Origin of the sequence: Winogradskyella marincola, from assembly GCF_029624125.1 — a bacterium.
GTDB classification, from domain to species: Bacteria; Bacteroidota; Bacteroidia; order Flavobacteriales; family Flavobacteriaceae; genus Winogradskyella; species Winogradskyella marincola.
In genome coordinates, this window is the sequence record NZ_JARSBN010000008.1 from 57672 (window position 1) to 172301 (window position 114630).

122 protein-coding genes (1 of these 122 cut by a window edge) are annotated in these 114630 nt (G+C 33.6%); 75 read left to right on the forward strand and 47 right to left on the reverse strand.

Annotated features, from left to right (window positions below; translation table 11 throughout):
- From obgE to P7122_RS13520, 4 genes are all read left to right on the forward strand, one after another.
- Window positions 1-63 carry the final stretch of a GTPase ObgE gene (gene obgE / locus P7122_RS13505; protein ID WP_278006334.1) on the forward strand. The gene continues 936 nt to the left of window position 1, outside the view, so only the last 63 of its 999 coding nucleotides appear in the window; its start codon lies off the left edge, out of view; its stop codon occupies window positions 61-63.
- 135 nt (window positions 64-198) lie between these two features.
- Window positions 199-912 (forward strand): ion transporter, encoded by a 714-nt coding sequence (locus P7122_RS13510; RefSeq protein ID WP_278006335.1) that lies wholly within the window; start codon window positions 199-201, stop codon window positions 910-912.
- A 71-nt stretch (window positions 913-983) separates the two neighbouring features.
- A complete protein-coding gene (locus tag P7122_RS13515) occupies window positions 984-1505 on the forward strand; it encodes a DUF4136 domain-containing protein (RefSeq protein ID WP_278006336.1) in 522 nt (173 codons plus the stop codon).
- A gap of 130 nt (window positions 1506-1635) precedes the next feature.
- Complete coding sequence (locus P7122_RS13520; RefSeq protein ID WP_278006337.1) at window positions 1636-2364, forward strand: SDR family oxidoreductase; 729 nt, start codon at window positions 1636-1638, stop codon at window positions 2362-2364.
- A gap of 38 nt (window positions 2365-2402) precedes the next feature.
- Here the strand turns inward: P7122_RS13520 and P7122_RS13525 are convergent, their stop codons facing one another.
- Window positions 2403-2777 (reverse strand): DoxX family membrane protein, encoded by a 375-nt coding sequence (locus P7122_RS13525; RefSeq protein WP_278006338.1) that lies wholly within the window; start codon window positions 2775-2777, stop codon window positions 2403-2405.
- A 192-nt stretch (window positions 2778-2969) separates the two neighbouring features.
- Window positions 2970-9407, reverse strand: coding sequence for an alpha-2-macroglobulin family protein (locus tag P7122_RS13530; protein ID WP_278006339.1), 6438 nt, complete (start codon window positions 9405-9407; stop codon window positions 2970-2972).
- A 209-nt stretch (window positions 9408-9616) separates the two neighbouring features.
- On the opposite strand from P7122_RS13530, the gene P7122_RS13535 reads away from it, so the two are divergent.
- The 6 genes from P7122_RS13535 (at window position 9617) to P7122_RS13560 (ending at window position 17391) form a co-directional block, all read left to right on the forward strand.
- Window positions 9617-10570: a tetratricopeptide repeat protein gene (locus tag P7122_RS13535; RefSeq protein ID WP_278006340.1), complete on the forward strand. Its 954-nt coding sequence runs from the start codon at window positions 9617-9619 to the stop codon at window positions 10568-10570.
- A gap of 113 nt (window positions 10571-10683) precedes the next feature.
- Complete coding sequence (locus P7122_RS13540; protein ID WP_278006341.1) at window positions 10684-11355, forward strand: TetR/AcrR family transcriptional regulator; 672 nt, start codon at window positions 10684-10686, stop codon at window positions 11353-11355.
- Between the two features lie 5 nt (window positions 11356-11360).
- Window positions 11361-13022: a peptidase domain-containing ABC transporter gene (locus P7122_RS13545; protein WP_278006342.1), complete on the forward strand. Its 1662-nt coding sequence runs from the start codon at window positions 11361-11363 to the stop codon at window positions 13020-13022.
- A gap of 11 nt (window positions 13023-13033) precedes the next feature.
- Complete coding sequence (locus P7122_RS13550; protein ID WP_278006343.1) at window positions 13034-14389, forward strand: HlyD family secretion protein; 1356 nt, start codon at window positions 13034-13036, stop codon at window positions 14387-14389.
- Window positions 14386-15795, forward strand: coding sequence for a TolC family protein (locus P7122_RS13555; protein ID WP_278006344.1), 1410 nt, complete (start codon window positions 14386-14388; stop codon window positions 15793-15795). Before P7122_RS13550 ends, P7122_RS13555 begins: the two co-directional genes overlap by 4 nt.
- Window positions 15796-16038: 243 nt before the next feature.
- Entirely contained in the window at window positions 16039-17391 is a 1353-nt protein-coding gene (locus tag P7122_RS13560; protein ID WP_278006345.1) for a UDP-N-acetylmuramate--L-alanine ligase, read from the forward strand.
- 11 nt (window positions 17392-17402) lie between these two features.
- Here the strand turns inward: P7122_RS13560 and P7122_RS13565 are convergent, their stop codons facing one another.
- The 8 genes from P7122_RS13565 to P7122_RS13600 all read right to left on the reverse strand — a co-directional run bounded on the left by P7122_RS13565 (window position 17403) and on the right by P7122_RS13600 (window position 22798).
- Window positions 17403-17843 (reverse strand): hypothetical protein, encoded by a 441-nt coding sequence (locus tag P7122_RS13565; protein ID WP_278006346.1) that lies wholly within the window; start codon window positions 17841-17843, stop codon window positions 17403-17405.
- Complete coding sequence (locus P7122_RS13570; RefSeq protein ID WP_278006347.1) at window positions 17840-18343, reverse strand: hypothetical protein; 504 nt, start codon at window positions 18341-18343, stop codon at window positions 17840-17842. The genes P7122_RS13565 and P7122_RS13570 overlap by 4 nt, the downstream gene beginning before the upstream one ends.
- Before the next feature lie 265 nt (window positions 18344-18608).
- The gene (locus P7122_RS13575) at window positions 18609-19391 is read right to left on the reverse strand and encodes a hypothetical protein (RefSeq protein WP_278006348.1); all 783 of its coding nucleotides are present in this window, start codon (window positions 19389-19391) and stop codon (window positions 18609-18611) included.
- A gap of 88 nt (window positions 19392-19479) precedes the next feature.
- The gene (locus tag P7122_RS13580; RefSeq protein ID WP_278006349.1) at window positions 19480-19638 is read right to left on the reverse strand and encodes a hypothetical protein; all 159 of its coding nucleotides are present in this window, start codon (window positions 19636-19638) and stop codon (window positions 19480-19482) included.
- 16 nt (window positions 19639-19654) lie between these two features.
- Window positions 19655-20077, reverse strand: coding sequence for a hypothetical protein (locus tag P7122_RS13585; RefSeq protein ID WP_278006350.1), 423 nt, complete (start codon window positions 20075-20077; stop codon window positions 19655-19657).
- A gap of 5 nt (window positions 20078-20082) precedes the next feature.
- Complete coding sequence (locus P7122_RS13590; RefSeq protein WP_278006351.1) at window positions 20083-20895, reverse strand: endonuclease/exonuclease/phosphatase family protein; 813 nt, start codon at window positions 20893-20895, stop codon at window positions 20083-20085.
- Between the two features lie 272 nt (window positions 20896-21167).
- A complete protein-coding gene (locus tag P7122_RS13595; protein WP_278006352.1) occupies window positions 21168-22223 on the reverse strand; it encodes an alpha/beta hydrolase in 1056 nt (351 codons plus the stop codon).
- 11 nt (window positions 22224-22234) lie between these two features.
- Window positions 22235-22798: a sugar O-acetyltransferase gene (locus P7122_RS13600; protein ID WP_278006353.1), complete on the reverse strand. Its 564-nt coding sequence runs from the start codon at window positions 22796-22798 to the stop codon at window positions 22235-22237.
- A gap of 100 nt (window positions 22799-22898) precedes the next feature.
- On the opposite strand from P7122_RS13600, the gene P7122_RS13605 reads away from it, so the two are divergent.
- Window positions 22899-23732, forward strand: coding sequence for a helix-turn-helix domain-containing protein (locus P7122_RS13605; RefSeq protein ID WP_278006354.1), 834 nt, complete (start codon window positions 22899-22901; stop codon window positions 23730-23732).
- Window positions 23733-23838: 106 nt separating this feature from the next.
- On the forward strand, window positions 23839-25257 hold the full coding sequence (locus tag P7122_RS13610) for a hypothetical protein (protein WP_278006355.1): 1419 nt from the start codon (window positions 23839-23841) through the stop codon (window positions 25255-25257).
- Window positions 25258-25299: 42 nt separating this feature from the next.
- Here the strand turns inward: P7122_RS13610 and P7122_RS13615 are convergent, their stop codons facing one another.
- The 4 genes from P7122_RS13615 to P7122_RS13630 form a co-directional block, all read right to left on the reverse strand.
- Window positions 25300-25623: a hypothetical protein gene (locus P7122_RS13615; protein WP_278006356.1), complete on the reverse strand. Its 324-nt coding sequence runs from the start codon at window positions 25621-25623 to the stop codon at window positions 25300-25302.
- A 46-nt stretch (window positions 25624-25669) separates the two neighbouring features.
- Window positions 25670-27499, reverse strand: a complete 1830-nt coding sequence (locus P7122_RS13620) for a PLP-dependent aminotransferase family protein (protein ID WP_278006357.1) — start codon at window positions 27497-27499, stop codon at window positions 25670-25672.
- Window positions 27500-27625: 126 nt separating this feature from the next.
- On the reverse strand, window positions 27626-28105 hold the full coding sequence (locus P7122_RS13625) for a hypothetical protein (protein ID WP_278006358.1): 480 nt from the start codon (window positions 28103-28105) through the stop codon (window positions 27626-27628).
- A 92-nt stretch (window positions 28106-28197) separates the two neighbouring features.
- Window positions 28198-28569, reverse strand: coding sequence for a hypothetical protein (locus P7122_RS13630; protein ID WP_278006359.1), 372 nt, complete (start codon window positions 28567-28569; stop codon window positions 28198-28200).
- Window positions 28570-28782: 213 nt separating this feature from the next.
- On the opposite strand from P7122_RS13630, the gene P7122_RS13635 reads away from it, so the two are divergent.
- Window positions 28783-29436: a hypothetical protein gene (locus tag P7122_RS13635; RefSeq protein WP_278006360.1), complete on the forward strand. Its 654-nt coding sequence runs from the start codon at window positions 28783-28785 to the stop codon at window positions 29434-29436.
- 8 nt (window positions 29437-29444) lie between these two features.
- Here P7122_RS13635 and P7122_RS13640 read toward each other — a convergent pair whose 3' ends face one another.
- Window positions 29445-30035, reverse strand: coding sequence for an FMN-binding negative transcriptional regulator (locus P7122_RS13640; RefSeq protein WP_278006361.1), 591 nt, complete (start codon window positions 30033-30035; stop codon window positions 29445-29447).
- Between the two features lie 81 nt (window positions 30036-30116).
- Window positions 30117-30560, reverse strand: coding sequence for a DUF1569 domain-containing protein (locus tag P7122_RS13645; RefSeq protein ID WP_278006362.1), 444 nt, complete (start codon window positions 30558-30560; stop codon window positions 30117-30119).
- Window positions 30561-30621: 61 nt separating this feature from the next.
- Here P7122_RS13645 and radC point away from each other — a divergent pair, with 61 nt between their 5' ends.
- Genes radC through P7122_RS13665 form a run of 4 tightly spaced genes read left to right on the forward strand, consistent with a single transcriptional unit; the run spans window position 30622 to window position 34134 of the window.
- On the forward strand, window positions 30622-31320 hold the full coding sequence (gene radC / locus P7122_RS13650; protein ID WP_278006363.1) for a RadC family protein: 699 nt from the start codon (window positions 30622-30624) through the stop codon (window positions 31318-31320).
- Window positions 31321-31371: 51 nt separating this feature from the next.
- Entirely contained in the window at window positions 31372-32673 is a 1302-nt protein-coding gene (locus P7122_RS13655; protein WP_278006364.1) for a polysaccharide deacetylase family protein, read from the forward strand.
- Entirely contained in the window at window positions 32663-33349 is a 687-nt protein-coding gene (locus tag P7122_RS13660) for a YjjG family noncanonical pyrimidine nucleotidase (protein ID WP_278006365.1), read from the forward strand. Before P7122_RS13655 ends, P7122_RS13660 begins: the two co-directional genes overlap by 11 nt.
- Window positions 33350-33360: 11 nt before the next feature.
- On the forward strand, window positions 33361-34134 hold the full coding sequence (locus P7122_RS13665; RefSeq protein ID WP_278006366.1) for a hypothetical protein: 774 nt from the start codon (window positions 33361-33363) through the stop codon (window positions 34132-34134).
- 2 nt (window positions 34135-34136) lie between these two features.
- Here P7122_RS13665 and P7122_RS13670 read toward each other — a convergent pair whose 3' ends face one another.
- Window positions 34137-35414 carry a replication-associated recombination protein A gene (locus tag P7122_RS13670; protein WP_278006367.1) on the reverse strand — a complete coding sequence of 426 codons (1278 nt, stop codon included), beginning with the start codon at window positions 35412-35414 and terminating at the stop codon, window positions 34137-34139.
- A 77-nt stretch (window positions 35415-35491) separates the two neighbouring features.
- Between P7122_RS13670 and P7122_RS13675 the strand changes: the two genes are divergently transcribed.
- Window positions 35492-36259: a rhomboid family intramembrane serine protease gene (locus tag P7122_RS13675; protein WP_347402823.1), complete on the forward strand. Its 768-nt coding sequence runs from the start codon at window positions 35492-35494 to the stop codon at window positions 36257-36259.
- A 41-nt stretch (window positions 36260-36300) separates the two neighbouring features.
- On the opposite strand, the gene rlmB is transcribed toward P7122_RS13675, so the two are convergent.
- Together rlmB and P7122_RS13685 are read right to left on the reverse strand one after the other, a co-directional pair.
- Entirely contained in the window at window positions 36301-37038 is a 738-nt protein-coding gene (gene rlmB / locus P7122_RS13680) for a 23S rRNA (guanosine(2251)-2'-O)-methyltransferase RlmB (protein ID WP_278006368.1), read from the reverse strand.
- Between the two features lie 24 nt (window positions 37039-37062).
- On the reverse strand, window positions 37063-38748 hold the full coding sequence (locus P7122_RS13685; protein ID WP_278006369.1) for a POTRA domain-containing protein: 1686 nt from the start codon (window positions 38746-38748) through the stop codon (window positions 37063-37065).
- 180 nt (window positions 38749-38928) lie between these two features.
- Between P7122_RS13685 and rpsL the strand changes: the two genes are divergently transcribed.
- The 36 genes from rpsL (at window position 38929) to P7122_RS13865 (ending at window position 61726) form a co-directional block, all read left to right on the forward strand.
- Window positions 38929-39303 (forward strand): 30S ribosomal protein S12, encoded by a 375-nt coding sequence (rpsL, locus tag P7122_RS13690; protein WP_008269190.1) that lies wholly within the window; start codon window positions 38929-38931, stop codon window positions 39301-39303.
- 24 nt (window positions 39304-39327) lie between these two features.
- A complete protein-coding gene (gene rpsG / locus P7122_RS13695; protein ID WP_278006370.1) occupies window positions 39328-39804 on the forward strand; it encodes a 30S ribosomal protein S7 in 477 nt (158 codons plus the stop codon).
- A gap of 5 nt (window positions 39805-39809) precedes the next feature.
- Window positions 39810-41939, forward strand: a complete 2130-nt coding sequence (gene fusA, locus P7122_RS13700) for an elongation factor G (protein ID WP_278006371.1) — start codon at window positions 39810-39812, stop codon at window positions 41937-41939.
- A gap of 12 nt (window positions 41940-41951) precedes the next feature.
- Entirely contained in the window at window positions 41952-42257 is a 306-nt protein-coding gene (gene rpsJ, locus P7122_RS13705; protein WP_007650482.1) for a 30S ribosomal protein S10, read from the forward strand.
- A gap of 142 nt (window positions 42258-42399) precedes the next feature.
- Window positions 42400-43017, forward strand: a complete 618-nt coding sequence (gene rplC / locus P7122_RS13710) for a 50S ribosomal protein L3 (RefSeq protein ID WP_278006372.1) — start codon at window positions 42400-42402, stop codon at window positions 43015-43017.
- The gene (rplD, locus tag P7122_RS13715) at window positions 43017-43646 is read left to right on the forward strand and encodes a 50S ribosomal protein L4 (protein WP_278006373.1); all 630 of its coding nucleotides are present in this window, start codon (window positions 43017-43019) and stop codon (window positions 43644-43646) included. The genes rplC and rplD overlap by 1 nt, the downstream gene beginning before the upstream one ends.
- Before the next feature lie 7 nt (window positions 43647-43653).
- A complete protein-coding gene (gene rplW, locus P7122_RS13720) occupies window positions 43654-43944 on the forward strand; it encodes a 50S ribosomal protein L23 (protein ID WP_138434828.1) in 291 nt (96 codons plus the stop codon).
- 10 nt (window positions 43945-43954) lie between these two features.
- Window positions 43955-44782, forward strand: coding sequence for a 50S ribosomal protein L2 (rplB, locus tag P7122_RS13725; protein ID WP_278006374.1), 828 nt, complete (start codon window positions 43955-43957; stop codon window positions 44780-44782).
- 10 nt (window positions 44783-44792) lie between these two features.
- Window positions 44793-45071 carry a 30S ribosomal protein S19 gene (rpsS, locus tag P7122_RS13730; protein WP_008269180.1) on the forward strand — a complete coding sequence of 93 codons (279 nt, stop codon included), beginning with the start codon at window positions 44793-44795 and terminating at the stop codon, window positions 45069-45071.
- Window positions 45072-45076: 5 nt separating this feature from the next.
- Window positions 45077-45484 (forward strand): 50S ribosomal protein L22, encoded by a 408-nt coding sequence (gene rplV, locus P7122_RS13735; RefSeq protein WP_278006375.1) that lies wholly within the window; start codon window positions 45077-45079, stop codon window positions 45482-45484.
- A gap of 9 nt (window positions 45485-45493) precedes the next feature.
- On the forward strand, window positions 45494-46207 hold the full coding sequence (gene rpsC, locus P7122_RS13740; protein ID WP_278006376.1) for a 30S ribosomal protein S3: 714 nt from the start codon (window positions 45494-45496) through the stop codon (window positions 46205-46207).
- A gap of 20 nt (window positions 46208-46227) precedes the next feature.
- Entirely contained in the window at window positions 46228-46647 is a 420-nt protein-coding gene (gene rplP, locus P7122_RS13745) for a 50S ribosomal protein L16 (protein WP_278006377.1), read from the forward strand.
- A gap of 12 nt (window positions 46648-46659) precedes the next feature.
- Complete coding sequence (gene rpmC / locus P7122_RS13750; protein WP_278006378.1) at window positions 46660-46851, forward strand: 50S ribosomal protein L29; 192 nt, start codon at window positions 46660-46662, stop codon at window positions 46849-46851.
- 17 nt (window positions 46852-46868) lie between these two features.
- Complete coding sequence (gene rpsQ, locus P7122_RS13755) at window positions 46869-47126, forward strand: 30S ribosomal protein S17 (protein WP_076620340.1); 258 nt, start codon at window positions 46869-46871, stop codon at window positions 47124-47126.
- 2 nt (window positions 47127-47128) lie between these two features.
- Window positions 47129-47497 carry a 50S ribosomal protein L14 gene (gene rplN / locus P7122_RS13760; protein ID WP_278006379.1) on the forward strand — a complete coding sequence of 123 codons (369 nt, stop codon included), beginning with the start codon at window positions 47129-47131 and terminating at the stop codon, window positions 47495-47497.
- A 12-nt stretch (window positions 47498-47509) separates the two neighbouring features.
- Window positions 47510-47821 (forward strand): 50S ribosomal protein L24, encoded by a 312-nt coding sequence (gene rplX / locus P7122_RS13765; RefSeq protein ID WP_278006380.1) that lies wholly within the window; start codon window positions 47510-47512, stop codon window positions 47819-47821.
- A gap of 2 nt (window positions 47822-47823) precedes the next feature.
- The gene (rplE, locus tag P7122_RS13770; RefSeq protein ID WP_278006381.1) at window positions 47824-48375 is read left to right on the forward strand and encodes a 50S ribosomal protein L5; all 552 of its coding nucleotides are present in this window, start codon (window positions 47824-47826) and stop codon (window positions 48373-48375) included.
- Between the two features lie 2 nt (window positions 48376-48377).
- Window positions 48378-48647 carry a 30S ribosomal protein S14 gene (gene rpsN, locus P7122_RS13775; protein WP_243471091.1) on the forward strand — a complete coding sequence of 90 codons (270 nt, stop codon included), beginning with the start codon at window positions 48378-48380 and terminating at the stop codon, window positions 48645-48647.
- A gap of 104 nt (window positions 48648-48751) precedes the next feature.
- Window positions 48752-49150, forward strand: a complete 399-nt coding sequence (gene rpsH, locus P7122_RS13780) for a 30S ribosomal protein S8 (RefSeq protein WP_243471092.1) — start codon at window positions 48752-48754, stop codon at window positions 49148-49150.
- 12 nt (window positions 49151-49162) lie between these two features.
- Entirely contained in the window at window positions 49163-49705 is a 543-nt protein-coding gene (gene rplF, locus P7122_RS13785) for a 50S ribosomal protein L6 (protein WP_278006382.1), read from the forward strand.
- Between the two features lie 10 nt (window positions 49706-49715).
- Entirely contained in the window at window positions 49716-50072 is a 357-nt protein-coding gene (rplR, locus tag P7122_RS13790) for a 50S ribosomal protein L18 (protein WP_278006383.1), read from the forward strand.
- Between the two features lie 6 nt (window positions 50073-50078).
- The gene (gene rpsE, locus P7122_RS13795) at window positions 50079-50603 is read left to right on the forward strand and encodes a 30S ribosomal protein S5 (protein ID WP_076620350.1); all 525 of its coding nucleotides are present in this window, start codon (window positions 50079-50081) and stop codon (window positions 50601-50603) included.
- An 11-nt stretch (window positions 50604-50614) separates the two neighbouring features.
- Window positions 50615-50794 carry a 50S ribosomal protein L30 gene (rpmD, locus tag P7122_RS13800; RefSeq protein WP_076620351.1) on the forward strand — a complete coding sequence of 60 codons (180 nt, stop codon included), beginning with the start codon at window positions 50615-50617 and terminating at the stop codon, window positions 50792-50794.
- Window positions 50795-50810: 16 nt separating this feature from the next.
- The gene (rplO, locus tag P7122_RS13805) at window positions 50811-51263 is read left to right on the forward strand and encodes a 50S ribosomal protein L15 (RefSeq protein ID WP_278006384.1); all 453 of its coding nucleotides are present in this window, start codon (window positions 50811-50813) and stop codon (window positions 51261-51263) included.
- A 10-nt stretch (window positions 51264-51273) separates the two neighbouring features.
- Entirely contained in the window at window positions 51274-52638 is a 1365-nt protein-coding gene (secY, locus tag P7122_RS13810; protein WP_278006385.1) for a preprotein translocase subunit SecY, read from the forward strand.
- 77 nt (window positions 52639-52715) lie between these two features.
- Window positions 52716-52931, forward strand: coding sequence for a translation initiation factor IF-1 (gene infA / locus P7122_RS13815; RefSeq protein WP_007094967.1), 216 nt, complete (start codon window positions 52716-52718; stop codon window positions 52929-52931).
- Between the two features lie 96 nt (window positions 52932-53027).
- Window positions 53028-53144, forward strand: a complete 117-nt coding sequence (ykgO, locus tag P7122_RS13820; RefSeq protein ID WP_008269159.1) for a type B 50S ribosomal protein L36 — start codon at window positions 53028-53030, stop codon at window positions 53142-53144.
- A gap of 97 nt (window positions 53145-53241) precedes the next feature.
- Window positions 53242-53616: a 30S ribosomal protein S13 gene (rpsM, locus tag P7122_RS13825; protein WP_243471098.1), complete on the forward strand. Its 375-nt coding sequence runs from the start codon at window positions 53242-53244 to the stop codon at window positions 53614-53616.
- 135 nt (window positions 53617-53751) lie between these two features.
- A complete protein-coding gene (gene rpsK, locus P7122_RS13830) occupies window positions 53752-54135 on the forward strand; it encodes a 30S ribosomal protein S11 (protein WP_179345458.1) in 384 nt (127 codons plus the stop codon).
- 171 nt (window positions 54136-54306) lie between these two features.
- A complete protein-coding gene (gene rpsD, locus P7122_RS13835; RefSeq protein ID WP_278006386.1) occupies window positions 54307-54912 on the forward strand; it encodes a 30S ribosomal protein S4 in 606 nt (201 codons plus the stop codon).
- A 94-nt stretch (window positions 54913-55006) separates the two neighbouring features.
- Entirely contained in the window at window positions 55007-55999 is a 993-nt protein-coding gene (locus P7122_RS13840; protein WP_278006387.1) for a DNA-directed RNA polymerase subunit alpha, read from the forward strand.
- Between the two features lie 81 nt (window positions 56000-56080).
- The gene (gene rplQ / locus P7122_RS13845) at window positions 56081-56557 is read left to right on the forward strand and encodes a 50S ribosomal protein L17 (protein ID WP_278006388.1); all 477 of its coding nucleotides are present in this window, start codon (window positions 56081-56083) and stop codon (window positions 56555-56557) included.
- A 114-nt stretch (window positions 56558-56671) separates the two neighbouring features.
- Complete coding sequence (carA, locus tag P7122_RS13850) at window positions 56672-57775, forward strand: glutamine-hydrolyzing carbamoyl-phosphate synthase small subunit (RefSeq protein ID WP_278006389.1); 1104 nt, start codon at window positions 56672-56674, stop codon at window positions 57773-57775.
- Between the two features lie 150 nt (window positions 57776-57925).
- Entirely contained in the window at window positions 57926-59218 is a 1293-nt protein-coding gene (gene eno, locus P7122_RS13855; protein ID WP_278006390.1) for a phosphopyruvate hydratase, read from the forward strand.
- 245 nt (window positions 59219-59463) lie between these two features.
- Window positions 59464-60750, forward strand: coding sequence for a citrate synthase (locus tag P7122_RS13860; RefSeq protein ID WP_278006391.1), 1287 nt, complete (start codon window positions 59464-59466; stop codon window positions 60748-60750).
- 61 nt (window positions 60751-60811) lie between these two features.
- Window positions 60812-61726, forward strand: coding sequence for a dimethylarginine dimethylaminohydrolase family protein (locus P7122_RS13865; RefSeq protein ID WP_278006450.1), 915 nt, complete (start codon window positions 60812-60814; stop codon window positions 61724-61726).
- Here the strand turns inward: P7122_RS13865 and P7122_RS13870 are convergent, their stop codons facing one another.
- The 6 genes from P7122_RS13870 to rsfS all read right to left on the reverse strand — a co-directional run bounded on the left by P7122_RS13870 (window position 61727) and on the right by rsfS (window position 66542).
- Window positions 61727-61993 (reverse strand): acyl-CoA-binding protein, encoded by a 267-nt coding sequence (locus tag P7122_RS13870; RefSeq protein WP_278006392.1) that lies wholly within the window; start codon window positions 61991-61993, stop codon window positions 61727-61729.
- A gap of 4 nt (window positions 61994-61997) precedes the next feature.
- Entirely contained in the window at window positions 61998-62651 is a 654-nt protein-coding gene (locus tag P7122_RS13875) for a phosphatidylserine decarboxylase family protein (protein WP_278006393.1), read from the reverse strand.
- Window positions 62641-63462: a phosphatidate cytidylyltransferase gene (locus tag P7122_RS13880; protein ID WP_278006394.1), complete on the reverse strand. Its 822-nt coding sequence runs from the start codon at window positions 63460-63462 to the stop codon at window positions 62641-62643. The genes P7122_RS13875 and P7122_RS13880 overlap by 11 nt, the downstream gene beginning before the upstream one ends.
- Complete coding sequence (locus P7122_RS13885) at window positions 63462-64070, reverse strand: LUD domain-containing protein (RefSeq protein ID WP_278006395.1); 609 nt, start codon at window positions 64068-64070, stop codon at window positions 63462-63464. The genes P7122_RS13880 and P7122_RS13885 overlap by 1 nt, the downstream gene beginning before the upstream one ends.
- A 102-nt stretch (window positions 64071-64172) precedes the next feature.
- The gene (ftsH, locus tag P7122_RS13890) at window positions 64173-66116 is read right to left on the reverse strand and encodes an ATP-dependent zinc metalloprotease FtsH (RefSeq protein WP_278006396.1); all 1944 of its coding nucleotides are present in this window, start codon (window positions 66114-66116) and stop codon (window positions 64173-64175) included.
- Between the two features lie 54 nt (window positions 66117-66170).
- Entirely contained in the window at window positions 66171-66542 is a 372-nt protein-coding gene (rsfS, locus tag P7122_RS13895; RefSeq protein ID WP_278006397.1) for a ribosome silencing factor, read from the reverse strand.
- A 95-nt stretch (window positions 66543-66637) separates the two neighbouring features.
- Here rsfS and P7122_RS13900 point away from each other — a divergent pair, with 95 nt between their 5' ends.
- Entirely contained in the window at window positions 66638-67369 is a 732-nt protein-coding gene (locus P7122_RS13900; RefSeq protein ID WP_278006398.1) for a biotin--[acetyl-CoA-carboxylase] ligase, read from the forward strand.
- Here the strand turns inward: P7122_RS13900 and P7122_RS13905 are convergent.
- Window positions 67366-67761 carry an SRPBCC family protein gene (locus P7122_RS13905; RefSeq protein ID WP_278006399.1) on the reverse strand — a complete coding sequence of 132 codons (396 nt, stop codon included), beginning with the start codon at window positions 67759-67761 and terminating at the stop codon, window positions 67366-67368. The genes P7122_RS13900 and P7122_RS13905 overlap by 4 nt on opposite strands.
- 105 nt (window positions 67762-67866) lie before the next feature.
- A complete protein-coding gene (gene pyrE / locus P7122_RS13910) occupies window positions 67867-68511 on the reverse strand; it encodes an orotate phosphoribosyltransferase (RefSeq protein ID WP_278006400.1) in 645 nt (214 codons plus the stop codon).
- Window positions 68512-68632: 121 nt separating this feature from the next.
- On the opposite strand from pyrE, the gene P7122_RS13915 reads away from it, so the two are divergent.
- Complete coding sequence (locus tag P7122_RS13915) at window positions 68633-69214, forward strand: NUDIX hydrolase (protein ID WP_278006401.1); 582 nt, start codon at window positions 68633-68635, stop codon at window positions 69212-69214.
- Here the strand turns inward: P7122_RS13915 and P7122_RS13920 are convergent, their stop codons facing one another.
- Both P7122_RS13920 and P7122_RS13925 read right to left on the reverse strand, forming a co-directional pair.
- Window positions 69215-70051 (reverse strand): rhomboid family intramembrane serine protease, encoded by an 837-nt coding sequence (locus tag P7122_RS13920; protein ID WP_278006402.1) that lies wholly within the window; start codon window positions 70049-70051, stop codon window positions 69215-69217.
- Between the two features lie 10 nt (window positions 70052-70061).
- Entirely contained in the window at window positions 70062-71819 is a 1758-nt protein-coding gene (locus P7122_RS13925; protein ID WP_278006403.1) for a M14 family metallopeptidase, read from the reverse strand.
- 40 nt (window positions 71820-71859) lie between these two features.
- Here P7122_RS13925 and P7122_RS13930 point away from each other — a divergent pair, with 40 nt between their 5' ends.
- Window positions 71860-72225 (forward strand): DUF7793 family protein, encoded by a 366-nt coding sequence (locus P7122_RS13930; protein WP_278006404.1) that lies wholly within the window; start codon window positions 71860-71862, stop codon window positions 72223-72225.
- A 69-nt stretch (window positions 72226-72294) separates the two neighbouring features.
- The gene (gene ctlX, locus P7122_RS13935; protein ID WP_278006405.1) at window positions 72295-73227 is read left to right on the forward strand and encodes a citrulline utilization hydrolase CtlX; all 933 of its coding nucleotides are present in this window, start codon (window positions 72295-72297) and stop codon (window positions 73225-73227) included.
- 25 nt (window positions 73228-73252) lie between these two features.
- Here ctlX and P7122_RS13940 read toward each other — a convergent pair whose 3' ends face one another.
- Window positions 73253-75313, reverse strand: a complete 2061-nt coding sequence (locus P7122_RS13940) for a tetratricopeptide repeat-containing sensor histidine kinase (protein WP_278006451.1) — start codon at window positions 75311-75313, stop codon at window positions 73253-73255.
- 367 nt (window positions 75314-75680) lie between these two features.
- On the reverse strand, window positions 75681-76049 hold the full coding sequence (locus P7122_RS13945) for a bleomycin resistance protein (protein WP_278006406.1): 369 nt from the start codon (window positions 76047-76049) through the stop codon (window positions 75681-75683).
- Window positions 76050-76170: 121 nt separating this feature from the next.
- Here P7122_RS13945 and argS point away from each other — a divergent pair, with 121 nt between their 5' ends.
- Window positions 76171-78084: an arginine--tRNA ligase gene (gene argS / locus P7122_RS13950; protein WP_278006407.1), complete on the forward strand. Its 1914-nt coding sequence runs from the start codon at window positions 76171-76173 to the stop codon at window positions 78082-78084.
- Window positions 78085-78202: 118 nt separating this feature from the next.
- The gene (locus tag P7122_RS13955) at window positions 78203-79498 is read left to right on the forward strand and encodes a carboxypeptidase-like regulatory domain-containing protein (RefSeq protein WP_278006408.1); all 1296 of its coding nucleotides are present in this window, start codon (window positions 78203-78205) and stop codon (window positions 79496-79498) included.
- Here the strand turns inward: P7122_RS13955 and P7122_RS13960 are convergent.
- The 4 genes from P7122_RS13960 to P7122_RS13975 are packed head-to-tail and all read right to left on the reverse strand — an operon-like array spanning window position 79495 to window position 83810.
- A complete protein-coding gene (locus P7122_RS13960) occupies window positions 79495-80046 on the reverse strand; it encodes a YfiT family bacillithiol transferase (protein ID WP_278006409.1) in 552 nt (183 codons plus the stop codon). The genes P7122_RS13955 and P7122_RS13960 overlap by 4 nt on opposite strands.
- Before the next feature lie 10 nt (window positions 80047-80056).
- Window positions 80057-82354: a TonB-dependent receptor domain-containing protein gene (locus tag P7122_RS13965; protein WP_278006410.1), complete on the reverse strand. Its 2298-nt coding sequence runs from the start codon at window positions 82352-82354 to the stop codon at window positions 80057-80059.
- Window positions 82347-83237: a FecR family protein gene (locus P7122_RS13970; RefSeq protein WP_278006411.1), complete on the reverse strand. Its 891-nt coding sequence runs from the start codon at window positions 83235-83237 to the stop codon at window positions 82347-82349. Before P7122_RS13970 ends, P7122_RS13965 begins: the two co-directional genes overlap by 8 nt.
- A gap of 57 nt (window positions 83238-83294) precedes the next feature.
- Window positions 83295-83810, reverse strand: a complete 516-nt coding sequence (locus tag P7122_RS13975; RefSeq protein ID WP_278006412.1) for an RNA polymerase sigma factor — start codon at window positions 83808-83810, stop codon at window positions 83295-83297.
- Between the two features lie 94 nt (window positions 83811-83904).
- Here P7122_RS13975 and P7122_RS13980 point away from each other — a divergent pair, with 94 nt between their 5' ends.
- The 3 genes from P7122_RS13980 to P7122_RS13990 all read left to right on the forward strand — a co-directional run bounded on the left by P7122_RS13980 (window position 83905) and on the right by P7122_RS13990 (window position 88725).
- The gene (locus P7122_RS13980; protein WP_278006413.1) at window positions 83905-86214 is read left to right on the forward strand and encodes an FIDD domain-containing protein; all 2310 of its coding nucleotides are present in this window, start codon (window positions 83905-83907) and stop codon (window positions 86212-86214) included.
- A gap of 184 nt (window positions 86215-86398) precedes the next feature.
- Window positions 86399-87730 (forward strand): signal recognition particle protein, encoded by a 1332-nt coding sequence (ffh, locus tag P7122_RS13985; RefSeq protein ID WP_278006414.1) that lies wholly within the window; start codon window positions 86399-86401, stop codon window positions 87728-87730.
- 116 nt (window positions 87731-87846) lie between these two features.
- The gene (locus P7122_RS13990; RefSeq protein ID WP_278006415.1) at window positions 87847-88725 is read left to right on the forward strand and encodes a bifunctional 5,10-methylenetetrahydrofolate dehydrogenase/5,10-methenyltetrahydrofolate cyclohydrolase; all 879 of its coding nucleotides are present in this window, start codon (window positions 87847-87849) and stop codon (window positions 88723-88725) included.
- An 11-nt stretch (window positions 88726-88736) separates the two neighbouring features.
- Here P7122_RS13990 and P7122_RS13995 read toward each other — a convergent pair whose 3' ends face one another.
- The 7 genes from P7122_RS13995 to P7122_RS14025 form a co-directional block, all read right to left on the reverse strand.
- Window positions 88737-89156 carry a VOC family protein gene (locus P7122_RS13995; protein WP_278006416.1) on the reverse strand — a complete coding sequence of 140 codons (420 nt, stop codon included), beginning with the start codon at window positions 89154-89156 and terminating at the stop codon, window positions 88737-88739.
- Window positions 89157-89167: 11 nt separating this feature from the next.
- Entirely contained in the window at window positions 89168-89932 is a 765-nt protein-coding gene (gene rluF / locus P7122_RS14000; protein ID WP_278006417.1) for a 23S rRNA pseudouridine(2604) synthase RluF, read from the reverse strand.
- A gap of 24 nt (window positions 89933-89956) precedes the next feature.
- Window positions 89957-90679 (reverse strand): acetolactate decarboxylase, encoded by a 723-nt coding sequence (locus P7122_RS14005; protein ID WP_278006418.1) that lies wholly within the window; start codon window positions 90677-90679, stop codon window positions 89957-89959.
- Between the two features lie 9 nt (window positions 90680-90688).
- Complete coding sequence (locus tag P7122_RS14010; protein ID WP_278006419.1) at window positions 90689-91516, reverse strand: alpha/beta hydrolase; 828 nt, start codon at window positions 91514-91516, stop codon at window positions 90689-90691.
- Between the two features lies 1 nt (window position 91517).
- The gene (locus P7122_RS14015) at window positions 91518-91880 is read right to left on the reverse strand and encodes a cupin domain-containing protein (protein ID WP_278006420.1); all 363 of its coding nucleotides are present in this window, start codon (window positions 91878-91880) and stop codon (window positions 91518-91520) included.
- A 340-nt stretch (window positions 91881-92220) separates the two neighbouring features.
- Window positions 92221-92778 carry a hypothetical protein gene (locus tag P7122_RS14020; RefSeq protein ID WP_278006421.1) on the reverse strand — a complete coding sequence of 186 codons (558 nt, stop codon included), beginning with the start codon at window positions 92776-92778 and terminating at the stop codon, window positions 92221-92223.
- A gap of 19 nt (window positions 92779-92797) precedes the next feature.
- A complete protein-coding gene (locus tag P7122_RS14025) occupies window positions 92798-94336 on the reverse strand; it encodes a helicase HerA-like domain-containing protein (RefSeq protein ID WP_278006422.1) in 1539 nt (512 codons plus the stop codon).
- A 140-nt stretch (window positions 94337-94476) separates the two neighbouring features.
- Between P7122_RS14025 and P7122_RS14030 the strand changes: the two genes are divergently transcribed.
- Window positions 94477-95109, forward strand: coding sequence for a 7-carboxy-7-deazaguanine synthase QueE (locus P7122_RS14030; protein ID WP_278006423.1), 633 nt, complete (start codon window positions 94477-94479; stop codon window positions 95107-95109).
- Window positions 95110-95709 carry an HNH endonuclease gene (locus P7122_RS14035; protein WP_278006424.1) on the forward strand — a complete coding sequence of 200 codons (600 nt, stop codon included), beginning with the start codon at window positions 95110-95112 and terminating at the stop codon, window positions 95707-95709. It abuts the gene before it with no gap.
- Between the two features lie 67 nt (window positions 95710-95776).
- On the opposite strand, the gene P7122_RS14040 is transcribed toward P7122_RS14035, so the two are convergent.
- Window positions 95777-96325 (reverse strand): DUF2911 domain-containing protein, encoded by a 549-nt coding sequence (locus P7122_RS14040; RefSeq protein ID WP_278006425.1) that lies wholly within the window; start codon window positions 96323-96325, stop codon window positions 95777-95779.
- 233 nt (window positions 96326-96558) lie between these two features.
- On the opposite strand from P7122_RS14040, the gene asnB reads away from it, so the two are divergent.
- Window positions 96559-98220, forward strand: a complete 1662-nt coding sequence (gene asnB, locus P7122_RS14045) for an asparagine synthase B (protein WP_278006426.1) — start codon at window positions 96559-96561, stop codon at window positions 98218-98220.
- A gap of 332 nt (window positions 98221-98552) precedes the next feature.
- Window positions 98553-100490, forward strand: a complete 1938-nt coding sequence (gyrB, locus tag P7122_RS14050) for a DNA topoisomerase (ATP-hydrolyzing) subunit B (RefSeq protein WP_278006427.1) — start codon at window positions 98553-98555, stop codon at window positions 100488-100490.
- 69 nt (window positions 100491-100559) lie between these two features.
- On the opposite strand, the gene P7122_RS14055 is transcribed toward gyrB, so the two are convergent.
- The 3 genes from P7122_RS14055 to P7122_RS14065 all read right to left on the reverse strand — a co-directional run bounded on the left by P7122_RS14055 (window position 100560) and on the right by P7122_RS14065 (window position 103094).
- Window positions 100560-101153, reverse strand: coding sequence for a porin family protein (locus P7122_RS14055; RefSeq protein ID WP_278006428.1), 594 nt, complete (start codon window positions 101151-101153; stop codon window positions 100560-100562).
- A gap of 24 nt (window positions 101154-101177) precedes the next feature.
- A complete protein-coding gene (locus tag P7122_RS14060) occupies window positions 101178-101960 on the reverse strand; it encodes a zinc metalloprotease (protein WP_278006429.1) in 783 nt (260 codons plus the stop codon).
- Window positions 101961-102041: 81 nt separating this feature from the next.
- Window positions 102042-103094: a hypothetical protein gene (locus tag P7122_RS14065; RefSeq protein ID WP_278006430.1), complete on the reverse strand. Its 1053-nt coding sequence runs from the start codon at window positions 103092-103094 to the stop codon at window positions 102042-102044.
- Between the two features lie 204 nt (window positions 103095-103298).
- On the opposite strand from P7122_RS14065, the gene P7122_RS14070 reads away from it, so the two are divergent.
- The 8 genes from P7122_RS14070 to secDF all read left to right on the forward strand — a co-directional run bounded on the left by P7122_RS14070 (window position 103299) and on the right by secDF (window position 114130).
- A complete protein-coding gene (locus tag P7122_RS14070) occupies window positions 103299-103820 on the forward strand; it encodes an RNA polymerase sigma factor (protein WP_278006431.1) in 522 nt (173 codons plus the stop codon).
- Between the two features lie 57 nt (window positions 103821-103877).
- Window positions 103878-104804, forward strand: coding sequence for a FecR family protein (locus P7122_RS14075; RefSeq protein WP_278006432.1), 927 nt, complete (start codon window positions 103878-103880; stop codon window positions 104802-104804).
- On the forward strand, window positions 104791-107325 hold the full coding sequence (locus P7122_RS14080; RefSeq protein WP_278006433.1) for a TonB-dependent receptor: 2535 nt from the start codon (window positions 104791-104793) through the stop codon (window positions 107323-107325). The genes P7122_RS14075 and P7122_RS14080 overlap by 14 nt, the downstream gene beginning before the upstream one ends.
- A gap of 86 nt (window positions 107326-107411) precedes the next feature.
- On the forward strand, window positions 107412-108428 hold the full coding sequence (locus P7122_RS14085; protein ID WP_278006434.1) for a DUF6588 family protein: 1017 nt from the start codon (window positions 107412-107414) through the stop codon (window positions 108426-108428).
- 136 nt (window positions 108429-108564) lie between these two features.
- Window positions 108565-109491: a malate dehydrogenase gene (gene mdh / locus P7122_RS14090; protein ID WP_278006435.1), complete on the forward strand. Its 927-nt coding sequence runs from the start codon at window positions 108565-108567 to the stop codon at window positions 109489-109491.
- Between the two features lie 84 nt (window positions 109492-109575).
- Window positions 109576-110235 carry a DUF4412 domain-containing protein gene (locus P7122_RS14095; RefSeq protein WP_278006436.1) on the forward strand — a complete coding sequence of 220 codons (660 nt, stop codon included), beginning with the start codon at window positions 109576-109578 and terminating at the stop codon, window positions 110233-110235.
- 68 nt (window positions 110236-110303) lie between these two features.
- Window positions 110304-110918, forward strand: coding sequence for a hypothetical protein (locus tag P7122_RS14100; RefSeq protein ID WP_278006437.1), 615 nt, complete (start codon window positions 110304-110306; stop codon window positions 110916-110918).
- A 152-nt stretch (window positions 110919-111070) separates the two neighbouring features.
- The gene (gene secDF / locus P7122_RS14105) at window positions 111071-114130 is read left to right on the forward strand and encodes a protein translocase subunit SecDF (RefSeq protein WP_278006438.1); all 3060 of its coding nucleotides are present in this window, start codon (window positions 111071-111073) and stop codon (window positions 114128-114130) included.
- 72 nt (window positions 114131-114202) lie between these two features.
- Here secDF and P7122_RS14110 read toward each other — a convergent pair whose 3' ends face one another.
- Window positions 114203-114628, reverse strand: coding sequence for a hypothetical protein (locus P7122_RS14110; RefSeq protein WP_278006439.1), 426 nt, complete (start codon window positions 114626-114628; stop codon window positions 114203-114205).
- Window positions 114629-114630: the final 2 nt, after the last annotated feature.

The following is a 114630-nucleotide window of genomic DNA, read 5'->3' on the forward strand; positions in this document are numbered from 1 at the left end:
TCTGTAGCGCAGCAAGGACTTACAGAATTGAAAGACAAACTTTGGGGAATGCTAAACAATTAAACTCTCTAAAATTGATCTCTTGTCATTCTGAACTTGTTTAAGAATCTCATTTTTTAGACTAATTATTTAGACACTGAAACGAGTTCAGTGTGACAAATAATGCTATTTTTATCTAAATTATTTAGTTACGAGAAGATGAAAGATACCATTAAAAGCATCGTAGAATATAACGACAATAAGCTCAGTAAGAGTTTTGCTTTTTTTATTCAGTTTTTAATTGTGTTGTCTGTCATTACATTTTCAGTAGAAACACTTCCAAACTTAAAACCGCAAACCAAAGCAATTCTCAATTCTATTGAAGTGTTTTGTGTGGTCGTCTTTACGTTAGAATATTTAGCAAGAATTTTTGTGTCTGACCGAAAGTTAAAATTCATTTTTAGCTTTTTTGGGCTCATTGATTTATTCGCCATTCTGCCTTTTTACTTGTCTTTTGGTTTAGATCTTAGATCTCTCAGAGTGTTGAGAATGTTTAGATTATTTAGACTTTTAAAATTGGTAAGGTACAACAGAGCGATGCGACATTTTGCCAAAGCCATGCTATTGGCAAAAGAGCAAATAATTCTCTTTATGGGAGTTACTTTAGTGCTTATTTATTTTGCAGCAATAGGCATTTACTATTTTGAAAACGAAGCGCAACCAGAGCATTTTTCTTCCATTTTCGATAGTCTTTGGTGGTCTATTGTTACCTTAACAACTGTGGGTTATGGAGATGTGTATCCTATAACAGTTGGTGGCAGAATTTTTACTTTTTTTATACTCTTAATTGGTTTAGGTATTGTAGCTATACCAACAGGAATTATTTCTTCTTCACTCACTAAAGTTGTTGAGCCAGATGCTGAGGAAGAATAGTTAAAGTTTTCCTACTGTTTTTTTGTGAGCGATACAGCATCTAATTTTTAAGTATCTTTAAAATAAAAAAAATGAAAGCTATAAAATTTCTATTTGTTTTACTGCTGGTTTCTTCGTGCGGAACAGTAGTTAATTACGATTACGAGACATCTACAGACTTTGCACAGTACAAAACGTATGACTATTTCAGTGATATGCAAACAGGTTTAAGTCAATTAGATACCAAACGTATCATGCGCGCTATAGATGCAAAATTGACAACAATGGGTATGTCGCGTTCAGAAAATCCAGATTTTTATATCGATATACAAAGTGAAGATGTAATGAATAGAAATAACTCTACCGTTGGCGTTGGTGCAGGTGGTGGAGGCGGAGGCGGTTTTGGTGGTGTCTCTGTTGGAATTCCTATTGGAGGCAACCAAAATACACGACAAATCATTATCGATTTTGTAGATAAAAAACAAAACGAACGCTTATTCTGGCAAGCTGTTAGTGAAAGCAGTTATCGTGAAAATGCTTCACCAGAAAAACGCCAAGCCTATTTTGATGCTTTGGTTGAAAAAGTTTTTGCGAAGTATCCTCCTAAAAAATAGTTTTGTCATTCCGAACTTGATTCGGAGTCTATGGTAAGTTTTGAACTTTATCATTTTCCTAACATTATAAACTTCATCGTGGTCATTCGGTTTTGTAATTTTGGTTGAATTCAAAAAAAAAACAAAAACGATGAGCATATTAGAAGGTAAAGCAGCACTGATAACAGGCGGAACTAAAGGTATTGGTTATGGTATTGCCGAGGCATTACTTAACCAAGGTTTTAAAGTGGCTATAACAGGAAGAGATCAAGAATCTACGGAAGCAGTGGCAAAAGAACTAGCATCTAAAACCAATTCAGAAAACCAGGTAATCGGACTTGAAGCCGATGTAAGACAATTAGAAAGTCAGGAAAAAGCCGTAAAAGCAACGCTTGATGCTTTTGGTCAGTTAGATTTAGTAGTTGCAAATGCAGGTTTGGGGCACTTTGGAAGTATTGAAGATTTAACGGTAGACCAGTGGAACGCAGTTATAGATACTAACTTAACAGGTGTTTTCAATTCTATAAAAGCTAGTGTTGATGCATTAAAAGAAAGCAAAGGTTATTACATCACGATTTCAAGTTTAGCGGGAACCAATTTCTTCGCAGGAGGTTCTGCATACAACGCTAGTAAGTTTGGTGTTACAGGATTTACACAAGCTGTAATGTTAGATTTACGCAAATACGGTATCAAAGTCAGCACGATAATGCCAGGTTCGGTGTCTACACATTTTAATGGTAACGAACCAAGTGAAGCAGGTGCTTGGAAAATTCAAATTGAAGATATAGGTGAACTGGTTGTAGATTTATTAAAAATGAATCCTAGAACCTTACCAAGTAAAATTGAGGTAAGGCCAACGACACCACCAAGTAGTAAATAGATAAAACAAAAAGGCTTCCAATTTGGAAGCCTTTTTTATTATTTCAACATAGGTTTATACTGTTCCTTGTAGCCTACTAGCATTACAATATTTAGTAGTAATAGAACAATTGCTCCTGCAATATCTGCAGGTCCTAAAAACGCGTGGAATAAAACAGCATTTACAGATACGCTCATCAAAATAATAGCCAGTAAACCTCCGAATTTGTTAAATACAAAAGCGAGACCAGCAACCACTTCGACAATACCAACGAGTTCAAGGGTTTTTGTTGATGTTAGAGCCACCATGTAATTCATTACAGGCTCTGGAATTTCTTCAGGTGCAGGCATAAAATTCAGAAATTTGTTTGCACCAAACACTACCAATAAGACTCCGAAAATGATTCGGATGACTTTAAAAACAGTTGCATTCATATTGATAAAATAATTTAGTTAGTTATTCTAAAGATAAAGAATATCTTAATACGACTACATAAATTATTCTACATTCACACTCATAACTTTACTATAAATGCTGAATTTAGAGAGAGGTAGATTCTCTTTAACTTTCAGACAGCTTTAACTTTTTTTCCTTTGCGCCTTTAGCGTCTTAGCGAGAATTAAAACCTATTCAACTGTAACTCTCACTCCCTCACTATGACTACTAAACTCAGGTGCGTACATAGATTGAATCGTGCTAATGCCATTACTCATATCTCCAGTATTGTTGACGCGTAAATCATATTCAAACACATAAACGCCTTTTGGTAAATAATCCATAAAGAAGTTTGTCGCAGCATCTTTGGTGCTTTCATAATAACCTAAACCATCTTGCCATTTGTATTGCGATAATACGTTGATAGGCTCAAAACCTGCCGCACGCATATCTTTTAAATGCACAAACTCCATATCTCTGTCGGAACGTAATTCAATACGAACGCGAACCAAGTCGCCAACGTTTAGTTTAGTATTTTTAGTTATTTCTGAAATTTCTTCACCTTTATCAGTATTCGTTTTTAAGAAGAGTTTTTTACTCAGCTTTAAAGGTGTTTCTGCAGACGTAATCTTGTCTAAATCTTCAAAATATTGCCAGTAAAGTGCTCCCCAAGCAATGCCATCTCCTTTTTTAGAAATAGTAACATTGGCTTGTTCTGCTTTAATTTCTTCACCTGTCCAAGAAGTTTTATAGTAACCTGTACCAGCTTCAACTTTTACATTATCTAATGTTGAAGGGTTTATAGTTTCGTTTCCAACTTTTACATCAACCATTTCAGTAACCTCTAACCAAGAACTGCCTTGAAGCAATAATGCATATACAGCTTCTGTGGTTGCTTTTGTGGTTTCCCATTTGTTGGTTTGTTTGTTTTTGAGCAACCAGATTTTTAGGTTGTCGATGTTTTCAAGGTTCTTCGCTTCGCTTTGAATCACAGTTCCAACTTCAGAAAACGCTTCAATTAAAAGTGCTTGCGTCTCAATTGGTGCTTGGTGCCAGTACCAAGAACTGGTGTTGGCTTTCCAGTACATGCCTAATTCGTCTGAGGTGATGCTGTTTTCTTTTAGTGATTTTAAAATCTTTCCTGCTGTTGCATCATCATTCATTCTGTGAAGCGTTAAAGTCATTAAACCTTTGGCATATAACGAACGTTTTAACCAATACTTCTGCATTTGAGATTTGTAGTAATCCATTATGGTTTCAACTTCTTTTGAAGCTTCTACTTCTGGGTAAAAACTACGAACATACATATAGTGCAGTTGCGTGTAAGATAAATGATCTTTGCTTAAATCTGCATCCTTTTTGTATTTTCTGATGTCTTTGTATTCTTTAACGAATTCAGTGTCTAGGTACTGAATGGCGTTTTGAATCATTTGCATCTCGACTGCGCTCGATGTGACATTGAGTTGTTTTAAATGTCCAAACCCAGAAATAATGTGTTGCGTGATAAAACGATTAGCATAGCCACCATTAAACCAAGGCCAAGCACCAGATGGTAGCTGGTTTTGTTTTAGTTTGTTTAAAGCTGAACTCAGTTCGTTATTCATTTTATTAAGATCGAATAACAAGCCAATACGCTTTTTCTGCTCAGTTTCAGATTGTGCATCACGTAACCAAGGTGTTTCTTGAATTAAAAGTGATTTCAATTCCTGATTTTTCTCAAGGTTAGAAAGTAATGCGTCTGAGGATTTCCAGCTATTAAACACAGCTTCAATCTTAGGATTAGAGGTCACGATATGCTGTGCTAAAGCATTAGCATAATATCTTGAAAACGTCTGCTCGTTACAATCATAAGGATATTCCATTAAATATGGTAAAGCCTGTACAGCATACCATGCAGGATTAGACGTCATCTCTAAAATTAACTTATGATTGGTCAACGTTGTTGAGGTGTTGTCCTTTAGCTTATCCAAAGTAAATGTCTTCGTTTCATTAGACTTTACCCATATTGGTAACGTTTCTGTAACTAACATTCTGTTGGATAATACTGGTAAAGCGTTTTGTTCACCATCGCTAAAATCACCTGCTTTGGCAATGATTTGGTATTGTACAGCTTGTAAGCCTTCAGGAATATTTAGTTTCCAAGACACTTGTGTGTTACCTTTTGCATCAACAGAAAAAGAAGCCCCTTCTGACTTCCCCAAAGGGGAAGAACTGAGCAAGTTTGCGGATATATCTTCTCCTGTAATAGGATTGGTTAATATGAGTTGTGCAACTCCAGACAATTCTTTCTCAGTAAGATTAGCAATTTTTGTACTGATCGTAATTTGATCTCCTTCACGTAAAAAACGAGGCGAATTTGGCATCACCATCAACTCTTTTTGAGTTACAGTTTCTAGTTGCTTTACAGAACTTTCTAAAGTTTTGGTATGCGCCAATAATTGCAATTTCCATTTGGTTAAAGCTTCTGGTGCTTTAAAGTTGAAACTTACATTACCCTCTTCATCAGTTTGTAGTTGTGGAAAGAAAAAAGCGGTTTCGTTGAGGTTTTTTCGGATTTGGATATTTTCTAAGTCTAATTGTTTGTTACTTTGTATGGAGTCTTCTTCAATTACGAGATCTCCATTTAGGTTTAGGTAGCCTGCTTCAGTCCTTTTGTCACCATCTCTATAGTCCATACTTAGTTTAGCCTCAGGAGAGGATACATAATCATATCGGCCATCATCTGCAATAGTAGCAGTTCCTGTATATGCTACTTTAGTTTTTGTGGCATAACCCATTACCACAACTTCGTCTAAAGCATCACTATCCATAATAAGACCAATATCATAAAAGTTATCATCAGAGACCGTTATATCTAGAGGCTTCATGCCAATGTAGCTTATGGTAATAACATCTCCTTTTTTTGCTTCAATTGAGAAATTGCCATCAAAATCAGTTTGTGCTCCTTTATTACTTCCTTTTATTACAATAGTTGCTCCAGGAAGCGGTTGTCCATCATCAGCAGTGATTATATTACCTTTAATAAATCCATCTTTAATGTCAGATTGTTTTTTTGAAGTAAAATATGAAGGAACGTTAGCATATTTGCTTCTTAGGTACATTTTACGAGCATAATTATGTGAGCCGTCAAAACTAAATCCATACCAATTTAACTGGTCATAAATTCTGTAATCATAATTTTGAGGATATGCAAAACGGTTAAACAATCTAAAGTTAATAGTACCAAAACTGCTTCCACCATTTTTACTTATTTTTCCGTAGTAAGAAGGCTTGTTAATAGGGTTAAAGTGCCACTTGTGCCCTCTAAATTCATCTAAAGACGCATCGTACATGCTTGCTAAAAGTTCAGCAGAGACTTTATCTCCTTTTGGTCCTTTAATTTTAAAACTCCAGGTTTCATCTTGTCCTGGCTGTAACTTATCTCTAAAGGTTGTGGTTTCAATCTCTAAATCTGTTTTAGGATAAGGAACATTTACACTAAAGCTTTGATAAACATAACTGTTGTAAGCTGCAAAACTTGTGTGAACTTCAAAACCACCTAAGTCATCTTCTAAAACAGGAATGCTAATGGTTTGTTTAGAGTTGTTCAATTTTACCAATTGAGTAACGATGATGTTGTTGTCTTTTTCAACCTCTACAGTTACTGTGATGTCTTTTGCTGCTGAGCCAATGGTGAGTTTTGCAACATCACCAGCTTTGTAGCTTTCTTTGTCTAAAGAGGCTTCAAAAAGTTGATTGTCTGCAACGGTTTTATCTTTTTCGCTAAATAGGTTTGTGTACGCTTCCGCTTTTACATCTTCTCCAAATTTATCCTTGCTTTCTGCAATAACAATGTACTGACCAGAGTTCCATTTTTTTAGTTTCTTTAATGTGATGGTTTTTTCTTTTTCAGTATCGAAATCTGTTGAGAAAACTTCCTCTCCTTTATCCCAGTTGGTCGATAAATGCTCATCGTTGTATGGGTCGTGAGGAAATAAACGTTTAAATTCTTCCTTTGAAATTACCTGAAAATCTGGCGCATCCCAAGGTCTGGCTCTCAGAATAGCATCAGGTGATTTTAATTTAAAGACCTTTAAGGTCCCTTTTGCAGGTACAAACTCACCGTTGAGGTTTTGAGAGTTTAGGGTTAATTCAACCTCCTTTTTTGATTTGTCTACCTGCTCTGGAGTAGAAATCTGTAAAGTCATGGCATGATAACCAACATTAACAACTGTTGTTGTAGAACGCGTCTCTCCATTGACATCTGTAATATCAGCAGTGACTTCATAATTAAAAACAGGAAGGTTGTCTTTAGAAACGCTTTCGTCTGGTAAGGCTTTAAATGTGATTTCAAATTCGCCTTTGTCGTTTGTTGTGCCTTCTCCAAAAGTGATTTCTTGTGCTTCAGAACTGTAATAACCTGGTCGTCTCCAATACCACCAAGTTGGATATTGTACCTGACGTTTTACACGATACACCACCTTAGCATCTGTAATATTACTACCTGCAAAAGCAACGGCTTTTCCTTTTACTGTAATACTGTCGTTAACTTTAAACGTTTCAGTAATAGGTTGAAATTCTGGTTTAAATTTTGGACGTTTATATTCTTCAACAGAGAAGTACGTGTAGCCTTTTTTGCCACAAACCATTTCAATTGTAAAGCTTCCTGTTAGTCCATCATTAGGTAAAATAAATTCGCCAGCAACAGAACCAAATTCGTTAGTTTCAAGTTCTAGTTCGCTTACAACTTCACCATTAACATTTTTTAATTTTACAGTCGCTTTTTCGTTAGCATACACTTCGGTTTTGTCATCTTTGGTAGCTGTAACAATGCCTTTAAAATAAGCTGTTTGTCCAGGTCTGTAGATGCTACGGTCTGTAAATATAAAGACGTTGTATTGCGTGTCTGTATTTTTGCGAGGTTTGTACGCTCTAGAAAAGTAGTAATCGCCAAAATACGCTTCGTTGTTATTGTGGTCTATTTTAATTTCTACTTGTCTGTAGTAGTTGTCGTCTTTTTTAAAGTTGAATTTTCCAAAACGATCCGTTTTTAGACTTTTAGAAAAATACTTGTTTCTATTATTTGTATACGAGATTTTTACAGAAGCATCAGAAAATGGCTCTCCATTATTCCTGTTAATAAGTTGGTAGTATATAATCTCATTCTGTATGCTCTCTAAAAGGGCAAAATCTGTGATTTGAATATGTTTTGCGGCAAATACATTGTCTTTATTGCTGCTGGCTTTAATAATATAAAGACCATTTTGCAATTGTGGAAAAATGATTTCTGTGCGATGTGCTTGGTAATCGTTTTCAGACTTTAATGTGCTTGTAAATGAATTTATTGGTTTTAGCTTCTTAAAAAAGCGTTCTTTTTCCTCAGCGTTGTATAATTTTTGGTAATTTTTTAATTGTTTTTTGTTGACTCTATAAATAATGAAATCAAGTGCGTTTAGATTTTTGTAATTCACTAAAATTCTAGACGGAGTATTTACAGAAATAAATTCTTCAGCTTGAAGTCCTAAAGATGGTTGAAGAATTTGCTGTTTAAGAATTTCACATTTTTTGGCACCATCACTTTCTGGAAATGTAGCTATCACTTCGTTGCATAGGTCTATAGCTTCTTTGTTTTTCCATCTGTTTTTTTCGTTCGCTTCAGTGTTTAAAATCTCTGAATCATATTCAAAACCTTGTTGTTGATAAAGGCTTGCTATTTCGTAATTGTAGAGTGCGGATAATGGTGAGCTCTTTAAGGCTTCTGCGTTAGTCGTTAAAGTCTTAATTAATGCATCTTCTTTGTTATCAAAAGTGGCATGTTGTAAAACAAAACTTAGTCGCGCAATATCAATATGTACAAAGGCTTTACTTTGTTTGTCCTTACGATGAAATTTTAAAAGATTCTGATAAACTTTAAGTGCATTTAGTTCTAGGCTTGTAGAGTCTTTTGAGCTTAATTTTAAATTAATAAAAACCTCGCTATCATCTAAAAATGAAGGGTTGTCAATCTTAAATCGATATGCTGGTTTAGAGATGCTATTTTCACTGGTTTTATAAAACTCAAGCGCGTTATGACTCAATAAATCAAATAAAGTAGGTCTGTAGATTTTGGAATCTTTTGCTTCATATAAAAGTGCATTATAATTTTCTAAAGACTCTTGTTGAAGCAATAAACCATTCTCTAAAGAACGTTGATAATACACATGAATTTCATTGAACAAGGTTTCTAAATCCCAAGTTCTAAAGTCATCGCTTGCTTTTTCTTCGGTTTTAGATCTATTGTAAAACTTATAACGATTTTGTTGAAAGTACTGCCAATACATTGTTGCCAACATGTTTTCTAATAAGTGTTGTGTTGGAATATCTTTAGTAGCTTCAATTTCAGATTTAAAAATATTAACAATACTAAGCTGAGCGTCTTCTTCAAGAATCAACATGTATTTGCTCTTGTGCAATAAGGCTTTTATCTGCTGCTGTTTGTTTTTATCAGATTTTGCGCTTTGGTATATAGTGTCAACAAGTTCTGCCGCACTTTTGGTAAGACCTTCTTTTTCGAGTTTAGAGACTTTTTTCCAATCGTTGTCATAATTGGATTGAGCATTAGAGAAAGTGGCAAAGCATATGAGCATTAGTATCTGTATATAGTTTTTCATTAGTTTCAATTTTTTTACAAAATACCTTCAAAAGGCATTCCAAACAAAGCATAAAAGCGTAAACATGTTTTTTGAATGAGTTAAGTTAAACAATTTGTGAGTGAATACGCTCGTTAATAATATTGTATTTTTGTTAAAACGAAACGTCTAATTGAGTACTTGGATTGTGCTTAAGAGGACTTTACTTCAAAAAAAGAATTATTCTCTGTATGAAAAAATTTCTGTGGGTTTTATTTGTATCATCATTCTGTTTTTCTCAAACTTCAAAAGAGAATGCTAAAACATATTTGTCTAATAAAAATTATGAAAAAGCACAGCAAGAGCTCACATCTTTTTTAAAAACAAACCCTAGCGATATAGAAGCTATTGAGTTGTTAGGTGATGCCTACGGTTATCAAAAAAAATGGGATGAAGCGATAGAGCAATATGAAAGGTTAAAGGATAACTATCCCAACAATGCCAATTACCATTACAAGTACGGAGGAGCCTTAGGTATGAAAGCGTTGAGTATAAGCAAAATTAAAGCACTCGGTATTATTGGAGATGTAAAGCAAGCGTTTTTAAAAGCTGCTGAGTTAGATCCCAAACATATTGATGCACGATGGGCTTTGGTAGAGCTGTATGTGTCGCTTCCAGGAATTATAGGCGGAAGCAATTCTAAAGCTTTAAAGTATGCTAATGAACTTCAAAATCTTTCTAAAGTTGATGGTTACTTGGCCAAAGGATACGTTTATGAATATGATGACGAACCAGAATTGGCAGAAAAATATTATAAGCTAGCAATTAAGGTAGGTGGATCTGTAACCTGTTATGAAAAGCTTACCAATTTTTATGAGTCTAACGATCAGCCAGACAAAGCCATCGGAAATCTTGAAGAAGCACAACAAAAGCACCAACGAAATGCCATGCATTACCAAATAGGGAAAGTTTGTGCGGACTATAATATTCAATTAGATAAAGGCGAAAAATGCCTTAAAGCCTATTTGTCTAACCATTCGGCAAAAGATGGAGTGCCAAAAGCATGGGCTTATTATCGTTTGGCACAAATCTACAAACACAAAAAAGACAAAACAGAAGCCTTAAAATGGATTAACAAAGCTATTGCTGGCCTGCCTAAAATTGAGGTCTTTCAAGATGAAAAGGACGTAATCTTAAAACTATAAATCTGTAGTAACCTAATAGAGAAAACAGGTCGTAATCTTTGTTGCTAAACTTTTGTTAATCAAAACATAATTAATAGTATTACTATTATTTTTGCAATCAAATGTTTTGATTTATGTTTAATCTGTTGTCAAACTTAAGAATTTCAGTTCCTGAGACCATCTATATTAAGGATCCAGAGTCTTCAGATTTGGGTAAGCGTATCATTGAGCATAGTATACTTTTAATAGATGAAATTGGCTTTGATCATTTTACATTCAAGAAACTAGGAACTAAAATTGGTTCTAACGAGAGTTCTATCTATCGTTATTTTGAAAGCAAGCACAAGCTGTTATTGTATATAACTTCTTGGTATTGGGCTTGGATAGAATACCATTTAGTGTTTGCTACACACAATGTTTCCGATCCAAAAGAAAAATTATTTAAAGCAATAGAAGTGGTAACGCAGACCATAGTTGAGGATATGAGTTATTCTCATATTAATGAGATTGTTTTAAATAGAATTGTGGTTAATGAATATTCAAAATCATACCATACAAAAGAGGTAGATGTAGAAAATGAAGAAGGGTATTTTGTGGTGTACAAGCGCTTGATAACTCGGTTAAAAGAAATGCTTTTAGACATTAATCCAAATTATAAACATCCATCGAGTTTAGCGAGCACTATTGTAGGTGGAGCGTTACATCAACATTTTTTAAAAGAACATTTTAAATCAATTACAGATTGTCATACAGACAATTCTACAACCAATTTTTTTAAGGAATTAGCTATTAAAACCATCAGTTAATCTATATGGCCGAACAAAAAACTACAATGTCTCCATGGGAGAGACTCATGGGACTTTTAAAATTAGAGAAAAGAGACATTTTGCAAGTCGTGTACTATGCGGTGTTCTCGGGACTTTTAGGGCTTACATTGCCGCTTGGAGTACAGGCTATTGTTAATTTAATACAAGGAGCACAAGTAAGTACTTCATGGGTAGTATTGGTTATTCTGGTAACCATTGGTGTGGCCTTTGTTGGAGTATTGCAAATAATGCAGTTACGAATGATAGAAACCATTCAGCAACGAATTTTTACGAGAGCATCCTTTGAGTTTACTTACAGATTTCCAAAGATGAAAATGAACGAGTTGCGCAATTATTATCCACCAGAATTAGCAAACCGTTTTTTTGATACACTAACAATTCAGAAAGGATTGGCCAAGATTTTAATTGATATACCATCAGCTGTACTGCAGATTATATTTGCCTTAATCTTATTATCATTTTACCATCCCTTCTTTATTGTCTTTGGTCTTTTTTTACTGTTGCTTATTTACATCGTATTTAAGTTTACTGCAAAAAAAGGATTAGAAACCAGTATTCAAGAGTCTAAGCATAAGTACAGAGTTGCACACTGGATTGAAGAAATTGCAAGAGCTGTAGTGAGCTTCAAACTATCTGGAAGAACCAGTTTAGGTATGCAAAAAAACGACGATATCGTTAGTAGTTATTTAGACGCTAGAGAAAATCACTTTAAGATTCTGGTGCTTCAGTTTATTCAAATGATTGGTTTTAAGGTTATCGTAACGGCAAGTTTACTTTTAATAGGTGGTTTACTTGTGTTAAATCAAGAAATGAATATTGGTCAGTTTGTTGCAGCAGAAATTATTATCCTTTTGGTTATAGCTTCAGTTGAAAAATTGATTTTAGGTTTAGAAGCATTTTATGATGTATTAACATCACTTGAAAAAATGGGAGAGGTGGTTGATAAGGAATTAGAGTCTCAAGATGGAGATAAGCCTGAGTTTAAAGATGATTTTGTGTTAGAGCTAGATAATGCAAGTTATAGTGTGCCAGGCAGAGAAACACCAATTCTTAAAAATATTTCGTTAAGCATAAAACCAAAAAGTAGAATCTTAATAGAAGGAGCAAGTGGTTCTGGTAAGTCTAGTCTTTTAATGTTAATTGGTGGTGTAGTTGAAGCTACTAAAGGAAAAATATATTTAGATAAATTTTTGCTAAGTAACATGAATCTTAATCATTATCGTTCGCATTTAGGTTTGGCGCTGTCTGAAGAAACAACCTTTGAAGCTACCATAAAAGAGAATATTACTTTCGGAAATCCAGATGTATCAGACGATCAATTAATGTGGGCAATAGAGCAGGTTGGGTTGTATCAATTTATAAAGGAAAGTCCTAAAGGTGTAAACACCATTTTGCGCCCAGCCGGAAATCAAATTCCATTTACCGTTTCTCGAAAAATAGTATTAGCAAGAGCTATTGTAGATAAGCCAAAAATTTTAATTCTTGAAGATCCTTTAGAGCAATTTGAAAAATCTGAGGTCGATAGAATCATTAAGTTTTTGTTAGACAAATCTAATCCTTGGGCATTGGTGGTTGTAAGTAAAAATAATGACTGGTCACAAGGTTGTACAGAGGTTATTACGTTGAAAAATGGTGAAATAGTTTAAAGAAAGTTAGTATGCTAAATATATCTCAAAACCAACTTAATAAAACCGTTGACATTAAGAATTCTAAGTCAGGTCAGCGTGTATTTCACGGTAGATATTACAAATATTTTAATCGTTTTTTAGGTGCATTTGCTATAGTAGGAGTCATTATTTTATTCTTACCATGGACACAGACTATAACAGGTAGAGGGAACGTTACCACATTAACACCAGATCAAAGGCCTCAATCTATTCAATCTCCAATTCCTGGTCGTATAGAAAAGTGGTACGTAAGAGAAGGAGATTTTGTGTCTAAAGGCGATACCATTATTCAGATTTCTGAAATAAAAAGTGAATATTTTGACCCTAATCTTGTTGAGCGTACAGAGCAACAGCGTAATGCTAAAGCGCAATCTGTGGGTTCTTATGCAGAAAAAGTAAAAGCATTAGACCGTCAAATAAATGCGTTAATGAACGAGCGTTCTTTAAAACTAGAACAGGCAAAAAACAAGTTAACACAATCGCGACTAAAGGTTAAAAGTGACAGCATAGATTTAGAAGCAGCCAATACCAACAAAAATATTGCGCAACGTCAGTACGATCGTACAGTTACTTTACAAGAGGAAGGATTTAAGGCGACCAAAGATGTTGAAGATAAACGTTTGAAACTTCAAGAAACAGAAGCCAAATTAATATCTCAAGAGAACAAATTGTTGGCTAGTAAAAATGAAGTGATTAATGCTCAAGTAGAATTATCTCGATTGGGAGCAGAGTATGCTGATAAAATTTCTAAGGCACAGAGTGATAAATTTACAGCGCAATCTAGCCAGTTCGATACAGAAGCTCAGGTTTCAAAATTAGAAAACCAGTATTCAAACTATCAAATAAGAAACGATTTGCGTTTTATAAAAGCACCTTACGACGGTTACATTAACAAAGCGCTTAGAGGTGGTGTAGGACAAACCTTTAAAGAAGGAGAGTCTTTGGTTGGTATAATGCCAGCACAAGCAGATTTGGCAGTAGAAACTTACGTTGCACCAATCGATTTACCGTTAATTCATATTGGCGAAAAAGTAAGGGTTCAGTTTGATGGTTGGCCAGCAATCATATTTAGTGGTTGGCCAAATGTATCTTACGGAACTTATGGTGCTAAAGTCGTTGCAGTAGAGAATTTTATAAGCCCTAATGGAAAATTCAGAGTGCTTTTAGCACCAGATGAAGAAGACCATAAATGGCCAGAAGAAATAAGAGCAGGTTCTGGCGCTTACACAATGGCATTATTAGAAGATGTGCCAATTTGGTTTGAACTTTGGAGGCAGCTCAACGGGTTTCCACCAAATTATTATCAGCCAGAAACAGGCAGTGCTAACTCAGAAAAGAAGAAATGATAAAACGTTTAGTTGTAATTATAATTTCTAGTGTCTTTTACATTGGTTTTTCGCAAAGTGAATTACCAACAGACAACGTCATGCGCTTTGATGAGTATTTGGGTTATGTGAAAAAGTTTCATCCTGTTGTAAAGCAAGCGCAGTTGGTTATAGACGAAAGTCAAGCCAAATTATTAAAGTCGCGTGGTGCTTTTGACCCAAAGGTTGAAGTAGATTATAGCCGAAAGAAATTTAAAGGCACCGAATATTACGATAAGCTCAACGGAATGTTTAAAATTCCAACTTGGTTTGGTGTTGAGCTAAAAGCAAAGTTTGAAGAAAATTCAGGATATTACCTAAATCCAGAATCTACAGTGCCAGAAGACGGTTTGTTTAGTGCTGGTTTTTCTGTTCCGGTTGGTCAAGGGTTGTGGATAAACAACCGAATGGCAGCTCTAAAACAAGCAAAACTATATAGAGAACAAGCCAAGGCAGATAGAGATATTTATGTCAATAATATTTTATATGAAGCGTCATTGGTCTATTTTAAATGGTTGCAAGCGTATAATGAATTGATATTATTTCAGAATTTTTTAGCCAATGCAGAATTGCGTTACGAAGGTATTGTCAAAGGTGTTGAGGTTGGAGAAAATGCCGAAATCGATGCCACGGAAGCAAAAATTGCTGTAAATAATAGAAAACTTGGTTTAGAGCAATCTAAAGTAAAGTTGATGAAAGCGGCTTTAGAACTCTCTAATTTTTTGTGGTTAGAAAATAATATTCCTGTGGAATTGCAACCAGATGTTATTCCAGATATAAATGCAGAAGCTAGTATTGATGCCACCTTTGATATCAATACACTACAAACCGAAGAGCAAGAATTGGCTGCGCATCCCAAAATGCAATCTTTAGATTATAAGTTGCAAGGTTTGGAAGTGGATACCAAACTTAAAGCAAACAAACTGTTGCCAAAAATAAGCCTGGAGTACAATTTTCTTACCGAAACACCAGACGAAACAAACACTTTAAATACAGCTGATTACAAAAGTGGACTCAGTGTTAGTTTGCCTTTATTTTTACGAAAAGAACGAGGCGATTTAAAGTTAGCACGAATAAAACAACGTGATGCTGAATTTGAAATTGATGCCACACGTGTTACGCTTCGAAATAAAATTAATGCTATAAAACAAGAGTTGGAATCCTACGTTACCCAAACCGAAATTACTACAGAAATGGTTTCAGATTATCAACGAATGCTTCAGGCGGAAGAGCGTAAGTTTCAACTCGGAGAAAGTTCTTTGTTTTTGGTCAATTCACGAGAGTCAAAGCTTATTGATGGTCAGTTAAAGGCTATTGAACTTCAGAATAAATTCTTCAACACTAAAGCAAAGTTGTTTAATAGTTTGGCGGTGAATCCAGATCTTTAGTATTCAGTATTCAGTATTCAGTATTCAGTATTCAGTATTCAGTTAGCAGTGCGTCAGTTCGGGTGATTTGTGAAGAATGAACAAATTGTATTGAGAACTCATCATAGAATTTACCTAACTAAATAGTTTGCCTTAGGTTATTTTTGAAGCTTATAGGTTAGACTTTTTAGGAAAATAGTGTACTCTCAATTTTTTCTCATCTCTCATCTCTAATATCTCTTTTCTATAATTTATATTTGTTGTATGAACGTACATTTTATAGCTATAGGTGGTGCTGCAATGCACAATTTGGCATTAGCATTACATAACAAAGGATACAATATCACAGGAAGTGATGATACTATTTTTGACCCATCAAAATCACGATTAGAAGCTAAAGGATTGTTACCTGAAACTTTTGGTTGGTTTCCGGAAAAAATCACAACAGATTTAGATGCAGTAGTTTTAGGTATGCACGCCAAAGCTGATAATCCTGAGTTACTAAAAGCACAGGAATTAGGTCTTAAAATCTATAGTTATCCTGAATTTTTGTACGAGCAATCTAAAAACAAAACCAGAGTAGTTATTGGTGGTAGCCACGGAAAAACGACGATTACTTCAATGATTTTGCACGTAATGCATTACCACGATAGAGATGTGGATTATATGGTTGGTGCGCAACTCGAAGGTTTTGATGTGATGGTAAAACTTACCGAAGACAATGATTTTATAGTTTTAGAAGGCGATGAGTATTTGAGCTCACCAATAGATAGACGACCAAAATTCCACTTGTACAAACCAAACATTGCGTTGTTGAGTGGTATTGCTTGGGACCATATCAATGTATTTCCTACGTACGAGAATTATGTGGAGCAGTTTAAAATCTTTGTAGATTCAATCGTTTTAGGTGGAAGTATTAACTACAATGAAGAAGATGAAGATTTAAAGCAAGTGGTTGAAGCGTCAGAAAATCCAATTCGTAAAATTCCGTATCATACACCAGAATATACGGTTGAAGATGGAGAAACTTTGTTAGAAACACCTGAAGGTCCAATGCCAATTGAAATTTTTGGTGCTCATAATCTGAATAACCTTGCAGGTGCCAAATGGATTTGCCAACACATGGGAATTGATGAAGATGATTTCTATGAAGCTATTTCTACTTTCAAAGGAGCGAGCAAACGCTTAGAGAAAATCGCAGAAACTTCAAAAAGTGTAGCCTACAAGGATTTTGCACATTCGCCAAGTAAGGTAGAAGCTACTACCAAAGCGGTTAAAGCACAATATAGCGATAGAACCTTAGTGGCTTGTTTAGAGTTGCATACCTACAGTAGCCTGAATGCTGAATTCTTAAAAGAGTACAAAGGCGCTTTAGATGCTGCTGATGTGGCAGTTGTTTTTTATTCGCCTCATGCTGTAGAAATTAAAAAATTAGAAGAAGTAACGCACAAACAAATAGCTAATGCCTTTGAGCGTGATGATTTAATTATTTATACCAATCCAGAAGAATTTAAAGCCTTTTTATTCTCTCAGAATTTTGATAACAAATCTTTGTTATTGATGAGCTCTGGAAATTATGGAGGATTAGATTTTGATGAGGTAAAGCGTTTGTTTTAGACTTAGTCTTTTCAATTTTTGTTTAAAGCCTTTTTTATAAAAGTGCTAGCTTGTTTTTTAATTTCTTTGGTTTTAGAAACCAATACCACAAAACCCATACTTGCGAGTAAGGCGATAAATGCCATTGTGCCTAATGCGCCACCATAGCCTTCAAATACGTGGTTTTTGTTGGTGTAAATAATGGTAAACAAAACACCTGCTATTGCAATTGTTTTTTGATTAGAAACCGTTTTGGAAGACACCATACCAATAAATGAAGTGCCGACAAAAACTATAGGCATATGTTTTGTTAAATACGGGTTTAGAAGTTCTGGAAAGCTATAGAAAAACAATCCAATAATTAACGAGAATAGAGCAGAGGCTCTAACGGCTCCTTGTTTTTTGTTCTCACTAATGTAGTAGGTTAGCACAGCACCAATAATTCCTGTAACAATAAGGATGAAAGTATTCATACAACTAGCCAATATATTAAAGATGATAAAATAACACCACCAAAAGCCATTGTACCGAGTTTGCCACCAACACCTAGATAAAGGTTTTTAGAAATCATTAGTAACAAACCTGCTAAACAACCTGCAGCAAAAACAAATAGAATAGATGGTGAGGTTTCAACACTAGACATACCAACAAATGCACCACAATATATACTTATAGGTATTTGTTTTAGATAGAGGGAATCCTTGTTTAATGCAGGTAAAAATGAAGTGCAAGTACCAACAATACCCAGTGCCAGTATGCTACCTAAGCCACAGGTTACATTTAGAATGTAACACAGCACAGCACCAACAGGAACCCAAAGTACATAAGATAGCTTTTCGTAAGCAAAATCTTTATGATGTAGATCTAAGTGTTTGTAACCGAATGCCATTGTAAGAATAATTAAAATGGCTGCGAGAACAAATGAAAGATTAGTTTCTAAATGCGTTCTGATAATCATTGTTAGGAGTGTCATTTTAATAAACAACACTGTTATAATCATGAATATTCTAAGAGCTTTGTGTTTTTTCAAAAAGTGATATTAAGATTAAGCAATTCATTTTTAGAGCATCAAAAATGAAAGTGCAAAGTTCTTAGAAATAATCTTAGAACCAAAGGTATTAAGGGTAATAAATTATAGAAAGTTGCCTTTGGTAGATATGTGATATTTCTGTAATTTAAATTCTTTTGTTTACTGTTGTAATCCTGATTTGTAGATTTTAAAAGTGTCGTGAATGACTCTACCCAATTTTAGATTTAATTAAAAAAAGAAGTATTAAAATATTAAGAGGTAATAGCCACCAAACCCATTTGGTGTTGTTATTTCCAAATATGGTATTAGAGATAAAACCATCCATTTTATTGTAAAGTTTTGAGCTGGCTTCAGCTTTATTACCACTTGTAATTTCTTCTTTTAAGTCTATGAGCATGCCAGCAAAAGGAATTTTACTAAGAATTAAGATGATGCCTTTTCGTAAAAATTTAGGTGTTTTTTTGTATTTAGTATTTACCATCTTACCAAAGTCTAAAGTCTTTTGCAATTGATTGTCAGATACCTTGCCTTTACTTTTAAATGCGTGTTCTGTTTTATCAATAATGAGTTCGCTTATTTTGTGAAAGAGTGATGATAGATTTTCATAAATAACTCTCATGGTGTCAATAATAACGTACTGGTAAGCTCTGTAAGACGCATATATGGTTACGGCAAGACCAAGTATAAAAACCAGAAAAACAAACATAAGTTTACCAAACTCAAAATCAGCAGAGAAAAGCCGTTTTATAGCATAAAAAAACAGAATGGTATTAGATATAGCAAAAAGAAATAATACGATAAAAAATCGCTTTACGCCATTTACACCAAGTTTTCCTCCCTCTTTTATCAATCGCCAAGGATGATTGAGTAGTTGCAGAAGTCTGTTGTTGTTTTCTTCGTTTTCAGGAAGGTTATTGTATTCTATTTCAAACTCTTTTTCTTCACCACCATTTACTTGATAGCTACCATGAATTGAAAATTTCTTTTTCATTTGTATTGATTAGTCAATTTTTTGTAAAAGGTCGTTTAATTTTTTGAAAAAGACAAAATCTTGCTGAAAGTTGGTTGGGAGATTTAGATTATGATAAGTCGAAAGAAATATTTTTAAGGGTTTCGCTATCGTGTTTGTGTATGATTTCGTTGCGTTTTTCAGCAACTAAATTAGCAAATACAAACTGAATAGAAAATCCGCGAGGATTTTCGTAAGTAGGCGAGAACAAGCAATTACTTATAGCCATTGTTGTAAGCAGTTATTTATTGTTTAGACTGCATGATTAAACTTTGTATTGTCGAAATTGTTTTCTTGTTTCTAAATACTATTTCTAAAACTGTTTCTAACTCTGTTGGATTGTTACATTCAAATTTTCCATCTTCAATAAGAGGTGAGAAAACTCTCAATGGATAAGGAAGAAGTTCTTCTTGAATAAGTCTTACTAGATCAAAATCATAATTTCCGATAGCAGGTGCTACAATTTTTAATGTATGTAGAATTCCTGGTTTAGTATCATTACTATTTTGGATAGCAACATTTACTTTTCTTGTATCAATTGATGCTGTTACAACATTTTTTGTCATTTCATTAAGAAACTTTGCTTGTTCTTGTAAAATTGTAATTGGTAGGATCATGTCACTCCCATTAAGCAAATCTTCTGGCCATAAATTTTTTATATCTGACATAGTATTTATCTTTTAATTTTTATTGATATTGGTAAATGATCTGAAATTGAGTCATCTATAATATTTGAGTTTTTAATTAACTTCACTCCTGAACCTAATTCTGTAATTATTTCTAGTTCACTTTCTTCAAAATGGTCTAGGAATTCAGGTCGAATAATAACTTGGTCAAAAGTATTCCAAAAATAGTTTATTGGCTTTGATAATGTGTTATAAATAGTGCCATTTACAGTTCCTTTACCATCGTCACCAAAAAAACTCCACATTGGATTATAAAAAAAAGGATATTCTTTTCCATCTACAGTTCTTTTCTTTTTTAAAGCAACTTCTTTAGACATGACAGAGTGCAAACCTGTAGTTTGTACCATTCCAAAATCAAAAGGATTCATATTGAAATCACCTATGATTATAGTGTTAATATTATTGGTCTTTTTTTCAAAATCATTGATAACAGTATTTAACTCCATTGAATGTGCTGCTTGGTCAGCAAAGTCCCAATTCACTTTAGATTGGAAATGAATACACATTAAGTTGAATATTGGATAAGTCGGAATATTTATTGATCTAACCGTATACCTATTATTGCTTGTAATAGGCATAACAAATTTATCATGAAATTTAGAGAACATTTTTATTTTTGAACAAATTGGATCAATGTTATAAAAATAGCTGACACTCTTATCATTAAGAGCTAGAAGTATGTCTCCAATACTAACATTACATTCAGCTAAAAAAATAATATCAGGATTAATCTCAGTTGCAATTAACTTAACCTCTTTGTTTGTTAATTCTTTGTTTATGTTCCAAAAGAATATTTTCATAATTGCTTACAACTTTAATGATATGAGTCTATTTCAATGACTTATATCAGACGATAGCGAAGTTCGGCTAAATTTCTGAGAAAGTCAAAAGCTTGTTAGAAGTTGGTTTGTAGATATGGGTTTTGAAGTGTTGTAAGGTTTCTTTAGTAGATTTTAATATTGGTTTTGACTATTATTATATGTATTATTGACTTTAGCTTTTGTTTGTTTTGTCTTTCTTTCTGTATTTGTAAATCACTATTATCAAATGTGGGAATAAGGATTGAAGTTTATTAATTTAAATTCTCATTAAAAAATGATTCCAATTTATCAAATGGGATTTTGTCAATTTGGTCATACAAATCAGTATGAACCGCATTAGGTACTATAAGTAACTCTTTAGGTTCTACAGCTGCTTCGAAAGCGGTTTCGCTAAAATATTTAGAATGAGCCTTTTCTCCTGCGATTATTAAAATTGGTCGTGGTGAAATTTCTTTTATATAATGTAGAATTGGAGCATTCATATTTGTAACCGCATTGGTTAAAGACCATGATCCATTAGAATTCAGTGAACGTGAATGAAATCCTCTTGAAGTTGTATAATATGCTGCGTATTCTTTTACAAATTGAGGTGCATTTTCAGGAAGGTTTTTTAACCCTGTAGGTCCGTAAGAAGTTTTTTCTTTCTCAGCATCTTTCCATCTTTGTTCACCAATCTGCACATATTCTTTTGTGCGTTCCTCTTCTGTTTTTGAGTCATAGTAACCATTTGCAGTTCCTCTAGAAATGTCGTACATCGTAGAAGTTGCTACTGCTTTAATTCGCTTATCTGGAGCAGCTGCATTTAAAGCATATCCTCCAAAGCCACAAATCCCTAGAATCCCAATTTTATTTCTATCAATAGCTTTATGTAACCCTAAAAAATCAACAGCAGCACTGAAATCTTCTGTGTTAATGTCTGGTGAAGAAATATTTCGAGGTTCTCCACCACTCTCTCCTGTGTACGAAGGATCAAAAGCCAGAGTCGCAAAACCTCTTGCAGCCATTTGGTTGGCATACAATCCTGATGATTGTTCTTTTACTGCACCATAAGGTCCACTAATTGCAATTGCGGGTAAATTAAGTTTACTACTATTTGTAGGAAGATATAAATCTCCAGAAAGTGTTATACCAAATCTATTTTTAAAAGTTACTTTTTGTCTTGTTACATTTTCATTTAACTTAAAGGTATAATGCTCTTCAGTCTTTTCCATTGTTTTAGTTTTTTTTGTCTGTACTTCTGTTTTCATATTGCAAGCTTGTCCTATGAGCAATAGGGCCAAAATTGCAATTAATGCTGATCTATTCATTTTATTATCTTTTATATTGTTTTAATAATTTTTGCAGGTGTTCCGCCTACGATTGTGTTATTAGGAACATCTTTTGATACAACCGAACCAGCTGCTACAATAGAATTTTCTCCAATGGTTACACCTTGTAAAATTGTTGCATTAGCTCCAATCCAAGCGTTCTTTTTAATATGAATAGGTTTTGGAATAAGGGAATGTCTCTCTTTTGGATTTATAGGATGTCCTTCTGAAATTAGGCTCACTTTTGGCGCAATTAAAACATCATCTTCTATGTTAATACCACCTAAGTCGAGGAAAACACAATCAAAATTGATAAATACATTTTTACCTATTTTGGTATGTTTACCATAATTGATGTGAAAAGGCGTAAATACGGTTACACTTTTATGAATTTCTGAAGCTGTAATTTTACTTAGGAATTCTCTGATTTCATCAGAATTGGAAGATTGATTCATTTGTAGCAATAACGCTTTGGTTGCAAATGATGCCTCTCGCATTTTGTAGGCTTCTTGATCATTTGACGATATAATTTCACCTTTTTTAAGACGATTGAAAATATTTGCTTTCTCCATCATTGTAGTTGTAACTGTGCAAAATTATTGAAGATGTTTATTACATTTGTTACAAATATTTCGTCAATAATTTCAAATATCACTTATTTTAATATTAATCTAAATGAACTCATCAGTTGAAAATTTTCCACGCATCATTATGCGGTATTTGAATAGTTTCGACGACTTTCCAAATGATTTTCAGAATAATTATCATACACATTTACTTTGTCAACGAGGTCATTTTAATTTTTCATTTAATGGAACAAAAATGAATTGTAAAAATGGTGAGTTTTTATTTTGGTTTGCTGGTAGTAAATTGTCTGATTTTAAGTTTTCAAAAGATTTTAATTCATCTGTTCTACTTGTAGAAAAACAATTTTTGAATGACAATGTACCTGATCAAAATTTGAGCATAGATGCAATTTTACATTCACGTAAATATCCAGTTAAGCATTTAAATGGAAAAGATGATAAGGATAGGATTTTGACAAATTTTCAGTTTTTGTATAGTAAATATCAGGACAAAGAACATCGTTTTTATGAAGAAGTTTTGAAGTTGCAAATGCGACTTTTTATTCTTGAAATGTGGCATACGTTTACAAATGAATATGAACGTAAAAAGCGTAGCGTGCAGTCAGGAACTTTATATGAAAAATTTATGCATTTGGTGCAATTACACTGTCTAAAAGAGCGTAAAGTTGAATTTTATGCCAATCAACTTCTTATAAGCCCCAAGTATTTAAATTTTATTTGTAAAAAAAACTCTGATATTACAGCTTCTGAATGGATTCAACGTTTTACCAAAGAGCGTGTTATTTTTTTGTTAGAGAACAAAAGTTTGAACATTTCAGAGATTGCTGATGAAATGGACTTTTCAAGTCGATCATTTTTTACACGTTACGTAAAAAAGATTTTAGGTGTTACTCCAAGTGAGTATCGTAATAGGCTTGGTTGAAAGAGTAGCAATGTGTGTTATTTTACCTTGTTTCGTATTAGGATCTGATCAAACTACCGTAACAAATGTTAATTTATTGAGACCTATTAATTAACAGCCGTCAACTATGAAACTCAACCATCTTTTTTACGACTCTGAAGTTAACTTCAATTTAATATCTAAAAAGAGAATAATTTTATCAATTCTTTTAGGTTTGACTTCAGCAGTGTTGATTTATAGTTTCTTTTATGTCTTAAGAGAGACAGAACGAATGATGTTTTTGGATTTTGAGGAAAGACCAATGCTTTTATCCGAAAGTGATCGACAACTTTTTAATTTGTTTTTTGCTTCAATTTCAGTCATTTTGGGTAATTCTTTAGCAATTAATTTGTTATTCTCTAGACCACAACGTGCCTTCTCTAGACGCAATAACAAGCGCATTAGAATATTAAATGATAATACTTTTTTGGGTTTTAATTTTATCCACTGGTTTACAAAAGTTTGGTTTTTGTTTGCAACATTTTATTCTTCTTATATGGGTTCTAAATTCATAACCAATTTTTTGTGGCCATCAATTTTTTTGATAATTGTGCTCTATTTAGACGCTTGGAAAACACTTAGTTTAATCATAAGAAATAATAGACTAAAAACTATATTCATTCATTTCTGTGCATTTGTTTTATTATCATTTTGTTTGAGCAGGCTTAACGTAATTGACTATAAATCTTTAGATAAAGCTGCTTATCGTGCTCGCCCAAATATCGATGTGCCGCGTAGTGGTTATAGTGATGAATCATACGAAAGGCGATATTATAATTATCTCGTTTTTAAAATAGACTTAGACTCACATGGTAATATTCAGCTGTATAACGAGCAATACGAGCCAATAGAGTTAACCGATGCATATGATTATGTAAATAATATGAAAAACGAATTAACAGAAGAGGTGAGTTATAGAGCTGCAGCAAGATTGAGGGCAAATAAATCTATTCCGATACGTTATGTAAAGGAGTTTGAATTTGAACTATTTAAATATGGACAATATAAAATTATTTATGAAGTTCAAAATGATGACGAATTAACCAATAGGTTTTATAACAATCAGATAAAGAATTATATTTCAACATCACTTCATGAGGCTTTTCCAAGAAAACTTAACGAGCCACCCAGAGTGCCTTTTTTTGATAAGTATAAAGAGCTTGAATTCTCAGATACTATTCGGGTAAATATTGGAAAGAAGATCATGATTAATGGAGATGTAGTTGTCTTGGAAGATTTAGTGGATAAATTCAAGCCATTTGTTAATTCATCTACCATTTTTGAGTATGTATACACAGACGAGGCATCATATCAAAATTTTATTGACGTGTTATCTGCTCATAAAAAAGCAATTAAGGAATTAAAGGTTAAAGATTCAAAATTTGATTATGATGAAATGATGTTACAAATTTATCGTAATCAATTTAGTAGAGATACAATTCTTAATAATGAAAGAAATCGATTAAGAGAAAAATATCCAATTCATATAATTGAAAAGTTTGAATAAACTTAAGGATATATAAAATCTTGTTATAATGATTATTGAACCTTACCTCCTATAAGACCCAAACTTAACTAAACTCCAAAAAACAAAAAGCCCAATTAGTCCAATTCTGGCATAACCATAAAAAACTGCCACTAAAAGCAGTAAGCTAATTATGAGAACAGCTGTTTTAAAAACACGGTTAGACTTTTTTTTGAGTTTAGATGAAGATTTGTTGTTTAATAGTTGATTAATGTAGATTTCATCAGACTTTTTTAAGTAAAACTCTATATCAGGTTCATCAAAGCCATTAGCTTTCATTTCTTGGATTATTTCGTTTTTAGATAACCCTTTTTCTCTTAATGAAACGCTATAGTTTAGTTTATTCAATTTTACTTAATCTGTGATGTTACATGCCTAGTTCAGCATTATAAATCTACAAACTTTCAACAAAATCCAAAAACACAGCCTTATGCTTTTCTAAATCTAAGTCTGGCGAAACGGCAACTCTGGCAATATAATCTTTGTCTCCTTCCTTGGTTGTACCTTGTGTTGAGGTCGCTGGAATGGTCCAATAACATCCTTTTAATTGGCCATAACTTACACAGTATTTACTTTCGGTAGGGATTTCAGTAATCATCAAATTAATTAATCTGAGATTTAAAGCACGTTTGTAAGTTTCGCGCTCTTCATCTGTATTCCCTTTTGTTGGTAAGTCTAACGAAAAAACAGATGGAGTAAAGCCTTCAGCTGCTAGTTCTTCTGAAACAAAGTTAATTTTTGCATCTGGTAATACCTCGTGAATATAATTAACAAAAGCTCTTGTGTTTTTATAAGCGTCCGCAATACGCGTTAACATTGATGGCATTTGAGTAGCCAAAATTTGGTATTGCAAAGCTGTAGCTTCGTTATCGCAAAGCTCTAAATGTCTGGCTATTGGTTGAATTAAATATTCTGCTTTTGCATTGGCTACAGTGTAACCAGCAGTACATTTTCCACCACTAGGAAACTTAGAGCCACTAACGTAAGCAATGGTTTTTACGTTGGCAAGTATGCCGTCATTGCCTAAAAACTGTACGTTAGGACAAAATGTTTGATCTAAAATAAACACAGGTGCAATGGCAGTTGTTCCATTTGGAGTTTGGCGCACTTTGCTTAAAGCCGCATTAAGCTGCTCTAAATCCGGCACTTCTACGCGTGGATTTGTTGGGATTTCAGCAATGATGTATGGTATAGCATCTTCTTTAGCAAGCTGTGTTAATACCTTTTCTACACTATTTACCATATCGTTGTCACCATCAACAGGTAAATCAACAATCTCTACATTATCTAGACAAGCAGCAACACGTCTGGCTTGGTCGTTTGTGCCTCCATAACAGTTTGGCGGTACTACAAATTTTATCGCTTTCCCTGGATGCTCTTTTTGAGCGTTGTCTATCAATCCCATCATAATGGCATACTGCATAGACAATCCGCTAGAAGCCACTAAAGCTTCGCCAGAAGTCGCATTAACGTCATTAATGATACATTTTACTTTGGCTTTGTGAGTAGCAGTATCTAACTGCTGAGGTGAAAAAGAAGTTTCGGTAGTATAAGCTTTTAAAGCCACCAAACAATTAGAAGGTGTCATAGCAATAGTTTCGCGACGTCTCACATGCTGAATGTCTGAAATAAAACTTGTTTTTGCTTTATCAGAAATTAATAATACACTGCCTAAATCTTCATAAAGGTTGATATAAAAATCAATAGCGTTATTTTGAAGATTAGCAGTAACAGTTTGATGCTTAGAAATTAGTATTGTTGAACCATCGAAGCTTTCAATAGCATCGAGATTTTCAATGCGTTCAACTTCAAAATTGTAGTTGTATACCGATTTTAAAACGTCTGTGTTAAAGCGTTCAGGTAAATCTTCAGTATACAAAATACGTGTGGCTCTTTGCTCTAAAAGATTGGTGCGTAATACGGCTAAAACCGGAATGCTTTCTGAAGAAAAACTAATTACATTTTCAGTATTAAGACCATTAAGTTTTGCAATGGTCCATTCTAAAACCGAAGATAGAGGATGCCCAAGCCTTATGTAATCGTAAGCTGTTGGTAATTGACTTAAAGATTCGGTACTAGAATCTTCAGATTTATAAAGAATTTCAAATTGCTCTATAAATTGAGTTTTTGCTAATTTTTCGTTGTAAATGTCTAAACGATGTGTGGTTAAATTCAACCAATCGCTAGGCATATTTTCTATAGTATTTTTTATGTAATTCAGCATTTGAAAATCTTTTATTTATTCCTTTTTCTTTCGGTTTACAAAGATACATTAGTTGTTGTTTCTTTAAAACCTTACAGACGATTTATAATAGACCTGACAATCTTAAAATTGCCAGGCCTTTAGTGTTTAATTTAATAGATCAGAAATGGTGTTATGCCACTTCTGAATAGATTGCATTTCTCCATCAAACTGAAAACTTACAGTACTGTCGTAAAATACCAAACTAGGTGTTTTTGCTGTATTTTGCTTTGGTATAAGATTTAAAAGTACCTTGTCAATAACTTCTTTTTTATTGGAAGTGAAGTGTTTTTCAATCTGAATTTTTGATGTGTCAATTTCTGATAAATCAATCATTTCTACATTTTGAGAATGCTTATCATTTAATGTGTTTAAGTAAAAAAGTTTAGCATTGTCTTTATCTATACCTAAAGCATATTTTGGCTTTACCTCAAATTCTGAGATTTTATAGCCATTTTGATTGGCATAATCACTAATTGTTGTTTGAATTTTAGAGTCTTTATTTTTGTTTTTTAGGTTTGTGATAATGAATGGTGCAAGGCATAATGCAATACCTAAGGCACCGATGATTGTAATTACGGTGTTCATTTTAATTTTTTGTTTTTGTGTTTTTTTGAGTAAGGATTCGGGATCCTAAATATGTCTTGTAAACATGCTAAGATGTTTTATAAAAACACGAATTACCAAAAATTATGAAATGGGTAAAAAAGGCAATGTTTGCGGTAGTTAATCCTGATGGATTTGTGTCTAAAAGCATATTGCTTAAAGTAAGCTGTTTCAACACTTTCAGAACCCTCAGGATGCGACTTTAATTGCTCAGGAAATGTGTTTTTTGATGTGTTACAATTTTCTGATAAGTCATGGCTAAGGTTTTCAATGTCTTGAGTATGTACAAAGCTACTTCCATTTACACTTTTTAGGTAAGATGTATGCGTATCTTCATCGATGACACTGTATGTGTACGATGATGCATTTACAGCATTAAACACACCTAATCCGTAGATGAGTGTGTAAATAATTGCAGATACTATTTTAAAGTAGTTTGATTTCAATTTTAGTCTTAACTCTATGCAAAGGACGATTAAAAAGAGGTTTCAAAGAAAACTTTTTAGTTAAACTATTTATAAAGTGAAATTATTTTTTGACTTCTACAGATCTTATATAATAAATAGTTAAAGGATAGCGTTTTAGAGTTATATTAATTATTAAAAAGAGCCTATCAGTTAAAATTACGTTTCAAAAATCTAATCAATCTAAAAACAACTATGAAACGTGTCTTTTTTTGTGCCTGTATTTTAATAGGTTTGTTATCTTCTTGTACTTCAAACAATAATGACATACAACCTGAAGATTCTAATTTTTATGCATTAACCGTTGGAAATTTATGGGAGTATAGATGGTTTGCTGTTGGTAATGAAGGGAATGAAAATCCAATGGATTTACATGAAACAATTTCAATTATTGGAATGGAGGAAATCAATGGCTATTTATATTATAAATTTAGTCGAACTATAACTGGAAATTTTAATGGCAATTATGGTTTTGTGCCAGAAAACGGTGAACATTTTGAATATTATAGAGATTCCTTAGGATATTTAGTTAATAGTGAAGGGGAAATTAAATTTTCTTATAATCCTACAGTCTCTTATGTGACAGAAACTTTTGGAGGAGAAAATGATAATGATACGACAGGTATAGCGGAGTTACAGAGTGCTAATGTTGATTACACTACTGAGGCAGGTACTTTTGATTGCCTTGAGTTAATAGTGTCTTATGTAAGAGATAATGGCTTTATTTATCCTGCTAAAAATCGCGTTTATTATTCCGATGGAATAGGGTTGGTTAAAGATGATAATGTTTTCCTTTCAGCAGAAACTGCTGGTTACTACAGAAAATTACAAAGTTATTCTTTTCAGTAAGTAAAAAATCAAAATACATTGTCTAAAAACTCACGAATACTTTCTTGATTAGCTCTAATCAATTCCTCACGAGCTGCTACCATATCGCTTGTTTTTTTGTCTTGAGAGAGTTTAAATTTTCCTTCCCAGTGTGTAATGTCTATTTCAAACATTTTAATGTAACTGAGATTAGCATCTAGGCGAGGATTATCTGGATCTAGTGTGTATTTTGGGTTTGGATTTTCTAAAAACTCAGTCATTGTTATTAGTGACTGCTTTAAGGCGTCCTTATCTTCAATCGCAGTAACTTTTCCTTTAAGATGTATTCTGATATAATTGTAAGTAGGCAATTGTGTGGTAGAATATATACTAGGAGAAATATAGCATTGTGGTCCGGAAAAGAGTACTGTGATGTCGTTATTGTCTTTAAAATATTCGGTTTGCGGATTGTAAATATCAATGTGCCCAATTAGTTTTCCGTTTTCATAAATTAAAGGAAGGTGAGTTATTAAAGGTGTGTTATCTACAACCGAAATAATGGTAGCCAAAGGGTAAGCTTTTATAACTGCAATTATATGGCTTATGTCAGAATCTTGATGATGCTTTGGAGGATATTTCATGTTTTGTCATGCTGAACTTGTTTCAGCATCTTATTTTTGATTTTTATTAGATCCTGAAACGAGTTCAGGATGACAGTGCGATTACACTCCAAATTGTTTTAAATGATGGTCTAAATGTTTGTATTGCATTTGTCCCCATTGTTGTGCTGTAAAATACCCAAAAGCAGGATGCGGATTCCATTCCGATTTATCTTTATGTTTATAAGTTTCGTCTAGTAAAGCTTCAAGTTTAGCTTTTTCTGAATTAAAATTTTTGTCTTCTCTGGTTTTTAGAAACTTTGCTGTTGGCAATCCTTTTTTCCATGGTTTGTCGTTATATAGCGATTTTTTAAAAAATACCTTGGCAAGCCAGCTAGGTTTCATGCCATAATCTTCTTTTTCTAAAATAATATTTAATGGTCCTTGACAATGCCATACCATTTGGCCAACATTCATTTTTCCCCAATTCGCTTTAGCATTTTCATTAAGGTTTTCTAGTCGTCCTTTAATTTCTTTATAAGCGTTTTCTTCAAAAATAGATTTCATTTTGATTGATTTTAATTGAAAAATTTAGAGGCTTCAAGTTACAATTTTTTATCTTTAGAGCATGTCGGAAAATTCAAATTCATTCTCCATAAAAAACTGGTCTCAAGACGATCAGCCCAGAGAAAAATTAAGAGACAAAGGTAAGTCTGTGCTTTCTGATGCAGAGTTAGTTGCCATTCTCATCGGTTCTGGGAGCAGAGAAGAAAGTGCCGTAGACTTATGCAAGCGTATTTTAGCAAGTGTAGATCATAATCTTAATGCTTTGGGAAAACTGTCTATTGCTCAATTAACGGATTTTAAAGGTATTGGAGAAGCAAAGGCTATAACTATTGTTGCAGCTATGGAGTTGGGTAGAAGAAGACGATTAGAAGATGCTGTACGGTTAGATAAAATAACGTCTAGTCGTTCGGTTTTCGATTTAATGCAACCTATAATTGGCGAATTACCTCATGAAGAATTTTGGATTCTTTATTTGAATAATTCTAACAAAGTTATTCAGAAAAATCAGTTAAGTAAAGGTGGTATAACAGGAACTTTAGTAGATGTGCGTTTAGTGCTAAAATCTGCATTAGAAGTTGGAGCAACAGCTTTAATACTGTGTCATAACCATCCTTCGGGTACTTTATTTCCCAGTCAGGCAGATAAAGATGTAACACTAAAGTTGAAGACTGCTGCACAAAGTTTGGATATAAAAGTTCTGGATCATTTAATTATAACTGAGAAAACGTATTTTAGTTTTGCAGATGAAGATATTCTTTGATCACAATTAAGGATTCTTAAAAACTGCTGTTAAATACTGCAAACTTAAAACATGCTATTAGTTTACACACATAAAATAACACCAAGGCTTACATATACCTTTAAGCATATATGTAAGCGTATTTTAGATCTAGATGTTAAGTTTACTTCTAAGGTTGAAGACTTTATTGCGCATGATAGCCTTAAAATGTCTTACACAAAGCAACCTCTAAGCAACGAGTTGTTTATTCGTAGTCACAATTTACTATTTGAACATGGTATATCAGATTTGGATATCAGTGTACAACCTTGGGAAAATACAAAAGGGTTTTTTTCAACAGGAGAACGTAGTGATTTGCCTTTCGATATTTTTGCTGCGTCATTTTATTTATTGAGTAGGTACGAAGAATATTTACCACATGTAAAAGATGATTTTGGTAGGTTTACAGCCAAGGAAAGTTTAGCATATAAACATCGCTTTTTAAGTCAGCCAGTAGTAGATGTTTGGGCATACAAACTTTGCGATGTATTGCGAGATCGTTTTCCGGAGTTTGATTTTCCAAACAGATCGTATAAAATACAGCCTGTAATAGATGTGCCAACGACTTTTTACTTTAGAAAAAAGGGATTATTGCGCACCATTGGAGGTACTTTTGGAGATGTTGGTAGGTTAAAGTTTAAGCAATTATACCATAGATATTCTGTTCTTATGGGTTTTAAACGCGACCCTTATGATACATTTAAGTGGATTATAAATAAGCAAAAGCACTGTGATTTTAAGTTTATGATATTGTTTTTAATAGGCGATTATTCTACCTATGATAAAAACATCAGTGTTAATAAAAAAGAGTTTGTTTCACTTATAAAATCGGTTGCAGATTATAGTAATGTGGGCTTAAAAGCGTCTTATTTTGCATTAGATGATATTTCAATTTTAAAGAAAGAAAAGCTAAAAATGGAAGCCATTACAAACAGAGATTTGCAAGCGGTAAGACATTCTTTTTCCAAGCTTAATCTTCCACAGTCCTATAGGAATTTAATAGAATTAGAGATTCATCAAGATTATACAATGGGCTACATAGACACGTTGGGTTTTAGAGCAGGTACATGTACACCATTTCAGTTTTATGATCTCGATTACGAGGTGCAAACACCATTGCAAATTAATCCTTACCACTGCTTAGATTTTGCATTGTTAAAGTACCAATCAGAGTTAGATAAAAAAGAACATTTGCAAAAGCTAATCAAAGAAATTAAAGAAGTTAATGGTACATTTACACCAGTATTTCATAATTATACGTTTAGTAATCTAGACCGTTGGAATGGATTTAGATCACTTTTTACTTTAATATTAGAATCTGCTGATGAAGGATAAAATAAAGCATGTTTTTTTTGATTTAGATCATACCCTTTGGGATTTTGATAAGAACTCTGCATTAACATTCAAAAAGATTTTTGAACTCAATAGTTTAGATATTAATCTTTCAACATTTTTAGAGGCTTATGAGCCAATAAATTTTAAATATTGGAAACTCTATAGAGAAGAACAAGTTACCAAAGAGGCTTTGAGATATGGCAGATTAAAAGATGCTTTTGATGCTATAAAAGTAGAGGTAGAAGATGATGTAATAAATCATTTGTCTGATGCCTATATTGATTATCTCACTACTTTCAATCATTTATTTGATGGTACTATAGACATTCTAGATTATTTAAGAGATAAATACCAATTGCATATTATAACCAATGGTTTTGAAGAAGCTCAAGAACGTAAAATGCACAATGCCAACATTAGAGAATATTTTGAAACCATTACCAATTCTGAAATGGTTGGTGTAAAAAAGCCCAATCCTAAAATTTTTAATTTTGCATTAGATAGCGCAAAAGCCAGTCCAGAGCAAAGTGTTATGATAGGAGATAGCCTTGAGGCAGATATTGAAGGAGCACACAATATTGGTATGGAAACTATTTATTTTGATTATAAAAATTTAAATAATTCTAATGGTTACAATAGAATAACAAGTTTAAAATCATTAGAAAATTACTTATAAAATAAAGTAACATGAATAAGAAAATAGCACTTTTAATATTTTTTCTAAGCATTGGATTTGCATCAATAGCACAGAAAAATATCAACAATTATAAATACGTTATTATACCTTTAAAGTATGATTTTTTAAATGAAAACAATCAGTATAGGGTTAACACCTTAACTAGATATTTATTTAAGCAAAAAGGTTTTGAAGCTTTTTTTGATGAAGAAGAATTTCCTGAGGAATTAAATAAAGATAGATGTAAAGCACTATTTGCTGATGTAGAAAAAGCTAAAGGAGGGCTTTTTTCTACAAAAGTAGATATTGTACTTAAAGATTGTTTTGGTAAAGAAGTGTATAGAACAGAAACAGGATCTAGTAGAGAAAAGGATTTTAAAAATGCATATAACGAAGCTATAAAGAATGCTTTTTCTTCAATAGAGAATATGGATTATGAATATCAGCCATTAGAAACAACAATGGTAGAAGATGAGAATGATGTTGTTATTGAAAGTGCTGTAGATATAGATGAAGTAGAAGCTAAAGAAGAAGTGGTAACATCTGTAGAGGTTGTTGAGGTGCAAACGGATAACACAACCCTTTATGCTCAAGAAAAATCTTATGGTTACCAAGTGGTAGATGCAACACCAAAAGTGGTTATGCAGCTTTTAAAAAGTTCGGTAACAGATGTTTTTATTGTAAAAGATAAAAATGCTATTGTATACAAGGAAGATGGCTTTTGGTACTATTCCGAAAATAACGGAGAACTAAAAGAGCCAAAAACTTTAGATATTAAGTTCTAAAATCAATACCCATATTTCTCTTTCCAACGTGCTTTTAAAAATTGACGTTGGGCGTTTTCACGAGTGTTATTTCCTGGATTGTAGAGTTGGGTGTTTTTTATTTCGTCTGGTAAAAATTCATGCTCAGCGAAGTTGTTTTCGTAATTGTGAGCATACTTGTATTCATCACCATAACCAAGTTCTTTCATCAGTTTTGTAGGAGCATTTCTTATGGATAATGGTACTGATAAATCACCTGTTTCTTTAACGAGGTGTAGTGCTTTATTAATAGCGTCGTATGCGGCATTGCTCTTAGGGGAACTTGCTAGATACGTAGCGCATTGACTCAAAATAATTCGAGATTCTGGATTACCAATTACAGAAACAGCCTGAAAAGTATTATTGGCAATAACCAAAGCTGTTGGGTTGGCATTACCAATATCTTCACTTGCTAAAATTAACAAGCGTCTGGCAATAAATTTTACATCTTCACCACCTTCAATCATTCGTGCTAAATAATAAACGGCGGCATTTGGGTCGCTACCACGAATAGATTTTATAAATGCTGAAATAATATCGTAATGTTGTTCTCCGGTTTTGTCGTAACGAGCTGCTTTGCTTTGCACTTGTTTGGTAACAAGCTCGTTGGTAATTACAACCGGTTCTTTTTCAAAAGAGGTAACTAATAATTCAAAGATATTAAGCAGTTTTCTAGCATCTCCACTAGAAAATCTTAGTAAAGCTTCTGTTTCTTTTAGTTCTATGTTTAATTTAGATAAAACGTCATCTTCAGACATGGCACGTTTTAGTAGAGCTTCTAAATCGTCTTTGCTAAAAGCATTTAAAGTATAAACCTGACAACGTGAAAGTAATGCAGAAATAACTTCAAAACTTGGGTTTTCAGTAGTAGCACCAATTAAGGTTACCCAACCTTTTTCTACAGCTTCTAATAACGAATCTTGTTGCGATTTGCTAAATCTGTGAATCTCATCAATAAATAAAATAGGGTTTTTAGCCGTGAATAATCCTCCACTTTTTTTAGCTCTATCAATAACATCTCTAATATCCTTAACACCAGAATTTATAGCGCTCAGTTTAAAAAAAGGTCGCTCAGATTCATTAGCAATAATGTTTGCTAAAGTGGTTTTTCCAATTCCTGGTGGTCCCCAAAGTATCAACGAAGGTATAACACCACTCTTTATTTGGTTGTAGAGCATACCGTTTTTGCCTACCAAATGTTGTTGGCTTAGGTAGTCGTTTAGAGTCTTTGGTCTTAAGCGTTCTGCTAATGGAATATTCATAAATCAAAATTACAAAATGAGAACTTAACGATGGTGATTATGACAATATTTCATACAATGCTTTTTTGGTTTTAAATTTGAAGAAGGTATTAGAAAATAATAAAATGTCTAAGCAGCAATTCAAATTTTCAAATGGTGTCATCATCTATCCGGTTTTGATGTTACTTGCTGTGTGGTTGGTGTTTTGGTATCAGACAACCGTTGATTATGGTATAAAGTCGTATGGCATAAGACCACAAAAAGTTGAAGGCTTATTGGGTGTTTTTACAAGTCCGTTTTTGCATGGAGATTTAAATCATTTGTATAACAATTCATTTCCGTTATTAATTTTATCGCTCGCTTTGTTTTATTTCTACAACAAAATAGCATGGAAGGTGTTAGGTTTTGGAGTTTTGCTTTCAGGATTTTTAACTTGGCTAATTGGGACTTCGGGAAATCATATAGGCGCAAGTGGACTTATCTACGTACTGTTTAGTTTTATCTTTTTTAAAGGCATTTTTGCTAAATATTACAGGTTGATTGCTTTATCTTTAGTTGTGATTTTTATGTATGGAAGTATGATTTGGTACGTATTTCCTATAAAACAAGGCATGTCTTGGGAAGGGCATTTGGGAGGCCTAGTTACAGGATTGGTATTCGCGCTTTTGTTTAAAAATAATGTAGCAAAACCAGAACGTTATGTTTGGCAGCAACCAGATTATAACGAAGAAGAAGATCCTTTTATGAAGCATTTTGATGAAAATGGAAAATTTATAGAATCCTTACCAGAAGAAGCTATTGATCAAGAGACAGAAACTGAACAGTCGACTCAGATTAATTATGTTTTTAAGGAGAAAGAAGATTAGTTTTTTAGTAGAAAAAAATGAATTTCACTAATTACTAATCACTAACTACGTTGCCTCACAGCTTCATACAAAAACGCACCACAAGCCACAGAAACGTTAAGCGATTCAATCTCACCCAAAATTGGAAGTTTAGCTTGTTCGTCTACCACTTTTAAAACCGAAGGATTAATACCTTTTCCTTCAGATCCCATAATAATAGCACAAGGTTCTTTGAAGGAAACATCGTAAATAAAATCATTGGCTTTTTCGGTTGCAGCAATAACTTTTATTCCAGAAGACTGCATGTGAAAAACCGCATCTTTAATGTGGTCTACTTTACAAATCGGAATTTTAAAAATAGCACCAGCACTGGTTTTTATAGTATCTCCATTAATAGGAGCACCACCTTTTTTCTGAATGATAATTCCTGAAACACCTGTACATTCTGCAGTTCTTACTATAGCACCAAAATTTCTAACATCACTAAGTTGATCTAGAAGTAGAAATAGAGGTGTTTTTCCAGATTCTATAACATTTATAACTAAGTCGTCTATATCATGAAACTCAATAGGAGAGATGTTGGCAACAGCTCCTTGGTGATTTCCGCCTTTGCTCAGTCGGTTTAGTTTTTCAACAGGAACATAAGATGAATTAATACCTTCAGAGCGAAGCAAAGCTTCAAATTCCTGAAAGAGTTCGCCTTTCAAACCTTTTTGTACAAATACTTTGTCTATAGTTTCGTTAGACTTTATAGCTTCAATAATAGCTCTAATCCCGAATATGGTGGTTTCATTTTTCATCGGTGTAAAGGTAGATAATAGATTTTAAAAAGTAGTAGTTAAACTCACATGAACTTTAGAGTCTGATAATTTAAATTGTCTGTTTTCAGATTTTCCGCTAGAATAGTTTAATCTAAAAAGACCAGCGTTTGTAAGAAGTCCTAAACCAAATCCAAAACCGAATAGTTTTTCCTTGGTGTCTGTAATTTGATTTTCAAAATAAGCAGCATCTAAAACGGAATGGATATAGATGCCATTACTTAATCGATACCTATATTCGGTATTAACTACACCATAAAGATTTGCAACAAGACTATTCTCTTCAAAACCTCTAATAGAATTAATACCTCCAAACCTAAAAAGTTCGTTGTCCAGATAATCATCAGAATTCAAGATAGCTCCATTAAACCTTGTGTAGATGCTGTTTTTAGAATTTAGATTGAATATTTTATAGGAGTCTATATTAAATATGGTCTGGTTTTGATTGCCTAAATCATTTTCTCTATCTCCAAAACCTGCTGAAAAATCTAACCAAAAGTTTATTGGAAACAGAGGATCGTAAAATTGAGGTTTAGTAAAATTGTAACCTAACGTATAATAATTAGTGGTGTAATCATTTAATACAGAGGTGTCAGAATCTAATAAATTGGTTGACTTGGTTGAAGATATTCCAGCCGAAACTTTATGTTGAGAATTAACCAGGTAATTGATCTTTGCATACTGCTTTGCATTAGAAAAAGTAGTGTCCTTTCTAAAAATGTTGAGACCAGCTTGTAAGCCAACAGTTGAACCAAATAAATAAGGGAGTTCTGTGTCAACCCTAAAAGTCTGTTGGTCTATCTCATCGCTCTTGTAGAAAAGATTTATAGTCTCGCCATAATTAAGGTTGTTAATTAAGCGCAAGTCTAGGTAGCCGTCAAATTCAATTTTGTTAGTGTTTTCATTTGTACCAAAGCCAAGGAATCCATCAAAGTTGTTGGTTTTAGCTTTTTCTACATATAGGTACAAGGTGGTCGAGTCTTTGGTGAATAAAACTTCGGGTTCTCTAAGTTTTTTTGCAAAGCGTAAGTCTTCTAATAATTCTACCTTCTTTTTTATTTCAGTTAAATTAAAGGTTTTTCCTTTTTTTAGTTTTAAAAACCTTTTGATGTAAGATTTAGGAAACTTCTCATAGCCTTTAACTATAATGTTATCTATTTGCCTTTTTTGATTGGTAATAATTTTAAGTTCTGCAGAAATTAAATCAGGTCGATCTTTAGTAATGTTAATAAGTTGTAGTGTAGAAAACGGATCTCCTTGTTCTGCAATTTTAGAGTTAAGCGTATTCAATGATTTTTCTAATGCTGTAATGGCTATTTCAAAAGAATTCTCACCAGAGGTGTGGGCAATAAAATTTAGTAGATTATTATTGAAGTCATCTCCATATTTAATTTTAATACGTTCAATCTTTTTACCTAAAAAGAAATGTGCATTAAAAAGTGTGTCGTTTTTTCTAATAATACTGTCTATAGAGGTGTCAATGTAGCCTAATCTTGTAAGTTTGTTTCTTAATAGGTTTAGTTCGTTCTCAATACCTATATAATTATCAAAAGTTTTTGAATAGCCAATAGAATCTATGGTTTTAGTTTCTAGTTCGTTTTCACCAGCAATATTTAAGCTTAACGATTGACTATAAATCTGATGAGATAAAGCCAGAAAAAAAATAAAAATATAACGATAAGTGTTAGGCATTAAATGAAAATGAAATAACTGAATAAGATAACGTAAAAATAGGCCTTATATATACGTGAATAAAATGAATTATGGTAATTCTTTAAAAAATAAATTCTCAACTATTTGAATTATAAATATATATTTCTACCTTTGCAGCCCTCAAAAGTGAGGGTTAAACAAATATTTATATAGTAATATATGCCAACAATTTCACAATTAGTACGAAAAGGAAGAGCCAAAATAACTAAGAAGAGTAAATCGGCTGCTTTAGATTCGTGTCCTCAAAGACGTGGTGTATGTACTCGTGTTTATACAACGACACCTAAAAAACCTAACTCAGCAATGCGTAAGGTAGCAAGGGTTCGTTTAACAAACGGAAACGAGGTTAACGCATACATTGGTGGTGAGGGTCACAACTTACAAGAGCACTCGATAGTATTAGTTAGAGGTGGAAGGGTAAAAGATTTACCAGGTGTTAGATATCACATCGTTCGTGGTGCATTAGATACAGCAGGTGTTGCTGGTCGTACCCAACGTAGATCTAAGTATGGTGCAAAACGCCCTAAAAAGTAATTTAAAAAACTTTAAGAAGAAGACATGAGAAAAAGAGCAGCAAAAAAGAGACCGCTTTTACCAGACCCAAGGTTTAACGACCAATTGGTAACACGTTTTGTTAACAACATGATGTGGGATGGTAAGAAGTCTGTGGCTTTTAAAGTATTCTACGATGCAATTGATATTGTTGAGGAGAAAAAGAACGACGAAGAAAAAACAGCTTTAGAATTATGGAAAGATGCTTTATCAAATGTGATGCCTCACGTAGAAGTACGTAGTCGTCGTGTTGGTGGTGCTACATTCCAGATTCCAATGCAAATTCGTCCAGATCGTAAAGTTTCTACAGCGATGAAGTGGTTAATTGGCTACGCGCGCAAAAGAAACGAAAAATCTATGGCACAACGTTTAGCAGCAGAAATTTTAGCTGCAGCTAAAGAAGAAGGTGCAGCCGTTAAGAAAAGAGTTGATACTCATAAGATGGCAGAAGCAAATAAAGCATTCTCACACTTTAGATTTTAATAATAATGGCACAAAGAGATTTAAAATTCACTAGAAATATAGGTATTGCAGCACATATTGATGCTGGAAAAACCACAACAACAGAGCGTATTCTTTACTATACTGGTGTTTCTCACAAAATTGGTGAGGTGCATGATGGTGCGGCTACAATGGACTGGATGGAACAAGAGCAAGAAAGAGGTATTACAATTACTTCTGCTGCTACAACTTGTACATGGAACTTTCCATTAGAGAATGGTCAGCCAACTCCAGATACAAAAGGATACCACTTTAATATAATCGATACTCCTGGTCACGTTGACTTTACGGTTGAGGTGAATCGTTCTTTACGTGTATTAGATGGTTTAGTATTCTTATTTAGTGCGGTTGATGGTGTTGAACCACAATCAGAAACTAACTGGAGACTTGCAGATAACTACAAAGTACCACGTATTGGTTTCGTAAATAAAATGGACCGTCAAGGATCTAACTTTATGGCAGTATGTCAGCAAGTTAAAGATATGTTGAAGTCTAATGCTGTGCCAATTGTAATGAATATTGGTGATGAAGCAGATTTTAAAGGTATCGTAGATTTAGTAAAGAACCGTGCAATTGTATGGCACGATGAAACTCAAGGGGCAACCTTTGATGTTATTGATATTCCAGAAGAGTTAAAAGCAGAAGCAGCTGAATTAAGAGCTAATCTTATAGAGGAAGTTGCTAGTTACGATGAGAATCTTTTAGAGAAATTCATGGAAGATGAAAACTCTATTACAGAAGAAGAAGTGCACGCTGCACTTAGAGCTGCTGTAATGGATATGGCTATCATTCCAATGATTTGTGGTTCTGCATTTAAAAATAAAGGTGTACAGTTTTTATTAGATGCTGTATGTCGTTATTTGCCTTCTCCAGTAGATAAGGATGCAATTGTAGGTACAGATCCAGATACTGATAATGAAATTTCTCGTAAGCCAGATGTAAAAGAACCTTTCTCTGCATTAGCATTTAAGATTGCTACAGATCCATTCGTAGGTCGTTTAGCATTCTTTAGAGCTTATTCAGGTCGTTTAGACGCAGGTTCTTATGTTTTAAATAACAGATCAGGTAAAAAAGAGCGTATCTCTCGTATCTATCAAATGCACTCAAATAAGCAAAATGCAATTGAGTATATAGAAGCTGGTGATATTGGTGCTGCTGTTGGTTTTAAAGATATTAAAACAGGTGATACACTTTCAGATGAGAAAGCACCAATCGTTTTAGAATCTATGGACTTCCCAGATCCAGTAATTGGTATCGCGGTTGAGCCTAAAACTAAGGCAGACGTTGATAAGTTAGGTATGGCTTTAGCTAAATTAGCTGAAGAGGATCCAACTTTTACTGTTAGAACAGATGAAGCTTCAGGTCAGACTATTATTTCTGGTATGGGTGAGCTTCACTTAGATATTATTGTAGACCGTCTTAAGCGTGAGTTTAAGGTAGAGGTTAACCAAGGTCAGCCTCAAGTGGAGTACAAAGAAGCTATTACGCAACGTGCAGAGCACAGAGAAGTTTATAAGAAACAATCTGGTGGACGTGGTAAATTTGCTGATATTGTATTTACAATTGAACCAGCAGAAGAAGGTAAGCAAGGTTTAGAGTTTGTTTCAGAAATTAAAGGTGGTAACGTTCCTAAGGAATTTGTACCTTCAGTAGAAAAAGGATTCAAAATGGCAATGGTTAATGGTCCATTAGCAGGTTACGAAGTAGATGCTATGAAGGTTACTCTTACAGATGGTTCTTACCACGATGTAGATTCTGATCAGTTATCGTTCGAGTTAGCTGCTAAATTAGGATTTAAAGCTGCTGCAAAAGCTGCAAAAGCTGTAATCATGGAGCCAATCATGAAGTTAGAAGTGTTAACACCAGAAGAAAGTATGGGTGATATTGTTGGTGACTTAAACCGTCGTCGTGGTCAGGTTAATGACATGAGCGATAGAGCAGGTTCTAAAGTTGTTAAGGCAAATGTACCATTATCTGAAATGTTCGGTTATGTAACATCATTAAGAACATTATCTTCAGGTAGAGCAACATCTACAATGGAATTCTCTCACTATGCAGAGACTCCATCAAATATATCAGAAGAAGTAATCAAAGCAGCTAAAGGCGTAGAAGCTTAAAACTAAAAGAAAATGAGTCAGAAAATTAGAATAAAATTAAAGTCTTACGATCATAATTTAGTTGACAAGTCTGCTGATAAGATTGTAAAAACTGTAAAAAGCACAGGTGCTGTAGTAACAGGTCCAATTCCTTTACCAACACACAAGAAAATTTTCACTGTGTTACGTTCACCACACGTTAATAAGAAGTCGAGAGAGCAGTTTCAATTAAGCTCTTACAAGAGATTATTAGATATCTACTCTTCATCTTCTAAAACAATTGACGCTTTAATGAAACTTGAATTACCAAGTGGAGTTGAAGTTGAAATTAAGGTGTAATTACACATTTCTGTAAAAACAGAAGTTATAAAATGTCCCACCGATGCGGTCGCGGGAAAAACGGAAAAAATACAATTCAAGGCTGAAACGTATTTTCAGCCTTGAGTTTTAAATAAAGAATAATAATTAATAAATAATAAATATGTCTGGGTTAATTGGAAAAAAAATCGGTATGACCAGCATCTTTGATGAAAATGGAAAAAACATTCCATGTACAGTAATCGAAGCAGGTCCATGTATCGTTACCCAAGTCAGAACTGAAGAAGTTGACGGTTATAACGCACTTCAATTAGGTTTCGATGACGCGACAGAAAAAAACGCTACAAAAGCAGCTCAAGGGCATGCTAAAAAAGCGGGTACTTCTGTTAAGCGCAAAGTCGTAGAATTTAAAGGTTTTGGTGAGGAGTACAAATTAGGTGATGCAATCACAGTAGAGCAATTTGCTGAAGGAGAGTTCGTGGATATTTCAGGAACTTCTAAAGGTAAAGGTTTTCAAGGTGTTGTAAAGCGTCACGGTTTTGGTGGTGTAGGTCAAGCAACGCATGGTCAGCACAACCGTTTAAGAGCTCCAGGTTCTATTGGTGCAGCTTCATATCCTGCGAGAGTATTCAAAGGAATGAGAATGGCCGGAAGAATGGGTGGCGAAACAGTTAAAGTTCAAAATTTAAGAGTTTATAAAGTAGTTCCAGAAAAGAACTTACTTGTTGTAAAAGGATGTGTTCCTGGTCACAAAAATTCTTATGTAATCATTGAGAAGTAATGAAGGTAGCAGTTTTAGATATAAACGGAAAAGATACGGGTAGAACAGCTGAGCTTTCTAAGGACGTATTCGCTATTGAGCCTAATAATCACGCTGTTTATTTAGATGTTAAGCAATACTTAGCAAATCAAAGACAGGGTACACACAAGGCAAAAGAGAGAGGTGAGATTACTGGTAGTACACGCAAGATTAAAAAACAAAAAGGAACAGGTACAGCACGTGCAGGTTCTATTAAGTCTGGTGTATTTAAAGGTGGTGGTCGTATGTTTGGTCCAAGACCAAGAAATTACGGTTTTAAATTAAACAAAAACGTAAAGCGATTAGCACGTAAATCAGCACTTAGTATCAAGGCAAACGATAAGGCAATTGTAGTATTAGAAGATTTTAATTTTGATGCTCCAAAGACAAAGAATTTTGTAAATGTCTTGAAAGCCTTAGAGATAGATAACAAAAAGTCTTTGTTTGTGTTGGGTGACTCAAATAATAATGTATATTTGTCGTCGCGCAATTTAAAAAGCTCTGAAGTTGTAACTAGCTCAGAATTAAGCACTTATAAAATAATGAATGCAAGTAAAGTTGTTCTTTTAGAAGGTGCATTAGAAGGAATTGAATCGAATTTAAGTAAATAGAACACAGATGAGTATCTTAATTAAACCTATCATCACAGAAAAAGCAACCACTCAAAGTGAGTTGTTAAATGCATATGCATTCGAAGTGAACACAAAGGCGAACAAGGTAGAAATTAAAAAAGCGGTTGAGGCTGCTTATGGTGTTTCTGTAGAAAAAGTTCGTACGATAAATGTCCGTCCAGATAGAAGAACTCGTTATACAAAAACGGGTATTCAGCATGGTAAAACAAATGCTATTAAAAAAGCAATTGTACAACTGGCGGAAGGTGAAACAATAGATTTATACGCTAACATGTAATTAGACAAAAATGTCAGTTAGAAAATTAAAACCGATCACATCAGCTCAGCGTTTTAGAGTGGTTAATGGATTTGACGCCATTACTACTGATAAGCCGGAGAAAAGTTTATTAGCTCCGAAAAAAAGATCTGGTGGTAGAAACAGTCAAGGAAAAATGACCATGCGCCACATGGGTGGAGGTCATAAGAAGAAGTATCGTATTATTGACTTTAAACGTAACAAAACTGGAATCCCAGCAGAAGTTAAAACAATAGAATACGATCCAAACAGAACAGCATTTATTGCTTTATTAAACTATCAAGATGGCGAAAAGAGATATGTTATCGCTCAAAATGGTTTACAAGTAGGGCAAACAGTTGTATCTGGTGAAAGTGGTGTGGCTCCAGAAATAGGAAACGCAATGCCATTAAGTGAAATACCTTTAGGTACTATTATCTCTTGTATAGAGTTACGTCCTGGGCAAGGTGCTGTTATGGCACGTAGTGCAGGTGCATTTGCTCAGTTAATGGCAAGAGATGGTAAGTTTGCAACTATAAAATTACCATCTGGTGAAACTAGAATGGTATTAGCAGCATGTATGGCTACAATTGGAGTTGTATCTAACTCAGATCATCAATTACTTGTATCTGGTAAAGCAGGTAGAAGCAGATGGTTAGGTAGACGTCCAAGAGTAAGACCAGTAGTAATGAACCCAGTAGATCACCCAATGGGTGGTGGTGAAGGTAAGTCTTCAGGTGGTCACCCAAGATCTAAGAATGGTATTCCTGCTAAAGGTTATAGAACGCGTTCTAAGACGAAAGCGAGTAATAAGTATATTGTAGAACGTAGAAAGAAATAAGTAAGATAGTATGGCACGTTCATTAAAAAAAGGACCTTATATTCACTATAAGTTAGAAAAGAAAGTTGCAGAAAATGTAGCTTCAAACAAGAAGACTGTTATCAAGACTTGGTCAAGAGCGTCTATGATTTCTCCAGATTTCGTAGGTCAGACTATAGCAGTACACAATGGTCGTCAATTTGTTCCAGTATATGTAACTGAGAATATGGTAGGTCATAAATTAGGAGAATTTTCACCAACAAGATCATTTAGAGGTCATGCAGGTGCTAAGAATAAAGGTAAAAAATAAGAATCATGGGAAGTCGTAAAAAACAAATGGCGGAAGCTATTAAGGCTGAGAAGAAGCAGGTTGCTTTTGCTAAGCTAAATAACTGTCCTACATCTCCAAGAAAAATGCGTTTAGTAGCAGATTTAGTAAGAGGTGAAAAGGCAGAGAAAGCTCTTCAGATTCTTAGATTTAGCCCTAAGGAAGCGTCTCGTCGTTTAGAAAAATTAGTTATGTCTGCAATTGCAAACTGGCAAGCTAAAAACGAAGATGCTGATGTTGAGGAAGCTAATCTATTTATCAAAGAGATTAGAGTAGACGGTGGAGCAATGCTTAAGCGTTTACGTCCAGCACCTCAAGGTAGAGCACACAGAATTAGAAAAAGATCTAACCACGTTACAGTTGTGGTAGATTCATTAAATAAAACACAAAGCTAAGGTAGAGATATGGGACAAAAGACAAATCCAATCGGAAATCGCTTAGGAATTATCAGAGGATGGGAATCTAACTGGTATGGCGGAAATGATTATGGAGACAAACTTGCAGAGGATGATAAAATCCGTAAGTATATCCATGCTCGTTTATCTAAAGCTAGTGTAAGTAGAGTAATTATTGAGCGTACGCTTAAACTTGTAACCGTTACTATCACTACTGCTAGACCTGGTATTATTATCGGTAAAGGTGGTCAAGAGGTAGACAAGCTAAAAGAAGAGCTTAAGAAAATTACTGGTAAAGAAGTTCAATTGAACATCTTTGAAATTAAAAGACCTGAACTAGATGCACATTTAGTAGCAGCAAGTATCGCTCGTCAGATAGAAAGTCGTATTTCTTACAGAAGAGCAATAAAAATGGCTATCGCTGCAGCTATGCGTATGAATGCTGAAGGAATCAAGGTTCAAATTAGTGGTCGTTTAAACGGTGCTGAAATGGCACGTTCAGAGCACTACAAAGAAGGACGTATTCCTTTATCTACATTTAGAGCTGATATTGATTATGCTCTAGTAGAATCACATACTACTTATGGTAGATTAGGTGTAAAAGTGTGGATTATGAAAGGCGAAGTTTATGGAAAAAGAGAACTTTCTCCATTAGTGGGTCTTTCTAAGCAAAAAGGAAAAGGTGGACGTGGAGGAAACAAAAACCAACGTCGTAGAAAGTAATTCTTTAAAGAAAAGACAAAATGTTACAGCCTAAAAGAACAAAATTTCGTAAGCAGCAAAAAGGTCGTATGAAAGGTAATGCCGGAAGAGGTCATTTGTTATCAAATGGTACTTTTGGTATAAAATCTTTAGACTCGTCATTTATAACTGCACGTCAAATAGAAGCAGCTCGTATTGCCGCTACTCGTTATATGAAAAGAGAAGGATCGTTATGGATTAAAATATTTCCAGACAAGCCTATTACAAAAAAGCCTCTTGAAGTACGTATGGGTAAAGGTAAAGGTGGTGTAGAATATTGGGCAGCTGTTGTAAAACCAGGACGCGTATTATTTGAAGTAAGTGGAGTGCCGTTAGAAACAGCTCAAGAAGCTTTACGTTTAGCAGCACAAAAACTTCCAGTAAAAACTAAGTTTATCATTGCTAGAGATTACGAAGCATAATAAAAAGAAATTATGAAGCAATCAGAAATTAAACAGCTTTCAACAGCTGAGTTACAAGAAAAACTTAGTGAGACTAAAAAGAGTTATTCAGACCTAAAAATGGCTCACGCAATATCTCCTTTAGATAACCCAATACAGTTACGTGCTGTAAGAAGAACTGTAGCTAGATTAGCAACAGAATTAACTAAAAGAGACGGACAATAATTGTATTCTGCTGAAAGATGGAAAAAAGAAATTTAAGAAAAGAACGTATAGGAGTAGTTACTAGTAACAAAATGGAGAAATCTATTGTTGTTTCAGAAGTAAAAAAAGTAAAACATCCTATGTATGGAAAGTTCGTGTTAAAAACAAAGAAATATGTTGCGCACGATGAGAAAAACGACTGCAACGAAGGAGATACTGTAAAGATCATGGAAACAAGACCTATGAGTAAATCTAAGTGTTGGAGATTAGTAGAAATAATTGAAAGAGCGAAGTAATTATGGTACAACAAGAATCAAGATTAAAAGTAGCAGATAACACAGGAGCTAAAGAAGTTTTAGTAATTCGTGTTTTAGGTGGTACAAAAAGAAGATACGCTTCTGTTGGAGATAAAGTAGTAGTATCTGTTAAAGATGCTACTCCTAACGGAAATGTTAAGAAAAAAGCAGTTTCTACTGCTGTTGTTGTACGTACAGCTAAAGAAGTAAGACGTCCAGACGGCTCTTACATTAGATTTGACGATAATGCATGTGTTTTATTAAACCCACAAGGTGAAATGAGAGGAACACGTGTATTTGGTCCAGTAGCAAGAGAACTTCGTGATAAACAATTCATGAAAATTGTATCATTAGCACCAGAAGTGCTTTAATTGATAAATAAGATGACAAAGCTTAAAATAAAATCAGGAGATACTGTAAAAGTAATAGCTGGAGATCACAAAGGATCAGAAGGTAAAGTGCTTAAGGTATTAATAGATAAGAACAAAGCCATTGTGGAAGGTGTAAATATGGTTAAGAAACACACTAAACCAAGTGCACAAAATCCACAAGGTGGTATTGTAGAGAAAGAAGCACCAATTCATATTTCAAACTTGTCTTTATTAACAAGCAAGGGAGAAACTACGAGAGTAGGTTATAGAATGGATGGCGACAATAAAGTAAGATTTTCTAAAAAATCTAATGAAGTAATTTAATTATGGCTTACGTTGCAAGATTAAAAAAAGAGTACCAGGACAAAGTAGTTCCTGCTCTTACAGAAGAATTTGGATATAAAAATGTAATGCAAGTACCTAAACTTGAAAAGATAGTATTATCTAGAGGTGTAGGTGCTGCTGTTGCAGATAAAAAGTTAATTGATCACGCTGTTGAAGAATTAACAAAAATATCTGGGCAAAAAGCTGTAGCTACAATATCTAAGAAGGACGTTGCTACATTTAAGTTACGTAAAGGGATGCCAATTGGTGCCAAAGTAACTTTACGTGGTGAGCAAATGTACGAGTTCTTAGATAGATTAGTAACAACTGCATTACCACGAGTTAGAGATTTTAACGGTATTAAAGCTACAGGTTTTGATGGTCGTGGAAATTATAACTTAGGTATTACAGAGCAAATCATTTTTCCTGAAATTGATATCGATAAAATCAATAAAATCTCAGGAATGGATATTACATTTGTGACTTCTGCTGAAACAGACAAAGAAGCAAAGTCTTTATTAACAGAACTAGGATTACCATTTAAAAAGAATTAAGTATGGCTAAAGAATCAATGAAAGCTCGTGAGGTGAAGCGTGCAAAGACTGTAGCTAAATATGCTGAGAAAAGAAAAGCTTTAAAAGAAGCTGGAGATTACGAAGCATTACAAAAGTTACCTAAAAATGCATCACCAATACGTAAGCACAATAGATGTAAACTTACCGGAAGACCAAAAGGTTATATGAGACAGTTTGGAATCTCTCGTGTAATGTTTAGAGAAATGGCTAACAAAGGGTTAATTCCTGGTGTAAAAAAAGCAAGTTGGTAACATTGAGGAAGCGATTTAGCTTCTGTACAATTATCAATATAACTATTGTATAATCGGAATCTAGGTTCGAGAATGTCGAAAACCATTTTCCAAAATTTAAAACTATGTACACAGATCCAATAGCGGATTATTTAACGCGAGTTAGAAATGCTGTGAAAGCTAACCACAGAGTGGTAGAAATTCCTGCATCTAACTTAAAAAAGGAGATAACTAAAATATTATTCGATCAAGGATATATTTTAAGTTACAAATTTGATGACACTACAGTACAAGGTACAATTAAGATTGCCTTAAAGTACAACAAAGAGACAAAAGAGTCTGTTATCAAAAAAATTCAAAGAATCAGTAAACCAGGTTTACGTAAATACGCTGGTGCTAACGAAATGCCAAGAATCTTAAATGGTTTAGGTATTGCAATTGTTTCTACATCTCACGGTGTAATGACAGGAAAACAAGCGCAAAGAGAAAACGTTGGTGGCGAAGTATTATGTTACGTATACTAAAAACAGGAAATTATGTCAAGAATAGGTAAAAGCCCAATCACAGTTCCTGAAGGTGTAACTGTAGAAATTAAAGATAATGTAATTACTGCAAAAGGAAAGTTAGGAGAATTGTCTCAAACTTTTTCTGATGTTGAAATTATTTTAGAAGACGGAACAATTACATTAAACCGTCCTTCAGAAAAGAAAGATCACAGAGCAAAGCACGGTCTATACAGAGCGTTAATTGCTAATATGATAGAAGGTGTATCTAACGGATTTACTAAGCAATTAGAGTTAGTAGGTGTTGGTTATAGAGCATCAAATCAAGGACAGAAATTAGATTTAGCAATTGGTTTTTCTCACAATATCGTTATGGACATAGCTCCAGAAGTAAAAGTTGAGACTATCTCAGAAAAAGGTAAAAACCCAATCGTTAAATTAACATCTCACGACAAACAATTAGTTGGTCAAGTAGCAGCTAAAATCCGTGGTTTCCGTAAGCCAGAGCCTTACAAAGGAAAAGGTATCAAGTTTGTTGGTGAAATAATTAGAAGAAAAGCAGGTAAATCAGCTTAATAAGTAAGTTATGGCATTGACAAAGAACGAAAGAAGATTAAGAATAAAAAACAGAATCCGTAAGGTAGTATCTGGGACAGAAGCTAGACCTAGATTAGCTGTTTTTAGAAGTAATAAAGAAATTTATGCTCAAGTCGTAGATGATGTAACTGGTAAAACTATAGCTGCTGCATCTTCAAGAGACAAAGATATAGCAACGTCTAAAGGAAATAAGACAGAAATTGCTGCTTTAGTAGGAAAAGCTGTTGCAGAAAAAGCTATTAAAGCTGGTGTAGAAACAATCTCTTTTGATAGAGGTGGTTATTTATATCACGGTAGAGTAAAATCATTAGCAGAAGGTGCTAGAGAAGCAGGACTTAAATTTTAAGACATTATGTATCAAAAATATAAAAACGCAGAATTAGTAAAACCAGGCGGATTAGATTTAAAAGACCGTTTAGTAGGTGTACAGCGTGTAACTAAAGTAACAAAGGGTGGTAGAGCATTTGGTTTTTCTGCTATTGTAGTTGTTGGTGACGAAGCTGGTGTTGTTGGTCATGGATTAGGTAAATCTAAAGACGTAGCAACAGCAATTTCAAAAGCTGTAGAAGACGCGAAAAAGAACTTAGTAAGAATTCCTATCGTAAAAGGTACTTTACCTCACGAACAAAAAGGTAAATACGGTGGTGCTAGAGTAAATATTATTCCAGCTGCACCTGGTACAGGAGTTATTGCTGGTGGTGCTGTAAGAACAGTACTTGAAGCAGTTGGTGTACATGATGTATTATCAAAATCTCAAGGATCTTCAAATCCTCATAACGTTGTAAAAGCTACTTTTGATGCTTTATTACAATTAAGAGATGCAAAAGCTGTAGCAAGAGAACGTGGAATTTCACTTGAAAAAGTATATAAAGGATAATCTAGGACAAGATGGCAAAGATTAAAGTAACTAAAGTAAAAAGTGCAATCAATCGTACTAAAAGACAAAAGCAAACATTAGAAGCTTTAGGTCTTAGAAAGATTGGACAAGTAGTAGAGCACGATGCCACACCAAATATCCTTGGTATGGTGAAGAAAGTTGAACATTTAGTTTCTGTAGAGGAAGCTTAAAAATACAAACTTAACAATGGATTTAAGTAATTTAAAACCTGCAGAAGGTTCAGTTAAAAATCAAGGAAAACGTGTTGGACGTGGTCAAGGATCTGGTAAAGGTGGTACTGCGACAAGAGGACACAAAGGTGCTAAGTCACGTTCTGGATACTCTAAGAAATTAGGTTTCGAAGGTGGTCAAATGCCTTTACAAAGACGTGTTCCTAAGTTTGGATTTACTAATATTAACAGAGTAGAGTATCAAGGTGTAAACTTAGATACATTACAACAATTAGTAGACGAAAAGAAAATTAAGGATACTGTAGATTTTGAAACACTTGTATCATTAGGAAAAGCTGGAAAGAATGATCTAGTAAAAATCCTAGGTAGAGGTGAATTAAAAACAAAATTAACAGTAACTGCACATAAATTTACTGCAACAGCAAAAGCTGCTATTGAGGCTGCTGGTGGTGAAGCTGTAACTTTATAAGATTTAAAAGATGAAGATAATAGAAACATTAAAAAACGTCTGGAAAATCACTGAGCTTAAGGATAGAATTATTCTAACCTTAGGCTTGTTATTAGTGTATCGTTTTGGTGCTCAGGTGGTTTTGCCAGGTGTAGATTTTCCAAAGCTATCAGAACTTCAAAGTTCTGCAGCAGAAGGTGGTTTATTATGGTTAATTAACGCATTTACAGGAGGTGGTTTTTCTAAAGCCTCAGTATTTGCTTTAGGTATTATGCCATACATTTCAGCCTCTATCGTGGTTCAACTTATGGGTATTGCAATTCCTTATCTACAAAAACTTCAAAAAGAAGGAGCTAGTGGACAAAAGAAAATTACTCAAATTACACGATGGTTAACTATTGGAATCTGTTTGGTTCAGGCACCTGCTTATTTAGGTACCATACCGTCTTTATCTGGACTTCAGTCAATTAACCAAATGTTAATACCAGGCTTTTCAGAAAATGTATTCTATTTTTCATCAGTAATCATCCTAGTAACAGGTTGTGTTTTTGCAATGTGGTTAGGTGAAAAAATTACTGATAAAGGTATTGGTAATGGTATTTCATTATTAATTATGGTTGGTATTATAGCAACCTTACCACAGTCATTTGCTCAAAACATGTTCTCTAGATTAGAAGGTGGAAATGGTGGATTTATGATGATTTTAATAGAATTAGTTATCTGGTTCTTAATCATTTTAGGTTCTGTATTCTTAGTAATGGCAGTACGTAAAATTGCTGTACAATACGCAAGAAGAACAGCTTCTGGTGGCTATGAGAAAAATGTATTTGGCTCTCGTCAATTCTTACCATTAAAATTAAACGCTTCAGGTGTAATGCCTATTATATTTGCTCAAGCAATTATGTTTGCGCCAGCATATATAGGTAAATTATTTGGTCCAGAAAGCGGAGTAGGACAATGGATGCAAACTAACTTCCAAGATATCTTTGGATTTTGGTACAATCTTGTATTTGCACTATTAATTATAATATTTACATATTTCTATACTGCAATTACAGTACCTACAAATAAAATGGCAGACGATTTAAAACGTAGTGGTGGATTTATTCCAGGAATTAGACCAGGTACAGAAACAGCTGAGTACTTAGACAAAATTATGTCTCAGATTACTTTACCAGGATCTATTTTCTTAGCCTTAGTAGCTATCTTCCCTGCTTTTGTTTATCAATTAGTAGGCGTGCAACAAGGTTGGGCATTATTTTTTGGTGGTACATCATTATTAATTATGGTTGGTGTGGCTATTGATACTATGCAGCAGATTAATTCTTATTTATTAAATAAGCATTATGATGGCTTGATGAAAACGGGAAAAAACAGAAAATCTGTTACCGCATAATTATAAAAACAACACAATGTTCAATAAAATTTAGGCAAGGTATTTGTTAAATGAAGACTGAACATTAAAAATAAATTATGGCAAAGCAAGCAGCAATAGAACAAGACGGAACAATTATAGAAGCATTATCTAATGCAATGTTCCGTGTTGAATTAGAAAATGGTCACATTGTGACAGCACACATATCTGGAAAAATGCGTATGCATTACATTAAATTGTTACCAGGTGATAAAGTAAAATTAGAAATGAGCCCTTACGATTTAACTAAGGCTCGTATAACCTATAGATACTAAAAACGAGTTAAGAAGTTAAAAGTAGAAAGTTGTAAAGTAATATTTATCACTCAACTTTTAAACTTTTAAACTTTTAAGCTTTTAAACACGACAAAGATGAAAGTAAGAGCATCAGTTAAAAAGAGAAGTGCTGATTGTAAATTAGTACGTCGTAAAGGAAGACTTTACGTTATTAACAAAAAGAATCCAAGATTCAAGCAAAGACAAGGATAAAAAAGTCAATTAGTAATTAGTAGTTAGATGAATCTGTTCGAAATCGAAAGGTTTAGGATTCTAACAACTAAAAGCTAACAGCTAAAAACTAAATTATATGGCAAGAATTGCAGGTGTAGACATACCAAAACAAAAAAGAGGAGTTATCTCTTTAACTTATATCTATGGTATAGGTAGAAGTAGAGCTAAGGAAATTTTAGAAACTGCTAAAGTTGACGAGAGCACAAAAGTACAAGATTGGACTGACGACGAAATCGGAGCTATCCGTGAAGCAGTTGGTGCATTTAAAATCGAAGGTGAATTACGTTCTGAAACACAATTGAACATTAAGCGTTTAATGGATATTGGTTGTTACAGAGGTATTCGTCACAGAGCTGGTCTTCCTTTAAGAGGACAGCGTACTAAGAACAACTCTCGTACAAGAAAAGGTAGAAGAAAAACAGTTGCTAACAAGAAAAAAGTAACTAAATAATAACAGACATTAGTCATTAGTAATTAGACGTTAGATGAATCTGCTCGAAATCGGAAGGTTTAGGATTCTAACAACTAAAAGCTAACACCGCGTTTTGCATAAGCTTTACAAAACGCAACTAAAAAACTAAAAAATATGGCAAAGTCAAGTACAAAAAAACGTAAAGTAATAGTAGATGCTATAGGTGAAGCTCACATTACAGCTTCATTCAACAACATCATTGTTTCTTTAACAAATAAAAAAGGTGACGTAATTTCTTGGTCATCTGCTGGTAAAATGGGCTTTAGAGGTTCTAAAAAGAACACTCCTTATGCAGCGCAATTAGCTGCAGAAGATGCTGCAGGTGTAGCAAAAGAAGCTGGTTTAAAGAAAGTAAAAGTATACGTAAAAGGTCCTGGTAACGGTAGAGAATCTGCTATCAGATCTATTCACAACTCAGGTATTGAAGTATCAGAAATTATCGATGTTACTCCAATGCCACATAACGGTTGTCGTCCTCCAAAGAGACGTCGCGTATAATAATGCATACATAGTAAAGTTAATATCAGTCGATTATTCGGTTGGTATTAACTTTTTTTATGTACATTTGCAAACTGAAAAAAATTAAATAAGTATCAACGAGAGATTAACGATTATAGAAGGATAAGTTTAAGACCTTAATTTTATAATCACTCTCAAAATCAATTTAAAATGGCAAGATATACTGGTCCTAAAACTAAAATAGCTCGTAAATTCGGTCAAGCTATCTTCGGAGACGACAAAGCCTTCGAAAAAAGAAACTACCCTCCAGGTCAACATGGTAACAACAGAAGACGTGGAAAAAAATCTGAATACGCAATCCAATTAATGGAAAAGCAAAAAGCAAAATATACTTATGGTATATTAGAGCGTCAATTCAGAAACATGTTTAAAAGAGCAACAGCAGCTCAAGGTATTACAGGTGAAGTTTTATTACAATTATGTGAGTCTCGTTTAGATAACGTGGTTTTCAGAATGGGTGTTGCACCAACTAGAAGTGCTGCAAGACAATTAGTATCTCACAGACACATTACAGTTAATGGCGAAAAGGTAAACATTCCTTCTTACCAATTAAAAGCTGGTGATGTTGTAGGTGTAAGAGAAAAATCTAAATCTTTAGAAACTATTCAAGCTTCATTATCTAACTCTAGCAATGTATATGAGTGGATAACTTGGAATAACGATAAAATGGAAGGAACTTATGTTTCTGTACCAGCTAGAATCCAAATTCCTGAGCAAATCAATGAGCAGTTCATCGTAGAACTTTACTCTAAATAATAATTAACCACATTGGTATTTGGCCAAAGGGTTTATTTGTCTTCTTCAAACTTATAAACCGCGCAACCAAATAACAATTAAAACGAAGAATAAAATGGCAATATTAAATTTTCAGAAACCAGATAAAGTAATCATGATTGATTCTACTGATTTTGAAGGTAAGTTTGAATTCAGACCTTTAGAACCAGGATACGGATTAACAGTTGGTAATGCTTTACGTAGAGTATTATTATCTTCTTTAGAAGGTTTCGCAATCACTTCTGTTAGAATAGAAGGTGTAGATCACGAATTTTCTACAATTTCTGGAGTAGTAGAAGATGTAACAGAAATGATATTAAACTTAAAGCAAGTAAACTTTAAGCGTCAGATTGATGAAGTAGATAACGAAACTGTTACTATTTCTATTTCTGGGCAAGAGCAAATCACTGCTGGTGATTTTCAAAAGTTTATTTCTGGTTTCCAAGTTTTAAATACAGATTTAGTAATCTGTAACTTAGATCCTAAAGTAAATATCAATATGGAGATAACTATAGAAAAAGGTAGAGGTTATGTTCCTGCTGAAGAAAACAAAAAAGCTTCTGCACCAATGGGAACTATCTTTACAGATTCTATCTATACTCCAATAAAAAATGTTAAGTATAGCATCGAGAACTTCCGTGTTGAGCAGAAGACAGATTACGAAAAATTAGTTTTCGAAATCTTAACAGATGGTTCTATCCATCCTAAGGATGCTTTAACTGAAGCAGCAAAAATATTAATCCACCACTTCATGTTATTCTCTGATGAGCGTATTACATTAGAAGCTGATGAGATTGCACAAACAGAAACTTATGATGAAGAGTCACTTCACATGAGGCAGTTACTTAAGACTAAATTAGTTGATATGGATCTTTCTGTACGTGCTCTTAACTGTTTAAAAGCTGCAGAAGTAGATACTTTAGGTGATTTAGTATCTTTTAACAAAAACGATTTAATGAAATTCAGAAACTTTGGTAAGAAGTCTTTAACTGAGCTAGAAGAGTTAGTTAACGTTAAAGGTCTTAACTTTGGTATGGATTTAAGCAAATACAAATTAGATAAAGACTAATTTATAATTAATAATAATCATATTTTGCTCTTTAGACTATATAACGTCTGAATTTGGTAGCAAGATGATAATACAAACGTCATGAGACACGGAAAAAAATTCAACCATTTAGGTAGAAAATCTGCGCACAGAAAAGCAATGTTAGCAAACATGGCATGTTCTTTAATAGAGCATAAGCGCATTAACACTACAACTGCAAAAGCAAAAGCGTTAAAACAGTTTGTAGAACCATTAATTACTAAGTCTAAAGAAGACACTACTCACAATAGAAGAATTGTGATGTCTAGATTAAGACAAAAAGAAGCAGTTGCAGAATTGTTTAGAGACGTTGCTGCTAAAGTAGGTGATCGTCCAGGTGGTTATACTCGTATCATTAAGTTAGGTAACCGATTAGGTGATAACGCTGATATGGCTATGATTGAATTAGTAGATTACAATGAGTTATACAACGCTGGTAAGCCTGCTAAGAAAACTACTCGTAGAAGTAGAAGAGGTGGTAAGAAGAGCACAACTGCTGTTCCTGCTGTAGAAACTCAAGCTTCAAACGAAGAAGAATAGTCGATGTTAATAATCATTGATAAATATAAAGGATAGACTTTTTAAGTTTATCCTTTTTTTTTGGAATTTTGTAAAACTTTTTCTGCCAATGCAGAAATCTTATAAACATTGTACATGAAATATAAACAAAGAAAAAAAGCACTAATTCTATTAGAAGACGGTACTATATTTTACGGTAAGTCAATAGGTAAAGACGGTACAGCATTTGGTGAAGTATGCTTTAATACTGGTACAACAGGTTATCAGGAAATTTTTACAGACCCTTCTTATTATGGTCAGTTAATGGTTACCACAAATGCCCATATTGGTAATTATGGAACTAAGGAAGATGAAATGGAATCTGAAGATGTAAAAATTGCAGGTTTAATTTGTAAAAACTTCAGTTTTGAATACTCTCGTCCTTCAGGCGATAATTCTTTAGAAGATTTCTTTGAAAAGTATAATACACTAGCTATTGCAGATGTAGATACAAGAGCTTTAGTGAGCTACATAAGAGATAATGGAGCAATGAATGCTGTTATATCTACAGAAGTAGATGACATAGAAAACCTTAAAAAACAATTGGCAGATCAGCCAGATATGAAAGGTTTAGAGTTAGCTTCTAAAGTGTCAACTAAAGAACCATATTATTTTGGAGACGAGAATGCAACATATAAAATAGCAGCTTTAGATATAGGAATAAAAAAGAATATTCTTAGAAACTTAGCTAAGCGAGATGCCTATATAAAAGTGTTTCCGTACAATTCTAAATTTGAAGATTTAGAAGCATTCAATCCAGATGGATACTTCTTATCAAACGGACCAGGAGATCCTGAGCCATTAGTAGAAGCACAAGCAGTAGCAAAAGAAATTATTGCAAGAAACAAACCACTGTTTGGTATATGTTTAGGACATCAAGTTATAGCCTTAGCAAATGGTATTTCTACTTATAAAATGCATAATGGTCATAGAGGAATCAATCATCCTGTTAAAAACTTAGTTACAGGAAAAGGTGAAATTACATCTCAAAATCATGGTTTTGCTATTAATAGAGAAGAAACTGAAGCTAATGAAAATGTAGAGATAACACATGTACATCTTAACGATAATACTGTAGCCGGAATTAAGATTAAGGATAAAAACTGTTACTCTGTACAATATCATCCAGAGGCAAGTCCAGGGCCAAACGACTCGGTATATTTATTCGATCAGTTTATAGAAAACATAAAAAATAGCTAGTAGAAAAAACGCAACAAACATCAAATTTTGTTGCGTTTTTTTAGTTTCGAAAACATTATAGTAAATATTAATCGTAAATATAATTTTTGTACTGATTAAAGGACTATATTTTCGTAATTTTGAAACAATCAACAATAAAAAAATAAAGAAATGAGCATTATAGTTAATGTACACGCAAGACAAATTTTAGATTCTAGAGGTAACCCAACTGTAGAGGTAGATGTTGTAACAGAAAATGGAATTATGGGAAGAGCAGCTGTGCCATCTGGCGCTTCAACTGGAGAGCATGAAGCTGTAGAATTAAGAGATGGTGGAGATGCTTATATGGGAAAAGGAGTTTCTAAAGCCGTTGAGAATGTTAATGCTGTTATAGCTCAAGAATTACTTGGTGTTTCTGTTTTTGAACAAAATGCTATCGATCAATTAATGATAGATTTAGATGGCACTAAGAATAAATCAAAATTAGGAGCTAATGCCATTTTAGGTGTTTCTCTAGCTGTAGCAAAAGCAGCAGCTAATGAGTTAGGAATGCCTTTATATAGATATGTTGGTGGAGTTTCTGCAAACACATTACCATTACCAATGATGAATATCATTAATGGTGGTTCTCATAGTGATGCTCCAATCGCATTTCAAGAATTTATGGTAATGCCTGTAAAAGCAAAAGATTTTACACATGCTATGCAGATGGGTACAGAGATTTTTCACAATCTTAAAAAAGTACTACACGATAGAGGTCTGAGTACTGCAGTAGGTGATGAAGGTGGTTTTGCGCCAAACCTGGAAGGTGGTACAGAAGACGCACTAGATTCAATAAAATTAGCCGTAGAAAAAGCAGGTTACAAATTTGGGGAAGATGTTAAGATTGCTCTAGATTGTGCAGCAGCAGAATTTTACGTTAATGGTAAATATGACTATACTAAGTTTGAAGGCGAATCTGGTAAAGTAAGAACGTCAGAAGAGCAAGCTACTTACTTAGCCGAACTAGCTGCAAAATATCCAATAGTTTCTATTGAAGATGGTATGGATGAAAATGATTGGGACGGTTGGAAAGTTCTAACAGAGAAGATAGGAGATAAAGTACAATTAGTTGGTGACGATTTATTTGTAACCAATGTAGAGCGTCTTTCTCGTGGTATTGAAAACGGAATAGCAAATTCTATCTTAATTAAAGTAAACCAAATCGGTACTTTAACAGAGACAATTTCTGCTGTAAATATGGCACATAATGCAGGTTATACTTCAGTAATGTCACATAGATCAGGTGAAACTGAAGACAATACTATTGCAGATTTAGCTGTAGCGTTAAATACAGGTCAGATTAAAACAGGTTCTGCATCACGTAGTGATCGTATGGCAAAATACAATCAATTATTACGCATAGAAGAAGAACTAGGAGATGTAGCTTATTTTCCTCAAGAAAATGCATTTAAAGTGAAGTAATCTAGTCTTCGATAAATTATTAATAAATTAAAAAAAGCCTGTCCGATTGGATAGGTTTTTTTTCGCTTTTTAATCAGAAAATAAAGGGCTAAATAGCATTTAAAGAAAAATACAAATTATTCCTTTTTATCTATTGATTTCAATAATACCCAAATTGTTAAAACGATTGTAAATTGACTTCCGAAATCGTTTGATATTTCGTAAATTAGCAGTCCTTAAAAATTCACAAAAACAAGTAAAAAAATATGTCAGATAAAGCTACCTTAGAAATTAATGGTGAAAAGTATGAACTACCAATAAAAGTAGGAACAGAGAATGAAGTTGCCATTGATATAAAAACCTTAAGAAGTGCAACAGGAGGTGTTATTACAATTGATCCAGGTTATAAAAACACAGGAAGTTGTGAAAGTGCGATAACATTTTTGGATGGTGAAAAAGGAATACTAAGGTATAGAGGTTACTCTATTGAAGAACTTGCCGAAAAAGCAGATTTCCTAGAAGTTGCTTACTTATTAATTTTTGGTGAATTACCAACACAGGCACAATTAGATAAGTTTGAAAGTGACATAAAAGAGAAGTCAGTTGTAGATGATGACGTAAAGAAGATTTTAGATGCGTTTCCTAAGTCTGCACATCCAATGGGTGTGTTATCTTCATTAACTAGTGCGTTAACAGCATTTTACCCATCTTCTGTAGATGTTAACTCAGAAGAGGCAATGTACAATGCAATAGTTAGAATATTAGCTAAATTTCCAATTCTTGTTGCATGGACAATGCGCAAAAAGCATGGTTTACCATTAGATTATGGAGACAAAAACTTAGGCTATGTAGAAAATGTTCTTAAAATGATGTTTAAGAGTCCAAATAGTGAGTATGAGCAAAATCCTATCTTAGTAAATGCATTAGATAAGTTGTTAATTCTTCACGCAGACCATGAGCAAAACTGTTCTGCTTCAACAGTAAGAATTGCAGGCTCTTCTCATGCAGGTTTATTTGTTTCTCTAGCATCTGGTATATCTGCTCTTTGGGGACCATTACATGGTGGTGCTAACCAAGCAGTTTTAGAAATGTTAGAAGCTATTAAAGAAGATGGTGGAGATACTAAAAAATACATGGCAAAAGCTAAAGACAAGGACGATCCTTTCCGTCTAATGGGCTTTGGTCACCGTGTATACAAGAACTTTGATCCTAGAGCAAGAATCATTAAAAAAGCAGCTGATGAAGTATTAGGAGATTTAGGTGTTGAAGATCCTATTTTAGATATAGCAAAAGGATTAGAAAAAGAAGCTTTAGAAGATTCTTACTTTGTAGATAGAAAATTATATCCAAACGTAGATTTCTATTCAGGAATTATATATAGAGCTATGGGTATTCCTGTAGAAATGTTTACTGTAATGTTTGCATTAGGTCGTTTACCAGGTTGGATAGCACAGTGGAGAGAAATGCGTATGCGCAAAGAACCAATTGGTCGTCCTAGACAGCTTTATATTGGAGAAACACACAGATCTTTTAAATCTATAGATGAAAGGTAATTTAAAATAAATTTAAACTCATAAAGCATCATTAATCAATGGTGCTTTTTTGTGTATATATATTATGAAATTAAACGTTAAAAATGAAACTTCTAGACTAAGAGCTGTTGTTCTTGGTACAGCAGAAAGTAATGGGCCTACACCTTCAATTGAAGAGGCTTATGATCCAAAATCATTAGAGCACATAAAAGCAGGTACATACCCTTCTGAAGAAGATATGGTTTCTGAAATGGAATCTGTAGCAGAAGTTTTTAATAAATATGACGTCAAAGTTTATAGACCAAATATTATAAAAGACTGTAATCAGATTTTTTCTAGAGATATTGGTTTTGTGATAGATGATGTTTTTATTAAAGCTAATATTTTGCCAGATAGAGAAGAGGAGTTAGACGCAATTCAATATATAATAGATCAGATAGATGCAGATAAAGTAATGCGTCCTCCTGTTGAGGCACATATAGAAGGTGGAGATGTTATTGTGTGGAACGATCATATTTTTATCGGTACCTACAGAGGGTCAGATTACTCAGATTATATAGTAGCACGCACCAATAAAGCAGGTGTAGATTTTATTGCTGAAAAGTTTCCTAATAAAAAAGTAAAAAGCTTCAACCTTAGAAAATCTCAAACCAATGCTATGGATAATGCATTGCATTTAGACTGCTGTTTTCAGCCTATAGGTAAGGATAAGGCCATCTTACATAAAAATGGATTTTTAGAAGAAGAGGAATACTTATGGTTGGTAGATTTCTTTGGAAAGGATAATATTTTTGAAATCACAAAAGAAGAAATGTATCACATGAATAGTAATGTTTTTTCAATTTCTGAAAACGTTATTATTTCAGAAAAGAATTTTACTAGATTAAATTCTTGGTTGAGAGAAAATGGTTTTACGGTTGAGGAAGTGCCTTATGCCGAAATTGCAAAACAAGAAGGATTACTTCGTTGCTCTACATTGCCTTTAATAAGAGATTAATTACTTTCTGTATAAAAAGTAGTTATTAACTAGGTTAATGTATTCAGTTTTAGCTTCATCAGGGCTAATGTCTTGTATTTGAAATAAGGCATTAGTCTTAAAAGCATTAATTATAGGCTTGCGACTACTTGGTCTTCCGTAATCATTTGTTGCTTTTTTATAGTAAGCGTAGAGTCGTAATAAGAAATCAGCAGGAAATGGGTCTGTATGCGCATTAATACGGTCTACAGCATCTTCAAACTCTTTATGTAGTTCTTCTGATGTCATTTAATTATTTCATTTCTGCAATGATACTTTCGCCTCCTCTTACTTTCTGGTTAAGCTCAACCTTAATTTCAGCATCCAAAGGTAAAAATAAATCTACTCTAGAGCCAAATTTTATAAAACCAGAGTCTTCACCTTGTGTAGCCTTAGAGTTTACTGTAGCATAGTTTACAATACGTTTGGCTAGTGCACCAGCGATTTGGCGATATAGTACTTTGCCAAAACTTTCGTTCTCTACAACTACAGTTGTACGCTCGTTTTCTTCGCTGGCTTTTGGGTGCCATGCAACCAAATATTTCCCAGGATGGTATTTGCTAAAACTTACATTTCCACTTATTGGGTACCTTGTAACATGGACATTAATAGGAGACATAAATACAGAGACTTGTATGCGTTTGTCTTTAAAAACTTCGTTTTCCATTACTTCTTCAATAACCACAACTTTACCATCTACAGGAGATAGTGCTTGTTTTTCGTTAGCTTTAGTATGACGTTTCGGATTTCTAAAAAATTGAAGAATCAGAATAAAGAAAACGAGTATGGCTATCAATAACCCTTTTCTGAGCCACTCATTAGTAACAAACTCGTCGATTAAAAAAAATGATCCTACAACTAGGACTAAAGTGATAAATATAATTTTGTGACCTTCTTTATGAAACATAACTTAGTATTCTTAAAAACAAATATATAAATGGTGATGCAAAGATAATACTATCTAGTCGGTCTAAAAGCCCTCCATGTCCTGGCATTATAACACCACTATCTTTTACACCTGCTTGTCGCTTAAATTTAGATTCTATTAAATCGCCTAATGTACCTAGAACACTTACAATAATACTCATAATTAACCAACTGGTAAAACCTAAGGTTTCTGTGTACTTTGCAATAAAATAACTAGATATACAAGCAAAAAATAATCCACCAAGAAAACCTTCAACTGTTTTTTTGGGTGATATGCTCGGAAATAATTTTTGCTTTCCAAAGTTTTTTCCCACCAAATAGGCAGCACTATCATTAACCCAAATGAGTATAAAGCTTCCTAAAAGTAAAAGAGGTGTAAATACATTTTCGTAATTAGCTATAAGCAGCATAAAAATAAAACCACTTGTTAGATAAAATGTAGAAACAATAAAACTCTTTGAGCTAAAAATAGGAATACGCTTGGTTGTAAATAAATCTTTTATAAGAATTAAATTAACAAATATTGTAGTAACTAACACTATCTGTATGGCTTCATCACTACCAGTTGTGTTTTTATTCCAAATGCTCAAGTACCAAAATCCACCAAAAAGCACTATGAAAATAATGTATTGTGCTATAGACTTTAGTTTAATAAGGTTACTAAATTCTGCAAGACTCAAAACACCAAATAAGACAAGTAAAGCCGTAAGCGTATTTTGCATATACAACGACCCAATGAGCAATAAAACATAGATAGCACCAGATACGGCTCTTATGATAAATTCTTTCATTACAAATCTTCTAAGAGAAGTAGGTATAGGTTTTTAGCACTGCTTCCGTAGGTAAGAAAATCTTTATCATCAGCAGTTTTAAAATGTTTTATAGTGGTAATATTTGTTGGGATTTTAGACTTGCTTTTTGCCTTAATACCTTTTAACCCTTCACCTATATTTTCTGCAAACTGACTTGTTGTGGCGTAGATTATAAAATGTTCTGGTAGTTCTTTAAGCTTTTTTTCTGCTATTTGATTAGATGAAATTAATAAAGAACCATCATCAGAAATCAGATATTCGCAAGTTGATAAGAAGTATTTACTCTCAGAGATTTTTGTAGTACTATTAAGTTTAAAGTCTTTAAACAAATCTAGTAAGCGCTCATCAATAACAAAGACTTTGTCATTGTGCCATTGATTTTCGCCCAAGATAGCATTGAAACTTTCTTTAACTTCTGCCATATTTTCGCAATACAAGAATTTGCCACCATTTGCCTTGAAGTTTATGGTAAAACGTTCATCGGCAGGTAACTTAATTTCAGGCATATATTTGCCTCGCTCTTGATTTGGTATTTGTTCTTCGGACTCATTTGATTTTTTTCCGAAGAGTTTACGAAATAAGCTCATTCAACTGCTACTATTAATCCTAGGTTAGTGCATTTCTCAAATATAAAAAAACTTAAATTAACTAGAAGTCAATTTAAGTTTTTTATATGACAACTGTAAGGTTTATTCTTCTTCCTCTACAGCTGTTTCTTCTTTATCAAAAGCACGCTTTCCAAAGATAATCTCAAGGTTGTCCTTGAAAATCACTTCTTTATCAAGTAGTACTTCTGCTAGTTCGGTAAGTTTGTCTTTGTTTTCTTCTAGAAGTTTTACCGCTCTTTCGTATTGTTTTTCAATTATATCTGAAATTTCTTTATCAATAAGTTCTGCGGTTTGCTCGCTATAAGGTTTTGTAAACCCATATTCTGACTGCCCAGAAGAATCATAATAGGTTAGGTTACCCACTTTTTCGCTTAGACCATAAATGGTAACCATTGCTCTTGCTTGCTTTGTTACTTTTTCTAAATCGCTAAGCGCACCTGTAGAAATTTTACCAAAAATAACTTGCTCAGCAGCTCTACCACCTAATGCAGCACACATTTCGTCTAGCATTTGCTCTGGTCTTACAATAAGACGTTCTTCAGGTAAATACCAAGCAGCACCTAGAGAACGACCTCTTGGTACAATGGTAACTTTTACCAATGGAGCAGCGTGTTCTAGCATCCAGCTTATTGTGGCATGACCTGCTTCGTGGAACGCAACAGCGCGTTTTTCTTCTGGAGTTATAATTTTGTTTTTCTTTTCTAGACCACCTATAATTCTATCTACAGCGTCTAAGAAATCTTGCTTATTAACTGCTTTTTTGCCTTTTCTGGCTGCAATTAAGGCTGCTTCGTTACATACATTAGCAATATCAGCTCCGGAGAAACCTGGTGTTTGTTTTGCTAAAAAGTCTACATCTAGAGTTTCTTCTTTTTTAAGTGGACGAAGGTGTACTTCAAAAATTTCTTTACGTTCTCTTACATCTGGAAGATCTACATAAATCTGGCGATCAAAACGGCCAGCACGCATTAAAGCACTATCTAAAACATCTGCACGGTTGGTTGCAGCAAGTACAATAACATTTGTGTTAGTGCCAAAACCATCCATTTCAGTTAATAACTGGTTTAATGTGTTTTCTCTTTCATCATTAGAACCAGAGAAGTTGTTTTTTCCTCTTGCTCTACCTATGGCATCAATTTCATCAATAAAAATAATTGAAGGAGACTTTTCTTTGGCTTGCTTAAATAAATCTCTTACACGAGAAGCACCTACACCTACAAACATTTCTACGAAGTCTGATCCTGATAAGGAAAAGAAAGGTACTTTAGCTTCGCCAGCAACGGCTTTTGCTAGTAAGGTTTTACCTGTGCCTGGAGGTCCTACAAGTAATGCTCCTTTTGGGATTTTACCACCAAGAGATGTATATTTTTCTGGAAATTTTAAAAAGTCTACAATTTCTTGTACTTCTTCTTTAGCACCTTCTAAACCAGCTACATCTTTAAAAGAAGTTTTAGTGTCAGATTTTTCATCAAAAAGCTTGGCTTTAGATTTTCCTATGTTAAAAATCTGTCCACCAGCTCCGCCACCTCCACCAGATGACATACGTCTCATTATAAAAATCCAAACAGCAACTATTAAAATAAAAGGTAAGATGGTTATTAATAAATCTCCCCAAACATTTTGCTCGGTCTCATATTCTACAACTGTACTAAGGTTGTTGTCATCTATACTTTTTCTAATATCTTTTTCAAAATTCTGAAGATCACCAAATTCAAATTTATAATTAGGAATTGGAGTTACCGAAGGTAAAATAGTATTAGGCTTAGATTTTTTATGAACTTCTAATTTTTGAGCTTCTTTTGTTAGGTAAACTCTAGCTTCACGTTTGTTTACAATTTCTACTTTAGAAACCTCACCCTTATCCAGGTACTCAATAAATTGAGAAGGGTTTATTTGCATTCCTGTAGATCCGCCAAATCCACCTGAAAACAATTGAATAGATATGAATATAGCTATGATAATTCCGTAAATCCAATAAGGATTTACTTTAGGTTTTTTATTTAAGTTTTTATTGTCTTTTGCCATTTTTTACGTCTTTCGACTTCGCTTAAGTATACCTAAGCAGTAATCGTTTTGTGTTTAGTAACTTGTTTCTATTTGCGTCATTTTAGCGTCTCCCCAAAGACTCTCAATGTCGTAGTATTCTCTTATGTGTTTTTGAAAAACGTGTACCACTACATTAACATAGTCCATTAAAACCCATTCGGCATTGTCTGTACCTTCTACATGCCAAGGTTTGTCTTTAGTAGCTTTACTGACTATTTTTTGTATGGAGTTGACGATTGCGTTAACTTGTGTGTTAGAAGTACCTTCACAAACTATAAAATAATCGCAAACCGTATTTTCGATATCTCGTAAATCTAAAATTGTAATCTCTTTCCCTTTAACCTCTTCTATTCCAGCAATGATTGTTGTAATGAGTTGGTCTGCACTAGTTTTTTCTTTCGTCATTAAATTGAATTAAATTTATGCAAAGTTATTATTTTTTTAGTTCTTGTAGACCCTAAATGTCATAAGAAAACCATAAAAATAGACCCTTTATTTGTATGTACATAATCAAACTTAATGCCATTGACTCTACAAACAGTTACTTAAAGGCTATGGCATCTGTTAATTTACCAAAAGATTTTACGGTTGTAGTGGCTGATCATCAGACGCAAGGAAGAGGTCAAATGGGCACAACTTGGCAAACAGAAGATGGTAAAAACCTTACCGCTAGTGTGTTTAAGGCTTTTGGGTTTGTTGATGTAGAAAAACAATTTTATATAAGTATGGCTGTAGCTTTATCTATTTGTAAAGCACTGGATATTTTAAAAATCTCACAATTATCTATAAAATGGCCTAACGACATTTTGTCAGCAAATAAGAAAATTTGCGGAACATTAATAGAGAATGTTATAAAACAAAACCAGCTTAAGGGCTCTATTATAGGTTTTGGACTGAATGTAAATCAAAAATATTTTGACAATTTACCTAAAGCTTCATCAATGAGCTTGCTTACTGGTGTTGTATATAATAAAGATGAAGTTTTATCTCAAATTCTAAAACAGCTACAATATTATTTTGCAATTTTAGAGTCTAAAGACTATGAGAAATTAAAAGTAGAATACGAATCCCTTTTATTCAGAAAAGATAAACCTTCAACATTTAAAAATGAAGATGGTACTACCTTTTCTGGAATTATAAAGGGTATAACTGAAACTGGCAAACTTAACGTTTGGACCGAAGATGATGTAATAAAAACTTTTGATTTAAAACAAGTGACCTTGCTTTATTAGATCGCAGTTTTCATATTGGTTACAAGGGTTTCAATAAATTTGTTTATTGGTCCTTTTATCATCATAGCCATCATGGCGTTAAACTCTCCGCTAAAAGTTAACTGTACGTCACTTTTATTAGCTTCTACTTCTGTAATATGGCCAATAAGAGAGAAATCTAACTTTCCGCCAGCTGCACCTAAAACAATTTTGCTATGAGGTATTTCTTCTTTTTTCTTAAGGACTATTTCTGGCATTCCTTTTAAAGCAAAAAGAAATTTATCGTTGTCTAGAACTTCAAACTTGCTAATGTTCTCTGGCATTAGAGTTTCAAAATTTTTAACGTCTGACAAGAAATTGAACGTTTCTTCAGCAGATTTATCTAAAGTAACCTTTGGTGATTCTAAATTCATTGTTTAGTAATGTTAAGTTGTTTATTTGTTTATGCGTTAAGTTGATGTCGTTTTATTTTAATGGGTTTAAACGAATCAACAACTAAACGACTCAACGATAATATATCAATTAGCATTCCATTCGCTAGGATTAGCATTCCATTGTGCTAAAATGTCTTGTTCTGCTTTGGTAATATAGTTAGTGTCTAGGGCTTGCTCTAAAAGATTTTCGTAGTTGCCAAGGGTGTGTAATTCTATGTTGGCATCGTTAAAGTTCTTTTGTGCAACATCAAATCCGTAAGAAAAAATGGCAACCATACCTTTTACATTTACTTCGGCTTCTTTTAAAGCTGCAACAGCGTTAAGACTACTTTTTCCGGTACTTATTAAGTCTTCTACTACAACTACGGTTTGCCCTTTTTCTATATGACCTTCAACCTGATTTTGACGACCATGCTTTTTTGCTTCTGGTCTTACATAAACAAATGGAAGATTTAAATATTCGGCTACCAAAGCTCCAATACCAATGGCTCCGGTTGCAACTCCAGCAATAACATCTGGTTTGCCATAGTGGTCTTCTATGTGTTTTGCCATGGTTTCTCTAATGTAATTTCTTATAAGTGGATAAGAAAGTACAATTCTGTTGTCGCAGTATATTGGTGATTTCCATCCAGAAGCCCATGTAAATGGTTCTTTTGGTTGTAGTTTTATAGCATTAATTTGCAATAAAACTTCTGCGGTTTTTTTTGCGGTTTCTTTGTTAAAAATCATAGTTGCAAAATTAATGAATTTTATAAGTTTTTAAATTTTAAACTAATTTAATTCTAAGTTTAAAAGTGGTTTAATAAAAAATAATACTTTTACAATTGATAAGTTATAACTAACCCAATCTATGTACACTATTTATGTAGGCGATAAGCCTATAATTTTAACTACAAAAGTTGAAAAGGAGACCGATTTTAAATCGTTTCTTCTTAAGTCTGTTAATATAGGTAAGGTTATCAAAGTGCTTAATAATACAGATCTTAAAGCTGTACATTTAATACATAATAATCCTGATAAGCTTTTAAAACACTTTTTGAAACTTTTGCCCAACGTTATTGCTGGTGGAGGTAAAGCTTACAATGCTAATAATGAGGTGTTGTTTATTTACCGAAATAATAAATGGGATTTGCCTAAAGGTAAGGCAGAAGGTAAGGAGTCTATTGAAGAAACGGCTATACGAGAAGTAGAAGAGGAGACTGGAGTAGAGGGATTAAAAATTACCAAGCCTTTACCAACAACATATCATATTTTTAAGCGCAACGGTAAGCATAAGATTAAGGTTACCTATTGGTTTGAAATGAAAACCAAATTTGATGGTAAACTTTACCCTCAAGAAAAAGAAGGTATTACTAAAGTAGAGTGGTTAGACGAAAAATCTGCACAAAAAGCTTTAGAAAACAGCTATGCCAATATTAAGTTGTTGGTGTAACTATTTAGAGAGGTTTTTTAACCTTTCTTTTTCTTTTTTAGATAATTTATCAATTCCTTTTTTGCTTATTTTATCTAAGAGTTTATCGAGCTCTTTTTGTTTGTCTACTTTTTCAGAATTGTATTTTTGTTCAAAGGATAAAGGTGCACTCTCCTTTTTGAAGTTTATTTTATCTGTTAGAAGAAAATGAGGTTTTGATACAATTAAGTAGATAAATGCTAATGTTGGAATTAAAATTAAAAGAATTGCACTATAGTTTTTGGTGATAGCATTTGGATGAATAATAATAGCGACAAGTAATCCAATAATAGCTCCTCCTAAATGTGCCTCATGGCCAATGTTGTCTCTTTTTGTCTTTATACCATATATAGAAATTAAGACAAATAAAACTCCAAAAATCCAACTTGGAATAAAAATCGGAAGTAGTAAGAGGCCAATATCAAGCCCAGGATAAAGTGCTATACAGGCAAATATGATTCCAGATACAGCGCCAGAAGCACCTATTGCTGAATAGTCTCCATGATTCCTATGTACGTATAGCGCAAAGAGGTTTCCTCCAATAAGGCTAGATATATAAATTAGTATAAATAAAATAGAACCAATTTTTTGTTCCAATAAATTACTGAATATGTAGAAGCTTATCATGTTGAAAGCTAAGTGACTCCAGCCTGCATGTAAAAATCCTGAGCTTATTAATCTTATGTAATCTTTTTGAATTAAGATTTTATCTACATGAAATTTGTACCCTTCAAAAAAGTTGTAATTCTTAAAACCTCTTATGGAAACTATAAAGTTTATTATAATTATTACTATTGAAGCAACACCAATATTGTTCATTTTTTGAGGTTTATTTTAGTCTGTATATAGGATACTGCAAATGTGCTTTTTCATAATGCTTACTCTTTTTGTGTAACCAATCTAGTTGCGCATACCAGTTGTTGGCAAATTCTTCATCATAACTGATCTTTATATTATACTCAATTTGCAACTTCGGATTTTCTCTTAAAAGCTGTTTGGCTCTGTCTTCCCATACGTAAGGCGAAAACCCTTCTTTTTGTTGTAAAATGGTATCAAAGAAATTCCAGTTGAAAAACGAATCTGGAGCAGCAGGTTCTAAGGTTTCAATAATGTATCTAATGGCATTTTGATCTGTCTTTACCAAAAAGTCTCCTTGTCTAAAAGTAATGTTTTGCTTAGACGCTTTTACTTTTGTGTTGTAGTGCGAATAATGTCCTTCGTAAGGAGATGTTCTGGTTTTGTAATCCTCAATTCTATAAGATTCTACGGTTAAAGTGGTGTCTTTTTTAAAAGGAATTAATTCCACTTTATTTAACTTAAGTAAGTCTATAACATTATGCCATCCTTGAGGTATAATGTAGGCTTTAGGTATAGTTATGTTACCAGAAGGTATAAAAAAGTTTTGGTACTCAACAGGCTTGGTAAAAGGTTGAGACCTGTCGTATTTTAAGCGTTGCGCTCCTGTTAAATCACTTTTTAGCATTTGGCCTTCATAGCCTTTAAATTGTAAAGATGTTGATTTTGTGGTATCAACTACCCATGAAATAGGATAGTCATTACCAGGTTTCCATTTGAGTTGTTGAGCACTTCGTAATTCGGATATTTTATCAGCATCTGCTTCGGTAATTTCTATCATGCTTTTCATTAACTCGTAAGTGCCTTCAACACGTTGCTTGTATGGTTTTAGCATATGCGTTTCTACCATCATACCAAGGGTATTAAATAATGTTGTATAGCCTGTAGAATAACGAGGAGAATCAAAAAATTGAGAAAAACCAGACTCAGGAGTACGGTTAAAGACATTAACATAAGGTGTTATGTCCCATTTTTTTTCTGCTAATTTTTGTTCAAGTTTTGGCATCATCTCTAAGTGAAGATAAGCACCCAAATTGCCACCTAACTTGTTGTGTTGTGTAAATAAATGTGTTAAAGTATATTGGTAATCTGCGCCATTACTTACATGGTTGTCTATAAAAACATCTGGCTTTACAGTATGAAATATTTCAGCAAATGCCTTAGCATTTTCGGTATCACATTTTATAAAATCTCTATTTAAATCATAATTGCGAGCATTGCCTCTAAAGCCATATTCTTTTGGGCCATTTTGGTTGGTGCGTGTTCCAGAATTTCTATTAAGACTTCCACCTATGTTATAGATTGGAATTGTCACTAAAACCGTTTGTATTGGTGCTTCGATTTTGTCTTGTGCCATGTCTCTATAGAGCATCATGGTAGCATCAATACCATCAGATTCACCAGGATGTATACCGTTATTAATTAATAAAATTCTGTGGTTTTTTCTTAAAAGATCAAAGTCATTATGAATCTCAGTAGGATTATATATTACGATATGCAAAGGTTCGCCAGAATCTGTCTTGCCCATTTCTCGGATAGAAATTTCCTTGTAGCTATCTGCTAAGTCTGTATAAAACTGAATTGTCTCTTGGTAGGTAGCAGTTTCTGTTCCGTTACTTTTTTCAAAAACGGTTAATAAATCTCCAATTTCTTTAGTTTGGCTTTTTGTGGATTTGTCATAACATCCTGAAAATAAACAAGGTAGTATGAGTAGGAAAATTAGTTTTTTCATGCTAATTAATTTTAGCTAAATTTACTTATTATTTGTTATTATGAAAGTTTATAAATTAAGCTTTGGTCAGATAAATATTATTGAGCCTGACATCGCGGAAGTTATTATAGATAATGAAATTATAATGAACGAAACCATGGTAGAAGAATATCATGAGTTTTTGCTCTCTTATCTTAAATCCCCTTTTTCTTTATTAGTTAATAAAAAGCATTCTTATACCTATACTTTTGAAGCACAACGACTAATAGGTACTCTAACAGAAATTAAAGCTATGGCTGTGGTTACGCATACTATAATAAGCGAAATGACTACGGAAACTTTAATTACAATGAACAAAGAAAAAAACTGGAATATTAAATTGTTTCAGAAACGAGAAGAAGCTCTCGATTGGTTAAAAACTGTTTAGACTTTTGTGTTGTTTTCGTGTTAAAAATGAGATAAATTTGCACGTATTTCATTTCTATTTAATTACAAAATGCAACAAACTACAGATACTATATTAATGATTCGTCCTGTAAACTTTAGGATGAATGAGCAGACAGCTATAAATAATTATTTTCAAGAAGAAATTGATTTAAAAAATGCAGAAATCAATGCCAAAGCTCAAGAAGAATTTGATGCTTTTGTAGAAAAATTAAAGGCTGTTGGTATTAATGTTGTAGTTGAGCATGATGATAAATCTGTGGATACTCCAGATTCTATTTTTCCTAATAATTGGGTAAGCTTTCATAATAGTGGAGATGTAGCTCTGTATCCTATGTTTGCAGAAAACCGACGCAAAGAGCGTAGAGAAGAAGTGCTTGTAAGGTTAGAAAATGAAGGTTTTGAAATTAAAAATATTATAGACTATACTTCGGCTGAAGAAGAAGGTGTTTTCTTAGAAGGTACAGGTAGTCTTATTTTAGACAGAGTTAATAGAAAAGCATATTGTGCTTTATCACCTAGAGCAGACGAAGAATTGTTTATAGAATTTTGCGAAGATTTTGAATATACTCCAGTTGTTTTTATAGCTAACCAAACTGTAGAAGGAAAGCGTTTGCCAATTTATCATACTAATGTAATGATGTGTTTAGCCGAAACCTTTGCTGTTATTTGCTTAGATACTATAGACGATAAAAAAGAGCGCAAAAATGTGATAAAACACCTAAAAGCAGATGGTAAAGAGGTTATTGCCATTTCAGAATCTCAAATGCATCAGTTTGCAGGTAATATGTTACAGCTTAGAGGCAAGGATAATCAGCGCTATCTAATAATGAGCCAAGCGGCTCATAAAAGCTTAACAAAAGATCAGGTTAATAAAATAGAAAAACATTGCCCAATAATTTCGAGTTCATTAGAGACTATAGAAACTTGTGGAGGTGGAAGTGCTCGTTGCATGATGGCAGAAGTGTTTTTGCCAAAAGCTTAATCTAAATTTCAGAGTTTTTTTGCACCTAAGCTTTAGGTGTAGACTTAGGAAGTTCTATAAAGAATTTACTACCAACATTAACGGTACTTTCTACCCAAATTTTTCCGTTGTTTAATTCAACTAAATCTTTTGCGATAGTTAACCCAAGACCAGTACCTTTTTCGTTTTTAGTACCAATTGTTGTAAAGTTTTTGTTGGCATTAAAAAGCTTGTTGATATTTTCTTCAGAAATACCAACACCTGTATCTTCAACACATATTAGAGCTTTGCCATTAATACTTTGGTTAGACACGGTAATAACATCTCCAGTTCTGCTAAATTTAACAGCATTAGTTATTAAATTCTGAATAACAATCTCAACCATACTCTTGTCTGCATAAACAAAATCGCGTTGAGACTCATCAATTAGAACTATACGTTTATCTTCAACCTTTTGTTCTACCAATGCCATTTTGGTATGGAATACTTCTTGAATGTTAAATAGCTCTGGGTTTGGTTCTAAATTCTGCATTTGAGACTTAGACCAGTTCAATAAATTAAAGAGTAGAGACGATGCGTTATTCGCATTTTCGCTTAATTCAGGTATTAATTCTCTAAACTCTTCTTTAGAAATACTATCTTCTTTTAATAAATCTAAAAAGGCCTTAATTGATGAAATAGAATCTTTTAAATCGTGAGAAACTATAGAGAATAATTTGTCCTTTACCTGGTTAACCTCTTCTAGATGATGCGTTTGTTCTAGTATAGCTTCGCTACGTATCTGTTCTTGTTTTAGCTTTTCTCTTTGTTCAATTAAGGTATTTCTATAATTTTTACTTTTCAAAAAGTTTAGCAGTAATAAGGTAAGTAAAATAGCAGAGCTTGCAAGTGCTCCATACACAACCATTGGATTGTTTAGCCAGGTTTTTATTACTTTATTATTGTTTTCTTTAACCTCAAAACTGTCTATTTCTTCTTCAATAGGATTAGAATTTATTAAATCTAAAGGTTCAGTGTTAACAGGAAAAACAGGTTGATCTACTTTGTTGAGTTCATCCTTTAAGTCGTAATACTTGTTTTGCCAGAAAAAGGCATTCTGAAAATAACCACGAGTAGAATCTAATGCTATATGAAGCTTGTAGTTTTTTAAAAGAGCAGGTTTGTTATCAATGTTTTGAGCAATGTTATAGGCTTCATTAAGTTGTATTTCTGCTAATTTTACTTTTTGTCTTTGAAGATTTAAGTTGCCAATAGCATTTAATGCCAATAAAATGCCTTCTTGGTTGTTTTGCTTTCTATTGTATTTTAGCCCTTCTACAAGATATTCTGAAGCTTTTTCGTACTCTCTAAATTCTAAATATTCGCTACCAAGCTTTGGTAAAATCTCACCTCGTAAGTTTTGGTCTTTGGTAGGATTTAGCATCTCTAAGACATTTTCATAGTACTCAATAGCCTTACGATGTTCTTTTCTTGAAGAATAGAGGTCTGCAACATTTTTTGTAGAAGCAATAATACCGTCTCTATCATTTATTTTTTTTCTAACATCAAGAGCTTTAAAGTTAAAATCTATGGCTTTATCTATCTGGTTGGTTTTAAAATAAGCCTCAGCTAAGTTGTTATATGCAGAGCTTAATTCGTCGTAAAGATTTTGTTTTTCAAAAATATCAATGGCAGACAATGAATTTTGAAGACCAACAGAATAATTGCCTCGTTTTATCTCTATAAGTCCAATACTGTTGCTAACTTTAGCAATACCAAGGGTGTCGCTAATTTGCAGATAATATTTTCTGGACTTGTCATAGTTGTCAATAGCATTAAAATAATCGTTGCGTTGGGTATAGATAAGCGCTCTGTAATAAGTGCTTTCAGCAAGACCTTTAGTATATTTAAGTTTTTCAGAAAGTTTGGCTGTTTGATTTACGTAGAGCAAAGCTTTTTCGTAATCTTTAATGGTGTAGAGCTCTTCTATGAGCGTTAATGAAAGATCAACTTTTGCAGAATCAGCCTGGTGATACGCTAATTTTACGGTAAGGTCGTCTATTCTTTCATTTTGAGCATAGCCAATGAAAGTTAAAATAAAAACAGTTAATGTCATTAACTGCTTCATCACTTAACATATGTTAAACGATGTGTTATGTTTTGGTTTACGTAACTTTTATAGTGAGGGGTAAAAAGTAAGTCAACACTAAACAATAACAACGCGGTTAATGTTCGATTATAAAGCCTCATTTTAATGTTTGGGACATTTGTTAATAGCATTTCAAAAATGCCATAATGCTCTTAAATACGCTAATTATTGGGATTTAATGCTAATAAATTAGATGAAGTGACAGATGAAATTCAAGAAAAAAATATTGTATCGATTAACGGCAAAAATCTTAGGAAAACTACCGTTTTGTCGATGAAATGCATGTTTTGTGTAATAAATTGAAATTCAATATTTTGTATTTGGGTTGTAAGGTGTTAAAATTTATTTATTCGTCAATTTCTTGTCCGAATTTTATCATATTTCCGTCGAGATCTAAAATGGCAAATTCTCGCATACCATAAGGATGGTTTTTTAAAGTGCCGTTTGGATGAATAACACCAAAAGTTTTCAATTCTTCGTAGAGTGTATCGATATCTTCAACATCTACATAGCAACTTGTGTTTTCTGGATGAATTTTGTCGTCGCATTTCCAAAAATGAACCACAAAGTTATCGCGAGCAATTACTGCGTAATTATCGTCTAAATAACCAATCTTATTAAAGCCAAGCTTAGTTTTATAAAATTCTACGGTCTTTTTAATATTCAGAGAGGCTAAAACAGGAATGCCTTTGAGAAGATGTGGTTTTCGTTCCATTTTTTATTAAAGTAAATTTTATGTCTCTAAAAATAGGGAATAATGATGCGCTATTGTCTTAATAGAATAATAAAACTCCTATCTTTGCAAGCGTTTTTAAAAGCCAAAATAAAATAAGAATATGAAGCTTCAGGATACTTTAGAATTACACGTTAAAGCAGCTATAAAGGAATTGTTTCAAGCAGATTTAGAATCAGTAGAATTTCAGGCAACTCGAAAAGAGTTTGCAGGAGATATCACTGTTGTTGTTTTTCCTATGTTGCGTGTGGTAAAAGGAAATCCTGTGGTTATTGGCGAGCAGATAGGGCAATATCTTAAGGATAATGTTACTCTGGTTAAAGGGTTTAATGTTGTAAAAGGTTTTTTGAACATAGAAATCGATGATACATATTATGTAGATTTCTTCAATACAATAAAGGATCAAAGCAATTATGGTTTTGCAAGCTTAAAAGACGATAAAGCCGTAATGGTAGAGTATTCTTCACCCAATACTAATAAGCCACTGCATCTAGGACATGTTAGAAATGTACTTTTAGGCTACTCTGTTTCTGAGATTATAAAAGCTTCAGGAAAAAAGGTTTATAAAACGCAGATTATAAATGATAGAGGTATTCATATTTGTAAAAGTATGTTGGCTTGGCAACGTTTTGGTAATGGAGAAACACCAGAATCTACTGGATTAAAAGGTGATAAACTGGTTGGGAATTACTACGTAGAATTTGAAAAGGTTTTCCAAGAAGAGTACTCAGATTGGTTACATACTAACGATGCGATTCTAAAGCGTGAAGAATTCTCAAAAAAGGAGGCAACTCAAAAAATGCTAATTGAGAAGTACAATGAGAAGTCCTTGAATGGTGATGATATGTCGAGTGAGATTTTTGTTGAGTTTAGAAAAGAGTTTAAAAACGAATATTTTACAAGCATTAGTAAAATAGGAAGTGAAGCCCAAGAAATGCTACGTAAGTGGGAGGCAGGAGATGCTGAGGTTGTAGCGCTTTGGGAAAAAATGAATGGTTGGGTTTACGAAGGTTTTGAAGAGACTTACAAGGCTATAGGTGTAGATTTTGATAAATATTATTACGAAAGTCAAACCTATCTTTTAGGAAAAGAATTTGTTGCTGAAGGTTTAAAAACAGGAGTTTTCGAAGAAGATCCTGATGGTTCGGTTTGGTGTGATTTAACAGATGAAGGTTTAGATAGAAAGATCGTATTAAGAGCTGACGGAACAGCGGTTTATATGACTCAAGATATTGGTACAGCGATTCAACGTATTAAGGATTATCCAGATGTTGGAGGTATGGTGTATACTGTTGGTAACGAGCAAGATTATCACTTTAAAGTATTGTTTTTAATCCTAAAAAAACTAGGCTTCGATTGGGCAAAAAATCTATACCATCTAAGTTATGGTATGGTAGATTTGCCAAGTGGTAAAATGAAGAGTAGAGAAGGTACTGTAGTAGATGCGGACGATCTTATACAAGAAATGGCAGATACTGCAGAGGAGATTTCTAAAGAATTAGGAAAGCTAGATGATTATTCAGAGGAGGATAAAAAAGCATTATACAAAACCATTGGTTTGGGTGCGCTTAAATATTACATCTTAAAAGTGGATCCTAAAAAACGAATTCTATTCGATCCTAAAGAGTCTATAGATTTTCAAGGAAATACAGGACCATTCATTCAGTATACATATGCGAGAATTCAGTCTATTTTAAGAAAGTCTAACATAGATGAAAATATTACGCTGAATGCGGCCGAAGTCTCACTTCATGATAAAGAAAGAGAGCTTCTAAAACAGTTAGAGCAGTTTCCGGAAGTTATACAAAATGCAGCATCGCAGCATAGTCCTGCTTTAGTTGCTAACTATACTTACGATTTGGTTAAAGATTTTAATTCATTCTATCAAAATGTATCTATTCTTGGAGCTGATAAGGAGGAAGAAAAAGTCTTTAGAGTGCAGCTGTCTAAAGCTGTTGGACAGACTGTGAAAAATGCGTTTAGCATTTTGGGCATAGATGTGCCAGAGCGCATGTAGTTTTTTTAGGAAATATCTTACCAAGCATAGCTATAACGGTAGTTTTAACAATATACTAAGCAGTATTTTGCCTGTTTTTAAGTATCTTAGAAGGGGTTAATAGTTAATGAGTTATGCTATGAAAACAACATTATTTTTTAAATCTCTTGCCAGCACATTTATCATTGCTTTGCTGGTAACATTTACCTTAACGGCTCAGGAGAATTACTCTGAGTTTAGTGGTAAAGTCGTAGACGGTAAAACAAATAAGACGCTAGAAGCGGTTAGTCTTAATGTTAATGAAACCAATGTAAGTACTATTACAAATTCTGAAGGTGAATTTGTTTTAAAAGTCTTAAATGAATATCTGGATTCTAAGGTTGTTGTTAGCTTTTTGGGTTATAATACCAGAGTAATTCCGTTATCTGAATTATCTAAGGAAAACAATAAAATAGAATTGTTTAAGGCAGTTACCGAGCTTTCTGAAGTTAACATTTCGGCATTTAAAGATGCTGAAAGTCTAGTGAGAAAGGTGTTCGATAAAAAAAGCAAAAACCATCAAGACGAGTCGGTGTATATGACAGCTTTTTATAGAGAAACAATTAAGAGGCGTAATAGAAGTGTTTCTTTAACTGAGGCTGTAGTTAATATTTTAAAGTATCCTAACAGGTCTTCGGTTAGAGATGCTATATCGCTAAATAAAGCGAGGAAAAGCACAGACTATAAACGACTAGATACGGTTTCTGTAAAACTTCAAGGAGGTCCGTTTTCTGCTATCTTTTTAGATATAATGAAGTATCCTGAATATATTTTTACAGATGCCACTATAAACAGTTACAACTATTCATTTGACTCACCTTCTAATGTGAATAATAGAAATGTTTACGTGGTAAATTTCAGTCCAAAAAACAACGCGCTTAATTACAGTTATAATGGTAAGCTATTTATTGATGTCGAATCTTTGGCATTAGTAAGTGCAGATTATGCTTTAGACCTTAGTAATAAAAGTAGAAGCAAAAATCTCTTGGTAAAAAAGAAACCAAGTAATGTTATAGTTTATCCTTTAGAAGCTAACTATAAGGTTAATTATAAGGAGAAAGAAGGGAAGTGGTACTACAGTTATTCTAATTTGTTTTTAAAGTTTAAAGTGAATAAAAAACGAGAGATTTTTAACAAGGTTTACTCGTTATCGAGTGAAATGGCTGTAACGGATTGGGAAATAAATTCAACAGACCGAAAGATTAAAAGCAAAGATAAATTGAGACCTTCAGTAATTATTACAGATGCTATTTCAGGTTTTTCAGATCCAGATTTTTGGGGAAAATACAATCTCATAGAGCCTGATAAATCTATTGAGTCTGCAATAGAAAAGATTAAAAAGAATATTGAAAAACAAAAGGAAAAAGAAGAGCGTACTGCTAACGGAAATCCTTAAGTTTGTTTAAAAGTTCCTTTATACTCAAGTGCTTGTTCAATATGAGCAAAGTGATGATTGCTGTGCGAAGCATAAACACCAATAGTTTCTGCAATAGAGAATCGTTTTCCGTGTTCTGGGTGAATAAATTCACGTTTTAAGTCGTCTTCAGAAAAATTATTTAATAGTACACCAAGTTTGTGATGCACGCCTTTTAAAATAGATATTGAGGCTTCAAGAGATTCTGAGTAATCAATGAGTTTGGCAAATCTATCTTCGAAATAAGGACGTATGGTTGGTGTGTCTTCAGTAAGCGCTAGCTTAAATCTAATAATACTATTTATGTGGCTATCTGCACAATGATGTACTACTTGTTTTATGGTCCAGCCATTGGGTCTGTAGTTGTAGTTTAGTTCTACTTCACTTAAATTTTTGGTTATATTTTCTACGTTTTGAGGAAAGTTTTCAAGAGTAGAAATCCAATTTTTAAGGTGTTCTTGGGTTATTCTATCAGGCTTTTCAAAATTACCTATTGGATATTTTAATTTGTGGAGTTCTTGTTCTGTCATTATAAATTGTTTAGAAGTTAACTCTAAAACTTAGATTAGGTGTAAATTTTAAAGACCGATTATCGATTTCAATAATATTATCATCAGAGTCTAAAGTGTAATAGCGGTTCAAAATGTTATTCTGATTAAACATATTCCAAATTGAAGCTCCAGCTTCAGCTTTTATACCTTTAGAAAGTTGAAATTTATAAATAGCCGATAAGTCAGCTCTAAAATAATCCGATAATCTAGAGCTGTTAGGGTTTTGGTATTCAATGGTAGAGTTGCTATGATCTTGATTGTCTAAAGGCTTTGTATAGGCTCTGCCTGAGTGCCAATTGAGACCTAAGCCTATTTTAAAATTATTAAGACTATAGGTAAGCGAAGCATTGGCAACATGTGTTAAATCTAACGAACTGGTAAAAGAACTGCCTTCGTTTATAGTGCTAAATTTATAGTCATTGTTGCTTAAAGTATAGCTCAGCCATGTACTAAAATTATTAAAGCGCTTGTTGATTAAGAAATCCAGGCCAGTAACAGTATATGCTCCTATATCGTTTACAAACTGAAACTGATTTTGAAACCCTTGACTTTGTGCAGTAATGCCTTCAACATTTTTGTAATATCCCTCGAGAGAGACAAACAGATTATTCTGGTTGTAACTTAAACCTAATGAAATTTGCTGGCTCTTAACAAGTGGTACACTCTCTAAATTAGAAAGTTGCCATCGACGTTTTTCAATTCCAAAAAAGTCTTGTTGTAAATCTATAACCTGAGAAATTGTCTGACTTTTTAACTCTCCTAAAACTTCAAGTCTTATGTGATCAGAGATTTTTTGATTAAAAGCAAATCTTGGCTCTAATACAAGTTCTTTTAGTTTTTCAAAATAACTAATACGTGCTCCTAATCGAATGTAAGTGTTATGAGATTTTGAATAGCGCTCAGTTTCTCCAAAAATAGCATGAGTTCTAACAATCTCTTTTACTAAGCTGGTAAAATCTGGGTTAGATACATCTTCAAAATTAGTAACACCAACTTCATTAAACTGATAACCACCTCTAACTTCAATATCATTATCTATGGCTTTTTTTATGTCAAAGCGCAACCCATAATCTTCTACTTTATTTTCTTGAATAAGTAATTGGTTATTGGTAATGTCGTTATTCTGAGCATCCAAATCATAATTAGAATAATACATCTGCGCTGAGGTTTTTATATCATTCTCAAAAGTTTTGTAATAAGTAGCGCTTGCACCAAAACTCACTTGATTGAGAGCGCTTTTGGTCTCTTGTATATTGTTGTCAGAATTTGCAAAAACCTGATTGTAGTCTAAGCTATTGTATATGTTAAGTAGGCTTATTCTAAGTTTAGAAGTGTCATTAATGTCGTATAGAAATTTGGCATTAGCATCATAAAACAAAAAGCGTTCATCTAGTGCTAATAGAGAGTTAACATCATTGGCAGTATTAAGCTCAGAGTCTCTAAAGATTCTATCAAAGTATGCATCATAAGTTTTTGAAACTAAAATATCAGTAAAAGAGCGTCTTAAAGACAGTTGTATTTCAGTTTTTTTACTCAAAGGGACTTTTGCATAACCATCAAGACTGAGTAAGTTGGTGCCAATGCCTGCACTAAATTTATTGTCTAATTCGTCAGTGTTTTTAATAGAAATAATACCTGAAACTCCATTGCCAAAGAGTGCGCTTGTACCATTTTTAGAAATACGTATATCATCAGATAAATATGGGTTAAATGCGGAAATTAAACCAAAAAAGTGACCAGACTGATACATTCTTATGCCTTCATAAAGAATAAGATTTTCGTCGTTAGTGCCTCCTCTAATGTTTATGTTAGAAATACGCTCGTCTACACTTACTACACCTGGTAAATTTTGTACAATCTGTAAAACATCTGGCTCTATAAGACCTGGTAGAATATCAAAGGCGTTTGCATCTACTGTTACAGTTCCGTTATTGGTTTTAGATATACCTTTGGATAAGTAATTGTTTACAACAACTTCTTCTAGTCTGTGAACGGTTTTATCGCTCGGTGTTATAGCAATAAAACGACGACTTAAAACTTCAAAATTTAGATTTGTAGTTGCTCTTAGGTGTTCTAAAGCTTCTTCAAGAGTGAGATTTTCCTTCAAAGGATAAAGCTCAATATTCAGAATAGTTTTGGTTTCAAAAGAAAACTTTACTTCATAGCGTTTTTCTAAACTCTCTAGTATTTGAACGAGTTGTTGTGGTTCCTCTTTTTGGCTAAATGCTAGATTAGAGAAGTTGAAAATTAGTAGAAATAAAACAACACGATGTAAAAGTTTATTCACGCTTTAATACAATAGAAGTTCCGGACTTACTATAGCTTAAATTTAATGGTATTGTTACAGATTGCAATGCTAAATCTAGATTTTTATGTGAAAAGCTACCTGTGTATAGTCTATTTGCATCAGCTTTATCTATAACAACCTTAATGTTATAATAATTTTCTAATTCTTTAATAACGTGTTTTAGAGGAGTGTTTGTAAAGTTGCTTTCACTACGCAACCAAGCTGGTTGCGCAGTGGATTCTTTTTCTTTAGCAAATAGCTTCCCATCTATTATTTTTATACCGTTTCCTGGTCTTAATTCTGTGTAATTGTCTTTTGTTTTAACACCTACAAGTCCTTCGTAGCATATAACTTCAAAGTAACCATCACGTTGCTTTACGTTAAATTGTGTTCCTAAAACACTCACAACTCCGTTATCTGTAATTACATCAAACTTCTTTCCTTTAGCAACTTTAAAAAATGCTTCACCGTCAAGCTTCACTTCGCGTTTATCATTCCAATGGTTTTCGTTAAAAACCAAATTAGAGTTTGCGTTAAGAATAACTTCTGAAGTGTCGGGTAAGTCTATAGTTGTTTGCGATGCAATTTCAGTATTAAAAGAACTGTCTAATGTTGTTGTGTAATAATAAACACTAAAGCATATAGCAAGTATAGCAGCAACTTTAAGCAGTGGTTTGTACCAAGTTTGTGTAGTTTTCTTTTTTAAATTTGGTTGTAATGCTTTGTAATTTTTTCCCACAGAGAACTCTGGAGACTTAAAAGAATGTAAAGCATTGTTAAGCTGCATTAAATCTTTATAGTCCTCTAACTGCTCAAAAGCTTTTTGCTCTTCTGAGTTAAGGCTATGGTCTAGCCATTTTTGTATGAGTTCTTCTCTTGTCATAATTGCATTTCAGTAATAGAACAGTTAAGCTCTAAAAATTCCTACCCACAATTTATTTTATAATTCATCAATATCTTCTCGTAGCTTTTTTAAAGCTCCGTAAATACGTTTTTCAACAGCCTTGGTTGAGATGTCTAAAAGCGCTGCAATTTCTTTGAATTTTTTACCTTCAACTCTGTTCATTAAAAATGCAACACGTTGTGCTTCTGTTAATTTAGAAAGTGCTTTTTGTAGTTTTTGATGGTATTCTTTCTCTTGAAGTACAAACTCTGGAGTCTCATTTGTGGATTTTTTCTGAGGTAATTTCTCGTATTTTAAAACCACTTTACGATGTGCAACAGCATTTAACATTAGGTTGTTGGCAGTTGTAAATAAAAAACTTTTGGCTTTGTCCGGAGAAACTTTTCCGCAGTTTTGCCAAAGTTTTATAAACGCTTCTTGTACTTTATCACTAGGATTTAGGTGATCTCCAAACTTGTAATATAAAAAATCATGCAGATTCTTTGAGTGTTTTTTGTACAAACGCTCAAACAACTGTTCTTCGCAAATATGATCTTTTATAGGTTGGCTCATAATTATTGTGCCGCAAAGTATAAATAAATTTTCTAATCGAAAGGTAGGAGATTTAAAAGAGTAGTTGTTGTATAATAAATAAAACTCAAGTGTTATGAAATTTAAATTCAATCATTTATTTATTTACGTCTTTGTTGCGCTTTTGACATTTACTGCTTGTCAAGATGAAGCGATAAACGTAAATAATCCGGAAGAACAAGAAATGATTCAGCCTAACACTCCATTGGCAAATTTTATGGGCAATGTTACTGCAAACTATGCCGATTATGATAATTTTTTAGATGAATCTAGTTGTTTTTCGGTAGAGTTGCCAGTGACGATTGTAATGGGAGATGTTACCATTGTTGTTGAAACTTTAGATGATTTAGAAGATCTTGAGGATTTATTTGAACAATATGAAAATGAAGATGATTTCTTCGATTTTGTATTTCCAATCACTATTATTTTTAATGATTATTCTGAAGTAGTTATTGAAAATGAAGACCAATTAGAAGATTTTATTGAAGACTGTGAGCTAGAAGATGATGAGGTTATAGAGTGTGTGGATTTTGTTTATCCAATTACGTTTTCTGTGTTTAATGCAGATTTTAATATTGTAGATACAGTCACTATAACTAGCGATGAGGCACTATATAGTTTTCTTGAAGACTTAGGAGAAGATGATAATGCGCTTGTTGTAAGCATTAATTATCCAGTATCGCTTGTCTATGCTGACGGAAATACAATAGAAGTGAACTCAAACCAGGAGTTGTCTGATGCAATAGAAGCAGCAGAAGACGATTGCGATGACGATTTTGATGACTGTGACCTAAATTTAGATGAACTTGAAAATTTATTGTTAGAGTGTGGTTTTGAAGCTAATTTTTACAATGAAGCAGGTGCATTAGAAAATACGTTACAGTTGCATTTTGATGAGTCAGGTTCAGTTTCAATCGTTGGAGATCCTACTGTAGCTGAAACAGGAGAATGGGAGATTATAGAAACAGATTTAGGGTATAAACTTGTTATCGAAGGTTTCCAGACATTTAGTGTTGCCAATGGCTTATGGTTGTTGGTAGACTGTGACGATGATAATGATCTAGAGTTTAAAAAGGAAACAGACAATGGCTTTGTAACAATGAAGTTAGAGTTAGATTGTGAAGGAAACTTAGATTGCGATGCTCAGGAAGTAGCTTTAAATCTTAAAGAATGTGAATGGTGGATTGGTACAGATTTGTTAAGTCCTAACTATAATGGACCATTAAATTTTCAAGAAGGTGGAATAGTAACGGTAGGAAGTAATTCAGGAAATGAAGTAACAGGTACTTGGGAGGTGCTTCTCGGTAATACAGGAGTGTTTTTAGTTTTAGACTTGCCAGGCGACTATCAGGTGCTTTCTCTAGACTGGAGAATTGTAGAGTGCGAAGACGACAGATTAGAGTTGGTATCAGATAATAATGGGTTAGTGCTTGAGCAAAATTGTAATGTTGAGCCAGATTGTAATCAATCAGACGTAAGCGAGTATCTAATGTCTTGCTATATAGTACCTACTATTAATGGCTATACATCTCCAATGACCTATTTTGAGTTTTCAGAAAACAATAGCCTCTTTACAATGTATCAAGGCGATATGCCTCATAATGGTACATGGGATATAAGCTCAGATGATAATGGCGTATTTATCTTTATCAATTTCCCTTCGTCTTTAGAAGAGTATAATGATCAATGGTATTTGCAGGAATGTAATGACGATGGGTTGGTGTTTAGCCAAGGTGATGATATCTTAATTTTAGCCTGCGATGAAAGTGTAAGTAGTGCTTTTGATTGTTTTGAAGATAGAGAAGTTGTTATGTGCGACGATGATAATGATGGTTCTGTTGCTTTCGACTTAAATGCAATTTATGATTGCCCTGAAGATAACGTAGTTTGGACATTTTATGAATCATTAATGGATGCAGAGGCAGAGACAAATGCACTGATATCTCCTTTTGTAAATACAACAAATCCTCAAACAATTTATGTGAGAGTAAGGTTAGCTGATAATCCTGGTGTTTCAGAAATATTTACAGTAGAACTTATTGTAGAAAATTGTTCTAACAATTGTAGCGAAGAAGAAGTAGATAGCTTCTTGGTAGAATGTATTTGGAATGCTGTAAACTATAATGGTAGCGATAATTTAATGAACTGGAACTTCGATTTTGAACCAAACAATCAAATCGTAGTCATTTATAATAACGAAACAACAATTGATGCCACATGGACAACATCGCAATCAGCTACAGGTGTCGTTGTTACGTTTTCTAATGTAACAGGACCAAATATCCAAGCAATAACAGGTGAGTGGCTTGTTGTAGAATGTGAAGAAGATAGGTTGCAGTTACAAAGCGGAGATAATATTTTGGTTTTAGAACAAACATGTAATTAATATATAAACGAGCCATTAGTTAGTATTTTTAGTGAGTTTAAGTTGAGGAAAGGAGTTGCCAACCGCTAGGCAGCTCTTTTCTTTTTATAGTATTCTTAAATTTTGAAGCATATAATTATATACATCCCATTCGTTTATCTCTTGTAAATTCTTAAATTTGCAACTTCAAAAAGAGATAAAGATTATGTTCAATAATTTAAGTGATAAGTTAGATAAAGCGTTACACGTATTAAAAGGTCATGGTAGCATTACCGAAGTAAATGTTGCAGAAACCTTAAAAGAAGTAAGACGTGCGCTTTTAGATGCCGATGTTAACTTTAAAATTGCTAAAGAATTTACCAATAATGTAAAGGAAAAAGCTTTAGGTCAAGATGTATTGACAACGCTTCAGCCTGGTCAGTTAATGGTTAAAATCGTCAAAGACGAGTTAACCGAACTTATGGGAGGCGATGCAGAAGGTATTAACCTTTCTGCGACACCAAGTGTAATTTTAATGTCTGGTTTACAAGGTTCTGGTAAAACCACATTTTCTGGTAAGCTAGCCAACTACTTAAAAAACAAAAAAACAAAGAAACCTTTATTAGTAGCTTGTGATGTTTACCGTCCTGCTGCGATAGATCAGCTTCATGTTGTTGGAGAGCAGATTAATGTAGAGGTTTATAGTGATAAAGGAAATAATGATCCTGTTGCTATTGCACAAGCAGGTATTGCACATGCAAAAGCAAATGGTCATAATGTAGTAATCATAGATACGGCTGGTCGTTTGGCTGTAGATGAAGCTATGATGACCGAGATTTCTAACATTCACAAAGCTATTCAGCCACAAGAAACATTGTTTGTTGTAGATTCTATGACAGGTCAGGATGCTGTAAATACAGCAAAAGCCTTTAACGATGTGTTAAACTTTGATGGTGTAATCCTTACCAAATTAGATGGTGATACACGAGGTGGTGCTGCAATCTCAATTAAGTCTGTTGTAAACAAGCCAATTAAATTTATTGGTACAGGTGAGAAGATGGAAGCTATAGATGTGTTCTATCCATCACGTATGGCAGATCGTATTTTGGGAATGGGAGACGTTGTATCTCTTGTAGAACGTGCTCAAGAACAATTTGATGAAGAGGAAGCTCGAAAACTTCAAAAGAAAATTGCCAAGAATCAATTTGGATTTGATGATTTCTTAAAACAAATTCAACAAATCAAAAAGATGGGTAATATGAAGGATTTAATTGGTATGATTCCTGGAGCAGGTAAGATGATGAAAGGTATTGATATCGATGATGATGCTTTTAAAGGAATCGAAGCTATTATTCATTCTATGACACCAGATGAGCGTGCTAATCCATCGATCATTAATGCAAGCAGAAAGAAAAGAATAGGAAAAGGTTCTGGGACATCTGTACAAGAAGTTAACCAGTTGCTAAAACAGTTTACTCAGATGAGTAAAATGATGAAAATGATGCAAGGTGGTGGCGGAAAACGCATGATGCAGATGATGAAAAACATGCCGAGATAGTTGGCAGTAAACAGTATACAGTAAGTAGTCACTTCGAGCGTAGCCGAGAAGTTATAAATAAATATATTTTCAATTAGCTTTTGCGCCTTTGCGTCTTAGCGAGAAAACAACAAAAAATGACCATACTAGACGGAAGAAAAACCAGTAACGACATTAAAAACGAAATAAAGGCTGAAGTTGATAAAATGAAAGCCAATGGCGAAAAGGTACCACACCTTGCAGCTGTAATTGTTGGTAATGATGGAGCTAGCTTAACATATGTAGGTAGCAAAGTGAGAGCTTGTGAGCGTGTTGGTTTTGAGTCAACTATGGTACGTCTTCCTAATACAACTAGCGAAATTGAATTGTTAGACAAAATTGAAGAGCTTAACAATAATGACGATATAGATGGTTTCATAATTCAGTTGCCATTACCACCACAAATCAATACTCAAAAAGTATTAATGGCAGTAAATCCAGATAAGGATGTAGATGGTTTTCACCCAACCAACTTTGGTAAAATGTCACTGGATATGTCTACATTTATTCCTGCTACACCATTTGGTATTTTAGAGCTTATAGACCGTTATGGAGTTGAGACCAAAGGAAAACATACAGTTGTTATTGGTCGTTCTCATATAGTTGGTCGCCCAATGAGTATTTTAATGGGACGTAAAGGTTTTCCAGGAAACTCAACAGTAACTTTAACGCATAGTCATACTAAAAATATTACCCAAATTACTTCTCAGGCAGATATTGTTATTTCAGCGTTAGGTATTCCTAACTTTTTAAAAGCAGAAATGGTAAAAGATGATGCTGTAATTATTGATGTTGGTATAACACGTGTACCAGATGATTCTGAAAAAGGCTATCACATTACAGGAGATGTTGACTTTGAAAACGTAAGTAAAAAAGCAAGTTTTATAACACCAGTTCCAGGTGGAGTTGGGCCAATGACTATTGCTATGCTTTTAAAGAATACATTGTTAGCTAGAGAACAACATAGAAAGAAATAAAACTCTATTTGTTATTTAGCAAATAGTTGATTTATATCCTTAAAGGCTTTAAATTCTAAAGCATTTCCGGAAGGATCTTTAAAAAACATTGTTGCTTGCTCACCAACTTGTCCTTCAAAACGAATGTAAGGTTCTATGATGAAATTTATGTTTTTGCTTTTTAACAAATCAGCAAAATCATGAAAGTCTTGCCATTGTAAAACCACACCAAAATGAGGTACAGGTACATCTTTACCATCTACAGAATTTGTATGTGAGTCTTCTTTGGTTTTTGGCTTGTAATGAATCACTAACTGATGTCCAAAAAAGTTGTAATCTACCCAATGATCGCTACTTCTTCCTTCTTCAAGATTTAGTGTATTGGTATAAAAATTTCTGCATACATCTATATCATCAACAGGAATTGCTAAGTGAAAAGGAGATAAATTCATACCATGTAAAATTAATGTCTTCTGTTTCTACGTTGTTGATTGGGTTGAAACGTTTTCTTAGAATCTCCAATTAAATCGCTCAATGTTTTAAACTCTTCTTTGGTGAGTTCTCTATACTTACCAATAGCAGTGTCTAGTTCAATATTCATAATTCTAACACGTTTTAAGGTCTGTACTTCGTAGTTGAGATACTCACACATACGACGAATTTGTCTGTTAAGACCTTGAGTTAGAATAATACTAAAGGTGTATTTGTCTATTTTTTTTACCTCACACTTTTTGGTACGTTGTTTTAATTCTTCAATATAAATACCACCAGACATTCTTTGGATAAAAGTTTGCGAAATAGGCTTATCGACAGTAACCACATATTCCTTTTCGTGATTGTTGCTGGCACGTAGAATTTTGTTAACGATATCACCATCGTCTGTTAGCAAAATCAATCCTTCACTCGGTTTATCTAGTCTCCCAATAGGAAAAATACGTTTTGGGTAGTTTATAAAGTCTATAATGTTGTCTTTTTCAACACGAGTGTCTGTGGTACAGACAATACCAACAGGCTTGTTAAAGGCTAAATAGACAAAATCTTGTTTGCGTTCGCCAATGATTTCTCCATCAACTTTTACCACATCATCAGGAGCAACTTTAGTGCCCATTTCTGGTATAGCATCATTAATGGTAACTCTACCTGCATCGATTAATCGATCAGCTTCACGACGAGAGCAATAACCTGCTTCGCTGAGGTATTTGTTAAGACGTTTTAAATTATCAGACATGATGCAAAAATACAATAAAGTCTTTTAGGACTTAGGTAATAATAATGACATTTCATTAAAAACAACATCATCCAGATGACCCATTTTTGTCTTGTCTTTAGAGATAAGATGCATGTGCAAAAAGGAATCATGATGAGTAAAAATACCTTGATGTTCGGTAGAGAAAAAACCAATAATTTCTACATCTTCACTTTCTAATTGATAATTAATCTGTCCTTGGTGAGCTTCTTTAGGTGAAGAAACTTTAGTGCCTTTTGGTAAATTTTGAATGTGAATTGTTGCTGCAGAAATACGACCATCCAGTTTAAAAACGAAAGGTCTTTTTTGAGATTTTGTATTATTATCAATAAAACTCTCTAAATCTTTTATAGATTTTACAGAACTCGGTAGTTTGATTTTGCTCCATTTCGTGACATTAGCATAAACAAAAAATGGTGCCTCAGCATTAGAAATTTCATTCACAGCCATTGTAGAATCTGTAAGAATTCTTGAAACATAAGTTTTTCCGTTATTAATTACTATTTCACCACGCAAATAAGCTTCTGGACCAAGGCCATAAAGTCCATTTTTAGGTTTTATAGTATCAAGCTTTATTTTGCTAAAAAGTTCACCTTTCCACATTACATCTTTCATGGCAGCTACACTAACAACGTCAGAGTATGTATTGCTTTGCTTTTCTTCTGTGTTTGATTTGCAACTAAAACAAAACAGAATTAGAATGATATAAGCTAGTTTTTTGCTTGCCATAAATAAGAATTAACCATTTATAAACTCAATAATTTTTGGCGTTAAAGATTCATCTTTTAATCCATGACCAAAACCTTGAGTCTCTATAAACTTTGAATTTTTATAGCGATTGGCAAAAAGTTGTCCGTCTTCAAAAGGAATAATTTTATCTTTTTTATCGTGAATGATTAAGCCTTCAGCTTCAATAGTTTTGGTGAAGTTGGCTGCCGAAAAATAATCTACAGGTTTGCCAAAGCGTTCAATGACAATATTGTCTAAGCCATTAGAAATACGTTTATTGTAGCCCATCATAGTTTTGTATCTGGAAAACACACCTGTAAAATGAGCTGGTGCTCCCAATAAAACCAATTTTTTAACTGAAGATAGTTGGTAGTTGTGAATAAAGAATACTGTTGACATTCCTCCAACAGAGTGGCCAATTATAACTTCTGGTTGATGTTTTTTTGCAACTATATTTATAAATTCTGAATATAAAATAGCATTACATTGTTTTCCGTCTGAGCGACCATGTGCAGGAGCATCTAATGCTATGATGTTGTAATTTTGAGCTTTTAAATCGTTGAGAATATAACTCCATCTAGAAGCGTTGCTTTCCCAGCCGTGTGCTAACAAAACAGTCTTTCCATTTCCTTTCCAACGATAAACCGCAATACTTTGCCCTTTGTAAGACAGTTCTTCAAACAAAGCAGAATCGATTATTTTTGTTTGAGCTTCTGTGTAGCGACCTTTACGTGGCGATGCAAATAAATTTAAAGCCTTCTTAGAGGCATATTTTGAAGATATTATACTCGTTGCGTTAAGAGCATTGCCTATAGATTTTATAACAAAACTACTCATGCTATTCGTTTTCTCTGTTTACAGCTTCTATTGAAAATGCAGGAAGGCAAATAGCAATATATTCACAAGGCTCATCAAAAGGATTAGAATATTGAAGTCTTGTGTTTTTTTCTACTTTAATAGATTGTCCTGCTTCTAAAATAATGGTTTCACCTTCAATGATAAATTGCTTTTTTCCTTTTATGATGAAGGTGTACTCGTCAAATTCTGGTGTTTGAAAAGGTTCACTCCATCCAGGAGGAGCTACCATATGTGCTATACTTATTTCAGAATTACCATCACTAGCTTTTCCAAAATGTTCTTTTATTATTTTTCCATCGTCAGTTGGGACGATGAATGGTGAGTTTTGAATTGTGTATTTCATTTTAAATTAGAAAGAATGGGTTGTAATAAATGTTGATTTGGTGCCAGGTTATTATACAAGAAAACAAACAGCCAACAATGAACAAAAAGTATCTTTTGTTATAAATCTTAAGCTCATTCTTGAAATAATAATAATCTAAAATTTCAATTAATATTCCTAACGAATAAAAAACGTTTGCAACAAAGCCGTAAGCTAATAAGCCAATAAATTCAATAAGACCAAAATAGGTGCTATACATACATAGGCCTAGAAGACCAATTCCACCTACGATTACATTGTACCATAAGCGCTTGCTTTCCCACCATTTCAAACATTTGTCAAGTTCTTCTTTAGTCATTAATTACCAATGAATCATAAAATATTTAATCTTAGCTTTTTCTGGTATTTGAATAGCGTCTATAGTTGCATTCATATCAAATCTTAGACTGCTTGGTAATTCCTTCTTATCAATAGCAAAAGATGTGTTTATTTCATTAATAGAAATAACAACGGTATTGATAAGATTGTCAATTTTCGAAATTCTGTGATTATCCTTAATATCTTTAAACGTGCTAAGTAATGAAATGTTCCTTTCAGTTTTATAACGCTCATCTTTAATTCTAACGCTGGAGATTACAGATGTAGAGTCTAGAGCTTCTTTAGGATATAAGTCTAAGAGCTTCTTACCTCCTTTATCAAATATTTCAATAACATTTATAGAGCCAGCAAATTCATCGCCAGAAACATATTTTACAATTGAATCATTTTTAAAAATGGCATCTAATTCCCTAACCGTTGTAGAGTCTGTTAGTAAGCCAATATTATGTTTTTTAACTAAAAACGGATCTACAGGTTTGTCAGTTGAGCAGCTTGTTATAAAAACTGATGCAATTATAATTGCAAAAAAGATGTTTTTCATATTTAAGATTTAGGGTTAGTTATTTTAGCATTTTGGTTAAAATTCCAAGTACACTTCTAATTACTGTTGGACTAGAGAGTACTTTTACAATTGGGTTTTGTCTTGTGCTTCGTCTTCTGCTAGAACTAGCTTTGCGTTTGCTTTCGGCTTTTTTTAGCGCCTCTTTTTCTTCTTCAGCTTTACGTTTTGCTTCTTCTGCTTCTGCTAGCTTTATTTTTTCGTTTAGCATTTCATATGCACTTTCTCTATCAATCTCTTTATTGTATTTTTTTGCTAATTGAGATTGTGAGAGTAAGCTGCTAAGTTCAGATTCGGTTAAGATATCCATGCGACTCATAGGAGCACGCATCATTGTAGCTGCCAGAGGAGTTGGTTTTCCTTTTTCGTCTAGAGCAGATACTAACGCTTCACCAATACCTAAAGAAGTTAGCACATCAGCAGTGTCATAATATTCTGTGTCTGGATAGTTTTGTGCCGTAAGTTTAATGGCTTTTCGGTCTTTTGCTGTAAAAGCACGTAAAGCATGTTGCACTTTTAAGCCTAGTTGTCCTAGCACAGCTTCAGGAACATCAGTAGGGTTTTGGGTTACAAAGTATAGACCAACACCTTTACTTCTTATAAGTTTTACGATACTTCCTATTTGGTTTAATAATGCGTCAGAAGCCTCATTAAAAATTAAATGCGCTTCATCTATAAACATTACAAGTTCTGGTCTTCCGCTATCTCCTTGCTCTGGGAATGTAGAATAAATTTCAGCTAATAGACTTAACATAAAAGTTGAAAACAACTTCGGTTTGTCTTGGATGTCTGTAAGCCTGATTATGTTTATATAACCACGTCCATTTTCGTCAATACGCAATAAATCTTGTGTGTCAAAAGAGGTTTCGCCGAAGAAGAGATCTCCGCCTTGTTGCTCAATTTCAATGATTTTTCTTAGAATAGCTCCTGTAGAAGCTGTTGAAATTCTACCATAAGCTTCCTGAAATTCTTCTTTACCTTCATTAGTAGCATATTGTAAAATCTTTTTGAAATCTTTAAGGTCTAGAAGCGGTAGTTTATTATCATCACAATACTTGAAAATTACAGAAATGATTCCGGCTTGTGTTTCGGTAACACCTAATATTCTTGAGATAAGAACAGGTCCAAACTCGCTAATGGTGGCTCTAAGTCTAACACCATCTTGCTCAGAGAGGGTTAAAATTTCTACAGGAAATGATTGAGGATCAAACGGAAGTCCTATTTTTTCATGACGTTCATCAATTTTGGCGTGTCCAGGACTTGGTTTTGCCAAGCCACTTAAATCTCCTTTAATGTCCATTAGTAAAACAGGAACACCTTTTTCAGAAAGATTTTCAGCCAACACCTGAAGCGTTTTTGTTTTTCCTGTTCCTGTGGCTCCGGCAATAAGACCGTGTCGGTTCATTGTTTTTAGAGGCACATTAACAAAAGCATTAGTTTTAGTTTCACCTTCTAACATTGCAGCACCTAGGGTAATGTAATCTCCCTTAAAAGTGTTGCCAGCATTGATGTCGTTGATGAATTTTTCAGAATTACTCATGGATCAGAAAATTTGCATAAAAATAGTGTAATTTTAATCAAGTATAAAATAGAAATAACCGCATGTATATTTGCTGCAATTGGCATTTTGCCCTTTGGTAATACACAAATAGTACAGACTTATTGGTATATTTGCGCACTATGACAAGACGAGAAAAACAACAATTGATAGATCAAGGGCATTTATTGCCTTTAATGGAAGAGTTTTATACTATTCAGGGAGAGGGTTTTCATAAAGGAACAGCAGCGTACTTTGTGAGAATTGGTGGTTGCGATGTTGGTTGTCATTGGTGCGATGTAAAAGAGAGTTGGTTGCCAGAATTGCATCCTGCAACTGAAACAACAAAAATTGTTGAAAACGCTGTAAAATACAGTGATATTATTGTTGTAACAGGAGGAGAACCGCTCACTTGGGACATGGGTCCACTTACAGAACAGTTAAAAGCCAAAGGAGTGCAAACGCACATAGAGACTTCTGGTGCCTATAAATTAACGGGTAAATGGGACTGGATTTGCTTATCTCCTAAGAAAGTAAAGCTACCAACCGAAGAAGTTTATAAAGAAGCAAACGAGCTTAAATGTATCATCTATAATAATGACGATTTCAAATTTGCTGAAGAACAAGCCGAAAAAGTAAATAAAAATTGTATATTATACCTGCAACCAGAATGGAGTAAGAGAGAGAAGATGATGCCAAAGATTGTAGATTATGTAATGGCTAATCCAAAGTGGAAGGTGTCATTGCAAACCCATAAATATTTGAATATCCCTTAAATGTTCTTTAACGAAATTAAAAATTACAGAGGTGAAATTTGGAAAACATTAGAATCCCCTAAGGAAGACAAGATTTCATCACAAGAAAAATTTTTTGTTTCAAACTATGGTAGAATTATTAAAGTTGAGGAGGAAAAACCAAGATTAATAGACCCTTATCTGTTAAATGGTTATCCTCATATTAAAATTAAAACCACTGAAACAAAAGTTTACAGAGGCTACAGTAAGTACAAATACAAAGGCTATTATGTACACAAACTTGTTGCCCAGTATTTTTTGGAAAATACTAAAGAAGGTATCTACGTTATCCACTTAGATTATGACAAGCTGAATAACAAAGCTAATAATCTAAAATGGGCTTCTAAGAGTGAAAAAGAAGCTCACCAATGGAAAAACCCTCATTTTATTAAAGCCAAGAAAAAACAGGAGCCGCCATCTGCTAAGCTCACAGAAAATAATGTGAGGTTAATTAAGAAAATGCTGAATGATCCTAACAGGCGAACACGACTAAAGATTATAGCAAAGCGTTTCGGAATTTCTACAACGCAACTCAACAGAATTAAATCTGGTGAAAATTGGGGACACATTCCTTCATTATAGAAACAAAAAAAGACTGTTTGTAAATAATCTTACAGACAGTCTTTTGTAGTTTTTTATGTAAAGAGTGTTACTTTTTCTCAAAAGGTACAGCAACTCTAACAGTGCCCCAACCTATGTGCATATCTGCACCTTTATCAGATTCTTCAAAGGCTATAGAAAAAGCTTCAAGAGATTCATCTCCTTCCGTTGTCGGTACAGTTATTCTGGCAACATCATTTTTTTCATCGTAAAAATAACTTCCCCAAACATTTAAATCTGTACTTATAATGATAGTCCATTCTTCCTTTCCAGGAATTGCATATACAGTGTATGTTCCTTTTTTAACGTCTTTTCCGTCTAATTTCATGTCAGTGTAGACTTGTAGTTCTGCAGCTTCATTAGCGCCAAGTCTCCATACTTTTTCAGGTTTTGCTAAATCATATACATCTCTGTCTTTTAGCTGAGGTCTGCTGTAAACTATTTTTATTTGTTTGTTAGACTCTTTGTAGTTGCTAGGAAAAGAAGCCGCGTCCATTGGGCTTTTATCTAATCCTGAAAATTTTTGAGCTTCAGCATTAAAAGATAGAAGTAATGCAAATGCAAAAGCAATGGTTGAAATTAATCGTGTTGTTTTCATGTTTTGGTTTTTAGTTGAAATAAAATTAGATTTTAATTGCTCTTACGGTCGAAAAGAAATCCTAAAGTTTACAGATTAAAAGTTAAATGTTAGAATTTGTATTGTTGAAGTTTTGTTTTTGTTTAAAAATGTATTTTTATATTTTATATTGAAATCAATATGTGTTTAAGTGTTTAATAAATGAAAGTTTAATTTCATATTTGTTTCATAATTAATAATGAAATAAAATAGTTATGTGCGGAATAGTATGTGCGTTTGATATAAAACAGAAATCAGAAGATTTAAGACCTCAGGTATTAGAAATGGCAAAGGCCATTCGTCATAGAGGACCAGATTGGAGTGGTGTTTACAGTGATGAAAAAGCAATTTTGGCTCACGAGCGATTAGCTATAGTAGATCCTGCTTCAGGAAAACAGCCATTGTTTAGTGAAGATAAAAAACTAATCTTGGCCGCAAATGGTGAGATATATAACCATAAAGTTTTAAGAGTTCAATTTCCAGATTACAAGTTTCAAACTGAAAGCGATTGTGAAGTAATTCTAGCTTTATATAAAGAAAAAGGAGTCGACTTTGTTGATGAAATGAACGGCATTTTTGGTTTTGCAATTTACGATGTAGATAAAGATGAGTATTTCATAGCGAGAGACCATATGGGAATTATACCATTATATATGGGTTGGGATCAACACGGAACATTCTATGTGGCTTCAGAATTAAAAGCTTTAGAAGGAGTTTGTACTAAGATTGAGTTATTTCCTCCAGGACACTACATGAGTGGCAAGGATGGAGAGTTAGTGCAGTGGTACAAACGCGATTGGGAAGATTTTGATGCTGTAAAAGATAACGAAACAAGCATTGCAGAAGTAAAACAAGCCTTAGAAGATGCAGTGCACAGACAGCTTATGAGTGATGTTCCTTATGGAGTATTGTTGTCTGGTGGATTAGATTCTTCTGTAACTTCTGCTATTGCAAAAAAATATTCGCAACGTCGTATAGAGGCAGATGATAAAGAGCAAGCTTGGTGGCCACAATTACATAGCTTTTCTGTAGGATTAGAAGGTTCTCCGGATTTGGCCGCTGCCAGAAAAGTAGCGGATCATATTGGTACAGTTCATCATGAAATTAAGTTTACCATCCAAGAAGGCTTAGATGCTATAAAAGATGTTATATATCAATTAGAAACCTACGATATTACAACCATTAGAGCGAGCACACCTATGTACTTAATGGCTAGAGTTATTAAGTCAATGGGAATAAAAATGGTACTATCTGGTGAAGGTGCTGACGAATTATTTGGTGGCTATTTGTACTTCCACAAAGCACCAAACGCGAGAGAATTTCATGAAGAAACTGTACGTAAATTAAGTAAGTTACACATGTACGATTGTTTAAGAGCTAACAAAAGTTTAGCAGCTTGGGGAATTGAAGGTCGTGTACCATTTTTAGATAAAGAGTTTATGGATGTTGCTATGCGCATTAACCCAGAAGATAAAATGATAAAAGACGGTAGAATTGAAAAATGGGTAGTACGCAAAGCATTTGAAGATATGTTGCCAGAAAGTGTAGCTTGGAGACAAAAAGAACAATTTAGTGATGGAGTAGGTTACAGCTGGATAGACACCTTAAAAGAACTGGTAAACGAGGAAGTAACAGACGAGCAAATGGCAAATGCACATTTCCGTTTCCCAATACAAACACCACAAAATAAAGAAGAGTATTATTACAGAACCATTTTTGAAGGGCATTTTCCAAGTGATACAGCAGCTTTAAGTGTGCCACAAGAGCCAAGCGTAGCGTGTAGTACAAAAATCGCGTTAGAGTGGGATGAAGCATTTAAAAATATGAATGACCCAAGTGGTAGAGCAGTTGCTAAAGTGCATGATGATGCGTATTAATTTATGTTAGTAAAAGTTTAGATTAAATCAGAAAGCTGACCGTTAAGGTTAGCTTTTTTTGATTTAAAAAAGGGTTAAAAAATCGGTTTTAAGACACTTTGATGAATTTTATATTTTTATTGAGTAATAAAAGCGCTGAAATCCAATTTAAGATGCTTTTTAGCTGTTTTAAGCTACTTTTGTCTTTTTAACAATTGTTAATAATTATTACTCAAAGTCAATAAAAAGCTATGTATTGGCTTTGATTTTTCTTATCTTTGAAAGTACTCAAAAGAGACGCAGTTAGCGTCTTTTTTGCTGTAAAATTAGAACTAAATCTTATTACATATAAAATGAGCGAAGAAAACAAAAAACAATATGGCGCAGACAGTATCCAGGCCTTAGAGGGCATGGAGCACGTGCGTATGCGTCCATCGATGTACATTGGTGATGTTGGTGTAAGAGGTTTACATCACTTGGTATATGAGGTTGTAGACAACTCTATTGATGAAGCTTTAGCAGGACATTGCGATAATATCACAGTAACTATAAACGAGGATAATTCCATAACTACAGAAGATGATGGTCGTGGTATCCCAGTTGGTCTTCATAAAAAAGAAGGTGTTTCTGCATTAGAGGTTGTAATGACCAAAATTGGTGCTGGTGGTAAGTTCGATAAGGATTCTTATAAGGTTTCTGGTGGTCTTCATGGTGTTGGTGTAAGTTGTGTTAACGCACTTTCTGAGCATTTAAAAGCTACAGTTTACAGAGAAGGTAAAGTATGGGAGCAAGAGTATGAGCGTGGTAAAACTTTATATCCTGTAAAAACTGTTGGAGATACAGATAAGACAGGTACTATTGTAACCTTTAAGCCAGATCCGCAAATCTTCCAGCAAACATTAGAATATAACTACGACACGTTAGCGAGTCGTATGCGTGAGTTGGCATACCTTAACAGAGGTATTACAGTTCATTTAGTAGATAAGCGTCACAAAAAAGAAGACGGTTCTTATGAAGGTGAAACTTTCCATTCTGAAGAAGGACTTTCAGAATTTGTTAAGTTTTTAGACGGCAACAGAGAGCCATTAATGAAAGATGTTATTTCATTTGAAGGTGAAAAAAATGGTGTTCCTGTTGAAGTTGCTATGGTGTATAATACTTCTTATGCAGAGAATTTACACTCTTATGTAAACAATATTAATACGCACGAAGGTGGTACACACCTTTCTGGTTTCCGTCGTGGACTAACGCATACGCTTAAGAAATATGCAGATGGTTCTGGAATGTTAGACAAATTGAAGTTTGATATTTCTGGTGATGATTTCCGTGAAGGTTTAACAGCTATTGTTTCTGTAAAAGTAGCAGAACCTCAGTTTGAAGGTCAGACCAAAACTAAACTTGGTAACCGTGAAGTTTCTGCATCAGTTTCTCAGGCGGTTTCAGAAATGTTAACCGATTACTTAGAAGAGCATCCAGAAGATGCAAAGACGATTGTACAAAAGGTAATCTTGGCAGCACAAGCACGTCACGCAGCACAAAAAGCACGTGAAATGGTACAGCGTAAAACGGTAATGAGTATTGGTGGTTTACCAGGAAAATTATCTGACTGTTCTGAGCAAGACCCAGCGCAATGTGAAGTATTCCTTGTAGAGGGTGATTCTGCAGGTGGTACTGCTAAGCAAGGTAGAGACAGAGCATTTCAAGCAATTTTACCATTAAGAGGTAAGATTCTTAATGTTGAAAAAGCAATGCAGCACAAGGTGTTTGAAAATGAAGAAATCAAAAATATTTTCACAGCACTAGGTGTAACTATTGGTACAGAAGAAGATCCAAGAGCATTAAATCTTACAAAATTAAGATACCATAAAGTAGTAATTATGTGTGATGCCGATATTGATGGTAGCCACATTGCAACACTAATCTTAACGTTCTTCTTTAGATACATGAGAGAACTTATAGAAAATGGATTTGTATACATTGCAACACCACCTTTATACTTAGTAAAGAAAGGTGCTAAAAAGCAATATGCATGGTCAGATAAAGATCGTGATGCTATCATTTCAGATTTTGGTGATGGTTCTAAAATACAACGTTATAAGGGTCTTGGTGAAATGAATGCTGAGCAACTTTGGGATACTACAATGAATCCAGAGTTTAGAACGTTACGTCAGGTTAATATCGATAACGGTAGTGAAGCAGATCGTATTTTCTCTATGCTAATGGGAGACGAAGTGCCACCTCGTAGAGAGTTTATTGAGAAGAATGCTATTTATGCAAATATCGATGCATAATTAGTAACTGTATATAAAAAGAAAACCGCATAAGTGATTATGCGGTTTTTTTATGCTTTAATATGTCTGTTAGAAATCGAAGCCAACAGAAAATTGCCATACTCTGTTTTTAGGATTTCCTTCTTCATAAATATCACCTAATCCAAGATGGTATCTTACACCTAAGCTAATGCCAGAATTGGTTTTAAAACCACCACCAAAATTAACTCCCCAATCAAAACTATTAGGTTCAAATTCTTGTGATGTATCAAAAAGGTCAAAATTACTATCAAACTCTTCTTCGTGAGAAATGGCTAAACCTATTTGGGGACCAACTTCTAAGAAAAAATTATTATCTGGATACATTTTAAACATTAATGGTACATTGATGTAGTCTAGCTTTTGGGTAAATGTACCTCCATTGCTTTCAATCTCGTAACCTTGTTGTGAATATAAAAGCTCTACTTGTAAAGCTATGCTTTCTGTAAAAAATGACTCGCCATAGAAACCAACATGAAAGCTATGACGTTGACCAGTTTCACTATCTTCATCAAAACTTACAGCAGCTAAATTGTAACCACCTTTAATTCCGAAGTTTGAAGTTTTTGTTGTTGTGTCATCTTGAGCACTTAAATTGAAGAGTGCACAAAATAGCATCGAAAGTGTTAAGATTTTAGTTTTCATTTTTAAAATATATTTGAGTTTATATTATTTGCCTCCATTAGCTTGAAGGTCTGCAATGCATTGGCTGTCGAGTTCTGGTGCAGAGGTCATATTTAGCATATTGTCTACACCTTGAGAAGATTCTGTTGCCCAAAACATTAAGCAGTCTTCGTTGTTACAGTGCTTAGGGTGTTCGGTATCTTCATGATTTGTTACCATTTCTGTACCGAGATTTGTAAGGCCAAATATATGACCAAACTCATGAGTAATCACTGTGGTTTCTAATAGTGTTCTGTTAGGTTCAAAAGTACTATTGCTATAGTCTTGTATGGTTTCTTCAAAAATTACAAAAGAGGTGTTCCAGTATGCGGAGCCTAGCACAACATTACCATTAGCGTTATTTTCAGATTCACCATCTATAAATAAAGCCCAAACAGCAATGGTGTTATTGGTGTTGTAATATTGACGTTCTGCAATTTCTATATCAGCAATCTCTTGTATGGAGTAGCTTGTGTTTCCTGGAGAAGGAATGGCACGTTTTTCAATTGTAATACCATTAGGTTTGTATGTTCTGTTTTCTAGAAATGAAACAAAATTAGTCACAGTTTCCTCTGTAGGTTCTAATCCTTCTACATATACTATTTCAACAATCATTTTGTCAAAAATAGTAGCGGATAATAGATCGTTTGCCGAACTACCAACGGTTTGTCTGTTGAGGTTTTCGTTTATGCCGTTGTTTTCATCGCCATTATTAGAGTCTGAATCTTCAGTTGTACAGCTTGTTATGAACAACAGAAACAAAAAGAGGTATGTGATTTTAAGTCTCATGATAAAATGTTTTGTTAAAAAGCAGCTGTCTAAAAAAACAGCTGCTTTTACCTTAACCTACGTAACTAATGCCCTTTTGGTTTAGATTTGGGATAAAACCACGGTTATGGCAGCATTAGTTGTGCTTTGTAGAGAAATAGAATTTTCAGAATAACTTGTTACTTCCCACGTTTGATTAAGTAATTCGAAAGTTGTATTTCCTGTAAAGGTTAAGCTTAAGTATACATCAATGTCTGACGTTACTTGGTACACGCCTTCAACATCGGCAATTGTAGTGTTTACAACATTTTGCGCTGTACAAGTTAAGTCGTTAGCAAAATCTATAGTGTAATCTGCAAACTCAGCTACAGCATTTCCAGCAGCATCTACATAGCTTTCAATAACAAAAGTACCTTCAACTAGTATTTCTTCAACATCTTCGGCATCATCTTCAGCATCGTCTTCCATGTCATCAAAATCTAAACACTCATCAATGTAATTTTCCAGATCAGCATCGCTTGTAATTTCTACAGTATTACCATTGCTTAATGTTGCTGTTATTGGGTAGTTTACAGAAAAATAAGCGTCATCATCAAAATTATCCATATAGTTGTATAATTGTTGCTCAGACTCAATTACAACACTACCACTTTGCTCTAAGTTGGCATCATAAGTTAAGATTGTAATAGGGAAATCTATTTCTAAACAGTTTATAGCATCTTCAAAATTATCTTCTGCATCATCGCAAGCATCTTCTAGTGCGTCTAATTCTGCTTCGTTATTAATTACAACTTGCGTATAATTGCTTAACTGTACAGTGATAGGGAATTGAAATTGAACCGAATCGTCATCGTCTGTAAATTCTCCAATGATGTCTAGCACCAATTCGTAATCAGATTCTGAAACTAAAGTAATCTCGGTATTATCTACAATAACAGTTACAGGAAATAAAACAGAAGAACAAGAAACATCGTCTAAGAAATCATCAAAACTACCATCATACATAGCAGATCTTTCTAAGTTTTGAGCAGTTGGTGATGTTGCTGAGTTTGTGTTTGGGTTGTTTCCGTTTTCGTCATCTATTTCATCTTGACAAGAGGTTAAGCTTAAGATTGAAATAAATAAAAGTGCTGATAAGAATTTTAAATTTTTCATAATATTGATTTTTGGGTTTTGTGTTCTTAAATTAATTATTGCGATTTTTTTCGCTTTCTGTATTTAAGACGTTTAGGATTTAATTTACCCTATGGTTTTTTTGAAATTTTTTTAAAATAAATTTTAATATTCTGAAAATCAGTGTTTTTAATGTGTGATTTTTTTATTCCTATTTTTGCATTTACAACTATTGATTAATCATTAATGGCAAATAAACACCCAAATCTTTGTGAAGAAGAACACTTCAATGCTTTTTATCTTGAGCATATAAAAGCTGTGAATAATTTTGCGTTTTATAAGTCTGGAGACAAGTCAGTTGCGTTAGATTTGGTACAAGATGCCTTTTCTAAGATATGGGAAAATTGCTCTAGTGTAGACTATACTAAGGCCAAAACTTACTTATTTACAACTGTAAATAATTTGTTTTTAAATATAGTAAGACATCAGAAAGTAGTATTGACTTACGCTAAAGCTTCGCCATATTTAGATAAGACTAACCAAACTCCAGAATATTTACTCGAAGAAGAAGAATTTAAAAATAAGTTGCAAGCTGTAATAGCCGATTTAAGTGAGGAGCAGCGCGAAGTATTTTTACTCAACCGAATCGAAGATAAAAAGTATAGAGAAATTGCAGAATTACTTGGTGTGTCTCAAAAAACAGTAGAAAAACGAATGTCTGCAGCACTCAAGATTTTAAGAGAAAAACTAAATAATAAAACAATTTAGAAACTTAGTATAGGGTAAAATAGCACTAAAGTGTCTTAAAGTAGAATAGCATTAAAAATGAATAAAGATAATGACATATTAAAATGGTTTAATGGTGAAATTTCTACCGAAGAAATAAAAGCCATGTATCCTAATGAGGATTTTTCTGCATTAGAAAAGGCTGGTTTTTATTCAAAACAAATAGAAACACCATATATCGATGCTAATAAGGCATTGGCAGATTTTAAAACCAGATCTTTAAATAAAACCAAAAAAGAGACCTCTAAGGTTGTACCACTTAATTATAAGATGTTATTGCGTGTTGCTGCTATTGTAGTACTTATGTTAACGTGTTCTTATTTTATCTTTTTTAATACAGAAGCTTCATATAAAACAGGCGTTGCGGAGACAACTACGCTTAATTTACCAGATGATTCTGAGGTTGTTCTTAATGCAAAATCACAGTTAACCTATAATAAAAAGGAATGGGACAATCAGCGTTTGTTAACCTTAGATGGCGAGGCTTATTTTAAAGTTACCAAAGGCAAAAAATTCACTGTAAATACAGATGCAGGATCTGTTGAGGTACTGGGAACACAGTTTAATGTAAAAGAGCGCAGTAACTTTTTTGAAGTAAAGTGTTATGAAGGTTCGGTTGCTGTAACTTATGATAATGAAACTACGGTTTTAGCACCAGGAAAAAGTGTGAGAGTTGTAAGTGGTAAGATGATTAAGATAGACGATTTTACATCGCAAAATCCGTCTTGGATTAATGAAGAGTCTAGCTTTAATAATGTACCGTTATGGCAAGTTATAGAAGACTTGCAACTGCAATACAATATTAAAATTAAGATAGTAGATGGTGTTGATACATCTCAATTATTTTCGGGAAGTTTTACCCACAAAGACAAAAATATTGCCTTAAAAGCTGTAACTATACCATTAAAACTTAGCTATAAAATAAATGGTAATGACGTAGAGTTTTATAATTATGGAGCTAACTAAGCGTCTTCTATGTATTGTAATAACGCTATTTTCTTTGCAAAGTCAGGCACAAGAAAAGATACCACTTTTGCAATTAATTTCTGAAATTGAAACCAAGCACGAGGTTAAATTTTCGTATTCTGCTGTAGATGTAAAATCAGTTACTGTTGAGCAACCACAATCTTCCTCAACTCTAAAAACAGTTATTGAGAAACTAAACAGCTCCACCTTACTTAATTTTAAGTTTTTAACCGATAGATATATTACTATTTCTACGATTGATAAAACGATTTCTGTTTGTGGAATATTGAAAATTGATGCCAATACATCGCTTTACGGAGCCTCAATTGTTGTCAATAATACATTAAATGGTGCTGTATCCAATAATGAAGGAGAATTTAAGTTAACAGATGTGCCAGTTGGTGCTGAGGTTGTAATTTCCTATTTAGGGTACAATACAGAAAGGATTAAAGCCACAGATTTGTGGGAATATAAAGGTTGCAAAACAATAGTGTTAGAAGAAAAGTTAGAGCAACTCAATCAGGTTTTAATTACAAAGTTTTTAACTACAGGATTACAAAAGCGTTTAGATGGCAGTACGCAATTAAATTCTGAAACTTTTGGTGTGTTACCAGGTTTAATAGAGCCAGATATTTTGCAAACTATTCAGGTTTTGCCAGGTGTAGAAAGTGTAAATGAAAGTATTGCCAATCTTAATGTAAGAGGTGGTACAAATGACCAAAACCTCATGCTTTGGGATGGAATTAAAATGTATCATTCCGGTCATTTTTTTGGCTTAATATCGGCTTATAATCCTTATCTCACAGATAAGACCATTGTGTCTAAAAACGGAACATCGAGTGAGTATAGTGATGGTGTGTCTAGTACTATAGATATGCGAACTAAGAATACCATAAATGATGATTTTTCAGGAGGATTTGGTGCAAATCTTTTGCATGCAGATGCTTATTTAAAAGTACCAATTAGTAAGAAACTGGCATTTCATTTTTCAGGCAGAAGATCCTTTACAGATGTGTTGGCTTCTCCAACGTACGATAATTATTTTGAGCGTAGTTTTCAGGATAGTGATATTAATACCAGTACAGAGTCAGATGCTACAGGTAACCAGTCTTCAGACTTCTCGTTTTACGATTTTTCAGCCAAAGTATTATTCGATTTAAATGATAACCATAAGTTTAGAGCAAACGTTATTGGCATTAATAATAATTTAGATTATGCTGAATCTAACACCAACAATACAAGCGAAACAGTTTCAAAATCTAGTAATCTTACACAAGAAAATTTAGGCTTTGGCGGACAATGGAATGCTGTTTGGAACGATCGGTTTTCAACACAATTAAGTGGTTATTATTCAAAATATACTGTTGAAGCAACAGATGCAAGAGTTGAAACTAATCAGGAAGTAAAGCAGTCTAATGAGGTTTTAGAATCAGGTTTTAAAATAAAATCTAATTTAAAAATTAATGACAGCTTTAATCTATTTACAGGTTATCAATTTACCGAAGTTGGTATCTTAAATGCTACAGATGTAATTAACCCAAATTACAACCGAACTAAAAAAGATGTATTGCTTAATCATGCTTTGTTTGCCGAGGCTGAATTTAGTAACAAAAAAACCTATGCAAGAGTAGGTGTAAGAGGTAATTATTTTCAGAAGTTTAGTAAGCTTATTATTGAACCACGATTGAATGTAAGACACAAGCTTTTCAATAACCTTGCTCTTAAACTTCAGGGAGAATTTAAAAATCAATCAGCAACACAGATTATTGATTTTCAAGATGATTTTTTAGGAGTAGAAAACCGTCGTTGGATATTGGCAAATGAGGAAACTATTCCAATTTCAGAAAGTAAACAAGGGTCGTTTGGTTTAGAATTCAGTAAAAATAATTTTTTAATTGATGTTGAAGGGTTCTACAAAAACGTACAAGGTATAACAGTTTCTAATCAAGGGTTTTATAATAATTTTCAGTTTTTAAATGCTATAGGCAGTTATAATGTTAGAGGTGTTGAGGTCTTGGCAAGCAAAACCGCACAGCGTTTTAGTACGTGGTTTAGTTATACATATAGTATAAATGATTATGAATTTAATACGCTAACACCTTCGGTTTTTCCTAATAATGTAGATGTAAGACATTCGTTTGGTTTGGGACTCAACTGTACTATTTTATCTAATCTAGAAATGTCTGTTGGTGGCATTTGGCGATCAGGACAGCCGTTTACAAAACCTGTTGAAGGTAACGAAACTGTGCAAGACGGTAATAATACGTTTGTTAATTATGATACACCAAATAGTGAAAATTTAGATCATTTTATGCGTTTAGATGCATCATTAAAATATAGTTTCACTATTTCTAATAATGTCAAAGCTTTACTGCGATTTGGAGTTATTAATGCCTTAGACAGAAAAAACAGTATAAATACCTACTTTAAAGTAGATCCTAATGACTCTAATAAAGCCATTAAAGTAGAAAATAAGTCTTTAGGATTAACACCAAATCTAAGTTTTAGATGTCTTTTTTAATCCGATAAAAAACATAAAATAACGATAAAATGCATTTTTTGTCGTTATTTTAATATATTTGTCTCAATATTATAAACTTAACCATAATGAAGAAATTAATTCTATTCACAGTATTTTGTAGTTCGTTTTTAGTTTCAAAAGCTCAGAATGATATAGACGTATTGCTGTCTGCAGGTGTAGATGATGCACAACGTTTTGCAAATGATTATTTAGCACCAGGAACCAATGGTGTAATGCATAGTATGAATGCCAATTGGTTTAATTCTGCTAAAGTAAAACCATTAGGAGGTTTTGAGATTTCTTTGGTTGCAAATGCCTCTTTGGTAGGTGATGACGATAAGGTTTTTAGTATGAATACTGCAGACTATAATAACGTTCAGTTTGTGTCTGGTCCAAGTACTCAGAATGTTGCTACAGTTTTAGGTGAAAATGACCCTTCAATTTTTGTTGAAGTAGAATATGATGATCCTATTTTTGGTTCTCAGACTGCAGAATTTGAGTTGCCACAAGGTATTGGTGATGAAAGCTACAATTTAATTCCGTCTGGTACACTGCAAGCAGCAGTAGGATTAGGCAGTGGAATTGAGGTTAAAGCGCGCTATTTTCCTAAATACGAAAATGATGATGTTGCTCTAAATATGTATGGAGCAGGCTTACAGTTTGAGTTTACCGAGTGGTTACCAGCAGATAAGTTATGGCCTGTTGCATTATCTGGATTAGTCGCTTACACACATTTAGACGGATCTTATGATCTTACAGAATCTTCAGGTATTGATGGCGAAAATCAAAGATTAGAGAATAACACAAATACCTGGTTGTTTCAATTAGCGGTTTCTACAAAGTTGCCTGTTTTTAACCTTTACGGAGGTTTGGGTTACATCTCAGGTAAAGCAGAATCAGATTTGTTAGGAGACTATGTAGTTACAAACGGTATAGTTTCTTCAGACACAATTACAGATCCATTTTCGGTGTCAAGTGATGTTTCTGCTGTAAGAGGTACTGTAGGTTTTAAATTAAAATTAGGATTCTTCAGACTTAATGGAGAATATCATATATCAGAGTTTGATGCATTCTCAGTAGGTGTAAATTTTGGATTCAGATAATAATGAATTAAATCTATAATTAAAAGCAGCTTTAAAAGCTGCTTTTTTATTATAGATAGATGATATAAATCATGGGATTTAGATTGTAAAACCTTAAATTTGTGTCAAATTTTAACGATCTAAAACATAAAATAAAATGAAAGTAACCGTAGTTGGCGCTGGTGCAGTTGGCGCAAGTTGTGCAGAGTACATCGCTATTAAAAATTTTGCTTCAGAAGTTGTATTATTAGACATCAAAGAAGGCTATGCAGAAGGTAAAGCAATGGACTTAATGCAAACCGCTTCTTTAAATGGTTTTGATACAAAGATTACAGGAAGTACAAACGATTATTCAAAAACTGCAAATAGTGATATTTGTGTTATTACTTCTGGTATTCCTCGTAAGCCAGGTATGACTCGCGAAGAGTTAATAGGTATTAACGCTGGTATTGTAAAAACAGTTTCTGCCAACTTAGTAGAGCATTCGCCAAATACAATTTTAATTGTAGTGAGTAACCCAATGGATACAATGACGTACCTAGCTCACAAAACTACAGGTTTACCAAAACATAGAATTATAGGAATGGGTGGAGCTTTAGATTCTGCACGTTTTAAGTACAGATTAGCTGAAGCTTTAGAAGCTCCAATTAGCGATGTAGATGGTATGGTAATTGGTGGTCATAGCGATAAAGGTATGGTGCCATTAACATCTCATGCCACAAGAAACAGTATTAAAGTTTCTGAGTTTTTATCAGAAGAGCGTTTAGACCAAGTAAAAGAAGATACTAAAGTAGGTGGAGCAACCTTAACAAAATTATTAGGAACTTCTGCATGGTATGCGCCAGGTGCTGCTGTAAGCGGATTGGTACAGGCAATTGCTTGCGATCAAAAGAAGATATTCCCTTGTTCTACATTATTAGATGGAGAGTACGGATTAAGTGATCTTTGTATTGGTGTACCAGTGATATTAGGAAGAAGCGGTATCGAAAAAATCGTAGATGTACCATTAAGTGATGCAGAAAAACAACATTTAGCAGAAAGTGCAGAAGGAGTTAAGAAGACAAACGGTCTTTTAGAACTTTAAGAAAGTGCTTTTTAAATAAGAAATAACCTTGCTGGCATATTTGTTGGTAAGGTTTTTTTGTATATTCAATAAAACTTTAAAAAAATGAAAAAAATACTAATGCTAGTGGTACTGTTTACGTTAAGTCTTACAGTAACAGCTCAAGAAAAAATTACAGAAGGAGTTATTACTTTAAAACAGAACTATAGCTCTAACGACGAAGCTACTCAAGCCCAACTAGCTATGATGGGCGAAATGATAACAACAACCTTCTTCAAAGGAAAAAAATCGAGAGTAGAGGTCTCTAATCCTATGTCTGGCGATATTACAATTATAACAGACTCTGAGAGTATGGAAAGTCTTACTTTAATGGACAATCCAATGATTGGTAAGAAGTATCAAAAGCAAACTATCGAAGTGCCAAAAGATGAGTCAGACAATTTTAAAGTAGTAGATGGTACAGAAACCAAAACCATACTTGGATATGAGTGTAAACAAAAACACTTAACCATAAAAGAAGGTGGTAGCGAGATTAAAATGGTAATGTATGTAACCGATAAAATAGCTCCAGTATTAAGTCAGCAAAATGCTCAGTTTGGAGATAAACTTGGTGGTTTTCCTTTGTACACAGAAATGAGTATGACTCAAGGAGAAGCAGAGTTTACAATTGTTTCTGAAGTTACCGAAGTTAAAAGTGAAAAAGTAGCTGATTCTAAATTTAGCCTAACACCTCCAGAAGGTTATTCCAAGATGGAAGGTATGTAAAATTAAATCTCATACTATAAAATAAAGACTGCAGAAATGCGGTCTTTATTTTTTGTTATATTTGCCAAATGCGCACCAAATTACATTTTGGTATTATAATAGTTCTATTGGCCTTTTTAGGAAGGTTTATAGACACTCCTGCTACTCCCAATCAAGAGATAACTATACAATTTTCTGATGCTAATGTTTCAGAAATTGAAGCGGAAAACACACTCAGAGATATCCAACAAAAACTACAAAAAATAGGTGCACAAAACCTTTTAGTAGTAAAAGATGATTCTGGGAATTTTAAAATAGCATATTACAGCGTTACAGATGCACAAAGTATTGAGCAAATATTAACCGATAGTAACGAATTTAGTTTTTTATTAGGTGTTGATACCAACAACTCTAAAAAAAACTCTGACAAGGATACTCTAAAAGATTACAAGCTTAATGTATCGGAAATTCAAAAGAAAGATCAAAAAAATGATTGGGATTTTGATAGAGTACAAATTGTAGAGCATAATCAGAAAAGCGACAGGTTTAACAACTTAGAGAAGGATGTTTCTGGTTATTTACACCAATCAGATGTGATGCATCAATTGGTAAAAACAGCCTTCAGAATTAATTCTGGTATCTTCTTCTTAGAAGGTAAAAAAGCATACCAATTTCCAGAAGTAAGAGCAGGACCTATTGTTTAAGGAATTTCATTAAAAAGGTTCCTAACTTTCCATTTAACTTTTGAATCAATCAAAAGACAAAAAATAATTTATAACATAAAAAATCAATTGTCTGATTATACGGTAAATTCTATATTTGCGCGTTAAAAAAATTAGACGTAAAACAAAACAAAATGCAAAACAAAGGAATAATTAAACTGTTTGCACTACTATTTGGTTTGGTAAGTATTTACCAACTGTCTTTTACATTTAAGGCAAATCAAATTGAAGATGCTGCAAAACAAGCTGCAGTAGCAAAGTATGACGAAACAGTAGATGGTTATCAAGATTTAAGAGCGCAGGCAGAAGTTCGCTACTTAGATTCTTTAAAAACTGAAAAAGTTCAGGTAAGTGATAACGAGTTCGAATCTATAGAAGTATACAACCTATTAGGTGTGTCTCAGTACACATATACTGAGGTTGAAAATAATGCCATGAAACTTGGTTTAGACCTTAAAGGTGGTATTAATGCTATCATTCAGATTTCTGTAAAAGACATCTTAAAAGGGTTAGCAAACAACAGTAAAGATCCTGTATTTAATAAGGCGTTAGCTGATGCAGAAGAGTTACAAAAAGATGCGCAAGAGTCTTATCTAGAGTCATTTTTTAGAGCGTTTGACGCTATAAAAGGCGATACTAAATTAGCATCTCCAGATATTTTTGCTAACAGAAACTTAAGAGATGATATTAAACCTGAAATGTCTGACAGTGAGGTGAAAACTATCCTTGAGAGAAAAATAGATGAGTCTATTGTTTCTGCTTTTGAGGTATTAAGAAATCGTATTGACGGTTTTGGTGTATCGTCTCCAAATATTCAACGTTTAGGAAACTCTGGTCGTATCTTAATAGAGTTACCAGGAGCAAGAGATAAAAATCGTGTTGTAGATATTATTACTAAAACAGCACAATTACAATTTTGGGATACATACAAAGCAGAAGAGTTATTGCCATATGTATTTCAGGTAAATCAAGCTTTAGTAGAGGCTGCTAAAGAGACAGAAGGAAATGATAAAGTTGATGAAGTTGCAGAAGTAGAGCAAGATTCAACTTCTAGTACTATTGATGAGTTAACTGGTCAGATAGAAACTGATACTACAGATGTAGCAAATGCTAATCCTTTAGGAATTCAGTTTCCAGGTCGTGGTCCTGTAATTGCTAATTTCTTATCTAAAGATAAAGAGAAAGTATTAACAGCGCTTAATGATCCAAAAAACAGAGCTTTATTACCAACAGAAATGCGTTATGCAAAATTTGTTTGGGGAAAACAAGATAAAGATTCTGAGTTTTCTGCACTATACGCAATAAAGAGTAATAGAGATGGTGAGCCAGAATTAAGTGGTGCTGTTATTACAGAAGCAAGACAAGATTATGATGAGCTTAGTAGACCAGCTGTAAGTATGCAAATGAACCCTAAAGGGGCAAGAGATTGGCAAGAAATTACTAAGAAGGCTAACCAAGAAAATGGTTTTATTGCAATTGTATTAGATGATATAGTATATTCTGCACCAAGTGTTACAAATCAACCAGAAGGTATCGCAGGAGGTAGATCTCAGATTTCAGGTTCATTTACCCTTAACGAAGCTGTAGATTTAGCAAACGTATTAAGAGCAGGTAAATTACCAGCTTCTGCAGAGATTGTACAAGCAGATGAAGTAGGACCTTCATTAGGTCAGGAGGCTATTGATAGTGGAATGAAGTCTTTCATTATCGCATTAGCATTTGTTTTACTTTGGATGGTATTCTATTACGGAAAAGCTGGTCTAGCAGCAGATATCGCATTATTATTAAACATCTTATTAATATTTGGTGTATTAGCAAGTTTAGGTGCGGTACTAACGTTACCAGGTATTGCAGGTATTGTATTAACAATTGGTATTTCGGTAGATGCCAACGTACTTATATTTGAGCGTATTAGAGAAGAACTTGCAAAAGGAAAGTCTCAAAAAGAATCTATTAAAGATGGTTTCTCTAACGCTTTATCATCAATTTTAGATGCTAACATCACTACAGGTTTAACGGCATTAATCTTATTTGTATTTGGTACAGGACCAATTAAAGGTTTCGCAACTACGTTAATCATAGGTATTTTAACTTCATTATTTACTGCAATTTTTATCACTCGTTTATTAATTGACTGGTGGGTAAATAGAGGTGGTACTTTAGATTTCGCAACCGGAATGACTAAAGGTTTATTTAAGAATGTAAACATCGACTTCTTAAAGAAGCGTAAAATAGCTTATGTTATTTCTGGCGCATTTATTTTAGCAAGTTTAGGTTCTTTAGTTACTACAGGATTAGACCAAGGTATCGATTTTATTGGTGGTAGAACCTATCAGGTACGTTTTGATCAGCCTGTGAGTACAGAAGAAATTACAAGCATATTAAATGATCCAAATGTATTTGGAAGTGCTGAGGTAAAGACAATAGGTTCTGCTAATGAATTAAAAATTTCTACAAAATATAGAGTAGAGGATAATTCAGTTGAAGCAGATACAGAAATTCAAACCAGATTGTTTGAAGCTCTTAAGCCTTATTTACCAAAAGGTATGACTTACTCAGAGTTTGATAATGGTTCTGGTGAGGCTAAGATTGGTAAAATGCTTTCTAGTAAAGTGAGTCCAACAATCGCAGATGATATTAAAAAGTCTTCATTCTGGGCTGTATTAGGATCTTTAGTAGTAGTATTCCTTTACATCTTGTTTAGATTTAAGAGATGGCAATTCTCACTTGGTGCAGTTGCGGCTGTATTCCATGATGTATTAATTGTATTAGGTATATTCTCTTTAACATGGAAGTTTATGCCGTTTAGTATGGAAATAGATCAGGCGTTTATTGCGGCTATTCTAACGGTAATTGGTTACTCGTTAAATGATACTGTGGTAGTGTTTGATAGAATTAGAGAATTCTTAAATGAGCATACAGCTTGGGATTTCGGAAAAACTATTAACGCATCACTAAACAGTACGTTAAGTAGAACTTTAAATACTTCTGTAACAACTTTAGTGGTGTTATTAGCAATGTTTATTTTTGGTGCAGATTCTCTTAGAGGATTGTTATTTGCATTAATTGTTGGTGTAGTAGTAGGTACATATTCTTCTATGTTTATCGCAACACCATTAATGTACGATACAGCTAAAAAAGGAGACGCTGCAGAGTCATTAAAGAAAAAAGTAAAAGAAGAAGACGAAGAATAAACTTTGACTTCATGTAAATAAAAAAAAAGCCTTTCTGAAAAGAAAGGCTTTTTTATTTTTTAACTTAACGCTTTAGTCTATTTTATTTAGAGTAATTGCGTCGCTTTCAAAATTAGTTGGTCGTGGTGTACCGTCAAAACCAACTGCTAAAACCATTTGAGATTCAGAATTCATTTTAAAGATACCTTCCAAGGTGCCTAAGGTTTCGTCATCTTTCAGCTGTTTAATAATAAAATCAATATGATAGTAATTTTCTTTTTTTTCGACTTCATAGTGCATAGAGGCTTCATTACCACGCATTGTAAATGATTTGCCACCTAGTATTTGTCCCTCAAATTCAAATAAAGCATAGCCATCTTTAGTAAGTGTTAGGTAGCCAATATCACCTTTATCTTCTCCTTTCCATTTACCAACATAAGAAGGTGAATCTTTAAGCGAGAAAGAGCAAAATAAAACTAAGGATACAATTAAAATTGAAAGATTTTTTAATGATTTCATGT

Excerpts from the sequence above, each read along its gene's own strand:
- P7122_RS13625 (WP_278006358.1), bottom strand. The coding sequence starts at position 28,105 with ATGAACACCGTAATTACAATCATCGGTGCCTTAGGTATTGCATTATGC.
- eno (WP_278006390.1), top strand. The coding sequence starts at position 57,926 with ATGAGCATTATAGTTAATGTACACGCAAGACAAATTTTAGATTCTAGA.
- rpmD (WP_076620351.1), top strand. The coding sequence starts at position 50,615 with ATGGCAAAGATTAAAGTAACTAAAGTAAAAAGTGCAATCAATCGTACT.
- P7122_RS13870 (WP_278006392.1), bottom strand. The coding sequence starts at position 61,993 with ATGACATCAGAAGAACTACATAAAGAGTTTGAAGATGCTGTAGACCGT.
- P7122_RS14055 (WP_278006428.1), bottom strand. The coding sequence starts at position 101,153 with ATGAAAACTAAAATCTTAACACTTTCGATGCTATTTTGTGCACTCTTC.
- P7122_RS13655 (WP_278006364.1), top strand. The coding sequence starts at position 31,372 with ATGCTATTAGTTTACACACATAAAATAACACCAAGGCTTACATATACC.
- P7122_RS14025 (WP_278006422.1), bottom strand. The coding sequence starts at position 94,336 with ATGAGTAATTCTGAAAAATTCATCAACGACATCAATGCTGGCAACACT.
- P7122_RS14060 (WP_278006429.1), bottom strand. The coding sequence starts at position 101,960 with ATGAGACTTAAAATCACATACCTCTTTTTGTTTCTGTTGTTCATAACA.
- P7122_RS13550 (WP_278006343.1), top strand. The coding sequence starts at position 13,034 with ATGCTAAATATATCTCAAAACCAACTTAATAAAACCGTTGACATTAAG.
- P7122_RS14035 (WP_278006424.1), top strand. The coding sequence starts at position 95,110 with ATGTTCTTTAACGAAATTAAAAATTACAGAGGTGAAATTTGGAAAACA.
- P7122_RS13940 (WP_278006451.1), bottom strand. The coding sequence starts at position 75,313 with ATGAAGCAGTTAATGACATTAACTGTTTTTATTTTAACTTTCATTGGC.
- rplN (WP_278006379.1), top strand. The coding sequence starts at position 47,129 with ATGGTACAACAAGAATCAAGATTAAAAGTAGCAGATAACACAGGAGCT.
- rpsN (WP_243471091.1), top strand. The coding sequence starts at position 48,378 with ATGGCTAAAGAATCAATGAAAGCTCGTGAGGTGAAGCGTGCAAAGACT.
- P7122_RS13595 (WP_278006352.1), bottom strand. The coding sequence starts at position 22,223 with ATGAATAGATCAGCATTAATTGCAATTTTGGCCCTATTGCTCATAGGA.
- secDF (WP_278006438.1), top strand. The coding sequence starts at position 111,071 with ATGCAAAACAAAGGAATAATTAAACTGTTTGCACTACTATTTGGTTTG.
- rplR (WP_278006383.1), top strand. The coding sequence starts at position 49,716 with ATGGCATTGACAAAGAACGAAAGAAGATTAAGAATAAAAAACAGAATC.
- gyrB (WP_278006427.1), top strand. The coding sequence starts at position 98,553 with ATGAGCGAAGAAAACAAAAAACAATATGGCGCAGACAGTATCCAGGCC.
- P7122_RS13990 (WP_278006415.1), top strand. The coding sequence starts at position 87,847 with ATGACCATACTAGACGGAAGAAAAACCAGTAACGACATTAAAAACGAA.
- P7122_RS13970 (WP_278006411.1), bottom strand. The coding sequence starts at position 83,237 with ATGACAAGAGAAGAACTCATACAAAAATGGCTAGACCATAGCCTTAAC.
- P7122_RS13545 (WP_278006342.1), top strand. The coding sequence starts at position 11,361 with ATGGCCGAACAAAAAACTACAATGTCTCCATGGGAGAGACTCATGGGA.
- P7122_RS13540 (WP_278006341.1), top strand. The coding sequence starts at position 10,684 with ATGTTTAATCTGTTGTCAAACTTAAGAATTTCAGTTCCTGAGACCATC.
- rplD (WP_278006373.1), top strand. The coding sequence starts at position 43,017 with ATGAAGGTAGCAGTTTTAGATATAAACGGAAAAGATACGGGTAGAACA.
- P7122_RS13565 (WP_278006346.1), bottom strand. The coding sequence starts at position 17,843 with ATGAATACTTTCATCCTTATTGTTACAGGAATTATTGGTGCTGTGCTA.
- rpsD (WP_278006386.1), top strand. The coding sequence starts at position 54,307 with ATGGCAAGATATACTGGTCCTAAAACTAAAATAGCTCGTAAATTCGGT.
- rpsM (WP_243471098.1), top strand. The coding sequence starts at position 53,242 with ATGGCAAGAATTGCAGGTGTAGACATACCAAAACAAAAAAGAGGAGTT.
- P7122_RS13645 (WP_278006362.1), bottom strand. The coding sequence starts at position 30,560 with ATGAAATCTATTTTTGAAGAAAACGCTTATAAAGAAATTAAAGGACGA.
- P7122_RS13905 (WP_278006399.1), bottom strand. The coding sequence starts at position 67,761 with ATGAATTTAGAATCACCAAAGGTTACTTTAGATAAATCTGCTGAAGAA.
- infA (WP_007094967.1), top strand. The coding sequence starts at position 52,716 with ATGGCAAAGCAAGCAGCAATAGAACAAGACGGAACAATTATAGAAGCA.
- ykgO (WP_008269159.1), top strand. The coding sequence starts at position 53,028 with ATGAAAGTAAGAGCATCAGTTAAAAAGAGAAGTGCTGATTGTAAATTA.
- P7122_RS14065 (WP_278006430.1), bottom strand. The coding sequence starts at position 103,094 with ATGAAAAATTTAAAATTCTTATCAGCACTTTTATTTATTTCAATCTTA.
- P7122_RS13515 (WP_278006336.1), top strand. The coding sequence starts at position 984 with ATGAAAGCTATAAAATTTCTATTTGTTTTACTGCTGGTTTCTTCGTGC.
- P7122_RS13920 (WP_278006402.1), bottom strand. The coding sequence starts at position 70,051 with ATGAACAATATTGGTGTTGCTTCAATAGTAATAATTATAATAAACTTT.
- rpsE (WP_076620350.1), top strand. The coding sequence starts at position 50,079 with ATGTATCAAAAATATAAAAACGCAGAATTAGTAAAACCAGGCGGATTA.
- radC (WP_278006363.1), top strand. The coding sequence starts at position 30,622 with ATGTCGGAAAATTCAAATTCATTCTCCATAAAAAACTGGTCTCAAGAC.
- P7122_RS13620 (WP_278006357.1), bottom strand. The coding sequence starts at position 27,499 with ATGCTGAATTACATAAAAAATACTATAGAAAATATGCCTAGCGATTGG.
- fusA (WP_278006371.1), top strand. The coding sequence starts at position 39,810 with ATGGCACAAAGAGATTTAAAATTCACTAGAAATATAGGTATTGCAGCA.
- P7122_RS13900 (WP_278006398.1), top strand. The coding sequence starts at position 66,638 with ATGTACATAATCAAACTTAATGCCATTGACTCTACAAACAGTTACTTA.
- P7122_RS13525 (WP_278006338.1), bottom strand. The coding sequence starts at position 2,777 with ATGAATGCAACTGTTTTTAAAGTCATCCGAATCATTTTCGGAGTCTTA.
- P7122_RS13610 (WP_278006355.1), top strand. The coding sequence starts at position 23,839 with ATGAAACTCAACCATCTTTTTTACGACTCTGAAGTTAACTTCAATTTA.
- ftsH (WP_278006396.1), bottom strand. The coding sequence starts at position 66,116 with ATGGCAAAAGACAATAAAAACTTAAATAAAAAACCTAAAGTAAATCCT.
- rplW (WP_138434828.1), top strand. The coding sequence starts at position 43,654 with ATGAGTATCTTAATTAAACCTATCATCACAGAAAAAGCAACCACTCAA.
- P7122_RS13955 (WP_278006408.1), top strand. The coding sequence starts at position 78,203 with ATGAAAACAACATTATTTTTTAAATCTCTTGCCAGCACATTTATCATT.
- rlmB (WP_278006368.1), bottom strand. The coding sequence starts at position 37,038 with ATGAAAAATGAAACCACCATATTCGGGATTAGAGCTATTATTGAAGCT.
- carA (WP_278006389.1), top strand. The coding sequence starts at position 56,672 with ATGAAATATAAACAAAGAAAAAAAGCACTAATTCTATTAGAAGACGGT.
- P7122_RS14015 (WP_278006420.1), bottom strand. The coding sequence starts at position 91,880 with ATGAAATACACAATTCAAAACTCACCATTCATCGTCCCAACTGACGAT.
- rplQ (WP_278006388.1), top strand. The coding sequence starts at position 56,081 with ATGAGACACGGAAAAAAATTCAACCATTTAGGTAGAAAATCTGCGCAC.
- P7122_RS13995 (WP_278006416.1), bottom strand. The coding sequence starts at position 89,156 with ATGAATTTATCTCCTTTTCACTTAGCAATTCCTGTTGATGATATAGAT.
- P7122_RS13980 (WP_278006413.1), top strand. The coding sequence starts at position 83,905 with ATGAAATTTAAATTCAATCATTTATTTATTTACGTCTTTGTTGCGCTT.
- rplX (WP_278006380.1), top strand. The coding sequence starts at position 47,510 with ATGACAAAGCTTAAAATAAAATCAGGAGATACTGTAAAAGTAATAGCT.
- asnB (WP_278006426.1), top strand. The coding sequence starts at position 96,559 with ATGTGCGGAATAGTATGTGCGTTTGATATAAAACAGAAATCAGAAGAT.
- P7122_RS13665 (WP_278006366.1), top strand. The coding sequence starts at position 33,361 with ATGAATAAGAAAATAGCACTTTTAATATTTTTTCTAAGCATTGGATTT.
- P7122_RS14080 (WP_278006433.1), top strand. The coding sequence starts at position 104,791 with ATGGAGCTAACTAAGCGTCTTCTATGTATTGTAATAACGCTATTTTCT.
- P7122_RS13560 (WP_278006345.1), top strand. The coding sequence starts at position 16,039 with ATGAACGTACATTTTATAGCTATAGGTGGTGCTGCAATGCACAATTTG.
- P7122_RS14110 (WP_278006439.1), bottom strand. The coding sequence starts at position 114,628 with ATGAAATCATTAAAAAATCTTTCAATTTTAATTGTATCCTTAGTTTTA.
- P7122_RS13930 (WP_278006404.1), top strand. The coding sequence starts at position 71,860 with ATGAAAGTTTATAAATTAAGCTTTGGTCAGATAAATATTATTGAGCCT.
- P7122_RS14030 (WP_278006423.1), top strand. The coding sequence starts at position 94,477 with ATGACAAGACGAGAAAAACAACAATTGATAGATCAAGGGCATTTATTG.
- ctlX (WP_278006405.1), top strand. The coding sequence starts at position 72,295 with ATGCAACAAACTACAGATACTATATTAATGATTCGTCCTGTAAACTTT.
- P7122_RS13685 (WP_278006369.1), bottom strand. The coding sequence starts at position 38,748 with ATGCCTAACACTTATCGTTATATTTTTATTTTTTTTCTGGCTTTATCT.
- rplB (WP_278006374.1), top strand. The coding sequence starts at position 43,955 with ATGTCAGTTAGAAAATTAAAACCGATCACATCAGCTCAGCGTTTTAGA.
- rpmC (WP_278006378.1), top strand. The coding sequence starts at position 46,660 with ATGAAGCAATCAGAAATTAAACAGCTTTCAACAGCTGAGTTACAAGAA.
- rplE (WP_278006381.1), top strand. The coding sequence starts at position 47,824 with ATGGCTTACGTTGCAAGATTAAAAAAAGAGTACCAGGACAAAGTAGTT.
- P7122_RS14095 (WP_278006436.1), top strand. The coding sequence starts at position 109,576 with ATGAAAAAAATACTAATGCTAGTGGTACTGTTTACGTTAAGTCTTACA.
- P7122_RS13925 (WP_278006403.1), bottom strand. The coding sequence starts at position 71,819 with ATGAAAAAACTAATTTTCCTACTCATACTACCTTGTTTATTTTCAGGA.
- P7122_RS14010 (WP_278006419.1), bottom strand. The coding sequence starts at position 91,516 with ATGAGTAGTTTTGTTATAAAATCTATAGGCAATGCTCTTAACGCAACG.
- P7122_RS13575 (WP_278006348.1), bottom strand. The coding sequence starts at position 19,391 with ATGAAAAAGAAATTTTCAATTCATGGTAGCTATCAAGTAAATGGTGGT.
- P7122_RS14040 (WP_278006425.1), bottom strand. The coding sequence starts at position 96,325 with ATGAAAACAACACGATTAATTTCAACCATTGCTTTTGCATTTGCATTA.
- rpsK (WP_179345458.1), top strand. The coding sequence starts at position 53,752 with ATGGCAAAGTCAAGTACAAAAAAACGTAAAGTAATAGTAGATGCTATA.
- P7122_RS14075 (WP_278006432.1), top strand. The coding sequence starts at position 103,878 with ATGAATAAAGATAATGACATATTAAAATGGTTTAATGGTGAAATTTCT.
- P7122_RS13510 (WP_278006335.1), top strand. The coding sequence starts at position 199 with ATGAAAGATACCATTAAAAGCATCGTAGAATATAACGACAATAAGCTC.
- P7122_RS13635 (WP_278006360.1), top strand. The coding sequence starts at position 28,783 with ATGAAACGTGTCTTTTTTTGTGCCTGTATTTTAATAGGTTTGTTATCT.
- P7122_RS13915 (WP_278006401.1), top strand. The coding sequence starts at position 68,633 with ATGTACACTATTTATGTAGGCGATAAGCCTATAATTTTAACTACAAAA.
- P7122_RS13875 (WP_278006393.1), bottom strand. The coding sequence starts at position 62,651 with ATGTTTCATAAAGAAGGTCACAAAATTATATTTATCACTTTAGTCCTA.
- rluF (WP_278006417.1), bottom strand. The coding sequence starts at position 89,932 with ATGTCTGATAATTTAAAACGTCTTAACAAATACCTCAGCGAAGCAGGT.
- pyrE (WP_278006400.1), bottom strand. The coding sequence starts at position 68,511 with ATGATTTTTAACAAAGAAACCGCAAAAAAAACCGCAGAAGTTTTATTG.
- P7122_RS13605 (WP_278006354.1), top strand. The coding sequence starts at position 22,899 with ATGAACTCATCAGTTGAAAATTTTCCACGCATCATTATGCGGTATTTG.
- P7122_RS13860 (WP_278006391.1), top strand. The coding sequence starts at position 59,464 with ATGTCAGATAAAGCTACCTTAGAAATTAATGGTGAAAAGTATGAACTA.
- rplP (WP_278006377.1), top strand. The coding sequence starts at position 46,228 with ATGTTACAGCCTAAAAGAACAAAATTTCGTAAGCAGCAAAAAGGTCGT.
- P7122_RS14070 (WP_278006431.1), top strand. The coding sequence starts at position 103,299 with ATGGCAAATAAACACCCAAATCTTTGTGAAGAAGAACACTTCAATGCT.
- argS (WP_278006407.1), top strand. The coding sequence starts at position 76,171 with ATGAAGCTTCAGGATACTTTAGAATTACACGTTAAAGCAGCTATAAAG.
- P7122_RS14005 (WP_278006418.1), bottom strand. The coding sequence starts at position 90,679 with ATGGCAAGCAAAAAACTAGCTTATATCATTCTAATTCTGTTTTGTTTT.
- P7122_RS14020 (WP_278006421.1), bottom strand. The coding sequence starts at position 92,778 with ATGAAAAACATCTTTTTTGCAATTATAATTGCATCAGTTTTTATAACA.
- P7122_RS13670 (WP_278006367.1), bottom strand. The coding sequence starts at position 35,414 with ATGAATATTCCATTAGCAGAACGCTTAAGACCAAAGACTCTAAACGAC.
- mdh (WP_278006435.1), top strand. The coding sequence starts at position 108,565 with ATGAAAGTAACCGTAGTTGGCGCTGGTGCAGTTGGCGCAAGTTGTGCA.
- P7122_RS14100 (WP_278006437.1), top strand. The coding sequence starts at position 110,304 with ATGCGCACCAAATTACATTTTGGTATTATAATAGTTCTATTGGCCTTT.
- P7122_RS13530 (WP_278006339.1), bottom strand. The coding sequence starts at position 9,407 with ATGAAAAACTATATACAGATACTAATGCTCATATGCTTTGCCACTTTC.
- P7122_RS13945 (WP_278006406.1), bottom strand. The coding sequence starts at position 76,049 with ATGGAACGAAAACCACATCTTCTCAAAGGCATTCCTGTTTTAGCCTCT.
- rpsC (WP_278006376.1), top strand. The coding sequence starts at position 45,494 with ATGGGACAAAAGACAAATCCAATCGGAAATCGCTTAGGAATTATCAGA.
- P7122_RS13590 (WP_278006351.1), bottom strand. The coding sequence starts at position 20,895 with ATGAAAATATTCTTTTGGAACATAAACAAAGAATTAACAAACAAAGAG.
- P7122_RS13570 (WP_278006347.1), bottom strand. The coding sequence starts at position 18,343 with ATGACACTCCTAACAATGATTATCAGAACGCATTTAGAAACTAATCTT.
- P7122_RS13585 (WP_278006350.1), bottom strand. The coding sequence starts at position 20,077 with ATGTCAGATATAAAAAATTTATGGCCAGAAGATTTGCTTAATGGGAGT.
- P7122_RS13580 (WP_278006349.1), bottom strand. The coding sequence starts at position 19,638 with ATGGCTATAAGTAATTGCTTGTTCTCGCCTACTTACGAAAATCCTCGC.
- P7122_RS13840 (WP_278006387.1), top strand. The coding sequence starts at position 55,007 with ATGGCAATATTAAATTTTCAGAAACCAGATAAAGTAATCATGATTGAT.
- P7122_RS13960 (WP_278006409.1), bottom strand. The coding sequence starts at position 80,046 with ATGACAGAACAAGAACTCCACAAATTAAAATATCCAATAGGTAATTTT.
- rpsS (WP_008269180.1), top strand. The coding sequence starts at position 44,793 with ATGGCACGTTCATTAAAAAAAGGACCTTATATTCACTATAAGTTAGAA.
- P7122_RS13555 (WP_278006344.1), top strand. The coding sequence starts at position 14,386 with ATGATAAAACGTTTAGTTGTAATTATAATTTCTAGTGTCTTTTACATT.
- rplC (WP_278006372.1), top strand. The coding sequence starts at position 42,400 with ATGTCTGGGTTAATTGGAAAAAAAATCGGTATGACCAGCATCTTTGAT.
- P7122_RS13520 (WP_278006337.1), top strand. The coding sequence starts at position 1,636 with ATGAGCATATTAGAAGGTAAAGCAGCACTGATAACAGGCGGAACTAAA.
- rplF (WP_278006382.1), top strand. The coding sequence starts at position 49,163 with ATGTCAAGAATAGGTAAAAGCCCAATCACAGTTCCTGAAGGTGTAACT.
- P7122_RS13880 (WP_278006394.1), bottom strand. The coding sequence starts at position 63,462 with ATGAAAGAATTTATCATAAGAGCCGTATCTGGTGCTATCTATGTTTTA.
- rsfS (WP_278006397.1), bottom strand. The coding sequence starts at position 66,542 with ATGACGAAAGAAAAAACTAGTGCAGACCAACTCATTACAACAATCATT.
- P7122_RS13640 (WP_278006361.1), bottom strand. The coding sequence starts at position 30,035 with ATGAAATATCCTCCAAAGCATCATCAAGATTCTGACATAAGCCATATA.
- rplO (WP_278006384.1), top strand. The coding sequence starts at position 50,811 with ATGGATTTAAGTAATTTAAAACCTGCAGAAGGTTCAGTTAAAAATCAA.
- P7122_RS13975 (WP_278006412.1), bottom strand. The coding sequence starts at position 83,810 with ATGAGCCAACCTATAAAAGATCATATTTGCGAAGAACAGTTGTTTGAG.
- rpsL (WP_008269190.1), top strand. The coding sequence starts at position 38,929 with ATGCCAACAATTTCACAATTAGTACGAAAAGGAAGAGCCAAAATAACT.
- ffh (WP_278006414.1), top strand. The coding sequence starts at position 86,399 with ATGTTCAATAATTTAAGTGATAAGTTAGATAAAGCGTTACACGTATTA.
- rplV (WP_278006375.1), top strand. The coding sequence starts at position 45,077 with ATGGGAAGTCGTAAAAAACAAATGGCGGAAGCTATTAAGGCTGAGAAG.
- rpsH (WP_243471092.1), top strand. The coding sequence starts at position 48,752 with ATGTACACAGATCCAATAGCGGATTATTTAACGCGAGTTAGAAATGCT.
- P7122_RS13885 (WP_278006395.1), bottom strand. The coding sequence starts at position 64,070 with ATGAGCTTATTTCGTAAACTCTTCGGAAAAAAATCAAATGAGTCCGAA.
- P7122_RS13660 (WP_278006365.1), top strand. The coding sequence starts at position 32,663 with ATGAAGGATAAAATAAAGCATGTTTTTTTTGATTTAGATCATACCCTT.
- secY (WP_278006385.1), top strand. The coding sequence starts at position 51,274 with ATGAAGATAATAGAAACATTAAAAAACGTCTGGAAAATCACTGAGCTT.
- P7122_RS13535 (WP_278006340.1), top strand. The coding sequence starts at position 9,617 with ATGAAAAAATTTCTGTGGGTTTTATTTGTATCATCATTCTGTTTTTCT.
- rpsQ (WP_076620340.1), top strand. The coding sequence starts at position 46,869 with ATGGAAAAAAGAAATTTAAGAAAAGAACGTATAGGAGTAGTTACTAGT.
- rpsG (WP_278006370.1), top strand. The coding sequence starts at position 39,328 with ATGAGAAAAAGAGCAGCAAAAAAGAGACCGCTTTTACCAGACCCAAGG.
- rpsJ (WP_007650482.1), top strand. The coding sequence starts at position 41,952 with ATGAGTCAGAAAATTAGAATAAAATTAAAGTCTTACGATCATAATTTA.
- P7122_RS13600 (WP_278006353.1), bottom strand. The coding sequence starts at position 22,798 with ATGATGGAGAAAGCAAATATTTTCAATCGTCTTAAAAAAGGTGAAATT.
- P7122_RS14085 (WP_278006434.1), top strand. The coding sequence starts at position 107,412 with ATGAAGAAATTAATTCTATTCACAGTATTTTGTAGTTCGTTTTTAGTT.